The following is a 115,343-nucleotide window of genomic DNA, read 5'->3' on the forward strand; positions in this document are numbered from 1 at the left end:
GCCTACCAGGGGATGCCATCGGTAATGCATCTGGGCAACTTCCCCAGAACCTGCGGCGGAATGAACGGGTCGTTGCCGCCTTGCGCAGCGCGGCCTCGGAGCGGTTGTTGTCCAGAGGCAGGCGCGCGTCGGAAGAGAAGCGCGTCAGGGCGTCCCACTGCTTCAGGGCGTAGGAGAGGGCCTGGCCCATGGGGCCCTTGGGCAGGTGACGCGCGGCCTGCGCCTCCAGCCACGCGCGCAGCGCCAGGAGGACGGGGAGGCTCTGCTGCTGGCGCAGCTCGCGGTGCGCGTCCGTGCGCACGACGCCCGCGTCGCGGGCCAGGGCTTCCACGCGGTAGAGGGCGAGGATGAAGTCCAGCGCCTCGCGGGCCTCGGGGGCAGTAGCCAGCGCGTCGAAGAAGCGGCGACGCACGTGCGCCCAACACCCGACGCGGCTTCTGCCCTCCGGCAGCGTCACCGCGTTGTAGCCCGTATAGGCATCCACCACGAGGGCGCCCCGGGTGCCGCCCAGGACTTCCTTGGGCGTCGTGCTGGCTCGGCCGAGGCTGAAGCGGTAGCCGATGAGCCACTTGCCCGTGGGCGTCTGGGTGAGGAAGGTCCAGAGGTAGCCTTGCTTCGTCTTCTTCATGTCCAGCACGCGAAGCGGCGTCTCGTCCGCCCACACCACCTCGGCGGCGGCAATGACTCGCAAGAGGTGCTGGGACAGAGGCAGCAGCACCGAGGCTGCCTGGTGGAAGAGGTCCGTCAGCGTGCTGCGACCCATGGGCACGCCGCTTCGCTCCACCCGCAGGGCCAGCCGGTGCAGGGGCATGGCGTCCGCGCACTTCGACGTCACCACGTGGGAGAGGAAGCCGGGGCCGTACTCGCCCCGGTCCACCACCCGGGCCGGAGGCGGAGCGGTGACGACGCCCCGGCCGCACGCGCATGCGAGGACTTCCTGCACGTGCACCTGCTTTTCGAAGCGCGCGGGCACGTACACGTACACCACCGAGGTGCGGACCTGGCCCAGAGGCTTCAAGTCCTCGCTGCCGCACGCCGGGCAGTGGCGCTCCTCGGCCGGCACCGCGTGGCGAATCTCTCGCGCCGGGGCCTCCTCGGCTTTCCGGGCGGCCCTCTGCCGACGCTTCTGCTTCGCCGCCTCGGCCCGGGCCGCCGAGTCCTCAGCCCCGCGCAACTCCGTCGCCACCGGCGGCAGCTTCTCCGTCCTCCTACCGAAGACGTGGCGCTCCAGCGTCACCATCTTCGCCTCCAGCGACGTCAGGCGCTCCTTGAGCTCTTCGGCCTCCTCGCGCCAGGGACAGAAGTGGTCTTGCGGAAGCTCCCGGGGCACCTGGCCTCAACACGCCTGCGCCACGCCGCGTCCCGGGCCGGGCGCGTCAGGTGCCAGTACGCCCGGGAGGCGTCCAGGCGGGCTGGCGCCTCACCTGGGCCACGTCGATGCCGTCCAGCAGCATGGCCAACTGCGTGGCATCCAGCGTCACCGCCTGCGCGCCCGCGTCCACGGGCGGCAGCCGGAAGCGTCCCGCCTCCAGCCGCTTGTAGAGAAGCACGAAGCCGCCCCGGCTCCACGTCAGCACCTTGATGCGGTCGCCCTTGCGCGAGACGAAGGCGAAGAGGTGCCCCGAGTAGACGTCCTCGCCCCACGCGCCACGCACCAGCGCCATGAGGCCGTCAATCGACTTGCGCATGTCCACCGGCTCCACCGCCAGCACCACGCGCACCGACGCAGGCAGGGCGAACACGGCTTACCGCCCCAGCGCCGCGACGAGCCGGGCCACGTACGCCACGTCCGTGCCCGCGGCGAAGCGCACCCGCGCTCCGCCCGCGGCCACCACCTCCAGCACGGACTTGGGTGCCTCGGAGGCGCTCGCCACTTGCACCGGCAACAGCCGCACGGCTTCCGCTCGCGACGGCGCGCTCCGCCGATGCCGGTACACCCACGACTGCAACGTGCTTGAGTCGCATGCCGTGCGCCGCCGCGAACTCCCGCTGCGTCTGCCCGCTGGCCTCGAAGGCTTCCGCGACGCGCTCCCACTCCGGCTTCTCCACCTGCTTCGACATGCGCGCCAGCGTCCGTCGCACGCCGCTACGTCGGCAATCCCTCACGGCACGTCGTTGGCCGGACGGATACGACCTGCGCAAGCATCCGTGGGAGAGCCTCTGGAAGGACTGAGCTGTCCCTACTCTGTGTCCAGTGCCCAGGTTCCTTCTGCCCAGCGCTTCAAGGCCTCGGAGGCAGCGAAAGCAACCAGGTCCTGCCCTTGAGCAGCCTCGTGGCGTGCTTGTTCGCCGTCTTCGCATCCCCCTGCCGGACCGCATCACTCTGCGCTGCCGAATGCAGGGCGAACGCATCCACGAGCTTTTCCATCGTCACTTCCAGACTCCCCAGATTTGCTTCTGGATCCTCTCGATGGCTTGCAGGCCGAAATCGCCCTAAGCCCTCCAACCCACGTTTACGACGTGTCGGTGACACGACGCCCTGGTCCATTCTACCCCCAACCTGATCCAAAGCCCCTTCGCTGAGGCAGCATGAGCAGACGCATTCCCTTGCGCCGGGCAAGTCCGTACGATGCAGCCGTCGTTCCCAGAAGGAAGGCCGCATGACGCAGCAGGGGGAGTCCGGACCGCCACCACCCCGGCGGACCGCGAGCTGGCAGTTGGTGGTGGTCGCGCTGGCGTTGGCCATCTTCTCCGTCAGGGTCGTCATCCCCGGTGTCTTCGTGGGCATCGGCGCCACCGGGCTCATGGGCTTCGCGCTCGCGGCGGTAGGCCTTGAGCGGATGGGGGCGCTCTCGCCAGGCATCTTCGAGGGGACGGCCCAACTCGCCGTCATCTTCCTGGGCATGGCCTTACTCACCTTCGCCGCCATCAGCGCATGGAATGGATACCGGCGTCTGGCTGGCAGGGAGGGCCCTCCTCCCCTCCTCCTGCGCTCGCCCTGGGACCTGCTGTGGCTCCTGCTGTTCCTGGCGTGCTGGTGGGCCATTCCCGATGCGGGCGAACGCGTTGCCCTCCCTGTGCTGTCCGGCGCGATTGTCATCACCTTCTCGGTCTGGACGACCATCGCCCTCAGCGTGCGGCTGGTTCATCTGAGCGTCGGGCTCCTCCGGCTCTCCTGGCGGCTCGCCCGGGCCTCGCCCTTCGGCGCTGGGGGATTGACCCTGGCGGCGCTCGCGGCCACGGGGCTGATCCCCAGCGTGGACTCGCTCGCGGAGGCACTCCCGGCCCGCGCCCGGACCGTGGCCTCCGCGCGTCCGGCCCGCTGCGATTCCTTGTCCTGGGAGTGCTCGCGGCAGGCGCTCCTTGCCGCACAGTCCTCAAGACGCGCGCCTGTCTACGCGCAGCCAGCGGAGGGGTACGGAGACATCACCGCGGCTTCCTTCACGGACTCCGCTGATTCCGCGGCCACCCTCAACACGCGAGCCTGCCTGGAGAAGCAATTCCACCAGCGGGAAATGATGAACAAGGCTCGTCGAATCGCTCAGGCACTGGTCGGCACCTCCGATGCGGAGGACCTCGTGCACTCCATCCTCCTGAACATCTGCCTGAGGAAGCGCCCGCCAGACGAGTTCGAGCAGTTCTTCCTCCGCTCGGTTCAGTACGGAGCCATGAAGCGCTTCGGCCGCGTCATCCGCTCGTGCTCCATCGACGAGGCCATGGAGCCCCAGTGCACGATCAGGCCTGACGACCAGTTCATCCAGTACGAGTCCCACCTGGCCCTACGCGATGCGCTCTGTGCGCTCCCGGAGAAGCATCGTGAGGTCCTCAAGATGCGCTACTTCGATGAGCTGTCCGACGACGAGATCGGCATCCGGCTCGGGCTCCTTCCCGACGCTGTCCGCAAGCGGACCCAGCGCGCCCGGGATCAATTACGGACGATTTTTCTCCAGCAATGTCAGTGACTTACGATTTCCGGTCACACTTAATTCGCTGAAGGAAGTGGAGCACCAGACTGCCCGACACGGGCGGTTTCTGGAGGCTTCATGCACTCGCTGTCCGCCACGCCGTCCCCGGCCACCGCCCAGGTGATGCCGCCCTCGGTCAACTTCCACCTGTGGGAGCCGTGCAACATGCGTTGCCGGTTCTGCTTCGCCACCTTCCAGGATGTCCGCAAGGACGTGCTCCCCAAGGGGCACCTTCCCAAGCAGGAGGCGCTGAAGCTCGTGGAGCTGTTGGCGCTCCGCTTCCAGAAGATCACCTTCGCGGGAGGCGAGCCCCTGCTCTGCCCGTGGTTGCCGGAGCTCGTGGCGGCCGCCAAGGCGCGGGGGGCCACCACGATGCTGGTGACCAATGGCAGCCGCCTGGATGCGGACACCCTCGCGCACCTCCACGGCGTGATGGATTGGGTGACGCTCAGCATCGACAGCATGTCGCCCCAGACGCACGCCGCGCTCGGGAGGGCCGTCCACGGCAAGGCGCTGCCGGTCGAGCACTACCTGACGCTCGCGGAGCGGATCCGCGCGGCGGGAATGCGCCTGAAGGTGAACACGGTCGTCACGAACCTGAACGCGGGTGAGGACCAGACGGCGTTCCTCCGGGAGTTGCGGCCTGAGCGCTGGAAGCTGCTGCGCGTCCTCAGCGTCGAGGGACAGAACACCGGCAAGGTGGAACCCCTGTTCTGCCCCCGGGAGGACTTTGAAGCGTTCGTCGCCCGCCATCGCGGCCTGGAGCGTGACGGCATCGTCCTGGTGCCCGAAGACAACGAAGACATGCGTGGCAGCTACGCGATGGTCGATCCGGCGGGCCGCTTCTTCGACAACGTCCAGGGAGGTCATCGCTACAGCGCCCCCATCCTCCAGCATGGCCTGGATGCCGCGTGGTCCCAGGTCCACTTCTCCATCGATCGCTTCGTCGGTCGCGACGGTTTCTACGCGTTCGGAGGTGAGTCATGAACCCGGCCTCCAGTCTGGTGTGCCTCGCGGGAGTCTCCGGCGCGGGCAAGGACACGCTGGGCGGCTTCCTGGCGAAACAGTATGGCTTCGAGCGGGTCGCGCTCGCGGACCCCATCAAGGCGGCGCTGATGGGTCTGCTCCAGCTCGATCCCACGCAGCTCTGGGGGGAGCGCCGCAATGAGGTGGATCCCCGGCTCGGCCGCGCGCCCCGGGAGCTCTACCAGCGGTTCGGCCAGGCATGCCTGGAGCTGGATCCCGAGGTCTGGCTGCGGCCCTTCCGGATGCGAGTCGAAGCCATCCGCCGTGCGGGAGGACGTGTCGTCTGCACGGACTTGCGGACCCAGGCGGAATGGCGGGCCGCGCGGGAGCTGGGAGCCACCATCTGGCTGATTGAAAGGCCCGGCGCGGGTGCTCCCGGTGCATTGTCGCATCACGCCACGGAGAGGGAACTCCTGGGGCTCGACCGGAGTTCATTCGACGCCGTCTTGAAGAATGACGGCTCACCCGAGGCCCTGTACCTCACCGTGAAACGCATGCTCGAAGGGGCCGTCAGCGCGCCAGCCCCTTGAAGGCATCCGGGCTTCGCTCACAGCGTCGTCGGCACCGGCACTTCGTCCGCGGGTGCCGACGCCGGCGTCTCATCCCGGATCACAGGCGAATTCAGGGTCCACGAATAGCCATACCGCGCCCCGAGCAGCCGGTACGTCGCGCGCTTCCCGCAGCCCACGACGCCCGTGGTGACGCGGTCCAGCTTGGACGCCTGGAGCTCCGCCTTCCCGCAGCCCATGTCGAACTCGGCGCGGAGCCTCACGTCCGGAATCCAGGCGCACTGGCCCATGATGCAGCGCAGCTCGTAGACGCCCTCGGTGTTGCAGCCGATCATCCGGTACTGGTTCTCACCCAGGTACTGCGGCGTCAGCGCCTCCTGGCACTGGAGATCCCGGGCGGCGATCTTCTCCAGGTTCGCGTAGCGCTTGGAGTTGATGGACGGCCCCATCTGGGAAAAGTCCACCTTGCCGTGGCTCCGGCGGCCCCCGCAGCCCGCCACCAGGAACGCCACGCCAACGCCAACAAACGACAGTCGAAGGAGGTTCATGGGCGCCCATCTACTCCAGGGCCTGACGCGCTTTCCAGCCCTCCCCTCGTCAAACACAAGGAGCCGCCCCACCGCGCAGGCAGGACGGCTCCCAGGTCAGCGACGGCGCGTCACTGCATCGACAGGGCCCAGGTGTAGCTGCCGTTCGAGCCCAGCCCGACCAGCGTCGTCTTGCACGTCGCGGTGGTGCTGCCCCGCGACGTGGCCGAGCCATTCGGCGTCCAGTAGCCGGACGTCCCCAGGATGGGGTTGGGCGGGGTCCAGATGCTGCTCATGTTGAAGCGACAGGTCTTGCTGCCGCTCGTGTAGTCGAAGACGACGGCGGAGTTCTGGCCACAGTCCGTCTGGTACACCCCGGACGTCGAGTTGGCCGGCACCGAGCTCAGGGCCGGGATGACTGCGGCACAGCCGTTGAAATAGGAGTTGGTGATCGCGCTGGTCGTGATCTTGTTCTGCACCGTGAACGTCAGCGTCGCCGCGTGCGCGGAACCCATGCCCAGCGCCGACACCGCGAACGCAGCCACCACCGTCAAGCTTTTCATGGACAGCCCCCAAGGAAGGGGAATCGCTTCCCCAGAATCAGTTAAGCGATCCCAGGGAGCCTTGTCCAGACATCCAACGCTTGGACAGCCATGCAACGGATTGCGAGGAAAATTCTCGCCCGGCTCACTCCCCCTCCTGAGTCAGGCTTGAATCTCCCACCGTCAATCGTGGTCAGGCCCGACTCATGAACCTCCCCTCAATGACAGACATCCCCATGTCGCGTCAGGGCGGGGACGCCTCCACGCTCCCGGGCAGCAGATCCGCCAGCAGCATCTGCTCCTCACTGGGCGAAAGGTCGTAGTGGCGGGCTGCCTCCGTGATGATCTCGATCATGGGGGTGCCCGGTTCGTCGGCCCTCCGCATCGCGATCCTCCGGGCGGCGCTGCGCAGCGCCGCTCCCCTGGGACGAAAACTCTCACGCATGACGACACCTCACTGGACAGGGTGACCGCACCATGCGGCCCCTCTCTTCACGGTTCGGACATGCGCGCGCCGTTGCAACGAGCGATGACGGGAAGTGGGAGCAGGCGCTCCCCGTCAGCCCCCGCCTACGGGAAGCGGGCGGCTCGCAGGGCGGCGCGTGCCTTCCTCTGGATTCGCGAGCGCTTCAGCTTTGGGGTCGGACCCCACTCCGAGGAACGAGGAACCAGACATGGCAGCGCAAGACATCCCTGGCACCGGGCAGCAGGCAGGAAGCCCCATGCACCGCAGGACGGACATCCCGCTCGACGAGCGCCGCCGCATGCGCCACGAGTCCCGCACGTCGCAGACCTACAAGGCCTTCCTCAAGTACCTGCGCGACGTAGGCCAGTTCGAGAGCGAGCAGGCCGCCCAGCAAGCCGCCTTCTCCGTGCTGTGCGTGCTGGAGCAGCGCCTCTTCGGCGAGGAGGACAACGACCTGGAAGCCCAGTTGCCGCACAAGCTGCGCGAGCTCCTGGTGCGGTGCGACCGCCACGAATCCGGACCGCCGCCCCACAAATTCGGCCGGGAGGAGATGCTGGCGATGGTCGCCACGGACCTGGCCGTGGACGCGGACGACGCGGAGTCCATCGTCCGCGCGGTCTTCAGCGCCGTCCAGGCGCAGATCTCCGAGGGTGAGAGCGACGACATCGCGGGCGAGCTGCCGACGGACATCCGCGAACTCTGGGCGCGCCCCATGTGAGGCGGCTCAGGCCGCGGAGACCACCGTGCCCTGCGCCAGGGCGCATAGCGTCTCCGCGCCATCCTTCACGGCGAAGACCTCACACTGACACACGGCCTGCCGCTTGCCGGCGGCCTTCGCCTGGGCCCGCGCGATGAGCAGCGAGCCCACGGCGGGCTTCAGGTAGTTGATCTTGTACTCGGAGGTCAGCGCGTTGCCGCCCAGCGCCAGGCCCCCCGCGAACGTGATGGCGTTGTCCGCCAGGTAGCTGAGCACGCCCCCGTGGACGAAGCCGTGCTGCTGCTTCAGGTGGTCCACGATGGCCAGCCGCAGCTCCGCGGCCCCAGGTCCGGAGCTGGCGAGCTGCGCGCCGATGAACTGGCTGAAGGGCTGCGACGCGAACACCTGCTGAGCGAACGCCTGAAGGTCATCCATGCGTCCACCAGAACATCGATGGACGCAGCCCTCAACCCCTGCACCCTACCCCTCCGCCGGAGCCGGCGCGTTCACCGGTTCGGGCGGCTCCACGGGGGGTTTGACGATGAGCTGCTCCAGCGTGGGGCGCTTCGGCTTCTCGAACGGGGTCAGCTTCACCGGCTTCGCCGTGCGCGCGGACTCCTGCAACGCGACGATGACGCGCACGTCCGCCAGGCCTTCGATGCCGTTGGGCTCCGGATCCCGGTCCTCCAGGACGCACTTGGAGAAGTAGATGAGCTCCGGCGCGAACTGGTCGCTGTTCTTGAATGTCCGCGTCTCCGTCTCCCCTCCCACCGTCAGCTCGTGCTGGATGTCCGTGCCGTAGCCGAAGCCGTGCTTCACCAGCAGGTCCCCCTCCGTGCCCACCACCCGGTAGCTCGACACCGCCGAGGCCTCGTGGCTGATCGCGAACTGCGCCACCCTCCCGTTCGGGAACCGCATCAGCGCGAACGCGGAGGCGTCCACGCCGTGGAAGCGCCCATCCCGGCCTCCTCCCGTGAAGGCGAACACCTCGCGCGGCTCGTCGCGGAAGAGGTAGCGCGCGGCGTTGATGGGGTACGGCCCCTCGTCCAGCAGCGCCCCGCCTCCCACGTCCACTCGCGTGCGGATGTCCCCTTCTCGCACCTGCTGCGTCAGCGTCCCCGTGAACACCAGCGGGTCCCCCAGCCGCCCTGAGCGCACCAGCTCGATGGCGCGGAGGTTCGCCTCTTCAAAATGCAGCCGGTAGGCGACCATCAGCTTCACGTCGTTCTCGTTCGTGGCGCGGATCATCGCCTCGCAGTCGTCCACCGACGTCGCCATCGGCTTCTCGCAGAGGACGTGCACCCCGACGCGGGCCGCCCGCTCCGTGAAGGACCGGTGCATCGTGTTGGGCAGCACGATGTAGACCGCGTCCGCCTTCGCGTCGCGCAACACCTGCTCGAAGTTCTCGTAGCCCCCCACGTGCTCCACGCCGTACCGCTCCTGGAGCGCGGCCCGCTTCGCCCTGTCGGAGGAGATGATGGCCACCAGCTCGGAGTTCTCCTCCGCGTGCTGGAACGCCGGCAGGATGGCCACCTGCGCGAGGTTGCCCGCCCCCACCACCGCGTACCGCACCCGCCTGGATGTCTCCTGCGCCATGACGCACCTCTCCCGTGGTGAGGCTCTACGCTGGTGACGCGCCGGGCCAGCCAGCAAGCCGCGCCCGTCCCTGCGGTGCAGGGGCCGCATGACGGGCAGGCAGCCAGACACCCAGGCTTTCGCGCGGCGCGCATCCGGCCTATGCCGTCCCCCATGCCCTTCATGAAGATGCTCGCCCGCCTTGGCATCGGCAGCGCGCGCGTGGACACCCGCCTGGAACACGACACCGTGCGCGCGGGCGGCGACCTGCGCGGACTCGTCCACGTCCAGGGCGGCCACACGCCCCAGCGCATCGACCGCATCGAACTGCACCTGATGGCGCAGTACCTCCAGCGCGACAACGACCGCCTCAGCGCGCTCAACGCCGTCGTGCGCACCTGGCGCGTCTCCAACCCCTTCACCCTCCAGCCCCGCGAGGAGCGGGAGATCCCCTTCTCCCTGCGCATCCCCGCCCACACGCCCACCACCGAACGCGGCACGCCCGTGTGGATCAAGACTGCGCTCGACATCGACAACGCCCTCAACCCCGAGGACAGCGACCGCGTCCACGTCCTGCCCCACCCGTCCCTCCAGACCGTGCTCGAAGCCGTGCAGCACCTGGGCTTCCAGTGGCGCAACTCCTACTGCGAGGCCGGCCCGCCCCTCGGCCGCGACGAGCCCTTCGTGCAGGAGCTGGAGTTCCACGCCGGCCCGGAGTGGAGCGGCCCGCCGCGCTCGCTCGCCCTGCTGCCCTTCCCCGGGGAAGAGGCGCTGGAGCTGGTCCTCGACCTGGACCGCGGCCCCCGGGGCCTCACGTCCCTCCTGGAGGGCACGGCGCTGGACGGCGGCCGGCGGCGGCGGCTGGTGCTGTCCCACGCGGACCTGTCCTCGGGGACAGGGGCCGTCGCGGCGCTGTTGACCCCACACCTCCGCGAAGGGACGTAAAAGCCCGGAAGGCCCGGCCCTTCGTAAAGGCCTGGACGCACCTGACGTCCCCAGTCCTCCTCCCGGGCGCGGAAGTGGTACAAGCCGCCGTGTGAAAGCTCCCCCGCCTCCCGCTGCCCCCGAAACCCCCACCTTCGACGCCCTCGGGCTCAAGCCCGAGCTCGTCGAGGCGTTGACGACGCTCGGCTACGAAGAGCCCACTCCCATCCAGGCCGCCGCGCTCCCGCCGCTGCTGGCCCAGAAGGACCTGCTGGGCATCGCCGCCACGGGCACCGGCAAGACGGCCGCGTTCTCGCTTCCGCTCCTCCAGCACCTGAAGCCCGGCGCCGCCGCGCCGCACGGCACCTCCGCGCTGGTGCTCGTGCCCACGCGCGAGCTGGCCATGCAGGTGTCCGAGGCCATCCACCGCTACGGCCAGAAGCTGGGCGTCAGCGTGCTCCCGCTCTACGGCGGCCAGGAGATCGGCCGGCAGTTGCGCGTGCTCAAGCGCGGCGTGGACGTCATCGTCGCCACGCCGGGCCGCGCGCTGGATCACCTGCGCCGCAAGACGCTGAAGCTGGACCAGGTGCAGACCGTGGTCCTGGACGAAGCGGACGAGATGCTCGACATGGGCTTCGCGGACGACCTGGAGGCCATCCTCTCGGAGACGCCCGAGCAGCGGCAGACGGCGCTGTTCTCCGCCACCCTGCCCCCGCGCATCGCCAGCATCGCGGAGCGCCACCTGCACGAGCCGGTGCGCGTGCGCATCGCGAAGGAGAAGCTGGAGGCCGGGGAGATGCCGCGCGTCCGGCAGACGGCCTACATCGTGCCGCGCGCGTTCAAGATCGCCACGCTGGGGCGCGTGCTGGACCTGGAGTCCCCCACCGCCGCCATCGTGTTCTGCCGCACCCGCACGGAAGTGGATGAACTCACCACGTCCCTCAACGGCCGGGGCTGGCGCGCGCACGCGCTGCACGGCGGCATGAGCCAGGAGCAGCGCGACCGCGTCATCAAGCAGTTCAAGTCGCAGGCGGCGGACCTGCTCATCGCCACGGACGTCGCGGCGCGAGGCCTGGACATCCCCCGGCTGACGCACGTGGTGAACTTCGACGTGCCCAACGCGCCGGAGGCCTACGTGCACCGCATCGGCCGCACGGGCCGCGCGGGCCGCGAGGGCGTGGCCATCACCCTGCTGGAGCCCCGCGAGCACCGGCTCCTGCGCAACATCGAGCGGCTCACCGGCCAGCGCATCGAGGTCTCCGCGGTCCCCACCGTGTCGGACCTGCGCGCGCGCCGGCTGGAGATGATCCGCTCGTCGCTGCGCGAGGCGCTGGTGGCCGGGGAGCTGGACGCGTTCCGCGGCATCGCGGAGGACCTGTCCGGCGAGTTCAGCGTCATGGACGTGGCCGCCGCCGCCATCAAGCTCCTCCAGGAGAAGGAGGACGAGGGCAAGGACTCCGCCGAGCAGGAGATTCCCCAGGTGTCGGCGCCGGCGGAGCGCAAGTTCCCGCGCACCGAGCGCTCCGGGCCTCCAGGCCGCTTCGCCGACCGCGGCGCCGAGCGCCCGTCGCGAGGCCCCCGCACCGCCGACCGGGCCGAGCGCGGAGAGCGCGCCGAGCGCGGCGAACGGTCCGAGCGGGCCCCCGCGCGTCCCCAGCGCGCGCCGGAGTGGAACGTCACGCGCCTGTTCATCGGCGCGGGCCGCACCGCGGGCATGCGTCCGGCGGACCTGGTGGGCGCCATCGCGGGCGAGGCGGGGCTCGACTCCTCGCGCATCGGCGCGATCCACATCGCGGACATGTACTCCATCGTGGAGGTGCCGGAGCCGGACGCCGCGCGCATCATCTCCGCGCTGAAGGGCTCCACGCTGCGCGGCCGCAAGGTCACCGTGCGCCGCGACACCCGCGACTGACGTCCCGGCGACGTCACCGGCCCGCTGTCACGGCGGGCCGGTGCGGCACCCGCATCAGAGCGCTTCCGGGTCCATGTCCCCCGCGCGCCCCAGCAGCAGCGGCGACGCGAGCCGGCTCTCCGGGTGCATGCGCAGGAGCGTGTGGATGACGCCGCCCAGCCCCGCCATCAGGCCGGGGGAGAAGGCGTCCCGGGCAAGCCCCGCCACCGGGCCGCGCGCCTCCAGCCCGGAGATGAGCTCCGCGTCCAGCGTCTCCCGGTCCGGCCCGAGCGGCTCCGAGCCCAGCCGTCGCGCCGTCTCCAGCAGCTCCCACACCCCCAGGTCGCCGTGGCACAGGGTGTGGGTCCAGCCGAAGCCCTCGCGCACGGCCGCGGCCCGGGCCCGCTGGAAGAGGTCCTGGTAGCGCGGCATCCCCGTGCGCGCGAAGAGGTCCGCCGCCGCCAGGCCGATGCCCGTGCTCCCGTGGCACCAGCTCGTCAGTTGATCCGTCGCGTCCGGGCGGCGCAGGTCCGTCCAGTTGCCCAGGTCCTGCCGGTAGAGCCCGTCCACGAAGTCGAAGGCGCGCTCGGCCAGGCTGCGCCACCGCCGCCGGTCCGCCGCCGTCCCCGCCGCGCTCAGGCCCAGCCGGGCCAGCGCCCAGCCGATGCCCGCCGTGCCGTGCGCGAAGCCGCCCAGCGGCTCCGGGAACATCGACGTGGACCACCGCGCGTCCCCCGCCACGCTCCGCGCCGTGTCCTCCAGCCGCCGCCCCGCGTGCGCCGCCAGGTCCAGCCACCTCGGGTCCCCCGTCTGGTCCACCAGGTTGAGCAGCGGGACGATGACGCCCGCCGCGCCGCCCAGCACCTCCAGCAGCCCGTCCGCGTCCAGCACCTGGGGCGTCAGCGCCGCCGCGCGCTCGCGGGCCCGGTCCAGCGCGCCGGGGAAGGTGCCCAGGTCGTGCAGCGTGGACCAGATCCACACCTGCGACGCGAGCCCGGCGAAGCCCCCCGGCGACTTCACCGGCACACGGTCCTCCGTGGCGCGCAGCACCGCGAGCGTGCCGTCCAGCAGCTCGGGCAGCCCCTCCACCGCGTCCGCGCGGCCGTGGTGGACCTCGCGCAGGTACTGGGCCAGCACCACCGCGACGCCGCCCTGCCCGCTGTAGTGCTCGGCGGAGAGCGGCCGCACCGCCCAGCCGTACTCGGCGAGCACCGGGCTGATCCACGTCGCCGTCCCGTCAGGCCCCCGCACGGCCGCGTCGCTCACGCGGCGGACCAGCTTGGAGAGCTGGGCCCGGCGCCGCGCGTCCAGTCGCTCGCGGCGCGCGGGCGTGGCCGGCGCGGGGACGCGCGGAGGCACGGTCTTCTCGTTGAGGTAGGCGCTGATCAGCGTGCTCTGGATGGTCATCTCCTCCAGGGACTCGTCCACCGAACGCCAGGCCTCCAGCGTGGCGTCGAGCATCCTCCGGGTCACGGGCTGGGTGAACACGGGGATGTCGCCCACGCACAGGTCCGCGAGCTCCTCGTCGATGACGGGCGTCGCGGAGGGCGCGCCGGGGGACACGCCGGCGTTCTTGCGCAGCACCTCCCGCGCCCGGGCGTGGGCCTTGGGCGCGTCGTACAGCGAGGCCGGGTGCCAGAGCATGCGCAGCAGCTCCGCGTACGTCTGCGTGGGCCGCAGGATGCGCCGGACCACCGCGCCCGTGAACGGCTCCAGCAGCGGACGCAGCCCCCCGTACGCGTCCAGCGCCTTCATCCGCGCGGTCACCTCGTGGAAGCCCTCCACGACCTGGTCCCAGTGCCGCGCGAGCACGGGGTCCGGGCTGGGGTGGTTCTTCGCGTGCGGGCGCTCCAGCAACGTCATGCCCAGGCGGGCGCGGTCCGTGCCGCCGCCGACGATGAGCGGCGCCGGGACGCGCGGCTGCTGCCCCGGGAGCGACCCCGCCGCGGAGATGTCCAGGCCGCCCAGGCCCGGGCCCTCGCTGCGCACGGGGAGCAGGCCCGTGCGCAGGACGGTGCCACGGATGGCCTTGGCGGCCAGGTCCACCGCGAGCCCGCGCTCCGCCGGAGGCACGGGCGGATCCGGGGCGAAGAGGCTCTCCACGTCCACCACCACGGGCACCGGCCCGTGCGCGATGAGGTTCTCCGAGTGCAGGTCCGTGCCGCCCAGCAGGCGCATCACCGCGAGCCAGTGGCCCAGGTTCCGGTAGAAGCGCGCGAGCTCGGCTTCGCTCGTGCAGAAGCGGTGCTCCACGAACTCCGCCCAGCCATAGCCCGCGCGCACCAGCACGGCCGGCACGCGGATCCGCGTGGCTTCGGCGTCCGGCGCCAGCACGCGCGCGAGCAGGCCCTCCAGCGCGCGATCCACGCGCATGCAGCGGGGTTTGTAGAGCACCGTGCCCGCCTCCAGGTCCAGCAGCGCCACCGTCTGGCCGCCCCGGTGGGCATCCCCCTCCCCCAACCTCAGGCGCTTCAGCGCGCCGCGAGGCCGCCCGGGCAGGTCCGTCAGCGAGTCCCGGTCCGCGACGAACCGCTCCGCCAGCCGCAGCACCGCCTGGGCCTGGAGCCGGCCCAGCGTCGCCAGCCGGTCCAGGAGCGGCGGGTAGCGTCCGCGCAGGTGCGCGTGGAAGTCGGAGGCGCAGGCCATCTCCAGGAACCGGGCCCACCGCCCCGGGGAGTCCGCGGCGTCGAGCCGTCCCTCCAGCGACGCGGCGTGCAGCTCCAGGAGGAGCACGCGGTTGAGCTTGAGCTGGGCGCTGAAGCCCAGCGTCTCCCGGGCCGCGGCCTCCACCACGCCGCGCTCCGCCGGGGAGAGGCCCTCCATCCGGGACAGCCGCTCCGCGAGCGAGTCCAGATGCGGCGCCAGCAGGACGTTCACGGGGCGCGCGAGCCATCCCTCGGGAGGGACCTCGGCAGCCATCGACGCTTCCTCGTGGACCATGAGGGGGCTCCCTGGGGGTGGGAAAATCGGAAGACCCTCCGGCACCGCGCACGGCGCCGGAGGGGAGATTCATGCGGACGGGGGTCCGCGATGGATCAACAGCAGAAGCCGGTGGTGGAGGCGCTGCAACTGCTGCAGCCCGTGTTCTCCACGAGGTTGGACTCCGTGAGCGCCTGCTCCGTGCGCTGACCTCCCACGAACACCGGACCCGCCGGGTTCGTCAGGCCATGGGACTCCTCATCACCGGACAGCCAGCCCTGCACGACATCCTGGACCGAGGCCTTCATCGTCATGAGTGCTCTCCCTTGCGGCCGGACCCGCATGGCGAGGGGTGCCATGTGCGCCGGACGCGGAGCGAACGTGAACACAGACGCGCCCCGCAATGCCAGACGCACCGGGCCAAACAAATACATTTCGTCGCGACTTGCGCTTGCACGCCACAAGTCCAGGGAGGCTCGAATGGGGTGTAAGGGATTGCCACCATGAATCAGACAGGCCCCTGTCCAGGAGGACGAGATGACCGTGGACCAGGCGACAGGGCTGCCTCCGGGTCGCAGCGCGAGCCCGGCACGCGACACCCGCCTCCCCGAACGCCGGGGGCCGGACAGCCGGGCCCCTGACCGCTCTTTCCAGGTCGGCGGGGACGCCTAGGATGGCGGGGAGGAGGTGAACGTGGAGCGCTCCATCACCAACCCGGAGGACCCGCTGGTCTTCAACGGGATTGATGGCGTCACCGGGCAGTACCTGGTGCCGCCCGTCGCGTTGCCCGCGGCCGCGGAGGTGGCGGAGCCTCGGGACGAGGCCTTCGCGGCGTGGAGGAAGTGGCTCGAACTCCTCCCCATGCGGCTGAGCTTCGGCCTGCCGCCCGACGCGCCGCCGGAGGACTACACGAAGTCCGGCTGGGGCGTGGTGTTCCCCGCGTCCGCCTCCGACGAGCTCCGCAAGAGCCTGGAGCCGCTCCTCGCCCACCGGCGCGAGCGCGTGGAGGAAGCGGACCGGTGCCACGTGCTCACCTACCAGCCCGGTGAGACGGCGCATCAGTTCCTGGAGCGGCACGGGGCGCCCATCGGCGACGTGGAGCCGACGGTCGTCCCCTACTACCTCCTGCTCGTCGGCGGGCCTGACGTCATCCCCTTCGACGTGCAGCACTCGCTCTCCCTGTCGTACGCCGTGGGGCGGCTCTCCTTCGACACGCCCGCGGAGTACGCGCGCTACGCGGACAGCGTGGTGGCGTATGAGACGGGCGCCTCCGTACCCAATCACCGGCAGGTGAGCTGGTGGGGACCCAAGCACCCCGGGGACCGCTCCACGGAGCTCAGCGCGGACAGCCTCGTCGCGACGCTGGCCCGGGGCGCGCCGCTGGATCAGCCTCCCCAGCCGGCGAAGACGATCGCCGCGAAGGTCCGCTTCGTCAGCCGGGACGCCATCGAGGACGACGCGACCCGCGAGTGGCTGCTGGCCGCGCTCCACGGCCGGGACGTGCGCCCGGCGGTGCTCTTCACCGCGTCCCATGGCGTGGGCTTCAAGGCGAATGACCCGCTCCAGCTCGCCAAGCAGGGCGCGCTGCTGAGCCAGGACTGGGCGGGCTTTGGCGCGATGGCCCCCGCGCACTACGTGGCGGCGTCGGACATCCAGGACGACGCGCGGCTGCACGGCCTGGTGGCGTTCTTCTTCGCCTGCTTCGGCATGGGGACGCCCGCGCAGGACGAGTTCCCGCTCACGGCCTCCCGCGGCGGCGAAGCGCTCGCGAGCGCGCCCTTCGTCGCGGCCCTGCCCCGGCGGCTGCTGGCCCATCCCAACGGCGGCGCGCTGGCGGTCATCGGCCACGTGGAGCGGGCCTGGGGCTTCTCCATCAAGCCCCTGCAGATGACCCAGACGACCACCCACCCGTTCCGCAACACGCTCTGGAAGATCATGAGCGGCATGCCGGTGGGCCACGCGCTGAAGGACTTCCGCGACCGGTTCTCCGCCGCCAACAACATCCTGCTGACCCACCTGGACGCCAACACGTCCAACGGCAAGCTCGCGCCGCGCGAACTGCTGCACCGGTGGATTGAACGCAACGACGCTCGCAACTACGTGGTGCTCGGCGATCCCGCCGCGAGCATCCGGCACAACGACCTGCAGGCGCTTCCCTGAAAGGAGCATCGACCCATGCGAACGCTCATTCTCAGCGATCTCCACCTCGGCAACGGCGGCCCCTACGACATCTTCGCGGGCGCCGCCGAGCTGCCCGCCCTCTTCGACTCCTTCACCCGCACGCCCACCCACGTCGTCCTCAACGGGGACAGCTTCGACTTCCTGCTCAACGACGACCCGCTGGCGGTGGATCCCCAGCGGACGCTGGAGCAGGCCCGCGCGCTGGTGACGTCCGCGCAGACGGCGCCCGCGTTGAAGGCGCTCGGGCGGGTGCTGGCCTCGGGGGGGCGGGCGACGATGGTGGTGGGCAACCACGACCTGGAGCTGGCGCTGCCGGACGTCCAGGAGGTGATCCGCTCCGCGCTGGGACAGCCCGGGGAGATCGCTTCGCGGCTGGAGTTCCGGGACGGCACGGCTCCTTTGCAACTGGAGGTCGGCGGCTCTCGCGTGCTCGTCACCCACGGCGAGCACACCGACGTGGCGAACCGCATCGACTACGCGTCGCTCTTGTCGGCGGAGCGGGCGAACCGCTTCCGCTATCCGCCGGGCTCGGTGCTGGTGAAGACGCTGCTCAACCCGCTCAAGCACCAGCACCGCATGCGGTACATGGACCTGCTCAAGCCGGACTTCGAGGGCGCGGTGATGGTGGCGCTCGGCGTGAAGCCTGACGCGCTCAAGGTCCTGTTCAACGCGGGGACGCTCACGCTCATCCGGCGCCTGCTGGAGAACCGGGGCCTCGCGCCGGCCTTCGCGCTCGAACCGATGGACGCGGTGGGTGCATCCGACGCGGACGCGCGCCTGGCGCGCAGCCTGGCGCGGGTGGACCTGAAGGACGACGAGGTGGACGCGCTGCTGTCGGCGCTCGACCCGGAGAAGCTCAACGCCTTCGACAACCCGGAGGCCCTGGGCCGCGCCCGGTTGAAGCTGGCCAAGGCGGGGTTCGCGTTCTACGCCCGGCTGCACCGCTCGGTCGCCGGCAGGACCGGCACGGACTACTTCGCCCTGGAGCCCGGAAAGGATGAGCTCGCGGAGGCCGCGCGGCTGGGCAGGAAGTACAACCCGCAGGCGGTGGTGATGGGCCACACGCACGCGGCCCGCTGGCACGAGGGCGACGGCCCCCTCTATGCCAACACCGGCACGTGGATCTCCCTGCTGCGGCTGCCCGCCCCGGAGGCCTCCGACGAGGAATGGGGCGAGTACCTCGCGGAGCTCCAGCTCAATCCGTCACTGGAGCCGGCGAAGCAGAAGCACGCGAAGCTGGAGCAGCGCTTCACCTTCGTGGAGGTGGAGCCCCACGCTTCAGCGAAGGGCGCGACGCTGCGGCTGGCGCAGTGGACGGCTCAGGGCCCGAAGACGCTGCGCAGCGCGGAGCTCCCGGCCGGGAGCTGAGGTCCGCGCTCAGCGGGAGAGCTGGGGACGGTCCGCCACGGCGGACAGCCCCCCGTGCAGCAGGGCCAGCACCACGGCGACCCCGAGCATGTACGGGGCGATGAACTGAAGGCCCCAGCGCTCCGCGATGACACCCGCGAGGCTGGGCAGCGCCGCGACGCCCGTCGTCGCCGCGCTGACCTGGAAGCCCACCGCGTGCGCGGAGACGTCCAGCCCCACGCGGCGCGGCGTCTCCGACATCAGGGCCGGGAAGATGGGCGCCAGCGCCAACCCCAGCAGCGAGAGCCCCAGCGCGGGCGGCGCGGAGGGGAGCGCGAACAGGGCCGCGCCCGCCACGGCCAGCACGGTGCTCGCGCGCAGCATCCGCACGGGCCCGATGTGTTCGACGACGAAGCCGGAGAGGACGCGGCCCACCAGCAGGCTGCCCCAGTAGAGGCTCACACAGGTGCCCGCGGCGGCGGTGTGCAGACCCCGGCCTTCGGTGAGCACGGTGAAGCTCCACTGGCCTGCGGTCACCTCCACGCCCGTGTAGAAGAAGAACGTGAAGATCTGCAGCCACACGCGGGGCCGGCGCACGGCCTCCATCGCGGAAGCGGTGGGCACCTCCGCGCGAGGCTCCTCGCCCGGCGCTCCCACCGGCGCGTCCCACGACCGGCGCATCACCAGGAACGTCAGCGCCAGCGTCCCCAGGACCCCGGCGAGGACGGCATAGCCGGTCCTCCAATGCGCGCTCCGGGCGAGCAGCGCGGTCATCAACACCGGACCCATCGCGGCGCCCACGCTGTAGGCGGCGTGCAGCCAGCTCATGTGCTTGGGGCCGAAGTTCTGGGCCGCGTAGTTGTTGAGCGCGGAGTCGATGGCGCCCGAACCGAAGCCGATGAAGCACGCGGCGGCGAGGAACAGCACGAACAGGGGCACCGTCGCGTAGCCCGTGAGCCCCAGCGCCACGGAGCCGGTGCTCAGCGCCAGCAGCAGCCCCAGGTTCATCGCGCGCATCAGCCGGCCCGCGAACAACCCGGAGATGAAGTAGGCGACGGCGGCCGTCGCCAGGATGGAGCCCATCGCCGCCTGCGACAGGCCGAACGTACTTCGCAGTGAAGGCCACGCGACCCCGAGCACCGCGTCCGGCAACCCCAGGCTGACGAACGCCAGGTAGGCAAGCGTGAGAAGCGCGGGACGCGGACGGGGCACGGGCGAAGACGGGCTCACGCGGCGCACCGTAGATCGCGGCCCGGCATCCCGTGGGGACAACCCCGTCACATTTCCCACCGGGGTCTTGACCTTGACACCCGTGTCAGGCCCGAAGCTCTCGGCCATGGAGTCTTCAGGCCTGAGAAGGAAAGAACCCGGCCGGGACGCCCCGCCGGGAGCGGACCGCAGAAAACCTGTCCGACTGTCGGACAGGTTTGGAACAAGTCGGCCGGGAGCGGACTGCGCTGAAATCGCGGCTGCATGAGATGGACAGGCCGGTCAGCGATGCGAGCCGGTCTTGTGCATCCTCCATCGACCGAGTAGCCACATAGCCGCATGCCGACGATGACCGAGCTTCTCGACGCCGTGGCAGCCCAGCACTTTCCACATCCGCCCGCGACGGCGGCGGCAGTCGAGGCATTCGAACATCGCGTGGGATGGCAACTGGATCCGGACTTGCGCGCCTTCTACACGCGCTTTGATGGAGCCAGGCTGTTCCGCGGTTCCAACGCGCCCTACTACATCCTGCCGCTCGCGGAGGTGCGGCGCGCACGGGTCGTCATGTCCCAGGCCGACACGGACGCGGCGGGTCCCTCGGACTGGTACGCGGTGTGCCAGCTCCAGGACAGCAACTACGTGCTCCTGGACGTAGGGCAGCAGACGCATGGACGCCATCCCCTCCGCGACGGCTACCGTGAGGGATTTCCGGACCCCTACTACTGCCCGATCATCGCCAACTCGTTCGCGGAGTTCCTGGCGGGCGCACTGGCGTCCGATGGACGGTCCTATTGGCTGAAGGCCCTCGAAGAACAGGGCCAGTGAGCTAGAAGATGGACAGGCCGGTCAGCGTCGTGAACCGGTCCAGCGCCTCCACTCCCGCCACCGAGTTGCCCCGGGCGTCCAACCCGGGGCTCCACACGCACAGGCCGCAGCGGTTGGGGATGACGGCGATGATGCCTCCGCCCACGCCGCTCTTGCCCGGCAGCCCCACGCGGTAGGCGAACTCCCCCGCCGCGTCGTACGTGCCGCAGGTGAGCATCACCGCGTTGACCTGCTTGGCCTGGCTGCGCGTGAGCAGCCTCGACCCGTCCGCGCGCTGCCCGTGGCGGGCGAGGAAGCCACAGGCCCGCGCCAGGTCCGCGCAGCTCATCGCCAGCGAGCACTGCCAGAAGTAGTGCTCCAGCACCTCCGGGACGGCGCTCTCCATGTTGCCGTAGCTCGCCATGAAGTGGGCCAACGCTCGGTTGCGGTGGCCGTGATCCGCCTCCGACGCGGCGATGATCGGATCGAAGTCCACGGACGGGTTGCCGCTCTCCGCGCGCAAGAAGTCCCGCAGCGTGCCGCGCGCATCGCCGGTGAGCCGCTGCAACCGGTCCGTGATGACCAGCGCCCCCGCGTTGATGAACGGGTTGCGCGGGATGCCCTGCTCGTACTCCAACTGCACCAGCGAGTTGAACGGGTTGCCCGAGGGCTCCTTGCCCACTCGCTTCCACAGCGCGTCCCCGTCCCGCGACAGCGCGAGCGCCAGCGTGAACACCTTGGAGATGCTCTGGATGGAGAACGGCTCGCGCCAATCCCCCACGCCGTACACGTCCCCCTCCACCGTCGCGAGCGCCATGCCGAAACGGCGCGGGTCCACCGCCGCCAGCGCCGGGATGTACGTCGCCACGCGGCCCTGCCCCAGCACCGGCCGCACCGCGTCCCAGACCTCCGCCAACACCGCCTGGTAGTCCATGCGCCGCCATCCTCGTCCGGAATGGACGGGGACGCTTTCAGAAATTCCGCGCTGTAGTGTCTGCTGGAGCATGCGCTTCCTCCCGACCACGCTCCTGGCCCTCTCCCTCCTGGGCACCCTCCCCACCGCGTGCTGCAGCAACCCCAGTCCGTCCACCAACGCCTGTCAGCTCCCGGAGGAAACGCCGGCGGAGCCGGGCTCGGTCCAGGTGACGAAGCTCGGCGCCGGGGAGTACAGCGCCGCGGGCCAGACCTGGCCCTACCAGTTGCTCAAGCTGGAGGTCCCCGGCCGCGCCGCCACCTACGCGCAATGGTTCCCGCCCCGGAAGGCGGGCGTGTCCCCCACCGTGGTGCTCACCAGGCCCTACGACGGCATCGCCTGGACCGGAGAGGCCGTGGACGCGAAGTGGGCCGCGCGCGGCGCCGGCATCCACCCGGACGACAGCGAGCCGCACTACGGGCCGGGCTCGTCGCCCATCGCGTTCACGCCCACCACTCCCGAAATCATCGCGGGTGAGGCCTTCATCCACCTGGCCCATGACTTCGGCGTGCTCGCCATCTTCGGCCGCTTCTACGCGGGCGGAGACCTGCGGAACGACCGCGACGACATGAACGCGGGCATGCGCTTCCTGGCCCAGGCCCCCAACGTGGACACCCACCGCATCGGCATCTTCGGCGGCTCCTGGGGCGGCTACGAGGCGCTCTACGCGGCGGCGGATGCCCCCTCCACCGTGGTGCCCGCCGTGGGCGTCGCCCTGTCCCCGCTGTCCGACTTCGCCGCGGAGGTGGACTACGTGAGCCGGTGGGTGCCCGCGCGCGTGAGCGACCCGGCGATGCGCTCGCGCTACCAGCAGTTCTTCGAGCCCTACTTCCGCCGCATCTACGCCACCACCGGTGGAGACCCGGTCACCCCCGGCACGGACTACACGCGCTGGACCGCCGCCCACCTGGCCAGCACCCTCCAGACGCCGTTCCTCATCCTCCACGACGACTGGGACACGCTCATCCCGGTGGAGCACACGCGCGCGCTCGTCGCCCAGGACCCGCGGCGCTTCACGCCCCTGTACCTCCAGAACCTCCCGGCCGTGGACTGGAACACCCTGCCGCCGGACCACGGGCCGCTGCTCACCCGGCACGGCAGCGTCGTCATCACGCTGAGCCTGGGGCACCTCTACGTGACGCTGGGCGCGGCGGAGCAGCCCCTCTACGTCCCCCATGCCCAGGGCACCGTGCGCACGTGGCTGCAAGGCGTGCGCGCCGCCCAGGAGCAGGGCCGCGACGTGAGCGACGTGGTCCCCCGCCTGCAGGAGCTCACCGACCCGCGCGTGCTGATGTTCGAGCCCTCGCAGGGCACGTTCCAGCCGGGTGCCGCCTTCATCGCCCAGGAACTCAACGCCGTCTGGGGCACGAGCTTCACCGACGCCAACGTCCGATCGGCGCTGGCCCCCGGACTGCCCACGCCCTGAGCCAGACCATGCCCGTCTCCCCTGGCATCGGAAAACATCGAAACGCCCGACTCATGGGCATGCTCGCGACTGCGCTCGCATTCGTGGGCTGTGGTGGCGGCGCCCATACGCGTGCGAAGGACACCCAGCCCAGCGCCACCGTGGTGTACCTGGCCCAGGCGCAGTGCGGCCCCCAGGACTCCACCGTCAGTTGCTGCGTGAAGACGCACCCAGGCAATCCTGCTCGCTGTGGGGCCACGGAGTTGGAGGCCGAGGACATCCTCCTGTTCGCCCGAGCCTCCGAGGAGCTCTCCCGAGACCTTCCGGAGTGGAAGCGCGCCTGCCTGGAGACCTACGTGCATTGTCAGGAGGAACACTGGTCAGGCTCCTGCTACGACTGCTTCCGGTACTGCGAGGGACAACAGGGTGACTGGCCCCGCGACAAGTGCCGAAAGAGGAAGGGTGGTCGCTGAGCATGTCCGAGGACATCGACTGGGACCCCGTGCGGGAAATGGCCTCGCGCGTGGAGGCGGGAGAGGCGCTGGTGCTCACTCCCGAGGTGCGCGACCTCCTGCTGCGCACGGCCCGACAGGTGGCCATCCCCGAATCCGACGCGCAGGCAGCCATCCAAAGCGTGGCCACCGCGACCGCGCTGCTGCGCGAGGCACGCGGGCGAATTCGCGAGGGCTCCATCCGGCTGAACATCACGGAGATGAGGGCGCGGGACCTCGTGCGAGCAGGAGACAAGCCCGGAGCCCGGAAGTTGCTAGTGGACCTGCTCGCCGTGGAGACAGTGCCGCTCTACCGCGAGCAGGTAGAGCTGGCCCTGGAGGACCTGGACTGAGAAGCGCTCCCACGCCCTGAGCCAGCGCACGCCCGCCTGTTCCCTACGGCCCCGGAAGACACGGGCATGTCGATCCACGCCCGGGCCATTCGTCGCAAAGATGGACGGGCGAATGAACCGCCCGGAAGGGACGGATGCGACGATGGAGCTGACGGTGACGGAGTTCGTGACGCTGGACGGAGTGGTTCAGTCCCCGGGAGGCCCGGGCGAGGACACAAGCGGCGGCTTCGCCCATGGCGGCTGGGTGCAGCCCCATTCCAGCGAGGAGCTCGGCGCGCACGTCGTCGACATCTTCAGCCGGGCGGACGCGTTCCTGCTCGGGCGTGGCACGTACGACATCTTCGCCAGCTACTGGCCGCGCGTGACGGCCCCGGACAACCCCATCGCCCGGTCGCTCAACACGCTGCCCAAGCACGTGGCGTCCACCACGCTGCGCCGCGTGGACTGGACGAACTCGACGCTGCTGGAGGGCGACACGGTGGAGGCGGTGCGCCGCCTCAAGGCCTCGCCCGGCCGCGAACTCCAGGTCCATGGCAGTGGTGGCCTGCTGCAGACCCTGCTGGCGCATGACCTGGTGGACGTGCTGAACCTGCACGTCATCCCCGTGACGATTGGCAGCGGCCGGCGCCTCTTCGGAGCGGGGACGCAGCCTCGCATGATGCTGCTGGAAGCGTCCCGGATCACGCCCAGGGGAGTGGCGCTGCTCACCTACCGGCTCGCCGGCCCCCTGCGGACGGGGTCCATCGGACAAGCGGACTGAGGCATCTCGCGCGTCAGCGCAGCCCCGCGAGCTTCGCCAGCTCGCGGGCCATGGCGCGCAGCTCCTCCGCGCCCGCCGCGTTCGGGCTCACGTCGAACACCACCTCGTAGCCCAGCCCCGCCTGGTTGATGGCCTCCGAGCGCGGGACGCGCGCCTTCAGCACCGGCACCGTCACGTCCTTCAGCGCCTCCTCCATCGCCACGTTGGTCGCGGGCGTGCGCCGATCCCACAGGTTCACCGCGGCCACCAACTGGCCGCCCTCCTCGCGCACGTCGCGCCACGCCGTCTCAATCTCGCCCAGCCCCTGCAACGCGAACGCGCCCGTGGGCACCGGCGCCACCACCACGTCCGCGAAGCACAGCACGGCCTCCGTGAACGCCCCGATGCTCGGCGGCGTGTCCACGACGATGACGTCCGGCGTCCACGACAGCGTCTTCAGCGCGCGCGGGATCGCCTGGAGCCGGTGGCCCCAGCCGAACAGCTCGCGCTCCAGCGCCGCCATGCGCGGCGCCCCCGGCGCGATGAACAACCCCGGCCGCTTCGGCGACGCCACCACGATCTCATCCAGCTTGTGCTTCGGCCGGGGCCCGAACGCGTCCGCCACGCACGGGCCCTCCCGCGTCTCCAGGCCCAGCACCAGCGACGCGTGCGCCTGCGGATCCAGATCCAACAGCAGCACCCGGTGGCCCGCGTCCGCCAGCGCCGCCGCCACATGCGAACACAGGGTCGTCTTCCCCACGCCCCCCTTGATGGTGCAGAACGCAATCGTCGGCATGGCCCCGGGGTCTACCAGGAATCCCCCACGGCGCGGGGCCGCGCCGGTTTGGACCGCCCGCCCCATCCGGGGCGCTCCATTCTGGAGCGGCCCACCCCGCCCTCCCCCACGACTCCAATGATTCCAGCCCCTTGGCGCTGGCACCGGACGTGCTCTGTCCCCTCCACGTCAGGGCGCCCCCAGCGGGTGTCGGAGCATCAGGAGACTCACCATGGAAATCCGCTTCTTTGGCGTTCGGGGCAGCATCGCGGTGTCGGGCTCGCGCATCGGCGGCAACACGGCGTGCGTGGAGGTGACGAGCCAGGGCGAGCGGCTGATCCTCGACGCGGGCACGGGCATCCGGACGCTGGGCGAGGTCATGATGCGCGAGGGCGCGCCTCAGAAGGCGACGATGTTCTTCTCCCACCTGCACTGGGATCACGTGCAGGGCTTCCCCTTCTTCACGCCCGCGTACCTGCCCACCACGTCACTGACGATGTACGGCCCCGGCGCGAACGGGGCCCAGGCGCTGGAGTCCACGCTGTCGCAGCAGATGCGCCCGCCGCAGTTCCCGGTGCCGCTGTCCACCATGCGCTCGAAGATGTCCTTCGGCGCCGCGCTGCACGGCCGCACCGTGGAGGTGGGCCCCTTCAAGGTGACGCCCATCGACGTGCCGCACCCGGACGGGTGCATGGCCTACCGCGTGGAGGCGGACGGCCACTCCTTCGTGTACGCCACGGACGTGGAGCTGCCGGAGCGCCTCACGTCCGACGTGGCCCGCCACTTCGAGGGCGCGGACGCGCTGTGCCTGGACGCGCAGTACACGCCCGACGAGTACGAGGGCCGCAAGGGCATGTCCAAGAAGGGCTGGGGCCACTCGACGATGATGGACGCGGCCAAGGTGGCCAAGGACCTGCACGCCGGGCGCCTCTTCCTCTTCCACCACGACCCGTCCCACGCGGACGAGCTGCTGGAGGACATGGCGCAGGAGGCCCGCGGCCTGTTCCCCTTCACCGAGCCCGCGCGCGAAGGCCAGCGCATGCTCCTGGGCCGCGCGGCGGGCGCATGAGCGCCGCGAGCCCGGAGCCGTGCGATAGACTGTCTCCAGCGCCCTTCTCACTTCCGCCGCTGCCCGCCGCCATGCCCTCGTCCCCGCCGGATGTGTCCCAGGTCCTGCTCCCCCTTGGCGGCCTCGTCGGGCGCGAGGTGGACCTGGACGCCTTCCTCCAGACGCTCGTGGACCGCATCGCCATCACGCTCCAGGCGGACCGGGGCACGCTGTGGCTGTTGGACCCCGTGCGCCGCGAGCTGTTCAGCCGCGCGGCCCACCTGCCGGAGGTCGCGCAGATCCGCGTGAAGCTGGGCCAGGGCGTGGCGGGCTACGTGGCGGAGGCCGGCGAGCCCGTGCACGTGCCGGATCCGCGCGGCGAGCGCCGCTTCTTCGCGGACATCGACCGGATGACGGGCTACCGCACCATCAGCCTGGCCGCGGTGCCGCTGCGCGACGCTGCGGGCGCCGTGTACGGCGTGCTCCAGGTGCTCAACCGCCTGGGCGGAGGCCCCTTCACGGAGGAGGACACCCGGAAGCTCACCGACATCGCGGCCCAGGTGAGCACCGCGCTTCAAAGCACCAGCCTCTACCAGGAGCTCCAGCGCGCGAAGGACCAGCCGCAGGCCCCGGTGGGATACTTCTTCAACCGCATCATCGGTGAAGCCCCGCCGCTCAAGGCGCTCTACCGCCTGGTGCAGAAGGCCGCGCCCACGGACGCCACCGTGCTGCTGCGCGGAGAGAGCGGCTGCGGCAAGGAGCTCTTCGCGCGCGCCATCCACGTCAACGGCCCCCGGCGCGACAAGCCCTTCGTGAAGGTGGACTGCGCGGCCCTGCCCGCCGCCCTCATCGAGAACGAGCTCTTCGGCCACGAGAAGGGCGCCTTCACCGGCGCCGACCACCGCGTGCCCGGCAAGTTCGAGGCGGCCGACGGCGGCACCGTCTTCATCGACGAGCTGGGCGAGCTGCCCCAGGCCGTGCAGGGCAAGCTGCTGCGCGTGCTGCAGGACCGCGAGTTCGAGCGCGTGGGCGGCACCCAGGCCGTCAAGGTGGACGTGCGCATCGTCGCGGCCACCCACCGCGACCTGCCGCGCATGGTGGCGGAGGGGCGGTTCCGCGAGGACCTCTACTACCGCATCAAGGTCGTGGAGCTGCTCCTGCCCCCGCTGCGCGAGCGCGGCGCGGAGGACATCGAGCGGCTCGCCCGCCACTTCGTCGCCACCGCGGCGAAGCGCCACCGCCTGCCCGTGCCCCGGCTCAGCACCGCCGCGCTCGCGCGGCTCAAGCGCTACCGCTGGCCCGGCAACGTGCGCGAGCTGGAGAACTGCATCGAGAGCGCCGTGGTGCTCTCCGAGGGCGAAATCCAGGAGGAGCACCTGCCCCTGCCCTCCCTGGACCGGGCGCTCGCTCCCGCCGGGCCCAGCACCGAGCCCAACACCGAGCCCGGCACCGGGCCCACCGGGCCCCGCGCGCCGGACGCGCCGCTCCTGCTTCCGCTGGCGGAGGTGGAGCGCCGCCACATCCTGCGCGTGCTGGAGGCCGTGAAGGGCAACCGCACCGCCGCGGCGCGCACGCTGGAGATCGGCCGCAACACGCTCGCCCGCAAGCTCAAGGAGTACGGCCTGGCGGACGAGGGCTGAGCTTCGAACCGCGCTCGGAAGGCCGAACCCTGCCCCCCAGCGAGCGGCCAGCGGGGCGGCGGCCTGCCCGGGGGTGCCTTTCGGCGCCCACCAGGGGCACCTCTCCTCAGGGCCGTGGTGCGAACCGCGAGGGCCGGACACGTGCCCGTCCCAGGGGGAGGAGCACGTCATGGCGGATGTCCTGGATATCCCGGCGCGCCGGCAGCCCACCGCACGGCCAGAGACCCACACCGGCAGAATCATCGTCATCTCCGTGGTGGCCGCGCTCGGAGGCTTCCTCTTCGGCTTCGACACCTCCGTCATCAACGGCACCGTGAGCGCCCTGCGGACGGAGTTCGCCGCGAGCGAGCTCGCCCTGGGCCTCTCCGTGTCCTCCGCGCTCATCGGCTCCGCGGCGGGCGCCTTCGGCGCGGGCCACATCGCGGACCGCTACGGCCGCCGGCGCACCATGATGATCGCGGCGGCCCTGTTCACCATCAGCGCCCTGGGCTCCGGCTTCGCGTTCTCCCTGTGGGACCTGAGCTTCTGGCGGCTGGTGGGCGGCCTGGGCGTGGGCGCCGCCAGCGTGGTGGCCCCCGCGTACATCGCGGAGATCGCCCCGGCGCACCTGCGCGGCCGGCTGGCGTCCCTGCAACAGTTGGCCATCGTCGTCGGCATCTTCATGGCGCTGTTGGGGGACTTCGCCATCGCGCGCGCCGCGGGCTCGGCCTCGAACCCCGGCTGGCTGGACCTCACCGCGTGGCGGTGGATGTTCTTCAGCGGCCTGCCGCCCGCGCTCCTCTACGGCATGGGCGCGATCTTCATCCCGGAGTCCCCCCGCTTCCTCGTGGCCAGGGGCCGCGAGCAGGAGGCCCTGGGCGTGCTGCGCGACATCGAAGGGGACACCGCGCCGTCCAAGGTCGCGGAGATCCGCCGCTCGCTGCGCACCCACTACACGCCGCACCTGGCGGACCTGAAGGGCGGCCGCTTCGGGTTCCTGCCCATCGTGTGGATCGGCATCGTGCTCGCGATGCTCCAGCAGTTCGTGGGCATCAACGTCATCTTCTACTACTCCAGCGTCCTCTGGCAGGCGGTGGGCTTCTCCGAGCAGAACTCGCTGGCCATCACCGTCATCACCAGCGTCACCAACATCCTCACCACGCTCGTGGCCATCGCGTTCGTGGACAGGATTGGACGCAAGCCCCTGCTGATCATCGGCTCCGTGGGCATGGCGCTCACCCTGGGCCTGATGGCGTACCTCTTCGGCACCGCGCCGCTGGATGCCGCGGGCAAGCCGGTGCTCCAGGGCGCCGCCGGCACCACCGCGCTCATCGCCGCCAACCTCTACGTCGTCTTCTTCGGCTTCTCGTGGGGGCCCGTCGTCTGGGTGCTGCTGGGGGAGATGTTCCCCAACCACATCCGCGCGCTCGCGCTGTCCATCGCGGCCATGGCGCAGTGGCTGGCCAACTTCCTGGTGTCCGCCACCTTCCCGTCGCTCCAGGCCCTCGGGCTGGGCTGGGCGTACGGCCTCTATGCCGCGGCCGCCGTGTTCTCCCTCTTCTTCGCCGCCCGGTTCATCCGCGAGACGAAGGGTCGGGAGCTGGAACAGATGTAGCCCCGCCAGACAGGGAACGCCGCAGGGAAGCCCGTCCACCCGTACGGGCTTTCTGCATTTTTACGCACCGGCTGGGTGAGAAAACACCTGATCCATTTGACACGTGGGGTCACCGGCTCTCAGCATCCCCTTCATGCTGAAACATTCCCCCCCGCTCCCCCGGCTCGCGAGCCTCGTGCTCGCTTCCCTCCTCCTCGCACTGACAGCCTGTCCTGGCAACGACGACCCGGACGAAGACGGCGGTACGAACATCACGGACGGTGGCACCGGCGACGGCGGCTCCACGGACGCCGGCAACACGCTTCCGGACGGGGGTTCGTACGATCCGGGCCCGCAGGTCTGTGGCGACGGCAAGGTCCAGAAGGGCGAGGTGTGTGACGACGCCAACACGGTGAGCGGCGACGGCTGCACGTTCGACTGCAGGGAGGTGGAGGTCGGCTTCGAGTGCCCCCAGTGGGGCCGTCCCTGCGTCATCGCGACGGCGTGCGGCAACGGCATCGTCGAGGCCGGCGAGGTGTGCGACGACCGCAACAACGAGTCCAACGACGGCTGCAAGGCGGACTGCTCCGCCGTGGAGACCGGCTGGAGCTGCCCCTTCCAGGGCCAGCGCTGCCGCGCGTCCGAGTGCGGTGACAAGATCATCGCCGGCGAGGAGGAGTGCGAGGACGGCAACACCTTCAACGGCGATGGCTGCAGCAACACCTGCCGCCTGGAGCAGGGCTACAAGTGCGACACCGTGGGCCAGCCGTGCACGAAGACGACCTGCGGCGACAACAAGAAGGAAGGCACCGAGCAGTGCGACGACGGCAACCACGACATGGGCGACGGCTGCTCGCCGCTGTGCGTGCTGGAGCCCAAGTGCGTGAACGGCACCTGCGAGGCCCGCTGCGGCGACGGCGTCATCCTCCCCGGTGACACCACCGAGCAGTGCGACGACGGCAACACCCGCTCCAACGACGGCTGCTCGTCCACGTGCCAGTTGGAGGCGGGCTTCGCCTGCGTCCGCGTCACGGAGTCCCCGCCCAACTCGGTGGAGATCCCCGTCGTCTACCGCGACTTCTGCGGCGTGAACTCGGGCTGCAAGTCCCCCGCCATCCTGCACCCGGACTTCAATGACGCGAACGGCGCGGAGCAGGGCATCGTCGGCGCGAAGTTCGCCGCGCTCGGCGCGGACGGCAAGCCCGTCTACGCGAAGGAGGGCGTGTCCTCCGGCACCACCCACGGCAAGACGGCCTTCGACCAGTGGTACCGCGACACGCCCAACGTCAACATCACCGAGGTCGGCACGCTGAAGCTCAACAAGCAGGGCAACGGCTCCTACCTGTTCGACGATCAGACCTTCTTCCCGCTCGACGCCAGCGGCTGGGTGGGCCTGGGCAAGGAGAACAAGCTCAACGACAACACCGGCACCGCGCGCAACTTCAGCTTCACCAGCGAGACGCGCTACTGGTTCGAGTTCAAGGGCAACGAGGTGCTGACGTTCCTGGGTGACGACGACGTCTGGGTGTTCATCAACCGCAAGCTCGCCCTGGACCTGGGCGGCGTGCACGGCGCCACCTCCGGCACGGTGTCCCTGGCGGACGGGCCCACCGTGGCCGGCCTGGGCCTGGTGAAGGGCAAGATCTACGAGGTCGTCGTGTTCCAGGCGGAGCGCCACACGTCCGCGTCCTCGTACAAGCTGACCCTGAACAACTTCGAGACCCAGCGCACCGAGTGCAAGTCCACCTGCGGCAACGGCACGGTCGACCCGGGCGAGACGTGCGACAACGGCAACGACAACGGCCCGGGCTACGGCAAGTGCAGCCTCACCTGCATCTGGAACGCCCGCTGCGGCGACGGCATCACCCAGTACAACTTCGGTGAGACGTGCGACGACGGCAACAACAACGATCGCGATAGCTGCCCGAACAACTGCCAGATCGACCCGGGGTAGTCGTCCCGCGGTCACCGGCCCGCCCGGACCTCACAGGGTCCGGGCGAGCATGAACACGGCGGCCAGGGACAGCGCCCCGGCCGCCGCGAAGTGCCTCCAGGCCCGGCGGGACAACACCCCGCCGGTGCCCGCGGCCTCCTCCCCCAGCACCAGCAACGCCGGACGCCCGCCGCGCCCGCGCAGCTCGAAGGTGCCGTCGCGGGACCCGCGCTGCAGCTCCCCCACCACCAGGCACGCCTCTCCGGGGACGCCCACGCGCTCCCAGGACAGCGCCTGCGCGGGCGCCCCCAGCAGCTCCTCGCGGGTGAGCGCGGGCGGCGCCGCGCACCGCCGCACCTCCACCGGCGCCAGCAGCGCGGACGGCGCGAAGCCCACCGCCGCCCGCGTGCGCTCGCCCTTCAGCAGCAGCACCGGCGAGTACGCGCGCTCCCGCGACAGCAGCGGCCCCTTGCGGCCATGCGGCCCCACCGCGTGCACCGCCGCGTCGTAGAAGGCGCACGGCACGCCGCCTGGCGACGTCAGCAGGTCCACCGAATCCAGTTGGCCCCGGTACACGCCGAAGCCCGGGGGCCGCCCCGCGCGCAGGGCCTCCACCGCCTCATCCAGCGGCAGGGGCGCGGCGCCGCGCAGCGCATCCGCCCGCAGGCGCACCCGGGCGCCCCGGGCGGACACCCCCGCGGCCAGCACCAGCAGCACGCCGCCCAGCGCCTTCACCAGCACGTCCGGCGACACGGGCACCAGCGGCGTCCCGCGCATCCACGGGACGAAGAGCACCAGCCCCAGGGCCAGCGCCCCGAAGCCCACGAGCATCCCGCAGGGCCTCGCGCCCGGGGGCGTCCTCCCCAGGGTGAAGGTCGCCCAGAGCAGCAGGGCCAGGCCCACGCCACAGAGCGGCAGCAGGAGCACGCGCCCCAGGTCCACGTCCACGGCCATGCCCCACCCCCGCCCGCGTGCCACGAAAGGCCCCGCGCGACGCGGAAGCCCGGCGGGCGCAAGGTGGGGACGGGCGGACGGGGCGGCAAGCCCCATCCTCCGGAGGGGCTCGGCGGACTACTCGCCGGCGGCCACGCGGCGCACGGGGCGCTCCTGCAGCGGCCCCACGACCTTCAGGTCATCGAAGGTGCACTCCAGGTTGCGGCAGCCCAGGGCCAGCTTGCCCACGCGGCCCTCGAAGCCCGGCAGCACCTTGGAGGCGAAGAGCTTCTTGTTGAGGAAGGCGTCCACCCGCACGCCGCTCTTCTGCCGCTTGAGCTGGAGCTTCACCAGGAAGGGGCCCTGCTTGGGCACCGGCATCTCGTCCTGGACCAGGTTCTTGGTGTCCTCCGCGCTGTTGCCCACCACCTCATGCCCGTCGTCCGGGGAGAAGTAGCGCCACGACAGGCGCATGCCCGCGTCGGGGATGGCGAAGACGGACACCTGCACGTCGCGGATGCGGAACGCCAGCTCTCCGAAGTGCTGCCCGTCCTCCTCCACCGACCACTGCTTGCCCAGCGGGTTCACGTCCATCAGCACCTCGGCCGTGAAGTCGTCGCTCGTGAAGTAGCGGTGCGCCAGGTACGCGCGCGGCACCAGCTTGCCGTCCGCCTCGCGGCCGGCCTGCACGGCGCGCAGCTCTCCCTGGTCCATGGTCCACGTGCCGCTGTGGACGTTGATCTCCTCCTCGCCCGGCTCGAAGCCCAGCTCCAGGGTGGCGTCGTCCGACCCGGGCGCGGGCGGCGTGAGCTTCAGGCCGGAGAACACCTCCCCTTCCGTGTTGGCCGGGAAGTGCATGACGGGAGGCGTCGGGTCCGAGGCGAGCGGCGTGCCGGTCAGGCTCCCGAAGCCCACGAAGGCGCGCACCGTGAAGCCCAGCACGGCCAGCCCCCCCACCACGGACAGGCCGGTGCGCACCCGGCCCCAGCCCGCGTGGAGCGCCTCCAGCACCGCGGCCTCCGGGGCAGAGATGGCCTTCGTCGACGCCACGTGCGAGGGCTGCGCGCGCGCCAGCGCCGACGCGGGCGCCACCACGTGCGGCGACGACGAGGCCGTCACCAGCGCCTCCAGGGCCTCGCACACCTCCGTGGCGGTGGCGTAGCGGGCCTCGCGGTCCGTCTCCAGCAGGCGCTCCACCACCGGGTCCAGGCGCGGGTCCAGGCCGCGCACGCGCTCGGACGGCAGCTTGAAGCGGCCCACGGGCAGCTCGCCGGTGAGCGCCTCGTACATCATCACGCCCAGGGAGAAGAGGTCCGCCCTCCCGTCCACGTTCTTCGCGTCCCGGCGCTGCTCCGGGGCCATGTAGTTGAGCGTGCCCATGGCCACCGCGGTCGCGGTGAGCTGCTTCTCCGAATCCGGCTCGCGGATGCCCGCCAGGCCGAAGTCCGCCACCTTCGCGTGCAGCCGCCCGTCCAGCAGGATGTTCTCCGGCTTCAGGTCGCGGTGGATGATGTTCTTCGCGTGCGCGCACTCCACGGCGCGCGCCACCTGGAGCAGCACCTTCAGCGACTGCGCGGGCGTGAGCGGCTCCCGGCCGCTGAGCGCGTGGCGCAGCGACTGGCCCTCCACGTACTCCATGACGAAGTAGTAGTGCTCGCCCTGCACGCCCCGGTCGATGATCTGCACGATGTTCGGGTGGCTCAGGGCCGCGAGCGCGGTCGCCTCCTTGTCGAAGCGCGACACGAACTCCTCGTCCTTCGCCAGCCGGGGCGGCAGCATCTTCACCGCCACCGTGCGGCCCAACGAGCGCTGGCGCGCGAGCCACACCTCGCCCATGCCGCCGCGGCCCAGCACCTCCAACAGCTCCAGGCCCGGCAACTGGGGCTTCTGGCCCGTCAGCACCGTCTCCGCGGTTTCAATGTCGCGGAACCCCGTGTTCACCGGCGCGCGAGGCGCCTTCACCCCCAGCGACTCCGGGCGCACCAGCGTGGCCCCCACGGCCTCCGCCGCCGCCCCGCCCGGCGAGGGCAACGCCACCCCGGAAGGTGCGTCACGGCCTTCGGCGGCACCGGGCAGCCCCCCCGCGGGGAGCTCGCCCTCGTCCGCCTTCCCCACGCCATTGGCTCGCGGGATGCTCATCTCGTTTCCCCCTGGGACGGAGCCGGCCCTCATCTCCTGTCCCACCGAGTCCTCCCCGCCCGCTCCAACACCGGGAGCAGCGGGAGGTGACATCGATTCTGGCGGTCTCTCCGCCGTGCGCGGCGTGAACGTCACCGCGCTTCCTGCCTCGTCCGGGTCCCTGCCGGCCGGACGGATGCCCGACGGCTCAGCCGGGCGGTGGATGCCGGACACGTCAGCGCGCCGCACCTCGAAGCGGATGCCGCAGCGGCACGTGGCCTTCTGGCCGCTCACGTACACCCGGGTGTCGTGCACCGTGCCGCAGTTGGGGCACGACTGGGTGGTCGTCATGGCCGGGGGGCGCACCGTCAGCGCACCTTGCGGGAGGTGGAGGTGGTCAGCTCCGCGCCGTGGACGCGGAAGGTCTGCACGCCCTTCTCCTTGCCCTTCACCTGCAGCACCGGCAGCTCCTCCACGTCGAAGCCCGGCCCGGACTTGCGCACCGTGGCCTCGGACGCCAGCACCTCGCCGCTCTTGGCGATGCCGCACAGCCGCGACGCGGTGTTCACGGTGTCGCCAATGGCGGTGAACTCGTGCCGCTCCGCGCTGCCCATGTAGCCCACGACGGCCTGGCCCGTGTTCACGCCGATGCCCACTTCAATGGGCTTCTTGCCGTCCAGCACGCGCTGCCGGTTGAGCTCCGTGACGGCGTCCTGCATCTCCAGCGCGGCCCTCAGGGCCCGGGCCGGATCATCCGGGTGCGACGACGGCGGTCCCCACACCGCCATCACGCAGTCCCCGATGAACTTGTCCAGGTTGCCCTCGTAGCGGAACACCACGTCCGCCATGGCGCTGAAGAAGCTGTTGAGCATGGACACCACCTCCTGCGGCGAGTCGCTCTCCGCCAGGGTGGTGAAGCCCCGGATGTCCGCGAACAGGCAGCTCACCTCCGCGAGCCGGCTCTGGCGCAGGTCCTCCGTGCCGCCGTTGATCACCGCGTCCGCCACCGCCTTGGACAAGAAGCGCGACAGCTCCGCGCGCGTCACCGCCTCGTTGCGGATCTGCTCCGCCAGGGCCGCGTTCTCCAGCGCGATGCCCGCCTGCGCGGCGATGCCGGAGAGGATGGTCAGGTCCTTCTCCGAGAAGGCGTTGATCTGCTGGCGGCTGTCCAGGAACAGCACCGCCATGATGTCGCCGTTGACGAGCAGCGGCACCGCCATGGCGGAGCGGATGCCCTGCGCCACGATGCTCTCCGCGGCGGAGAAGCGCTCGTCGATGATGGCGTCCGCCGTGAGCACCGCCTTGCCCGTCTCCACCACGCGCTTGAGCACGGTGTCCGACAGCATGACGTTCACCTGCTTGCCCTGCCGGTGGTGCACCGCGGCCGGGATGAACTCCCCCTGCGGGCCCACCTTCAGGATGACGCCGTGGTCGGCCGCGAGCAGCTCGAAGGCGACCTTCAAAATCTGTTCGAACAGGTCGTCCTGGGTGCCCTTGAGGCTCACCTGCCGGTGGAACTCGTGGACGATGCGCAGCTTCTCGTAGTCCCGGCGCAGCGCGGCCACGTCCGTCACCTGGTCGGCGGGCCGGAAGTTCTGCGGCACCTGGTCCATCTGCGCCAGGAAGGCCGGCATGGAGACGGCGTTGGCCACCACCGTCACGCCCGGCAGCGTGGGCGGGTTGGCCGCGCCGGGCACGGCCTCGCCGCTGTGGAAGACGAGCCGCGAGGAGCCCAGGGCGATCTCATCCCCGTCCTTCAGCCGCATCTCCCCCGTCACCCGGCGCCCGTTGACGAAGGTGCCGTTGGACGAGTTCAGGTCGCGCAGCACGAAGTCGCGCCCCACCTTCTCGATGGTGGCGTGCTCCTTGGAGACCTCGCGGTCCACCAGCCGCAGCGTGTTGGACGGGTGGCGGCCGAGCGACGTGGTGGGGCCCAGGGGAAACTCCCCCAACGTCCCGTCCGCGAACCGCCCCGTCAGGTGCGGCCCGCGCGGGTGCGACCCGGACCTGGGCGGGAATGGGGCGGGTGCCTGGTTCACGCGCGAATCCTCACCGGCCCGGACACTACCAGAGCCTTCCGCCCCAAAGGAACGCTCGCGAAGCCCCCCGGGTTCCGGGCCGCCAACGCCCTGCACGGCCGGTCAGTCCCCGCCCCCGCCCCATCGCTCACGTGGAGGGCGGGGCCACCGTCCCCGGGGTGGCGGGGTTCACGGACGCCGCCGGGCGGCGCTCGGGGGCGCGAAAGCCCAGGCCAATGGACGGCAGGAAGGTCATCCCGCCCAGGTCCCGCTTCTGCCCGAAGATGTGGGGGTTGCAGAAGACGTAGCCGCCGGTGAGTTCCGCGTAGAAGTGCACGTACCGGTAGCCCACCGCGAAGCCCACCGTGGAGCCCACGAAGTGGCTGTTCACCGTGGACGGCAGGCTCGCGTCGAAGCCCGTCACCGGCTTGCCCTGCTGGGAGAAGTCCACCAGTTGGGCGTCCAGCCGGGTGTGGCTGAAGACGTACTTGGGGGCGCCGTAGAGCTTGAACACGTCGCCGTACTCCGCGCTCAGGTACAGCGGCACCTCCACGTCGGTCCGGCTGAAGTCCCCCAACTGGACCACCTCCAGGACGTCCATCACCGCCCCGGAGAACAGGTACTTGGACACCCCCACCCCCAGCGCCAGGTCATAGGAGCGGCGCGGCCCCGGCCCGCCGTGGGCCAGCCGCACCTTGCCGTCGAAGCGCAGCGAGTTGCCGTTGTAGCGCCCGCCCACGTCCAGCCCGTCCACCAGCCCCACCCGCACCATCAGCTCCGGGTTCACCCCCGGCGGCGCCACCACCAGCGCCAGGCCCGCCGTCAGCAGGCGCTGCTGGTCCTCCTCCGTGAGGGTGTAGGGCCGGTCCTCCTCGATGGCCCGCTTCGCCGCGCGCCCCTGGTCGATGCCCACGTCCACCACCGACGCCAGCGTCCCCACCGGGACGAAGACCCCCATGCTGCCCGTCACCTGGACCTGGCCGGGTGAGAGCGTCTTCGCGGTCTGCATGGTGGACAGCGGGGTCGCGCACCCCACGGCGAGCCCGGCGAGCACCAGGAGGAACAGGGCGGGAAGGTTTCTCATGGGGTTGCAGGTTAAGCCCATTTGCAGCGCGAACGCTTCTATCCGCGCGTCCACGCTGGTAAGGGGGCTGTCGTGCGAATCAAGCAAAAACCCGAGGACTTCTCCGTGAAGGAGTCCTACCGCTTCGACGAAGTCGCCAGCGGAAAGCATCGCGTCTACCTGATGGACAAGCAGAAGCTGTCCACCTTCGACGCGGTCAACCGTATCCGTGACGCGTTCGGCCTGAAGCCCGGCGCCATCAGCTACTGCGGCCTGAAGGACAAGCAGGGCCGCACCGAGCAGATCATCGCCGTGGATGGCGCGGACGTGGACATGCAGGAGCCCGACCTGCGCCTGAAGTTCCTGGGCCGGACGGACAAGCCGCTGTCCGCCAGGAACATCACCTCCAACCGCTTCTCCGTCACCGTGCGCGCCCTCACGCGCGACTCGCTGGCGCCCTTGAACCTGGCCGCCGCGGAGGTGAACCGGCTGGGCGTGGTGAACTACTTCGACAGCCAGCGCTTCGGCGCGCTCAAGCACGGCCAGGGCTTCATCGCCAAGGACCTCATCCGGGGCGACTTCGAGGCCGCGCTGCACAACTACTTCGCCCGCCCCTCGGACCTGGACCGCACCGAGGACGCCAAGGTGAAGGGCTTCTGGCGCGACAACTGGGGCCGCTGGGACGCGCGCGTCCCCTTCGAGGGCGCGAAGAAGTACCACCGCATCCTGCGCAGCCTGCGGGAGCACCCGGGCGACTGGCTCCGCGCGTTCCTGCAGATCGACTCGGACTACCGGGCGATGATCCTCTTCGAGTACCAGAGCTTCCTCTGGAACGAGGGCGTCCGCCGCTACCTCCAGTTGATGCTGCCGCGCGAGGCCATGTTCCCCATGCGCTACCAGGCCGGCACGCTGCTGCACTACCGGGACGCGACCCCGGACGTGCTGCACATCCTGCGCGAGAAGACCTTCCCGCTCGTGGGGCCGGACACCACCTTCGAGGACCCGAAGGTGGCGGAGGCCATGACCTGGGTGCTGGGCCGGGAGAAGCTCAAGCTCCCCGACCTGCGCATCAAGGGCGCGGAGCGGATGCTCTACTTCAAGGAGGAGCAGCGCCCGCTGGTGATGTTCCCGCACAAGCTCGTCGTGGGCCGCACGCAGAACGACGACGTGAACCGCGGCGACATCAAGGTCAACGTGGCCTTCACGCTGCCCCCGGGCGCGTACGCCACGCTGGTCATCAAGCGGCTGTTCCACTTCGAGTACACGGAGGACTCGAAGGAGGACATCCGCACCTCGCAGCGCCCGCGGCTCGTCACCACCGAGCGCGAAGAGGCCCGCGTGGAGGAGGCCCGGAGCGCCGCCCGCGCCTCCGAAGGCCCTTCGCGCCACCGCACCCTGGCGGACCGCGCCACGCCCCGCACCGCGCGTCCGGCCTCGTCCGAGCGCCCCGCCCGTCCGGCCGCCGCCAGCCGCGACGGCCGTGCCGCCACGCCGGGCAAGGAAGCACGGCCCCCCAGCCGCATCGGCCGGCCGGCCCGCGCTCCCCGTGAAGCGCTCCCGGAGCTGGATGAGGTCCGGGCCGCCCCCTCGCCTGCTCCGGAGCCGGAAATCCCGCTGGGCTTCCGGGCGAAGCAGAAGCAGCGCAAGCAGGTGAAGGCGGAAGGGCGGGCGGAAAAGGCCGAAAAGCAGCGCCTGGCCGCCGCCAAGTCCGCGAAAAAACAGAAGCGGAAGTGATGAGCGGGCACGGCGCAATGGCCTTTCGCCGTGCCCGTAGTCCAGGGCGTGAACGCTCTTGCCCTCGACTCGCTCCCCATGGCCATCGGAATGCTGATGGCTGAGGACGCCGCCCCGCTCCCCTGGAAGGCGGACGTGCAGGCCGCCCGCAAGGGGGACCCGTCCGCTTTCGAAGCGCTCGTGCGCAGCGTGCAGCGCCCGGTGTACGGACTGGCGCTGCGCCTGCTGCAGAGCGAGGCGGAGGCCGCGGAGGTCGCGCAGGAGGCCCTGCTCCGCGCGTACCAGAACCTCCACCGCTACGACGACGCGCGCCCGTTCGACCTCTGGGTGCTCGCCATCACCCGCAACCTCTGCCTGGACCTGCTCCGCCGCCGCACCAAGGTGCGCACGGAGGAGCTGGAGCCCATGAAGGAGGTGCTCCCCAGCAATGAGGTGTCCCAGGAGGACGGGGCCATCGCGCGCGAGGAGCGGCAGTCGCTGGAGGCCGCCATGGAGACGCTCTCCGTGGACGACCGTGAGGTGCTGGCCCTCTATTACGTCCAGAAGCGCACCACGAAGGAGATCGCGCAGATCATGGGCTGCGCGCCCGGGACCATCATGGCGCGCCTGTTCCGGGCCCGTGAGAAGCTGCGCAAGAAGATGGCGCCCGCCGAGGAGGAGACGCGATGAGCCCCACCCCCTGCCCCGACCTGGAGGTCCTCTTCGCGGAGCTGGAGGCCGGTGAGGGCCCCGCCCTGGACCACGCCGCGGAGTGCGAGGCGTGCGCCGCCCTGATGGAGGACCACCGCCTGCTGGAGAACGACCTGTTCCGGCTGGCGGATCCGCTGCCGCCCCCGTCGCTGGTCGTGAACGTGATGGCCCGCGTCGCGGAGAGCCCCGTGCCCCAGCGCCGCGAGGTGTGGACGGGCCTGTGCATCCTGCTCACGTCCCTGGCAATGGGGCTGGGTGTCCTGTTCAGCAGTGACCGGGCGCTCGGCCGCATGGGCACCGCGTTCGCGGCCAGCGTGCGTGACGGCCGCGCGTTCGTGGAAGGGCTGTTCAGCGGTGCGCACGCCCTGTGGAGCACCGCGGGGCTGGCGGTGGCCTGCATCGTCGCGTTCGTCGTGTTCACGTCGCTGTTCGGCCTGAAGCGCCTGGCCGGCTCCCCTCCTCCGTCCCTCTCCGAAGCCTGAGCGTGACCATGAAGATCCTCCCCCGCCTGTTGCTTCCGACCCTCCTCCTCGGCGCCCCGGTGGCGCTCGCGGAAGGCGCCCCGGCCCCCGCCGCCGCCACCGCGCCGGCCCGCACCATCGACGTGAGCTTCCGCGGTTCGCTGCGGGACGCGCTCAAGACCTTCGCGGAGAAGGGCGGCCTCAACCTGGTCGTCACCGGCGACCTGGACACCCCCGCGGAGGTGCGGCTGCGCGGCATCAGCGCCGAGCAGGCCCTGCGCACCGTGGCCCGCGCCTACTCGCTCCACCTGGAGCAGGACGGCTCCATCTTCACGCTGCGCCCGCTCACCGCGAAGGAGAAGGAGTCCGGCGGGAGCGCGGCCGTGACGGCGCCCGCCGCGCCCCCCGCCCCGCCCGCGCCGCCGGCCCCCGCCGCGCCGCCCGACGTGGCGGTGGACGCGAACGCGACGCCCGAGGAGCGCGCCCTGGCCCGCGAAGAGGCGGAGCGCGCCCGCGAGGAGGCGCGCGAGGAGGCCCGGCAGGCCCGCGAGGAGGCCAAGCAGGCCGCGAAGGAAGAGGCCGAGGCCGCCAAGCAGCGCATCCGCGAGGAGATCCGCAGCTTCCGCGACAGCTTCAAGCACAAGAAGGGCAAGCGCGGCGCCCGGGACGTGGTGGCCCGCGGACAGAACCTGGAGGTGAAGGAGGGCGAGTCCGTGGAGAGCGCCGTCGTGTACGGCGGCAACCTCATCGTGAAGGGCACCGTGGAGGACGACGCGGTCGCCTTCGGCGGCAACCTGGAGATCCAGGGCCACGTGGAGGGAGACGCGCACGCCTTCGGCGGCAACGTCATCCTGGGGCCCAACGCGCAGGTGGAGGGTGACGTGTCCGCCTTCGGCGGCCAGGTGCAGAAGGCGGACGGCGCCAGGGTGGAGGGCAGCCTGGAGTCCTTCGGCGGCGCGGGCCTGGGCCGCATGGTGGCGGGTGAGATCAAGCGCGGCATGCAGGACGTGCAGAACCACGACGCGTCCGTGGACCACGACGACGATGACGACCGCGACAGCCGCGGCGGCGGCCTGGCGTCCTTCATCCTCCAGTTCGCGCTGCTCTTCGGCCTGGGCTTCCTGGGGCAGATGTTCTTCCCGGCGCGCATGAAGGAGCTGGGGGATGAGATCCGAGCCAACCCCGCCCGCAACTTCTGGGTGGGCCTGGTCGGCATGGCGGCCCTCATCCCGCTGACCATCGTCCTGTGCGTCACGCTCATCGGCATCCCGGTGGCGTTCGCCCTGCTGGTCGCCTCCATGCTGGGCACGGCGCTGGGCTACGCGGCCGTCGCCAGCGAGGTGGGCACGCGGCTGCCGGTGCTGCGCGGCAGGAAGACGCAGGCGGTGGTGCTCGCCCTGGGCCTGGGCCTCATCCTCCTGGTGAGCCACATCCCGGTGCTGGGCGTGGTCCTCAACCTCATCCTCACCCCGCTGGCCTTCGGCGCGGTCATCCGCACCCGGTTCGGCTACCGCGGCCGGGGCATGCCGGAGCCCATCTTCCCCCGGAGCGAGAACCCGGTTTGACGCACCCGGCCTCACGGCCACCCGGGCTTGCCACACCGCATCATGAAGCCCCGCTCCCGAGCGCACCGGGAGTGGGGCTTTTCCTTCTCCAACAAGCCCCACGCTCGCGCGCCATCACCTGCGCTGTCGTGACCGGGTGTTGGCGGCGGGCGGGCGGGCGCTGACAGGCTTTGACCGGCTCCGTCGGGTGCGCCATTTTGCGCGGCACCCATGCGACGCCTCCCAGACGCAACCCCGCGCGGCAGGGCCATCACCGTGGACCTCGAGGGCGAGAGCATCCCCGCCATCGAAGGCGAGCCGGTGGCGTGCTCCCTCATCGCCGCGGGCGAGAACGTCCTCTCCCGCTCCGTGAAGTACCACCGCCCGCGCGGCCCGTACTGCTTCGCCGCGGCCTGCTCGCACTGCCTCATGCGCGTGGACGGACTGCCCAACGTCTACACCTGCCGCACCCCCGCGAAGGAGGGCATGCGGCTGGAGCGGCAGAACGCGTACCCGTCCGCGAAGGTGGACATCTTCGAGACCATCGACTGGTTCTTCCCCAAGCGGCTGGATCACCACGAGATGTTCGCGGGCGTGCCGGTGGCGGAGGACGTGATGGCGCGCGTGGCCCGGCAGTTGGCCGGCCTGGGCCTGTTGCCCAAGGAGGCGGGCCCGGCGCCCCTGCCCCCGCGCACCTTGCACACCTCCGTCGCGGTGGTGGGCGGCGGCGCGGCGGGCCTGGAGGCGGCGCGGGTGCTCGCCGGACAGGGCGTGCCCTTCCTGCTCTTCGAGCGCGACGCGAACCTGGGCGGACGGCTGGCCCACGGCGCCCCGGAGGACGGCGCGCCCTTCGTGCCGGAGGCCACCGCGTTCCCGCAGGGCAGCGTGGTGCGCGACGCCACCGTCATCGGCCTGTATGACGACGAGCACGGCCGCTACCTGGCGGTGACCGCGCGGGAGGCCGCGAACCTGCGGCTGCTCAAGGTCTACGCGAAGCGCTTCCTGCTCACGGTGGGCGGCCATCCCCCCACCCTCCCCTTCGAGAACAACGACCTGCCCGGCGTCCTCGCGGGCCGCGCGGCGAGCCTGCTCCTGCGCAAGCACGGCGTGGCGCCCCGGGTCGCGGCGCTGGTGGGCCACGGCCCGGAGCTGCACGCGCTGGCGCACCTGTTCACCCAGCGCGGCGTGGAGGTGGCGGCGGTGGTGGACCTGAAGGGCCCGCTGCCCGCGAACGCGCACCCCAAGGCCGTCGTGGGCGACGGACTCAAGGCCCACGGCCTGCGCGGCGTCACGGCGCTGAGCTTCACGCCCCAGGGCGGGCGCAAGCAGAAGGTGTCGTGCGACGCGGTGGTGGTGTCCGTGCCGGTGGCGCCGGGCTTCGAGCTGGCGCGCCAGGGCGGCGCGAAGGTGGAGTTCGACGCGGACGCGGGCCACTTCCGGGTGGAGGCGGACGCGGACGGGCGCACGCAGGCGGCGGACGTGTTCGTCGCGGGCGACGTGGCGAAGCCCGGCACGGCGAAGGACGCCGCGGCCATGGGCGCAAGAGCGGCCCGGGCGCTGCTGGGAGGGCTGTCATGAGCAAGGCGCTCGTCTGCACCTGCGAGGACGTCACCGTCACGGACGTGGAGCACGCCATCGAGCGCGGCTACCACGACGTGGAGTCGGTGAAGCGCTACACGGGCTTCGGCACCGGCATCTGCCAGGGCAAGAGCTGCCACGCCGCGGTGGCCGCGCTGCTCAAGCAGAAGGCCCCGGCGCTCAAGCCGGAGGGCGTGGTGCCCTTCACGCCGCGCCCGCCGCTGTACCCCACGGAGCTGCGCGTGCTCGCCAGCGCGCCGGTGGACGAGTCCGTCCCGCCCGTGGGCGGCGTGCCCCAGGAGCTGGAGCACTTCCCGTCCGCGCTGCGCCCGGAGGGGCCGGTGCCCCAGAAGGCGAAGGTGGTCATCATCGGCGGCGGCATCATGGGCCTGTCGCTGGCGTACAACCTGGCCCTGCGCGGAGAGACGGACGTCGTCGTGCTGGAGCGCGGCTACCTGTGCGCGGGCGCGTCCGGCCGCAACGGCGGCGGCGTGCGCATGCAGTGGGGCACCCCGGCGCTCATCGAGCTGGCCAAGCGCTCCATCGACCTGATGAAGGGCTTCGCGCGCGAGCTGGGCGTCAACGTCTGGCTGCGCCAGGGCGGCTACCTCTTCCTGGCCAAGCGCAAGGACACCGCGTACCGCCTGGATCGCAACGCCGCCCTGCACAACAGGTACGGCGTGCCCACGCGCATCATCACCGCGGACGAGGCGCGGCAGATCGTCCCGGACCTCACGATGAAGGACTGCGTGACGGCGGCCTACAACCCGGAGGACGGCGTCATCTTCCCCTGGGCCTTCCTGTGGGGCTACGCGCAGGGCTGCGTGAAGCGCGGCGTGAAGGTGGAGACGTACACCAACGTCACCGGCTTCGAGACGAGCAACGGCCAGGTGCGCAAGGTGAAGACGGACCGGGGCGACATCGCCTGCGACACCGTCGTGCTCGCCTCCGGCGCGTGGAGCCCCGCGGTCGCGAAGCTGGCGGACGTGAAGCTGCCCAACGAGCCGCACCGCCACGAGATCCTCAGCACCGAGCCGCTCAAGCCCTTCCTGTCGCCGCTGGTGTCGGTGCTCGACACCGGCCTGTACTTCAGCCAGTCCATGCGCGGTGAGATTGTCGGCGGCATGGGCGACCCGAAGGAGCCCGCCGGCCCCAACATGGGCAGCACCCTGCGCTTCGTGGCGCGCTTCGCCCAGGCCCTCACGGAGCAGCTCCCGCACGTGGGCCAGGTGAAGGTGCTGCGCCAGTGGGGCGGCCTCTACGACGTCACCCCGGACAACAACCCCATCCTCGGGCGCACCCCCGGCCTGGACAACCTGCTCCAGTTGTCCGGCTTCGTGGGCCACGGCTTCATGATGGCCCCCGCCGTCGCGGAGCGGATGGCCCAGTGGATGACCTCCGGCGGCTCCGACGAGCTCTTCACCCGCTTCAACCTCCGCCGCTTCGAGGAAGGCACCCTCGAGCGCGAGGACATGATCATCGGCTGAAGAATTCCGCCCTGCCCGCCCCTGTCTCCGCCTGGGACAGGGGCGCGCCCCGGATGCCCGCAAAAGCGGCACTCCATGAAAATCACGCAAGTCCCCGGGATGGCTGGGGATTCGCCGGGGAACGTGACGTTTCTTTACAAACGCAACCGGGTTGCACGGAGCATCCACGCTCCACCGTCACGGGGGCGTGACGGCGGGTCTCCTCTGGCGGGCCTCCTGGCACGGGGCGTGCCTGGGGAACCCGCGCCGCGCAATGCCGCGCGGGGGGAGAGTCAGAGATGGCCGCGAAGAAGCTCGTGGGTGCGATGCTGGTGATGGGCCTGACGGCGTGTGGCTCCGTGGAGCCCCTGGACGTGCCGGACGCGGAGCCCAACGAGGCGCTGGCGTCGCAGGAGTCCAACGTCATCGTGGGCACGCTGAACTGGGTGAGCGCCACGTCCCTCACGGGCACGCAGCGCACCCGGTCGCTGGCGGTGGGCTACCTCTCCATCCCGGCGGTGGGCAGCCGCTGCACGGCGTGGCTCGTCTCCAACGACGTGGTCATCACCAACAACCACTGCGTGGGCAGCGCGTCGGAGGCGGTGGGCGCGCGCGTGTCGTTCAACTACGAGGACGGCGTCGCGTCCGCCTCGCGCGTCTGGTACTCGTGCGCCACGTTCATCAAGACGTGGAGCACGGACGACATGACGGCGCTGCGCTGCGCGGCCGTCAACGGCCAACTGCCCGGCCAGGTGTACGGCTTCCTCACCGTCTCCGGCACCAACGCGGCGACGAATGACAGCGTGTACGTCGTGAACCAGAACTGCGACTACTACACGACGCCGTCCTGCACGCCGACGAAGAAGTCCTCGCCGGGCAAGGTGCTCAACGGCAGCTACAGCACCACGGACATCTCCTACGACGCGGACACGCTGGGCGGCTCGTCCGGCTCGCCCGTCATCTCCACGGCCACGAACCAGGTGGTGGCGCTGCACCACATCGGCATCGGCGGCAACTCGCAGGGCCGCGGCACGGCCAACACCGGCGTGAAGGCCACGCGCGTGAAGGCGCGCCTGGCGGAGATCGGCCTGTAGCCGCCACGCCGCTACGTGGCGGACGAAGGCTCTCCTCCGGCCAGCAGCACCGGCCGGGGGGGCGCATCCGGGCCGGTGGGCCCGGACGGGTTCAGGAGCAGCGTCCGCTTGAGGCCGCCCAGCGCCAGCCGCCCCAGGCCGCGCTTGAAGGAGCGCGGCAGGAAGCGCAGCAGCCGCATCACCCAGCGGTGCCCCAGGCCGGGGTACACCACCGCCTCGCCCCGCTCGAAGCCCGCCAGGGCCTCGCGGGCGCACTGGCGCAGGGACAGCTCGAAGAACGGCGACACCTCGCCCTCCAGGTGCGGCTCCAGCGCCAGCGGGCCGGGGGCCACGAAGGTGACGGGGATGCCCGCGTCCTTCAGCTCCAGGCGCAGGGATTCGCTGAAGCCGTCCAGGAAGCGCTGCGTGGCGGCGAACGTCACCGCGCCCGGGAGGAACAGGCGCGCCGCGCCCGAGCCCACCGTGAGGATGCCGCCCCGCCCGCGCTCCAGCATGGGGCGCAGCAGGCGGTGGGTGATCATGGCCGGCGCCAGCACGTTCGCCTGCACCAGCTCCTCGATGCGCCTCCAGCGCTCGTCCGCGTACAGCCCGCTGGAGGCGTAGTCCGCGTTGTTGATCAGCACGTCCACGCGGACGTAGTGGCGCTCCAGGTGTTCGAAGAGCGCGTCCACGGCGCGCGGATCATCCATCCGGCACGCGCGGACCATCACCCCCAGGGTGGGGTTCTGGACGAGCAGCTCCTCCCTCAGGCTGCCCAGGTCGTCCACGTCGCGCGCGACGAGCACCAGGGTCCTGACCCGCGGGGAGAGGAGCCGGGCGAGCTCGCGGCCGATGCCGCCAGCAGCGCCGATGATGAGCACGGTACCGTTGTCGATGGGAGGGCGCATATGGGGGCAGGACCTCGGACAGGAAGGTGCCCATGCGCGGGGCACCCTGCGTGCCCGCCCCGCTGCTCGGCCCTCCCTGGATGCCCCCTTGCCCTGGCGGCGGGCGGGCATCTACCTTCCAGCGCTCCCGCAGCAGGAGGACACCCATGCCTGGCCCTTCACGCATCCTCGTGCCGGTGGACCTGAAGGACGGTTCCCGGTCCGTCGTGGACTACGCGCTGCAGCTCGCCCGCCCCTTCGGCGCGACGGTGGACGTGCTGCACGCCTGGGAGCCGCCGCAGTACGTGGCGCCGGACCTGCTGGTGGCCTCGCCCGGCTGGGACGCCACGTCGCTGGAGGCGATGGCGCGCGACACCGCGGGCAAGGAGCTGGAGGCGCTCTTGCGCAAGGTGGACGGCAGCGCGCCGGTGGCGCTGTCCCACCGCGTGGTGATTGGCGAGGCGGGCAACGTGGTGCTGGAGGAGGCCGAGCGCGGGAAGTACGACCTCATCGTGATGGGCACGCACCAGCGCAAGGGGCTCACCCGCATGCTGCTGGGCAGCGTGGCGCAGAAGGTGGTGGGCCACGCCGCCTGCCCGGTGCTCACCCTGCACGTCAGCCCGGAGTAGCGCGGCTAGCGGCTCCTGCGCCCGCTAGGGCTCCGCCCACTGGCGCAGGAGGTTGTGGTACACGCCCGTGAGCATCACCAGCGCGGGGCTCTTGGGCACCTCGCGGGTGAGCTGCATGATGGACGTGTCCATGTCGAAGAGCAGCGCGCGCTTCCCCGCGTCGCGGATCATGCTCTGGACCCAGAAGAACGACGCCAGCCGCACCCCGCGCGTCACCGGCGTGACGTGGTGCAGGCTGGTGGACGGGTAGACGACGAGGTCCCCCGCGGGCAGCTTCGCCGAGTGGTTGCCGTAGGTGTCCTCCACCACCAGCTCCCCGCCGTCGTAGCTGTCCGGCTCGCTGAGGAAGAGCGTGGCGGACACGTCCGTGCGCAGGCGCTGGTTCGTGCCCAGGATGGGCCGGATGGCGTTGTCCACGTGCGAGCCGAAGTCCATCCCCTGCTCGTAGCGGTTGAACAGCGGCGGGAAGACGCGCTGGGGCAGCACGGCGGAGATGAACAGCGGGCTCTTCTCCAGGCCGGCCAGCACCAGGTCCCCCAGCTCCCGGGCCGCGGGGCTGCCTTCGGGGAGCTGGAGGTTCTTCTTCACCTGCGCGGACTGCCGGCCCGCGGTGGTCCGGCCATCCTCCCACGCCGCCTTGTCGAAGACGGCGCGGCAGTGGGCCACCTGCTCGGGCGTGAGGACCTGCGGGATGTGCACCATCATGATGAAGGTCCTCCTACGCCCGGCGGGTGACGCGCGCGACTAGAACCGCACGTGCGCGGAGAGCAGCGCCGACACGCCGTCCGCCGGCACGGCCTGACCGCCGTAGTACGCGTCGTAGTAGAGCTTGTCGGTCAGGTTGTAGACGTTGAGCTGCAGGTCCACCTTCTGGATGGAGTACGACGCGAACGCGTCGAAGCGCCAGTAGTTGGGCACCTTGCTGAGCACGACCGTCGCGTTGGCCGGGTTGTTCACCGTGGCCACGTCCTGGTACGTGGCGCCACCGCCCACGGACAGCGTGTCCAGGATGGCGTACGTGGTCCACAGCGAGAAGCTGCGCTTGGGCGTGTTCACCAGGCGCTGGCCCTCCAGGAAGTCATTGGAGTGCTCCCGGATGCTCGCGTCCAGGAACGTGTAGTTGGCGAACACGTTCCAGCGGCGCACCGGCGAGCCGGCGATGCCGAGCGCGTAGCCCTGCACCCGCTGCTTGCCCTCCAGCACCGTGGGCGGGCCGTCCGGATCCGAGTTGGGCACGCGCGCGTTCAGCTTGTTCGTGCGGAAGAGGGCGGCGTTGACGCTCAGGCGCTCCTGGATGAGGTCGGACTTGGCGCCGATCTCGAAGGTCTCGTTCTTCTCCGGATCCAGCGTGACGGTGTCGTTGGCCAGCGTGGCCAGCTCCGCGCTCGGGTTCTGGGAGGTGCCGTACATGCCGTAGACGCTGGTGTTCTCCGCCGGGTGGAGCACCAGGCCCACGCGCCAGTTGAACAGGCTGTTCTCCTGCTCGAAGGCCGCCACGTCACCCGTCGCGGCATGGGTCTCGTAGTCGCTGTGCAGGTTGTCCAGGCGCACGGTGCCCAGGACCTCCACGTACCTGCCCACCTGGATCTGATCCGACGCGTACGCGCCCAGGTTCCACTGGCGGCTGTAGTTGGTGGCGCCCGGGACGCGGTTCACGCCGGACAGGTCCGGGGTGGGGTCCGGATCGAACAGGTCCGCCGGCAGGTTGCCGCTGGCCGTGGTGAGGTTGACGCGGCCCAGCTCCCGCTGCTCGCGCGACACGTCCAGGCCTAAGTTGGCGGTGTGCTTGAGGAAGCCCGTGTTGAACACGCCGCGCACGTCCAACTGGTCCGCGAAGTACATGTTCTCCATGGACGTCTCGAAGCGCTGACGGCCGATGGTGGTGGGGTTGGTGGCCGGCGTCAGGCCGCGCGGCGCGGTGGGCCGGGCGAAGCGGTCCACGCCGCCGTAGCGCAGCGTGTTCGTCAGGCGGAAGGTGTCGCCCAGGTCCGCCAGGAGGCGCGCCGTGCCGATGTGCACGTTCACGAGCTCCGCGTCGCTGTCCTTCACGCCGTAGAAGTTCTCGCGGGGCACGTCCAGGGTGACGCCCACGGGGTAGCCGTTGAAGTATGGCTGGCCGTAGTCCGGCACGCTGTCCTCGTGCTGGTAGAAGTAGTCCACTTCCAGGGCGACCTTGTCCGCCAACTGGAAGCGCGCGGACGGCGCGATGCCCGCCCGGTTCTCCTTCACGACGTCACGGCCCGCGACGCCCGCCAACTGGCCCACGGCGCTCACGCGGAACTGGATGCCGTCGGAGAGCTCCTGGTTGACGTCCGCCTCGATGCGGCCGATTGGCGCCGTGCCGCCGGACAGGCGCAGGTCCGTGAAGGAGCCCTTGCGCGCCTTCTTCGTCACCAGGTTGATGGCGCCGCCCGTGGAGCCGCGGCCGAACAGCACCGACGACGGGCCGAAGTAGACCTCCACGCCCTCCAGGTTGAACGTGTCGCGGGTGAACCAGCCCAGGTCACGCACGCCGTCGCGCAGCGTGTCCGTCTGGGCGGAGAAGCCGCGCAGCGAGAAGGAGTCACCCTGGCGGCCACCCTCGCCCGCCGTCACCGTGATGCCGGACACGTTGCGCAGGGCATCGCGCAGCGTCGTCGCCTGCTGCTCCTCCATCACGCGCTCGGGGACCACCGTGATGGTCTGCGGCGTGTCCACCAGCGGCCGGGGCAGGCGCGTCAGGCTGGGCTCCGTGACGTTGTACTTCTGCGTCTCGCCTTCCACGGACACCTCCGGCAGCACGTACGCGTCGTCCGCGCCGGCCTCCTCCGCCGTCGCGTCCGCCGTGGGCGCGGACTCCGGGGTGCGCTCGGGGGCCGGGGCCTCCTGGCCCACGGGGGCGGGCTCCGCCGGCCGGGACTCCTGCACCGGCGCCGCCGCCTCACCCGTCACCGGCGTCTCCTGCGCCACGGCGCCACCCGCCGCCAGGGCGGAGGCGAGGCCTACGGCGGCGGGCCCCCAGGGCCAGAGCGCGCCACGCACGCCGCCAGGGTTGCCATGCGTGGAGCGGATACCAGTACGACCGGGCTTTGCTGTGGACACGAATCCCCTCGGGAAGGAAGCACTGCCTAGATGAGAATGATTCTCATATGCAGGACCCCGTTGCTCGATACAAGAAATTTCTTCCCGTCGACACAACAAGGAGCAAAGGCAGACAGATGGCCCTGCACTGCTTTGCATCAGACGGACGAATGCCACATGCCGCCGGGTGAAGACGACGAAGCCCGGAGCCGCGCTCGCGGTCCGGGCCTCGGGGATGCGTGGGCTTGCCGAGCCGCGACTTCAGGCGGCGTTCGTCTTCGACTCCGCGGGCGGCGCCACCGGGATCTCGGGGGCCACGGGCTGCGTCTTGCGGCGCGGGACGAAGCGGCGCCAGGAGAGCGCGTAGCCGGTGTAGACGAGGAAGACGGCGCCGAAGGACGCGAGCGCCGCGATGAGCTGGCCCATCCACCCCAGCGCCTCGCCGGTGTGCAGGAAGCGCAGCCACGTGCGCAGCTTCCGGCCGCTGTTGAAGTCCGCGTACGTCTCCGTCTTCAGGGACTGGGCCGTGTACGGATCCAGCGACACCGTGTTGGTGGCGAAGAGCGGCCAGCGCTCCTGCTCGCGGACGGTGAAGACGCTGGCCTGCGGGCCCTTCGGACCGCCGCGCCCCTCCGCGCGCCCTTCGCCACGCGGGCCCCCCTCGCCTCGCGGAGCACCTTCGGGACGGCCACCGGGGCCTCCGGCGCCCTGGGGCGTGGCCAGGCGCAGGGTGATGGCCTCCCAGGCGTTGGACTGCTTCATCACGGCCGCGAACTGCGCATCCAGCGGCTGGGGCTGCGTCCCCGGCGCGGGCGTGGGCACGGCCACGGGCGCCGAGGCGGCGGGCCCCTGCGCCGCGGGCGGCTCGTTGCCGGTGAGCGTGAAGACCAGGTTCGACGCCCACTTGTAGGAGATCACCGCGCCGGACGCGGTCAGCACCACCAGCACGGGCAGCGACCAGAAGCCGATGACGTTGTGCCAGTTGAAGTCGCGCGCCTTGCCCTTGAGCCCGCGGCGGAACCACAGGATGGGCCGCAGGGCGCGCGGGTTCCACTTGCGCGGCCACCACAGGAAGATGCCGGTGAGGCCCAGGAACAGGAACGCCAGGTTGGCCACGCCGGTGACGGCCTTGCCCACGGCGCGGCTGTCGCCCGACGCCGCGAGCCAGCGGTGCAGCTCCTCCATCGTGTGGAAGAACGAGCGCCAGCCCCGCGCGCCCTGCTCACGCACCTCGCCGGTGTAGGGGTGGACGTAGACGGCGGCGCCGCGGCCCAGGGCCACCGTCACCATGCTGTCCGGCTCCGAGGACACCGTCACGCCGGAGGGCGGCACGGCGGGCTTCGCCTCCTTCGCCTTCGCGATCATCTGCTCCAGCGTCAGGCGCGCGGCCCCCTCCGCGGGAGGCGCCGCGTGGCGGGCGTCACGGTCCGCCCAGTCGACGATCTGCGACTCGAACGCGATCGCCGCGCCCGTGAACGACATGACCGCGACCACGAGCCCCACGACGAGGCCGCAGACCAGGTGGATCCAGAAGAGAATCGAGCGGAGCTTGGGGTTCATGAAGGCTTCTTCGGGACCGCGAAGGGGACTACCTCAGGGCGAACTTCACCGGGATCACGACCTTCACGCGCACCGGCGCGCCGTCATGTCCCAGGGCGGGCGAGAAGCGCCAGCCCGCCACGGACTCGAGCGCGGCCTCGTCCAGCCCCGGCACCGAGCGATGGATGCGCGGCGAGCCCGGCTCCACCGCGCCGTTCGTGCCAATGACCACCATCACCATCACCACGCCGGTGATTCCGTCCTCGCGGGCGCGGCGCGGATACTCCGGCTTGCCGGACAGCAGCACCGGCAGCTTCATCACCTCGCGCGGCGTGTAGATGGGCGGCGCGGTGCCCTGCCCGCCGACCTTGCCGCCCACGACTCCGCCCACCACGCCCCCGACGACGCCGCCCACCGCGCCGTCCGGCACGCCCGGACCCGCGGGCGCCTGCGACGCGACCGCGGCCACCTCCGTCGCGGCCGGGGTCTCCACCTGCTCCACCACCGGCTCCGGCTCCTTCACCGGCTCCGGGACCTTCGCGGGCACCACCAGCTCCTGCCGCTTCGGGCGAGGCTTCTGCACCACCGGCTTAACCGGCTCCGCGGCCGCCTTCTTCAGCGCGCCGCCACCCAACGGCGGCGGAGGCGGCGCGTAGGCCATCAACACCAGCTCCGGCTCCGGCTTCCTGGGCTCGGGCACGGGGCGGCCCGGCATCATCAACCCCACCGCCACCGCCAGCACGTGCGCCACGGTCGCGGTCAGCAACGCCCCGCTCCAGCGCCCCCATCCCCCCTCCGCCGTCGCCGTGGCGGACTGGAAGAGTCCCGCCGGGCTCCGCACCGGATCCGCACGGACCGTCACAGCCTGCGGCAGTGTCGGGGCAGCACCCAATCCGTCGTCGAAGTTGAGAATGGTTCGCATTTTCGGTTGCCGAAAGGGGATATCTCCGATGGGGTGGCAACGTCAATCTGGCGCGATGCTGAAATCGTCCCGGGACGCCATCACCTGACGTTTTCGTCGCCAAGGGCGCGATTTTCCGAGGTGCGTCCGCACCCTGCTGCGTATAAAGGCAATCCGCCGACCTGTTTTCTGTCGTTGCCCGACTGTCGCATCGGGTGCGACACGCTTAGCCCCCCCATCCATGACGCCGGTCCCTTCCCACACCGGGCGTGAAGCCCCCCGCGAGGCCAGGTTCGCCCTGGCGGCGGTCGTGTGCGCGGCGGTGCTGGCCTGGTTCCTGGGGATGGTGGGGCTGCCGTCCGCGCCCCGTCACGGCGCCCACCCGGAGGCCGCGGCGTCACGGACGCATGCGCTGTCGCGCGCGCCTTCCACCCCGAAGCTGGGGTGGGAGGAGGCGGGGCTGCTGCATGGCTCGCACGTGGCCGCGCCACGGACGGGTACGCGCGATCAGGTGGACGGCGATGGCACCGGCCTGCGCCCCTCGACGCCGTTCACGCCCCGGCTGGACACGCTGCGCGCGATCCTCGCGCGCCATGACGCGCGGATGCTGGCGCGGGCCGAGGGCCTGCTTGCCCGGGCGCTCCCCTCCCGGCTCACGCCGCTGGCGGACCGTCCCCGGACGGTGAACTGCCCGGCGCAGGGCCCGCCCGTTTGGGGCTGAGCGGTTCTTCCGCGTCCCGCTTCCCCTGTTCACGGGAGCGCGCCCGTCTCCGCCCTGGTGTGACCCCTGGGGCTCGGGCGGGCAGGCCCTTCCCACGACACGAACCTTCCCACACGCGGTGCGCCCTTCGCGGCCGCGCGAGGCCCTTTTTCCCATGTCTTCCTCCCCTTCCCCCGAACCCACCCCCTCCTCCCCGCCGCAGGCCCAGCAGGGCGGCGCCACCCACGATCAGTGGCAGGGCGCGCGCCTGTTGTGGAGCGGACTGCTGTGCCTGCTCATCATCGCCGGGGCCATTGCCCTCGAGCGATGCGGTTGAGTCCGCCCTAACTTCCTGAGGATCCGGCCCCGCGCAGCGCGGGCGGGGCCGGTCATCGAGAGCCCATCACCTCCAGAGGCGCCCCCATGCACGACGCCCACGCGTTCCTCCAAGCCCTCGCCACCGTCCTATGTGTCGCGGCGGTCACCACGGTCCTCTTCCAGCGCCTGCGCCAGCCGGTGGTGCTGGGCTACATCCTCGCGGGCTTCATCATCGGGCCGCACGTCCCCATCCCATTGGTGGCGGACCCTGGCATCGTGCAGACGCTGTCGGAGCTGGGCGTCATCCTGCTGATGTTCTCCCTGGGGCTGGAGTTCAGCCTGCGGCGGCTGTTCCAGGTGGGGCCCACCGCGGGGCTCACCGCCGTCATCCAGTGCAGCGTGATGGTGTGGCTGGGCTTCATCATCGGCCGCGCCTTCGGCTGGACGATGCTGGAGAGCCTGTTCACCGGCTGCTGCATCGCCATCTCCAGCACCACCATCATCGCCAAGGCGTTCGACGAGCAGAACATCCGGGGCGCGCTGCGCGGCATCGTGGTGGGCATCCTCATCGTGGAGGACCTCATCGGCATCCTGCTGATGGCCATGCTCACGGCGGTGTCCAGCGGCACCGGCCTGTCCGCCGGGGACCTGGCGTACACGGTGGGCCGGCTGGCCGCGTTCCTCGTGGGCCTGGTCGCCATTGGCCTGTTCGTCGTGCCCCGGTTGATGCGCTACATCACGAAGCTCCAGCGGCCGGAGACGACGCTCGTCACCAGCGTGGGCATCTGCTTCGCGGGCGCGCTGCTGGCGCAGACGTTCGGCTACTCGGTGGCGCTGGGTGCGTTCCTCGCGGGCTCGCTGGTGGCGGAGTCCGGCGAGGGCAAGGAGATCGAGCACCTGGTGCAGCCGGTGCGCGACCTGTTCGGCGCGGTGTTCTTCGTGTCGGTGGGCATGCTGATCGACCCGGCGCTCATCCGCGAGCACTGGCTGGCCATCGCGGTGCTCACCGGCGTGGTCATCGGGGGGAAGATCCTCAGCGTGTCGCTGGGCGCGTTCTTCACGGGCAACGGCACGCGCACGTCCGTGCAAGCGGGCCTGAGCCTGTCCCAGATTGGCGAGTTCTCCTTCATCATCGCGGGCCTGGGCCTGTCGCTGAAGGCGACGGGCACGTTCCTCTACCCGGTGGCGGTGGCCGTGTCCGCCATCACCACGCTGACGACGCCGTGGCTCATCCGCGCGTCGGGGCCCATCGCCAACTGGGTGGACCGCAAGCTGCCGGCGCCGCTCCAGACGTTCGCGTCGCTGTACGGAAGCTGGGTGGAGAACCTGCGCACGTCGCCGCGCCAGAAGACGGTGGGCGCGCGCGTGCGGCGCATGGGGCTCTTGATGCTGCTGGACGCGGCGTTCATCACCATCATCGTCATTGGCACGTCGGTGCTGCTGCCCCAGGTGACGGAGTTCATCGACGAGCGCATGGGCTGGGGCAAGACGCTGACGCCGTGGATCGTCATCGGCCTGTCCACGGCGCTGGCCCTGCCCTTCTGCGTGGGCATCGTGCGCATGGGGCGGCGGCTGGGCGTGGTGCTCGCGGAGGGCGCGCTCCCGGCCGCGGCCAACGGCAAGGTGGACCTGGCGGCGGCGCCCCGGCGGGTGCTGGTGGTGGCGCTCCAGTTGGCCAGCGTCTTCATGGTGGGCGTGCCGGTGCTGGCCATCACCCAGCCGTTCCTGCCCGGCGTGCCCGGCGCGGTGATCCTGCTGGTGTCCCTGGGGGTGATGGGCTTCGCCTTCTGGAAGAGCGCCACGAACCTGCAGGGCCACATGCGCGCGGGCGCGCAGGTCATCGTGGAGGCGCTCGCGGCCCAGTCCCACGCCAAGGGCGACGAGGACGAGCCGTCACCGGACGTGCTGCACGGCGTGCGTCAGATGCTGCCCGGCATCGGCGAACCGGAGTCGGTGGCGCTCGGCGAGTCCAGCGCGGCGGTGGGCCGGACGCTGGCGGAGCTCAACCTGCGCGGGATGACGGGGGCCACGGTGCTGGCCATCCGGCGGGGCGACGCGGGCGTGCTGGTGCCCACCGCGCAGGAGGTGCTGCGCGCGGGTGACATCCTCGCGCTCGCGGGGACGCACGAGGCCATCGACGCGGCGAAGGACGTGCTCGGCTGACGCGGGGCACCGGACGCAATGGGGGACGCGGCCGTCCGTAGCAAGGGCATGCCGCTCCCCTTCCGTCTTCCGGAGGTCTCCGCCATGCGTCGCCCGCTCCTGCCCACCCTGCTGCTCGCCTGCACGCTGGCCGTTCCCGCCCTGGCGGCGGAGCCGGCGAAGAAGCCGGCCAAGGCCCCCGCCAAGGCCATCTGCGTCAACGTCAAGGACGGGAGCAAGGCGGTCCAGGGGACGAACCTGGTCATCGAGCCCGGGGAGAAGATCAAGGACGCGGTCGCCGTGGACGGCGACGTCATCGTGAAGAAGGGCGCGGTGGTGGACAACGACGTGGCCGCCATCCGGGGCCGCGTCATCCTGGAGCCCGGCGCGAAGGTGAAGGGCGACGTGGTGTCCATTGGCGGCGAAGTGCGGGTGTCCGCGGGCGCGCACGTCGACGGGAACGCGACGGCGCTGGGCGGCAAGCTCCAGGTGGGCAGGAAGGAGGACGTGGGCGGGGAGCAGACCTCCTTGTCCCTGGTCTTCAACGGCGACGAGCTGGTGAAGGAGTTCATCGGCAAGGCGCTCGACGAGGACGCGGGCAAGTGCCACATCCTCGACGACGACGATGACGACGGTGACAAGGACGTCTGAGCCGTCCTCCCGCGTGTCAGGGGGCCCCCGTCACTTCCATTCCGGCGGGGGCTTGCGCGTGGCGCGGCGGCGCGAGCGGGGTTGCAGGTGCACCTCGTCCCCCCGGCACACGCGCACGCGCAGGAAGCGCTGGAGCTGCTCCAGGGCCAGGTCGTGGTCCTTGTCGCTCTCCGCGCAGCAGCAGTCGCTGAGCACGGTGATCTTGTATTCGTGCATGTGCGCGTCGTGGGCGCTGAAGAAGACGCACAGGTTGGTGGCGATGCCCGCGAGCAGCAGCTTCTTCGTGCCCAGGTGCTCCAGGAGGGGCACCAGCGACGTGGCGAAGAAGGCCGAGTGCTTGGGCTTGAGGATGAAGTAGTCATCCGGCCGGGGCTTGAGCGCGCGGGCGACCCGCTGGCCCCGGCTGTCCCGCCGGGTGCAGTGCTTGTAGACGTCCGTGAAGTTGCTGCGCCACAGGTCGAAGTTGTCGTTGACGTAGATGACCGGGACGCCCGCCGTGCGCATCCTCTGAGCGAAGGGGCCCAGGCGCTCCACCATGCGCAGCGCCCAGGGCAGGACGTTCTCCCCGCCGGGGAACTCCAGGTCGTTGATGACGTCGATGATGAGCAGCGCGGTGTCATGCCGCCGCTCGTGCGGCGTGCGCGTCTGCTTCCGGACCGCCTGGCGCGGCTTCGTCACGTCCACCTCCTCGTGGCGGAAGACTAATCATCGGCGGGCGGGAGGCGGAGCCCCTGGGGGGCACTGTTCGTTTTGACGAAATGCGGCAGCGGCCACGACCTCGGCCCATCGTGCTCGACCTGTCGAAGTACGATGGCGTCAGCGTGCTCGCCATGGCGGCGCTCATCATCGCGCTCGCGGGGGCCTTCTCCCTGAGAACGCTGCGCCGCCACTCCCGCCGCCGTTGAGAGACCTTCTATCGCCGGGTGCGGCGGGGCCTCCACACGACTCCCGCGAGCAGCCACCAGGCCAGGACACCCGGAAGCGCGGTGGCGCCGGCACTGCAACCGCCGGAATCATCCTCGTCGGGATCCGTCACCGTGCCGCCGTCCTGAACGGGCCCCGCGTCCGCGCCACTTCCCCCGTCCGGCCTGGCTCCGGCATCCGGCTGGGAGCCCGCGTCCACGGCGCTGCCCGCGTCCGCCTGGGTGCCAGCGTCAGGGATTGATGACGCCTGGACCCGGACCTGGAACGTCTGGACCGCATCCGGCGACTGTCCATTGCTGGCGCGCACGGAGACGGTCGCGGTCGCTTCGGTCGCGGGCGTCCAGGACAGACGCCCACTCACAGGGTCCAGCGTCATGCCTTGCGGCCCCTGCACCAGCGTCAGCGACGGCGCGGGCTTCCCGATCGCCGTGACCGTGTACGCATAGGGCTTTCCCACTGTCGCCTGCGTCACGGGCGCGGAGGTGATGGCAGGCGCGCCGGCCACGTCCCTGGCGATGACGGTGACCACCCGCGAGGTGAGGCCCGGCGAGGACACCGTCAGCAAGGCCACGTCGTCCTCGCTGTCCGTGTCGCGCACGGTCGCCACGGTGACCGTCTTCGTGGAGGTGCCGTCCTCGGGCGTGAAGGTCAGGGAGGCGCCGCCGGTGACGGTCACGTCCGTGCTCCCCGACGTGCGGGCCACGGTGACCGTCACGGGGGAGGTCGGCACGTAGGTCAGGCCGACGGTGAAGGTGCCGCCCATCCCCTCATCCAGGTCGAACGAGGTGGTGGAGAGCTTGAGCGCCTGGACTTCATCCTCCTCGGTGCGCGCGTGGATCTCCACGCCGGGCACGCCCTCCGGGAAACCCTGGTCCATGGTGACGAAGAACGTGGCGTGATCGACCTGCGAGTCCGCGTCCTGGTCCGCGCTCAGGGTGATGAACTGCGGGACGCTCCAGTTGGTCGCGTTGAACAGGACCGGCTGCCCGGCGCTCACCCGGATGTCCGAGTCCTCTTCACGCCGCTCGAGCGCCACATACGTCGGGGCCGTGGGAGGCATGGCCAGGGAGACCGTGAGCGTCTTCGACCCTCCTTCGGGGATGACCAGGTCCTGGGTGGAGACGATCACGCCCTGGCCCACGGGCAGCGGCGTGACGCGGTAGATCGTGTTGCCGAAGGACAGCACATACAGCGCGCCGTCCGGCCCCACCGCGACGTCGGTGAACGACTCCCAGTCGGAGTAGTTCACCACGAGGTCCACCTTGTTCACGGAGCCGTCCGCTCCCAGGTCGACCCGGAACACGCTCCCGTCGAAGTCCGCGAAGAAGTAATCGCCCTCGTAGTCGGAAGGAAAGCGTGTGCCGGCGTAGAACGCGCCGCCGACCACGGCATCCCCCATCGGGTCTGTCTTCAGCCCACCGCCTCCGCTCACCGCATCCGGGCCGGGCTGCGCCACGGTGAAGGACAAGGGCGTGGGAAAGCCCGTGATGAAGCCAACGCCGTTGAAGCTGGGGTCCCGCACATCGCGCAGGTGCACCTTCTTGCCCTTGCGCAGAGAGGAGACCGGATAGGTGCCATCCACGGTGAACGTCGCGACGCCGTTCTTGCGCACGGCACCTGTCGACGTGAAGGTGTACTCCTCCCACTGGCCTGGCGTGTACGCGACCAGCGGCGACAGGAAGCCGGCGGGCTGGTTGTTCTCGTACTGCCACCAGCCCCCATGGTCGCCCCGGCCCACGCTGAAGATCTGCTCGGCGGCCTCGCCTGCGACGTTGGCCCAGAGCTTCCCGGTCGCAGGCTGGAAGCGGATCCGGAAGGGATTGCGGAAGCCCCGCGCCCAGATGAGGTCGTTGTTCGGCCCCCAGTCGTCGTAGAACGGGTTGTCCGTGGGGATGGTCCCGTCCTTGTTGACGCGAAGGATCTTCGACGCCATCTGGCTCAGGTCATCATTGCCACCCTCGGACGAGCCCAGGTCCCCTACCCCAAAGTACAAGCGGCCATCTGGACCGAAGGCCAGCCCTCCGCCGTTGTGGCTCGAGCCCGAGGGGATGTTGTCGACGATGACGGTCCGCTCGACACCGACGCCCGCCGAGTCCCTGAACCGGAGGATCTGCGTGATGAACCGGGTGACACCTCCCACGTCGACGTTCGGCTGGTTCGCGAACACGTAGACGTAGCGGTTGGTCGCGAAGGCCGGATCGAAGACCAGGCTCTGAAGACCCTGCTCACCCCCCGTCGCCACCGCTTCATCGATGAAGGGCGTGGGCAGGAGCGCCCCGTTCTGGATGACCCGGACCTTGCCGCCCTTGAGCACCACGAAGAGGCGGTTTGAGCCGTCCGGTGCCCAGGTCAGCCCGGACGCTTCCTGGAGCGCGTCCGCCTCGATGAACTTCGAGACCTCGACGCCATAGGCGCCCGAAGGCGGAGGAGGAATGCGGGTCTGGGCTTGGGCGGTGAAGGCCGCAAGGAAGGCCAGAACAAACAAGGACGGGACTGGGCGCATGGCAGACACGCTACCATCCATTCCTCACGCCCCAGATGCCCACCTTGCCGTCATCCAGGCCCCAGCTCACGAAGCGCCCGTCGGGCGAGAAGTTCGCGGTGCTGCCCTGCTGGTCGTCCAGGTCGGAGTACGCGAAGACATGCTGCCCGTCGCGGACGTCGATGATGGCGAACGCGCTCGTGTCGGGGCTGGCCGCCAGCAGGGAACCCGCAGGGTTGAACTCCAGGTGGATGGCCAGCGATGCGGGGGCCCTGAGGCTCCGGACGATCTCCAGGGCGGGCAGCGTCAGGAACAGGAGCTCCCCCGAGGAGGTCGCGGCGACCAGGTGCTCACCGGACGGCGTGAAGGCCACGGCCCAGGTCCGCCGTGCGTCGAAGGCGCGGGTCGTGACGCGCCTGCCGGTCCGCGCGTCCCAGAGGCGCAGGGACGCATGGGTGTCGGCGTCCTGAAGTTCTTCGCCGGCCCCCGCCGCGGCGAAAGCGCCATCCGGAGAGAGCGCGCAGCCGTGGAACTGCCAGGGGTCCTCCTTCCGCCAGACGAGCCAGCGCCGCTCCAGGTCCCAGAGCATCACACGGCCCACGCTCGCCACGAGCAGCAGGCGCGTGCCATCCGCGGACAGGGATGCGTGAGAGACGGAGCCGCCCGTCTCCACGGAGGACAGCAACTGGCCGTCGGACACGGACCATGTCTGAAGGGTGCCACGCACGGTCACCGACAACAGCCGCTGGGCGTCAGGCAGGAACCACGCGGCGATACAGCCGGGGACGGACCTCGCGAAGGACGGCTGATGGGTCTGCGCATGCAGGTCCCACCAGCGCAGCGAGACGCCCCCCTGCTTCTGGACGGACAGCAGATAGCGCGACGACGCATCCCACCCCAGCCACTGCCACCGCGAGCACTGCGACAGCTCCGGCTCCCCCAGCGTGCGCAGCAGGGACAGGTGTTTCGCGGTGTCAGGGGTCAGCATCAAGGAAGGCGTGAGCATGGTGCGAGGCCGAGATGGCGCATAGCTCCTCGAGAGCGACGCTTGAAGCGGTTTCGAAAAAGGAGGCCGCGCTCCCCGCTCCGCACACCGCGTCACGGCGGGCCGCGCACTGGGGGGCTTGAGCCGGACTGAACGGGCGGCCTATGACGCGGCCTCCCCGCACAGGGGAACCCTTTCGAGGAACTTCATGTTCAAGAAGATTGCCATTGGCGCCGTCGCAGGGCTCGCGCTGTTCGCCGGCTTCGTCGCCACGCGCCCCGATACCTTCACCGTCACGCGCTCCGCCACCGTGCCGGGCTCGCCCGACATCGCGTTCGGCCTGGTCAATGACTTCCACCAGTGGAACCAGTGGTCTCCCTGGGAGGGCCTCGACCCGGACATGAAGCGGACCTTTGGCGGCGCGGAGTCGGGCGTGGGCGCCACCTATGCGTGGACCGGCAACGACGACGTGGGCCAGGGCCAGATGACCATTGAAGAGGCCTCGGTCAACGCGTCCATCCGCGTGAAGCTGGAGTTCATCAAGCCCTTCGCCTCCACCAGCATCACCACCTTCGCGTTCAAGCCCGCTGACACTGGCACCACCGTCCACTGGACCATGACCGGCGACCACAACTTCATCAGCAAGGCGATGTGCCTGTTCATGGACATGGACCAGGTCGTGGGCAAGGACTTCGAGAAGGGCCTCGCCAGCCTGAAGACCGCCGCCCAGGCCGAGGCCACGAAGCGCGCGGAGGCCGAAGCCAAGGCCTCCGTCGCCGCGCCCACGCCGTAGTCCCCAAAAAGAAGGGGCGGCCCGTGACTCCGGCCGCCCCTCCCCTCACCTCAAGCCCTCACCCTGGAGCGGGGCTTGAAATTGAGCGAGCAGGCATGGTGGAGCAAGCGGGGGGAGTCCTTCGAGAGCGCCGGCAACGCATGCACTCGGCAATCGGTTGCGCTGCGCCAGCCGAGTTCGAACGGGCAGCGGCAGGGTCCACCTGTCCACGAGAGCGGACCACGCCCACCCACGTGGGAGGGGCTGGCGTGTGCTCCTGAAGCCCTCGTGGCCTTGACGGACAGTTGCCGCATCCGGCGTTGCGGCTGACGTTCCGCTGTCCTTTCAAGAGGGGGAATGAATGAGCCGGCGAAGCGGTGCCAGGTTGCCTGGAGCGGTGTGGCGTGCGGTGCTGGCGGGACTCCTCCTCGCCTGTGATTCGATGCCGGAAGACACGTTGCTCCTGGAGCCGGAGGAGACGGCGGAAGCGGCAGCCGCGGGGCTGAGCGTGTCTCCTCCCTTCGATGTCACCGCGCCCCGGCTGAGGCCCCAGCGATTGGCGGAGAGCGGGCCCGCGATTGCTTTTGGTGGCGGGCGATTCCTCGTCGTGTGGCGGGACACGCGCGTGGGCGGCGTGTTCGCCTCGCGCATGGACCCGGACGGCACGTTGAAAGATCCGTCCGGCATCGCGCTCAACCCGGAGCCCTCGCTGCCCTCCGGAGACCCGAGCGTGGCCTATGACGGGACGAACTTCGTCGTCGTGTGGAGGAACTCGAGCGACGGCATCTTCGGCACGCGCGTGAGCCCGGGCGGCGCAGTGGTGGGGCCGCGTTTCACGGTGTCCAACTCGGATGAGATTGGCGGTGGGCCGCCGGGGCTCGCCTGTGCGCCCACGGTGTGCATGGTGGCTTTCGAGAGCATCGGCGACCTTGCCACCACCATCACCGCGCGGCGGGTGCTGCCCGACGGGACGGTGCTCCAGAACGAGGCGTCGCTGTCGCCCGACCTCCCCGGCATCATGAGCGACACCACGGTGGCGTGGAATGGTGAGCGCTTCCTCGTCGTCTGGGCGGACGCGCGTGGCGGCGAGTCCACGCCGGACATCTATGGCAACCGCGTGCTGCCGGACGGTACCGTCCTGGACGGGGCCCGGTTGGGCTTCCCCATTGCCCGCGCGTCGGGCGTGCAGCGCCACCCCTCCGTCGTCTGGACGGGCACGCGCTTTCTCGTCGTGTGGGACGACACCCGGCGCGGAGGAGCGCCGGACATCTTCGCCGCGCGTGTGCGCGACAGCGGGGAGGTGTCCGAGCCGGGCGGCATCCGCATCTCCACCGCCAGCGGCGCGCAGCGCTTCCCCCGCGTGGCCCCGCAGGGCGGCAAGTCGCTCATCGTCTGGGAGGACCTGCGCTCCGGACACCGCCGCGCCTGGGGCGCGCGCATCACCGAGGCCGGCGAGCTGGTAGACACGTCCGGTATCCCCATCTCCGAGGGAGAGGAGCCCGAGGAGCGCCTGCCCTTCGTGGCCGGCGGTGGTGACAGGTACCTCGTCGCGTGGGCGGGCGCGGTGGACGCCACGGACGAGGGGCCCATGTACATCCGGGGCAAGCGGGTGAGCCGGCCGGGCGAGGTGCTGGACGATACGTCGAAGCTTTTCACGCGCGCGGCGAACCGGCAGGAGGTGCCCGCGGTGGCGGCCAACGCGGACGGGTACCTCGTGGCATGGCGAGAGACGCGCTCCCCGGACGGGCCGACGGTGTACGCAGCGCGGATGCGGCCGGATGGGAGCGTCCTGGACGTCAATGGCATCCGCCTGCCGAGCGGCATGGACCCGCAATACATCCAGGTGGCGTCGGACGGCCGCGACTTCCTGGTGGTGTGGGCGGAGCGCGAGCCGGGCGGCTACGACAAGAACATCCGCGGCGCACGGGTGAGCCGCTCCGGCGCGGTGCTGGATGCCACGGGCATCTCCCTCGTCACGGTGACGGGCGACCAGGAGCGGCCCGCGGTGGACTTCTTCGGTGGCGTGTACCTGGTGGTGTGGGAGGACGACCGGGAGAGGGAAACGGGCATGGACGCGTTCTCAATCTACGGCGCGCGGGTAAGCACCTCGGGCGTGGTGCTGGAGCCGGACGGCCGGCGCTTCAGCTCGGGGCTGGCCTTCACGTCGTCGCCCGGGGTGACGCATGCCGGGAGCAACTTCCTGGTGACGTGGTCGGAGGATGGGACGCCGATTCGCGGCGCGCGGATGACGCCCGGGGGAACGATGCTGGACCCTGGCGGCTTCCCCCTCCTGACGACGGGGCCCGTCGCATCCGTCCCGTCGCTGTCCACGGATGGAACGGTGGTGCTGGTGGTATGGGAGCAGTGGCAGGGCCCGAACACCAACCTCAGCGACGTGTATGGGATGCGAGTGACGTCCGGAGGCACGGTGCCGGGCACGCCTTTCCTCATCGCCTCCGGCCCGCTGAGCGAGGGCAACCCGCGCGCCACATTCGACGGGAATGTCCACCTCGTGGTGTGGGAGCGGGATGACGAGCCGCTGAGCTTCCGCTCGGTGTCGGATGTGTTTGCCACACGGGTGACGCAAGCGGGCGCGGTGCTGGACGTGGCGGGCATCCCGCTTGCCACCACCCCCGACGTGGCGGAGCGCGGCCCGGTGGTGGCGTCCGTGGGAGGCGCACGCTCGGTCGTGCTCTTCGAGCGCTGGGTGCCGGCCCCGGAAGTCAACGAGACGCGGGTGCGGGCGCGGCTGCTGGACAGTGACTGAACCCGCTCTACTTCGTGAAGGTGATGGGCCCCGAGGACAGCGTGGTGTTGTTCGCGCCGTCCACCGCGCGCACGCGCCACGTGTGCGTTCCCATGGACAGGCCGCCCAGCGTCGTCTGCTCCGTGCCCACGCCGTACACCTCGAACTCCCACAGCGAGTAGCCGTACGCCGTCGCGCGCTGCACGCCGCGCATGCGCACGTAGCGGCCCACGCCGGCCACCGTCCAGTCGTCGATGCCGCCGTCGCCGGTGTCCACCGTCTTCAGCGCCGTCCAGGTGGCGTTGTCCAGCGACGCCTCCAGGACGTAACGGCGGCCGTACGCGGCCTCCCAGTTCAGCACGATGCGCTTGAGCGAATAGATGGCCCCCAGATCGAGGGTGATGGACTCCGTGTCCCCCGTGGTCGCCGTGCCCACGCTGGACCAGCGCGTCGCCAGGCTGCCGTCCACCGCGTCGTTCGCGCTGCCGAACTCCACGGACGTGGCGTAGGCGTTCTTCCCCCGCGCCAGGTTCGTGCCCGCCGGCACCGGCGTGCTGCGCAGGATGGAGGGGCTCCGGTCCGCGCCGTCCACGATGAGGACGTACTCCGCCACGCCCGCGCCCACGTCCGTCGTCTGCTCCCAGATGAAGCGCGTGGACGTGCCCGGCACCGACTGCCCGGCCGACGGAGACAGCGCCGCGAAGGCCGCCGGAGGCGTCGTGTCGTTCAGCGTGAAGGTGAACGTCGCGGACTGCGTGACGCCGTTCGCCCAGTTGAACGCCTTCACGAACCAGGTGTGCACCCCGTTGGCCAGCTTCAGCCCGTCCAGCGCCGCCGCCGGCGTCTGGGTGATGGCCACCGGCATCGCGCCACCGTCCAGATACACCTCGTACCGCTGGATGCCCGTCTGCGGGTCGCTGCTCGCCGCCCAGGTGAACGCCGGACGCGTGCCGGTGATCACCAGGTTGTTCGCGGGCGTCAGCAGGCTGAACGCCGCGGGCGGCGTCGCGTCCGTCAGACCAAAGCCCTGGATGCCCGAGCCGTACTGGTACAGCGGGTTGCCGTACGTGGGCGGCACCGGCAGGCCCGCCGCGATCTTCTGGCGGATGGCCGCGCGCTCCGCGTCCGTCGCGCCCAGGTCGAACGGCAGGTCCCACTTCTCCAACTGGTTGCTCTCCACGTCCGTGCCGATCTGGCTCATGCTCCGCGGGAGCTGCCAGGGCGTCTTGCCGCGCGGCAGCACGTCACCGAACAGCACGTCCGCCACCGCGTAGCCGCCCATGTCGCCGGGGCGGTACGCCAGCATCAGCGCGTTGGAGAGCGGCACCACGTTCGTCAGCACATAGGGCCGCGGGCTGATGACGACCACCGTCGTGGGGATGCCCCGCGACTTGAAGCCGTTGATGATGCCGTACTGGTCGCCCCACTTCGCGTCGTGGGCGGGGCCAATCGGGTCGCCCGGCAGGTACGGCTTCTCCTTGTCCCACTCCGTGCCGTGGGTGAAGTAGCTCTCGCCCACCACCACGATGGCCGCGTCCGGCGTCACGCCCGCGGGCGCGTTGTCCTTGTAGACCGTGAGCCCCGCCGCCTCCGCGCGCGCCTTCACCGCCGCGTAGATGGTCGGGTCGCCGAACTCGTTGCCGTGGAAGTCCGAGCGCCAGGTCACCATGCAGGACATGTCGTCCGCGCGCGGGCCCGCGATGACCAGCTTGCCGCCCGCCGGCAGGCGGATGGGCAGCGCGCCGTCGTTCTTGAGCAGCGTCATGGCCTCCTGCGACGCCCGGCGCACCGCCGCCTTGCTGTCCGCGGTGTGCCACTGGGACGTGCCCGCCGGGCCCTGCTTGTACGGGTCCTCGAAGATGCCCAGGCGGAACTTCAGGTCCAGGATGCGGCGCACGGAGTCGTTGATGCGCGCGAGGGGGACCTCGTTCTCGAAGTTGGCCATGGCCTGCGGCGTCGCGCCGCCCATCACGTCCGAGCCCGCCGTGGCGGAGCGCACCCACGAACCCGACGGCAGCCAGTCCGAGCAGATGACGCCGTCGTACTTCAACTGGTTGCGCAGGTAGTTGAGGATGCCCGGGTTGTCACCCGCGCCGTAGCCCTCCGGCCCCAGGAGCCAACTGCCCGCGTAGCCCGGCATGATGCCGCTGGTGCCCGCCTCGATGGCCGCGTGCCACGGACGCATGTGGTAGTGGAGGGTCGTGCCGTCGTAGGTGATGCCCGCCTCACCGCCAGCGCCCTGCCCCGGCCAGTGCTTCGTCGTCACCCAGATGGAGCTCGGGTTCACCTCCGGACCGCCCTGGAGGCCCGCGATGAGCGCGCGGGTGATGCCCGCCGCCAGGTCCGCGTCCTCGCCGTTGCCTTCCTGCGTGCGCGGATACAGGACCTTGGTGTTCACCTCCGCCAGCGGCGACAGCGTGCCTCGGCTGCCAATGGCCAACTGCTCACGGCGCTGGATGTCACCCATCTCGTGGATCGTGTCCAGGTCGCGCGTGGCCGCGAGCGCCGGCTGCGTGGGCCAGCTCGTCTTGTAGCCGTGGATGGTGTCACCCGCGTCGATGTGCGGGATGCCCAGGCGCGTGGCCGCGGACGCCTTCTGGAACAGGGGGATGTCCGTGGGCGACAGGGGCCCCATCTGGAAGCCCGCCTCCGGGTACGTCTTGGCGTCGTAGAACATCTGCAGCGCCTTCTCGCGCAGCGTCATGCGGCCCAGCAAGTCGTTCACGCGCACGGAGATGGGGTTGTGCCAGTCCTCGTACGGTTCAATCGTCCCGTTCTTGTTCAGGTCGCGGATGCCGTTGATGAGGTTGACGCCGTCCGCCTGCGTCTCCACCACCGGCAGGTACACGCTGAAGTTGCCGATGTCCGAGCGCGACGTGGTGCCGCCCGACAACGTGGCCACGACGTACCACTTGTACGTCCAGCGGTCCGGCAGGTCCTCCGTGAAGGTGAAGGACGTGCCCGTCTGCGACGCCACCTGCGTGTAGCGGTCCAGCAGGTTGCCCGCCGCCATCCAGTCGTAGTCGTCGCGCGTGAGGTTGACGTAGAGCTTGTAGTTCGTCGCGCCCGTCACCGGGGCCCACGAAAGCGTGGGACGGCGGGTCGCGGTGAGCATCGCGTTGTTGACCGGCGAGACCAGGCGGAACGCTCCGGCCACCGGCAGCGGCGCGGGCGCCACGTACGGGTCCGGGATGATGGTCGGGTCGCGCGGATCCGTGGGGCCGTTGCCCGTGGAGAAGATTTCGACGTTCCAGTCCGCGCCCTGCACCGCGAGCGCCGTGACGGACTGCGCGCGCTGCTGCACGCCGTTCACGTCCACCACCGCCAGGCGGATGTCCGTGTTGGGCTGCGTGGGAGAGAACTGGTTCTTCGACAGCGTCACCGTCGTGTTGGGCGGGAACGTGAGCTGGTACGTGAAGGGCCCGGGCGGGTTGCGCACGGACGGCGTGGTGTTGCCCTCCTCCGGCACCGGCGTCACCGACAGCGGCGCGGGCGACACGTTGATCTTCGCGTACGCCAGCTCCGGGAAGTTCAGCTTGAGGGTCTGGTTGGTGGTCTGCGTGGGCGGCGGCGTCGTGCCCCCGCTCTGGTAGACCTCGAAGGACCACAGCGAGTAGCCGTAGCCCGTGCCGCGCTCCGTGCCGCGCATGCGGAGGTAGCGCCAGGTGCCGGACACGGGAATCTCCCGGCGGCCGATGGCGCCGTTGGTCACCGTGTTGAGCGGGGTCCAGGTGCTGTCGTTGTTGGAGCCTTCAATCGTGTACGTCTTGCCGTAGGCCCCCTCCCAGTCCAACACCACCTTGCCCACCACCTGGGACGAACCCAGGTCCACGCGGATCCACTGCGGGTCCACGCCCTGCGCGGAGGCCCAGCGCGTGTTGACGTCGCCGTCGAACGCGAAGCCCGGCTGGAGCCCCGCGGCGTCCGCCTCCACGCTGGACGCGGTGGCCGGGCGGTTGCGCGCCAGGTCCGTGTTGGCGGGAGGCGGCGTCGTGCCGCCCGTCTCATAGACGGCGAACTCCCACAGCGAATAGCCATACGCGGGCAGCGCGCGCGTGACGCCCTGCATGCGCACGTAGCGGCCCGTGATGCCGGACGGCAGCGACAGGTCGTCCACCGCGCCGTCACCGGTGTTCACCGTCAGCGCGTCCGTGAAGGTGGTGTTGTCGTTGGAGACCTGGATTTTGTAGACCGTGGCGTAGGCGGCCTCCCAGGTGAGCACCACGCGCGAAATCGTGCGCGTCTGGCCCAGGTCCACGGTGATCCACTCGTTCGCCGTGAAGCCGCTGGCCCAGCGGGTGCCCCCGTCGCCGTCCACCGCGTACTGCCCCAGGAAGGGCCCCTCCGCGGAGGAGGTCAAGGTGGTCTTGTTCAGCGCGACGTTCGTCTGCGCGCGGGCGTCGGACGCGCCCAGGAGCGACACCAGCATGAGCACCGCGGCGATGGCCTGTAACAACCAGACACGCGGTGCTTCACGGAGACATGGGCTTGCGCCCCTGCTTGACAATTGCGGCAAGGATCCAGACATTGGGGGATGACTCCTTGAGTAGGAACAGCAACCGCATCCCTGCCCTGAGCGACACCGCACGCGGGGGCGTGACGGCGGCGTCAAGACAAGGCCCGGGCGTTCCGGCTGTCACACGGCGACAGCCGGCCCGCCCTTCCTGGCACTGCGTTCCTGCCTAATCCGCGGTGAAGTACAGGTTGTCCAGCAGGAGGGATTGTCCGGCCGTTCCACCCTCGGCCGCGAAGGTGAACGGGGACGAGACGTCGTTGAGCTTCAGGCCCGCCGCGACGAAGTCCGCCACGGGGATGGCCAGGTGGTGCCACTCACCATCGTTCGCCCAGCCATAGTTGCCGACGGCGAGCGGAGCGCCCTTCTCCGCGGTGCCCGTGCCGCTGCTCATGCCAATCTTCACGTTGGCGAAGGCGGCGTCGGACGACTTCATGCTGACGTGGAGCGTCTTCCAGGTGTCGAAGTTGTGCGTCTGCTTCCAGTGCACGCCAAAGCCCATCCACGGCTTGCCGTTCTGCACGATGCGGTCCGCGGACCTGCCCTCGACGTGGTCCGGATCCGACTCCACGTAGACGGTGTTCTCGTAGAGGTAGAAGTTGGAGTCGACGTTGTCGAGGATGATCTCCTGCGAGCGGCCCGTCTCGTAGAAGATGCCCACCATCAGGCGGGCCTTGCCGGCCTCGTAGGGGAACGGCCCGGGCAGCATCTGCGGGTCCGGCTCCGTCCCTCCGTCGGGGTTCGGGTTACCCGGCAGCTCCTGGCCGGAGTAGTCCGCCGGGCCCGGATCCGGGCGGCAGGCGGCGAGCAGCAGCAACAGGCCCCACGCTGGCTTCTTCATGGCTTCACCGCCCGGTCCGCACCACTGGAGGTCTTCACCATCACCCAGCCGCCCGCCACGGTGCCGCCCAGCTCGACGACGCCCTTGTACGCGGGCGTCACCAGCTCGTAGGCCACCGTGCCGGAGGCGTCGTACGTCACCGCGTCCGGGAAGTTGTCGAGCACGGACTGGTAGGCCTTCACCGCCATCTCGCGCGTCTGCGCCAGGCTGCCCTGGTCCGCCAGGCCCCGCTGGTAGATGGCCGCCAGGTTGAGGGCCACGTAGTACTGCGCTTCGCCATAGGGCCCGTTCGCGAGCACCGTGGCCCACGCGTAGTAGGCCGCCACGGGGTCCGCCCCGGACTGGATCCGCCACTTCGTCTCCGTACCCACCCCCGACATCGCGAAGGGGTTGTTCGGATCCTCCAGCACGGAGGTGTTGGGGTAGATGCCCATGGCCGGGTCGGTGACCGTGAAGGTCATCCCGTCCAGCGGCTTGCCGTAGATGATGGTCGGGTCGTCGTAGCAGCCGGACAGCGCGGCCACGGCGGCCAGCAGGAGACCAGTCCTCATGATGCGTGCTCCCTCAGAGAGAAAGGATGGCATACGCGCCCACCTCGTACTCGCGACCCTTCAGGCCCTCGGTGATGCCCCGCTCGTTGAGGCCCTCCGAGTACTCGTTCAGCATCCGCACCAGCCCGCGCAGACCGAAGCGCGTGGTCACCGCGCCCAGCACCGGCTTCTTCAAGCCGTAGGACAAATCCCCGCCCAACTGCACCGGGTAGGTGAGGTTGAAGACGCGGTGGTAGTCGTACGGACCCCAGTCGTTGAAGCGCAGTTGGGCCGCCAGCAGCAGCGTGTCGTAGAGCGCGGAGCCGTCCAGGCCGAAGCGGTGGATCTGCCGGCTGTCCTCGCCGGAGGACTGCTGGCTGCCCACGTACGCCGTGCCGTACAGGCGCAGGCGCTGGGTGGGGTTGCCCACCAGGCGCAGGGAGGTCTCCCACTCGTCGCGGGCCACCGGCGCGCTGCCGAAGGCGACGGTGCTGCCGTCCGCGAGGATGGCGATGCCCGCGTCGCGGGACGTGGGCTGGTGCCGGTAGACGATGTCCAGGCCCGCGGCGAAGGGCGCGTCCTCGCGCATGTCGCGGTCCCACGACCAGAACCAGGTGCCCGGCGTCGGGTCGAAGGTGATGAGCAGCTCGCCGCCCAGCGTCTCGCGGTTGTCCAGCACGCTGAACGCGTCCACCAGCACGCTGCGCGGCCGCACGCCCGCGTAGTACATGCCCGAGCCCGGGTCGTACGCGTCCGGGATGGTGGGGTTCGGCCCGATGAGGGGCTTCTGGTACAGCACGTTGGGCGACACCTGGAGCGAGCCGAACTGCAACGCGGCGCCCAGTTGGCCCGAGTAGTGGTTGCCGCGGCCGCTCTCGCGCAGGCTCCAGCCGGTGATGATGTTGCCCTGCTCCGGTCCGCTGTCCGCGACGAGGCCGCGGAAGGAGGACTGCACCAGCCAGCGCACCGGCCCCATGTCGTAGGTGAGCCGCGCCTTGGCGCCCAGCGTGTCCAGGAACTGCACCTTGTCCTGGAGCACGTCGTAGCCGCTGTTGAGGTAGCTGGGGCCGCCCTCCGGAGCGGCGCGCGTATAGGTGAACGTCTCGCCAATGCGCTGGGGCGCGGAGAGCAGGCCGCCCACGTCCAGCACCAGCTTGCCGGTGGCGTACTGGAAGTTGAGCGCCGTCCTGCGCGCGATGCGCTCGCGCACCACGGAGGCCGTGGACGACGACGAGCCCTGCGCCAGGTCCTCCTGGTGCACCAGCGTCACGTTCACCGGGCCCACGTTGTCGCGGTACTTCGCCACCACGGAGGGGTTGGCGCCCCAGTACAGCTCCGGCCCCACGGCGACCTTCAGCCCGTCGAGGGCCTTCTTGCCGCTGAACACCACGCCGAAGGGCGCGTTGCCGTGGTAGATGTCCAGGTTCGGCCCGTAGTTCGCCTCGCGGTAGAGGTTGAAGAAGTCACCCTCCTCGCCCCAGTGGTAGTGGCCGGTGCGGTAGTAGCCTTCCAGCGCGAAGTCCGAGCGGTCGAACTTGAACTCCGCCTGGTACAGCGCGAAGCGATCCAACGGCGACTGCTCGCGCGCGGGGGCGCCGGGGCCCACGGGGACCTGTCCCGTGCCGGGCGTGGCGGGCGTGCCTCGGTTCTCGTAGAACAGGTTGTTGAGCCGGTTCTGCGCCACGTTGCCCACGACGTTGAACGACGCGCGGCCGTAGACGCCGCTGGCCGGCTGCAACGCCAGGTCGAAGAAGATGGATTCGGTGTGGTCCGCGGAGTTCTGGTTGGGCCGCACCGTCGCGATGCTCCCGCGTGACAGCGAGCTGTCCAGCAGCAGCCGCAGGTTGGACACCCGCACCGCGCTGAGCTCCTCCGTGCGGGCCAGCGCCACCGACGAGGTGTAGCCGCTGGTGAGCGCGGACGGACGGATGCCCGCGAAGTAGTCGCGGATGACGTCCGGGTTGGTGGTGGGCGCGTACGGGTCCAGGCGGAACACGGCCTGGAGGACGTAGTAGGCGGTGCGCGGCTGGATGCCGCTGATGCCGTTGGAGTCCGGCGGGCCCAGGGCCGCGATGCCGAACCACTCCTCGTTCATGTTGTTCTGGCCGGGGACGAAGTCGGCCGCGTAGCCGCCGTTGGGCCACGTCGCGGTGGTGTCGTGGATGGACAGGTTGGACTCCTGGCCGTGCTTCCACCAGCCGTCCACCCACTGGAACACGAAGCCGCCCAGGGCCGTGCCGGACAGGCCCTGGCCGTAGCCCTCCAGGTAGATCTGCTCCCACTGCGTGCGCAGGTACTCCGCCTGCGCCACGTGGTCCTCGCGGCCCGCGCGGGCGTCGTAGGCGTCCGCGCCGAACTCGCTGAAGAACACCGGCTTGTTGAGCTTGGCCTTCACCTCCGCGAACAGGTCGCGCGCGGTGGGGCCGCGGTAGACGTTCGTGCCCAGCACGTCCAGGTCCTGGCAGTGCTTCGCGATGAGGTCGATGTACTGGAGGTCGCCGTTGGCGATGGACACCGGGTGGTTCGTGTCCCGCTTCTTCACCGTGCGGGCCGCCTCGCCATAGAGCGTGTAGAGCGACTCCGCGCGCGCGGCGTCCTCCTGGCCCGGCAGGGCTTCGATCTCGAACGACGTCCAGTGCAGGCCGTAGTTGTTCTCGTTGCCCAACAGCCACATGAGCACGCCGGGCACGTCCCGGTAGAGCTCCACCTTCTCGGCCAGCGCGCCGAGGATGGCCTTGCGGTGCTCCGGGTTCGAGTAGTCGATGTTGGCGACCATGACCCCGTTCACCGGGTGGCCATAGCGCCCCATCAGCGGGTTGAGCAGCGTATGGATGCCGTAGTTCCGGTAGATGTATTCGACCCAGACGGGCGGGATGTCGTCGAACTGGCGGATGGCGTTGAAGCCCGCGTCGCGGAGCATACCCATCTCCTTCGCCAGCACCTGCTTGATGAAGTCCTCCGGCTGCGTCCAGAGCGAGTACCGGTAGTTCTCACCGATGGGCGTGTAGCCCCAGTTCACGCCGTGGACGGGGAAGTCCTTGCCGTCCACCTGGAGCTTGAAGCCGCGCTCGTCCTGGATGACCCGCGTCACCGTCGTGCGCTTCGCGTCCGAAGGCGCGGCGGCGTCCACGGGGCCCGCGGAGGGAGGCTGCGCGGCGGGCGGCGACTGGAGGGGGGAGCCCGCTCCGGACACCTGGGCCCACGCCTGGGTGCCGCCGCACAACGCCAGACACGTCGTCAGGAAGAGCTTCTTCAAGCGGCCTGCTCCACGTCCAGGCCGTTCTGGGCCACGACGTCGCGATAGAGATGGGCGCTGTCCTTCGGGATGCGCTGCTGGGTGGCGTAGTCCACCCACACCAGGCCGAAGCGCTTGGTGTACCCGTAGGCCCACTCGAAGTTGTCCAGCAGCGACCACGCGAAATAGCCCGCCAGGTTCACGCCCTGCGCGATGGCGTCACCGCACGCCTCCAGGTGCCCGCGCAGGTACTCCACGCGCTGCACGTCGTGCACGCGGCCGTCCGCGCCGGGGGCGGTGGAGTACGCGCAGCCGTTCTCCGTGATGTAGATGGGGCCCGGCTTGTATTCCTTCTCCAGATGCACCAGCAGGCGCGTGAGGGAGGCCGGGCACACCTCCCAGTCCATGTCCGTCTTGTCCGGGCGCACGAACACGGTGCGGGGCGCGTTCTGCTCCTCCGGGATGCGGTTGCTGCGCAGGACGGCGCGCGAATAGAAGTTCACGCCCAGGAAGTCGGTGGGCGTGGCGATGGTCTCCAGGTCGCCCGGCTGGATGAAGTCCAGGTGCGGGGACGCGACGCGGCCCGCCTTCACGTGGTCCTCCATCACGTCCTTCGGGTAGCCCCGGCCGTAGAGCGGCTCCAGGAACCAGCGGTTGAAGCCACCGTCGAAGTCGCGGGTCGCGTCCGCGTCCTCCGGGCTGGGCGACGCGGGCTCGCCGGGCGTGAGGTTGAGGGTGATGCCCACCTCCGCGTGCTTCACGTTGGCGCGCAGCACCTTCACCGCGTTGCCGTGCGACACCAGCAGCGTGTGCGCCGCGGCCAGCATCTTGTTCCAGTCCTTGTGGCCCGGGGCGTGCTCGCCGTTGCCATAGCCCAGGTAGCTGATGCACCAGGGCTCGTTGTGGGTGATCCACCGCTTCACGCGGTCGCCCAGGGCGCGGCTGATGACGTCCGCGTACTCCACGAAGGCGTCGCCGGTGGCGCGCGCGGGCCAGCCGCCCTGGTCCTCCAGCACCTGCGGCAGGTCCCAGTGGTAGAGCGTGACGAAGGGCTCGATGCCCGCGCCCAGCAGCGAGTCCACCAGGCGCGAGTAGAAGTCCACGCCCGGGGCGTTCACCCGGCCCCGGCCCTCCGGGAGGATGCGCGGCCACGCGATGGAGAAGCGGTAGGACTTCAGCCCCATCCAGCGCATCAGTTCGATGTCCTCCGGCCAGCGGCGGTAGTGCTCACAGGCCACCGAGCCGTCGGACTTGTCTTGGATCTTCCCCGGGGTGGCGGCGAAGCGGTCCCAGATGGACTCGCCCCGGCCGTCCACGCGGGTGGCACCTTCGATCTGGTACGCGGAGGTGGCCACTCCCCAAAGGAAGTCAGGAGGAAACTGACGCATCGGCGGTAACTCCTTTCGGAACTTCAAGGTGGCAGCGGACGAGGTGATTCGCGGCCGGCAGGACGTCGGGAGGCGTGAGGGTGGAGCAGCGCGGCTCGGACACCGGACAGCGCGGAGCGAAGGGGCAGCCCACGAGCGGCGCGGGGCCCGTGGCGGGGCGCACCGGCAGCGCGGCCTGGAGGAAGTCGTCCCCATCCGGCACCGCGGACAGGAGCAGCTTCGTGTACGGGTGGCGCGGCTGGCGCAGCACCTCGTCCGCCCTGCCCGCCTCCACCACCGTGCCCGCATAGAGCACGAGGATGCGGTCCGCCAGGTGCCGCGCGCTCGCCAGGTCGTGGGTGATGAACAGGATGCCGATGCCGCGCTCCTGCGTGAGGCCGCGGAGCAGTTGCAGCACGCCCTTGCGCGTGGACACGTCCAGCATGGACGTGGGCTCGTCCGCGATGATGACCTGCGGCTCCACCGCCAGGGCGCGCGCCACCGCCACGCGCTGGCGCTGGCCGCCGGACAGCTCATGCGGGTAGCGCTTCGCGAAGGCCTCCGCGGGCGTCAGGCCCACGGACTCCAGCAGCGACAGCACCCGCGTGCGAAGGCCGGACTTCGGCACCCGGCCGTGGCGCACCAGCGGGCGCTCCAGGTGATAGGCCACCGTGTGCACGGGGTTGAGGGACGCGAACGGATCCTGGAACACCATCTGCACCCGGCCGCGGTAGTCGAGCGACGCCTGCGCGCCGCCGTCCGCCAGCACGTCGCGTCCGGCGAGCCGCAGTTGCCCCGCGTCCGGCATGTCCAGCCGGGCCAGGAGCCGCGCCAGCGTGGACTTGCCGCTGCCGGACTCGCCCACCAGCGCGACGATCTCCCCCGGCTGGAGGGAGAAGGACACGCCCTTGAGGATGGGCTTGCGCTCGCGGGAGAAGAAGCCGCCCGCCAGGTAGCTGCGGGTGAGGCCCTCCGCCTCCAGGAGGGGCGCGCTCATCGGTGACCTCCGGGGATGGCGGCGACGCGCGTGGACGGCCGGGACACGGACAGCTCCGGCGCCTGCTGGACCGGCGGCGGCGCGGCGTCCTTCGCGGACAGGTGCGGGAACGAGGACAGCAGGAGCTGCGTGTACGGGTGGCGGGCTCCGGCGCGCAGGTTCGCGGACGTGTCCACCTCCACCAGCTTTCCGCCCTGGAGCACGCCCACGCGGTCCGACAGCGCGAGCAGGAGCGGCAGGTCATGCGTGATGAAGAGCATGGCGAAGCCCAGCCGCTGCTTGAGCTCCACCATGCGCTGGAGCAGCTCCTTCTGCACCACGACGTCCAGCGCCGTGGTGGGCTCGTCCATGATGACCAGCCGGGGCTCCAGGGCCAGCGCCAGCGCGATGCCCACGCGCTGCCGCATGCCGCCGGAGAGCTGGTGCGGCCACGCCGTCACCAGGTCCGGTGAAAGGCCCACCATGCCCAGCAGCTCCCGCGCGCGGGCGTAGGACGCGGCGCGCGACACGCGGCCGTGCGCCGCGAGCGTGTCGTGGAACTGCTCGCCCAGCGTGAGCACCGGGTTGAGCGCGCTCATGGCGCTCTGGAACACCATGGACACCTGACGCCAGCGGAACGCGCGCAGGGCCGGGCCCTCCAGCGCGGTGACGTCCATGCCGTTGAAGAGGATGCGCCCCTGCGTGACACGCGCGGAGGCAGGCAACAGGCCCAGCAGCGCGGAGCCGATGGTGGACTTGCCGCTGCCGGACTCCCCCGCCAGACCGAACACCTCGCCCGGCGCCACGTCGAAGGACACCGAGTCCACCACGCGCGAAGCGCCCTTCTCCGTCGCGTAGTCGATGCACAGGTCCTGAACGCGCAAGAGCACGCCCGGCACCGGCTTCTCCAGGTGCGCGCGCGGAGCGGTGCTCGCGGGCAGCGCCGCCGGCTTGTGCACGCGCAGCGCGGGGTTGGTCATCTCGTCGATAGCGGAGCTGACCAGCGTGAGCGCGAAGCCCACGAGCGCGATGCACAGGCCCGTGGGGACGAAGATCCACCAGGAGCGCGTGAGCAGCGCCGCGTCGTTGGCGGCCCAGTAGAGGTTGGTGCCCCACGTCACCGCGCTCACGTCGCCCAGGCCCAGGAACTCCAGGCCCACCTGCGCGCCCACGGCATAGAGCGTGTTCCCGATGAACGACGAGCCCAAGAGCGACGCCATGTTGGGCAACAGCTCCCGCGACACGATGCGCGAGTGGCTCTCCCCCGCCACCACCGCGGCGGACACGAAGTCGCGCCCGCGCAGCGCCAGGGACTCCGCGCGGAACACGCGCGCGTTCCAGGCCCAGCCGGCCACGGTCAGCACCGCCACCATGCGCAGCGGGCCGGACGGCAGGTACGCGCCCAGCACGATGGCCAGCGGCATGCCGGGGATGACGAGGAACACGTTGGTGGTGAGCGACAGCACGTCGTCCACGCGGCGGCCCAGGTAGCCGGAGGTGATGCCCACCAGCGCGCCAATCAGCGTCACGAGCGCGCCCACCGCGAAGCCCACCGCCAGCGTCTCGCGCGCGCCCACCACCGTCTGCGCGAGCACGTCCTGCCCCTGACCGGTGGTGCCGAACCAGTGCGCCGCGTTGGGCGGCTGGTGCGGCCGGCCCACGAGCTCCGTGGGGTCCATCACGAAGAAGGGCCCCACCACCGCGAGCAGGAGGAAGAACAGGAGCAGGCCTCCGCCCACCGCCGCCTTCCGGTGGCGGGCGAGCCTTCGCAGGAAGTCACGCATGGGCGCGGGTCCTCGGATCCAGCCAGAGGCAGAGGAGGTCCACGGCGAAGTTCGCCGCGAGCACCGCCAGGGTGATGACCAGGAAGAGCCCCTGCATCAGCGGGTAGTCCTGGTTGCGCACGGCGAGGATGAGCAGGTAGCCCGTGCCCGGGTAGGAGAAGACGATCTCCGTGAGCAGCGAGCCGGACAGCACGAAGCCCACCGCCATGCCGAAGCTGGTGACGTTGGGCAGCAGCGCGTTGCGGGCCGCGTAGCGCAGCATCACCTGCCGGGGCGGCAGGCCGCGCGCGTGCGCCAGCCGGATGGAGTCCGTGCCCAGGGTGGCCACCATCGTGTTGCGCATGCCCAGCATCCACCCGCCCAGCGTGGCCACCACGATGGAGGACGCGGGCAGCACCGCGTGGCGGGCCACGTCCGCGGCGAACGCGAACGACAGCCCGGGCTCCATGTCGTGCCCGTACGCGTGGCGCAGCGGGAACCACCCCAGCACGAAGCCGAAGAGGTACAGCGCCAGCATGGCCAGCCAGAAGTACGGGAAGGCCCCCAGGAACGCGAGCGCCGGAGCCAGCCCCGAGTCCAGCCACCCTCCCCGGTTCCACGCGGCGAGCACGCCCAGGAAGGACCCGACGACGAAGCTGATGACGACCGCCACGCCGGCCAGCCCCACCGTCCACATCAGGCCCGTGCCGATGACCTCCGACACGCGCGCGGGGAAGTAGGCGTAGGACATGCCCAGGTCGCCCTGCACCAGGTGCTTCAGGTAGGTGAAGTACTGGGCGTAGAGCGGCGCGTCCGTGAAGCCGAAGGCGGCCTTCAGCGCGCCCATGGCCTCCGGGGCCACCTTGCCCTCGAAGCGCGCGAACATGGCCGCGGCCGGGTCGCCGGGGGCCAGGCGCGGGATCACGAAGTTGAGCGTGAGCGAGGCCCACGCGGCGATGAGGTAGAAGCCCAGTCGCCGGAGGATGTAGCGGCCCATGGTCAGCGCTCCCTCGGGGACAGCCGCGTCAGCACCAGCAGGCTGTCGGGCTCCGCGTGCGGCGCGAGCCGCGCGTAGGGGTCCTGCTCGGTGGGGAAGCCCGTGAAGCGCGAGGAGTTGGACTCGCCCCAGGACGGGTTGGGGAACAGCGGAATCGCGGGCGCGGTGGCGGAGAAGCGCTGCTGCACCTGGGACATCAGCGCGTGCTGCTCCTCCGGCGTGCCGGCGCGCTCGAAGCGCACGAGCAGCTCATCCGCCTGCGCGTCACCCATGCGGTGCCAGTTGGCCGCGGCCACCTCGCCCACCGGCCGCACCGTGCGCGGCGACAGCAGCCACTTGTAGAAGTTGTACGGCGTGGGGCCGTCCAGCGACCAGGAGATGGCCAACTGGAACTCGCCCTTCTGCAGGCGCGTGAACCAGGTGCCGAACTCGTACGTCTTGAGCGTCACGCCGATGCCCAGCTTGCGCAGGTCGCGGCCCACCACCTGCCCCGCCCGCACCCAGTCCGACCACCCGCTCACGACCTCCAGGTCCATCGTGAAGGGCTGCCCGTCCTTCAGGCGCCGCAGGCCATCCGCGCCGCGCGTGAGCCCCACCTCGTCCAGGAGCTTGTTGGCCGCGTCCAGGTCGTGGCGCGTCCACGTGTCCTTCGCCACCTCCGCGTCCTTCCAGCCGGTGTACGCGTCGTTGAGGGCGGTGGCGTCCGCGGGGCGGGTGTAGCCATACATGGCCACCTCCACCAGCCGGTCGCGGTCCAGCGCCATGCTCAGCGCCTTGCGCACGCGCACGTCGTCCAGCGGCGGGCGCGTGGTGTTGGGGTAGAGGAAGACGGTGCTGCCGTAGAGCGGGAACCAGCGCGCGTGGTGCGCGGGGTCCCGCGACACGAAGGTGCGGTCCACCGCCGGCACGAAGTTGCCCGCCCAGTCCACCTCCCCCTCCACCAGCGCCATGTTGGCCTGGTCGTTGGTGGGGAACGCGAGGAAGCGCAGCGCGGACACCGCGGGCCTGCCGGGCTGCCAGTAGTGCGGGTTCCTGCCCAGCTCGTAGACCTGGTTGCGGAACAGCGTCACCTGGGTGAAGGGCCCGGTGGCCACCGGCTCCGGGTTGGTGAACGTCACCGGGTCCGCGACGTCCTTCCACACGTGCTGGGGCACGATGATCTGGTGCGCCAGGTCGCTGAAGCCCGGCAGGTACACGCGCGAGAAGCTGAAGGCGACGGTGCCCTTGCCTTCCGCCTTCACGTCCGTGAGGAAGCGCCACACGCCGCCAGCGTCCAGCGCCGGGTGCTGCTTGAGCAGGCCGAAGGTGAAGACGACGTCGTCCGCGGTGAAAGGCTTTCCGTCGGACCAGAGGACGCCGTCGCGCAGGGTGAAGCGCAGCGTGCGCTGATCCTCGGACCACGCGTGGCCGGTGGCGAGCCACGGCACCCACTGGCCCTGCGCGGAGCTGAAGATCTCCATGCACTCGTACACGCCCGCCCGGGTGGGCCAGCGCGCACCGGCGCCCGCGAACAGCGGGTTGAAGTTGCGCACCCACGCGCTCTGCTGCTCCACGGAGACGAAGAGCACGCCCGGCGGCCGGGGGCGCGGCTCGGACGAGCACGCCACCAGCAGCGCCAGCGGCAGGAGCGCGCGGGCGAACCTCACTGCGCGGCCCTCTCGTAGACGCGCACGTAGTCCACCTTCATCGTCTGCGGGAACACCGTCTTGGCGTCCGGCGGCCCCACGAACGAGCCGCCCACCGCGACGTTCAGGATGATGAAGTGCGGATGGTCGTAGACCCACTTGCGGCCGGCGGGCAGGCTCTTGGGGGTGACCTCGAAGAAGACGGTGTCGTCCACGATGAAGCGCAGGAGCTCCGGCTCCCACTCCACCGCGTAGAGGTGGAAGTCTTCAGCGAGCGGCGGTCCGGAGACGGCGTGCTGGCGGCCGATGTTCGAGCCACCCGAGTAGCCCGGCCCGTGCACCGCGCTGCTCACCACGGAGGGGATCTGCCCCTTGTGCTCCATGATGTCGATCTCGCCGCACTCCGGCCAACCGACGGAGTCCACGTCCGCGCCCAGCAGCCAGAACGCCGGCCAGATGCCCCGGCCCGTGGGCAGCTTGATGCGCGCCTCGACGCGGCCGTAGGCCTTGGCGTAGCGGTTCTTCGTCGTGAGGCGCGCGGACGTGTAGTCGTTGTTGCCGTAGCGCTCCCGGCGCGCGGTGATGGCCAGGTGGCCCTCTCCGTCCAGCGACGCGTTCTCCGCCCGCGCGGTGTTGAACTCGTACTGGCCGTTGCCCCACCCGTCCCCGCCCACGTCCGGGACCCAGCGCTCCTTCGCGGGCAGCGCGCCCGCCGGCCCGTCGAACTCGTCCTGCCAGACGATCTCCCAGCCCGTGCCCGGCTGCTCCGTTACGGGCTTGGGTTGCTCGCTTTGCTTGTTATCCAGACCTGCTGCCGGATCACACGAAGCCATTCCCAGGCCCGAGAGGGCCAGGGCGAGGACGAGACGGCGCGAAGTCATGCACTTCTCCCGACGGACTGCGTGGGAAAGAGGGAGCGGTCGCGCAGCGCCGCCTGGAGCACGAGGGTGGCCGCGCCCACGGCGATGGCCCGCTCCCCCAGCGTCGACGTGACGATGCGCGTCTCCGCCATGGAGACGGACAGGGCGCGCTGCCGCACGGACGCGCGCAAGGGGTCGAGCAGCATCTCGCCCACGGAGGAGATCTCCCCGCCCAGCACGACGATGGCGGGGTTGAGCAGGTTGAGCAGGCCGCCCACGGCGATGCCCAGGTAGGCGCCCATGCCGTCGATGATCTGCTTCGCGGCGGCGTCGCCCGTGCGGGCGCCCTCCACCAGGTCGCGCACGGTGGGGCCCTTGCGGCCGCGGGTGCCCATGAGCTCGCGCGCGCGCTCCGTGAGCGCCGTGGAGCCGATGAGCGTGACGAGGCAGCCCCTGAGGCCGCAGACGCAGAGCGGCCCGTTGGAGTCCACCGGGATGTGGCCGATCTCACCGGCCGTTCCGCCAGCGCCCCGGTACACGTCGCCGTGGATGATGTGACCGGCGCCGATACCGGTGGCCAGCTTGATGTACGTGAGGTCCTCGCCGTTGGCGCCCGCGCCCCAGAAGCACTCCGACAGCGCGCCGAGGTTCGCGTCGTTGTCCACGAACACCGGCATGTCGAAGGTGGTCTCGAACCACTCCTTCACGTCCACGTGCTTCCACGCGGGGAGGATGAGGGGGGACATCTTGCCGGGGGACGCCGGGTGCACGGGGCTGGGCACGGCCACCCCCATTCCGACCACGGAGCGGCGCGGGACGCGCTCGGCGTCCAGGCACTCCTGGACCAGCTCCTTCGCCTTCTGCAGCGACCCTTCCGGATCGCCGCGCACCGCGTGGCTCGCCTTGCTCTGCGTGCGCACGCGGCCGCGGAGGTCCGTGAGGACGACGGTGACGTGGGAGGCGCCCAGCTCGACGCCCACCAGGCTGAACGCCTCATCGCAGAAGCCGATGAGGGTGGGACGGCGGCCCCCGCGGGAGACCCCGGCGCCGATGCTGCGCACCAGGCCCGCCTGCTCCAGGTCCGCGACGATGGCGGAGACGGTCGACGGGCTGAGCTCCGTGCGCCGGGCGATCTCCGCCCGGGAGATCTGACGCTCGCGCCAGATCATGTTCAGCAGCAGGCCGCTGTTCTGCGCGCGCATGCCCGCCGCATCGACCGTCAACACCGCCGTTCCCGCTTTCATCGTCCGCTCACGTTCCTGGTTTGGCGCACCGGGCGCTCAAGTTGGGGGTCACTGCCACTGGATGTCGTCGATGTAGAACACGAACGGCTCTTCGAGGCCTCCAGCGGACCAGCCGAAGCCCGCCGCCACGTCGGCGTAGCGGATCTTGCTGATATCCAGCGTGTACTTCGTGGGCGCCGTGGTCAGGACCGCCTGGGGGCTGAGCTTCACCTCGAAGCCATCGCGGGAGTTCGGGCCGTAGCCCACGAAGAAGTCCACGGTCTCTCCGCCCTTCTCGCTCCACGCGTAGAAGGTCACGGCCTTCGCGCCGTCCGGCACCAGGAAGCCCGGCTTCGGGGGCGTATCCTTGCTCCAGTTGCCTTCCGGGTACTGCCAGAAGACGCCCGCCCAGCCATTGCCACCCTTCTTGTAGGTGAACTTGTGGCATGCCCCCAGGCCCGAGCCCGGCCGGGGCGTGGCGCAGACCGGCTCGTCGACCAGCAGGCCCTCGGTCGAGCCATCCCCCATGTAGCCGCTGGCCGCCCAGGTGCCGTCCACCGCCAGGGGCAGCGTCGTCTGGGTGCCCGCGTCGGTGGTGGTGCCGGCGTCCGTCTCCGAGCCCGCGTCGGTGGTGGTGCCCGCGTCCGTCTCCGAGCCCGCGTCAGTGTTCGTCCCGGCGTCCGTGTTGCTGCCCGCGTCGGTGTTGGTGCCGGAGTCCGGCTTGTTGGTGCCGGCGTCATTCTGGGTGCCAGGCGTGGGGTCGTCCTCGGGGTCACAGGCGCCAACGAGCCCCGCCGTCGCGAAAACTCCAACGGCCGCCAACGTCCACGCGAAACGCTTGGTGCGAAGCATGAATCCCCTCCAGGGTGTCTTGCTGGGATGACTTCGTTCTTACGGCGAAGAAATCGAAACCTGCTGAAATCCGTCGCCCGAATGCCGCGTCGCGTCACCCATGCTGCTACACACCAGAGGAGAAACCGCCGTCTCCCGCCGCTGGGGCCCCTGCCACCTGGAGCCGCCCCGCGTCCCCGCCCACCGCGAACATGCGAGTTCGTTCGATTGACGAAGAAATACCAGCCCCCTTTACCCATTTGCAAGCAGCCGAGAACGCGCTCCGCGCGCTCAAGCGGTTGATGCAGCGCGCCGTGCGGGGTGCCTGGACCGCACCGCGCCAGGATGCGCGGGGTCGAGCCTCACAGCGGAACGGCCAGTAGAGCCGCCCTTCACAGCCCCAGGCGCACGCCTACGCCGACATGATCATCCAGTACCGATGGACGAGTTGGAAGCAGCCTTGCCCGCACCAAAGGAACATCAGAGGCAATGCCCAGATGACTCCCCGCTGCAGCCACCACTTGGCCAGAAGAAAATAGCCGGGCCAGAACAGCAGACCGCCTACAACGAAGAGTTTGGAGTCGAGGGTGACGGCCGCTCCGCCCACCAAAATGGCGACTGGGGACAACAGGAGAGCCATGAGGACGTCGCCCGCCGCCGGTGCTGGCCCTGGGGCAACAAAGTCGCCCAACAACCCGAGAGCAGCGCCAGCAAGCGTGCACATGGCAAGCCCGCCCCAGCGGGTTCGAAGCGACGCTCCGTCATTTGACCGCGTCACGTCATCGCTCCCCTCGCCTGAGGCAGCGGTCGGGAACTCTCCCCCGACCGCGACACCCTCACGATACCCCTGTCAGTAGAATTTGGGTCCAAGGATCCGCGCCCAGATGGGCGTGGGGTCTGGGAGCTGCGGGGTATTCCCATACAACCAATAGGGAATGACATCGTAAACGAAATGGCCGAAGCCATCGATCCCATTAGGACCGGAATAGTTGTACGTCCCGTAGTTCAGGGGGTCCGTCACCAACTCGCCATCCTTGTATACGGCCTCGCACTTCCCGTCCGGAGAAACCCACTTCTCGTTCCGCTCATTGCCAGAACCAAAGCGGTGATACATTGATTTCGCGTCAGACAGAAGCTCCCAGTTATTTGCCGCGAGGCTACCCTAGGGGACGGTCTGATTGTTTGCATTGCGCCCATAGTGCTGTCTCAAGAACCCAGCCAGATACGAAACGGGGCTCAAGCCGATAGGCTCGTTTCCGTTCGGGTCCACGTAAAACATTGGACTGCTCAAGGCGTAGGCATACGCAGGAAGCGCTGAGGGTCCCCGGCCCAACATCGGTTCCGGCTGGAGGTACCTGCCAATGCTCGGGTCGTAGTAGCGGTTCCAGTTCTCGAAGAGGTCCGTCTCCGCGTCGTAGTAGTGGCCCATGAAGCGCAGGGGCGTCCAGAAGGGCTGCGCGCCCGTCTAGTAGCGCTGGTATTCGAAGCTCTCCAGCGCCGCTCCCATGGACGTATTCGGTCCGGAGCTATCAGGTGGGCCCGCGGAGATATGCACCCGTCTCCGACGGAGAAGAATGCTTGAAGGAAAGAGGGAGTTCAGCCGCGTGAGGGCGCTGCGGCGCCCTTCCAATCCGCAGGGGGAACACAGACGCGGGCGCTGGCTCCGGGATGCACCCGCGAGCACTTCCACTGCGCCGGACACTGGGATTCGCCGACGCATGTCTGGCTACAGAAATAACCCTCGTCGTGCAGTCCTCGCCGACATCAGTCGAGGCGTTCTCCGGCAGCTCCGTGCGGTGCTCGGCCAGGACTGGCGAGGGTTCGATGGTCGGGGCCGGCGACTCCGCGGAGCAGGCCAGGACGCCCGCCAACAGCCCTCCCAGGAGCCAGGAGGACCGGAGACACACACACCAGAGAGATTTCAAGACGCCTTCCCAGTCGATGACGGACGTGAGGGCGCCAATGATTGAAGTGTCCCCCAGTGAACACGGCGGCATTGATTGCCCATGACCTGGATGTCAAGGTCACGGACCACGTCTGCCTGCAATCCCTGGCAGGCGGACCTCAGTGCGTGAGCGGCGGTGGACCGCCCAGGCGCCGGACGATGGCGAGCAGTTGCTCGATGTCGAAGGGCTTGGGCAGGAAGCCCGCGCACGGCAGGTGCTGCCAGAAGTCCGGCGGGCTCGCGCTCATCATCACCACCGGGACGTCGCGCAAGGCCGGGTCCTTCTGCATCGACTCCAGCACCCCGGGCCCGTTGAGCACCGGCATCATGTAGTCGAGCAACACCAACGACGGACGCTCCTGGCGCATCCGCTCCAGGGCCTCGCGGCCGTTGAGCGCCGTGGCCGTGCGGTAGCCCTCGTCGGACAAGAGGTCCCGGACGGCCTCCACGATGCCGAACTCGTCGTCGACGATGAGGACGGGCCCCATGGTCACGTGCCTCGATGCTTGCGGACGTTCCGGCGCGACTTGGTCGGGGTCGCCCTGGCGGCGGACGTGGTGCCCGCGCGCGGCTTGCGGCGAGGCTTCGGCAACGGGGTCGGCTCCGGAGTCCGCGTGCGCGCGAGCCCCGTCATCAACATCTGCCCTTCCGCGAAGGGCTCGCCGACCTTGATCCCCTTGCCCGTGATCTCCAGCTCGCGCAGGGCGGGATCGTAGGCGCTGTTGCGCACCTTGAGCGCCGCGATGAAGCGGCGCAGCCCGGAGTGCAGCTCCACCATGCGCAGGAACAGGATGTTCTCCGCCACCATGGAGATGCCCTTGAGCGGGAACTTCACCTCGGGGCCGAACGCGGCGGTCGCCTCCGCCGAGTAGAGGAGCGTCACCTCGCGCACCCGGCACTCGTTGACGAGCGCCGCCAGGAAGCGGGCCACCCGCGCACGCCGCGTGGAGGCCCGGCGGAGCGCCTCGTAGCCGTCCAGGAAGATGCGGCGCACCCGGCCACTGCGGACGATGGTCAACAGCTCCATGCCCAGCTTGTCGAGGATGTTCTCCGTGGGCGGCCGGAAGCTCACCTCCAGGTCCCCGCGCTCCATCAGGGGTTGCAGGTGCAGCCCCACGCCCGCCGCCTGCGCGAGCATCCGCTCCGGCGCGTCGTAGAAGGCGAAGTAGTGGCTGCGCTCCCCCTGACGCGCGCCTTCCGCCAGGAAGCTCAGGCCCAGCAGCGTCTTGCCGCTGCCCGGCGGCCCCAGGAGGATGGTCGTGGAGCCCGCGGGCACGCCGCCCTTGAGCATCATGTCCAGGCCGGCAATGCCAAAGGCGTCACGCTCCCGCGTCCCCGCCCCGGGCACCAGGTTGCCGTCCACCAGGGACTCCAGGCGGGGATAGACGGTGAGCCCGTCGCCGGTGATCTCGAAGCCGTGCTGCCCCAGCTTGTACGCGCTGCCCCGGAACTTGCGCACGCTCAGCTCGCGCAGGGTGCGCACCCCGAAGATCCGCTGCTGGAGCACCAGCAGGCCATCCACCATGGTGTGCTCCGCGCGCAGGCCCTTTTCGCCCCCGGTGGTGAGCACGATGGTGGTGCAGCCGATGAGGCCCGTCACGACCTGGAGGCCGTGGATGAACTTCTTGAGCGCCTGCCGCGACGGCGCCAGCTCCTCCGCCGCCAGCAGTCCATCCAGCACGAGCAGCGAGGCCTTGTGCGCCTTGATCTCCTTGCGCACCAGCTCCGCGAGCGCGTCCAGCCCGCCCTGCTCCAGCACGGTGAAGGCGCTCAGGTAGCTGATCTTCCCCGGCACGCAGGACGGGTCGAAGAACGACAGCGTCTGCAGGTTGCTCACCAGCTCGGTGTGCGACTCGGCCAGGAGCGTGAGGTAGAGGACGCGGTGGCCCTGGGCCGCCTGCTGGAAGCAGATCTGGTTGGCCAGGATGGTCTTGCCCGCGCCAGGCAGGCCCAGGACCATGTACATGCGGCCCTTGCGCAGGCCGCCGCACAGGACGGTGTCCAGGCCGGGAATGCCCGTGGCCACCCGCTGCTCTTCACGTGCACCGCCCGGCGTCATCACGCGCTTCCTTCCTGGGCGCCATGCGCCGAGCCGGACCGAGAGGAACGGCCCCGTGGGGACTCCATAGTCCAGGCCCCGCGTGAAGGTTCAACAATCTGGGATGCGTGCGTTCCTGGACAACACGCGGCCCCGGCCCGCCGGCCGCTCAGCGGGCGGCGTTGGCGTCCGTCGCCGGCACGGGGGCCGCGCTCCCCGTCAGCGGCTTGAGCGATGCCCGCAGCGCTTCAATCTGGGCACGCGCCTGGTTCTTGAGCGACTCCACGTCGTCCAACGTCATCCCCTTCGTGGAGATGGGCGTGCCCACGGTCACCAGCCCGCGCGACGTGGCGAAGCGCCACGAGTGCTTGGGCAGCGCGAGCCGCGTGCCGCTCACAGCCAGGGGCAGCACGTCCGCCTGCATCTCGATGGCGAGCCGGAAGGCGCCGTCCTTGAAGGGCAGCAGCTCGTCCGTCTTGGAGCGCGTGCCCTCCGGGAAGATCATCACCGGCATCCCCTTGAGCATCCACTCCTTGCAGCGCGCCATGGCGCCGGTGGCCGAGTCGCGGTCGCCGCGCTCCACCGGGATGTCGCCAGCCATGCCCATCATCCAGCCCACCACGGGCACCTTGAAGAGGCTCTTCTTGCCCAGCCACTTCATCTCCCACGGCAGGTGGGAGATGAGGAACGGATCCGCGTTGGACTCGTGGTTGCTCACCACCACGGTGTTGGCCGCCACGTGGTCCGGCACGTTGCCGTGCACGCCGAAGCGCCAGTAGGGCGTGAGCTTCGCGGCGGTGACGCCGACCAGGCGGAAGCAGCGGCCCACCACGTAGCGGCGCTTGTCGAACAGGAACGTGAAGATGAACAGGAAGAGCTGGACGAAGAAGCCCACCAGGGCGACGAGGCCCACCTCGACCCAGGTCCAGATGGAGAGCAGTGCGTTCATGAGGGGTGTCCCTTGGGCATGAGGGGTTTCAGGTGAGGACCGCGGGGTCCAGGTCCACGCTCACCGGGCAGTGATCCGACCCGTGGACGTCCGCGTGCACGGAGGCCTTCTTCACGAAGGCGAGCGCCGCGGGAGTGGCGAGCACGTAGTCGATGCGCCAGCCGATGTTCTTCTCGCGCACGCCGGCGCGCTGGCTCCACCAGGAGTAGTGGCCGCCCTCGGCGTTGAAGTGGCGGAAGGTGTCCACCCAGCCCGCGCGGATCCACCGGTCGAACTCCTCGCGCTCCTCCGGGCGGAAGCCGCTCGTCTCCCGGTTCTCTCGCGGGCGCGCCAGGTCGATGGCCTGGTGGGCGGTGTTGAAGTCCCCCATCACCAGCACGCGCTGGTTGTCACGCAGCGGCTTCTCCAGGCGCGCGAAGAGGCGGCGGTAGAAGTCCAGCTTGAAGGGGATGCGGGAGAGGTCCCGGTCCTTCCCGTTCCCGTTGGGGAAGTAGCCGTTGACCACGGTGAGCCTACCGAAGCGGGCGAACTGGAGGCGGCCCTCCGCGTCCACCTCCGGCGCGTCCAGGGTGGTGGTGAGCTCGTCCGGTTCGTGGCGGCTGAAGAGGCCCACGCCGCTGTAGCCGGGGCGCTCCGCGGCCACGAAGTGGGTCTTCCAACGGCGGGGGGCGCGCACCTCCGCGGGGAGCTGCTCCACGCGGGCGCGCACCTCCTGCAGCCCCACGATGTCCGCCCGGGCCTTGGACAGCCACGGGAGGAAGCCCTTGCGGTGGATGGAGCGCAGACCGTTGACGTTCCAGGAGACGACTCGCACGCCCCCGCTTATGGCGAAAGCGCGCGGGTATTTCCAGCCCCCACCGTTCCTGGACGGACGGTGGGGGCCGGTCACTGCTCAGTGCGTCAAGGGACTTCGAGCGCGCTGGCCTTGTTCTGCGGGCCGCGCGTGGTGCGGATGATGAAGTCCGCGCTGTTCACGTCCGTGTCCCGGCTGTTGCCCTTCGTCGCGTCCACGCCGCTGCCTTCCATGGTCGCGGCGGACGAGCCGGCGTTGGCCTTGCGCTCGTAGCTGCCGGCGGCGGCAGGGGTGCCGTTGATGGGGCTGTTGCCTTCGGCGGAGTCCGCGGTGGAGCCGTAGCCCACCGTGTCCACCGCGAGGGCGTCCACCTTCGCGGTGGAGATGCCAGTCTTGCCCAGGCGGATGTGGCCCGCCGTGCCGCCCAGCGGGATGGTGGTCCCAGCGGAGGCGTCACCGGCGACCGTGCTGCCACCGGAGTACGAGCCGCCCGTCACCAGGTAGAAGCCGTGCGCGGCGATGGTCGCGCCCGTGGGGAACGTGAAGGCGGTGCTGTTGTAGGTGCCGCCGGTCGCGCTCTTGTACTGGAGCTTCCAGCCACCGATGTTCACTGCCTCGTTCGTCGGGTTGTAGAGCTCGATGAACTCGTCGTTCGCGCCACCGGTGCCGGCAACGGCGAACTCGCTGATGACGACGTGGTCCGTCGTGGGGGCGGCGGTGACCTGCGCCTGGGCGGAGACGGACTGGCCGTTGAGCGTGGCCACGATGGTGCCCGTCGAACCGGCGGCGCCCGCGGTGAAGGTGAACTTCGCGGAGATCTCGTTGGCCGGCACCGTCACGGTGGCCGGCACGGAGCCCACGTTGCCCGTGGTGGACAGCGCCACGGACGTGGCCGCCGCGGCCGGGATGTCGAGCGTCACGGTGACGTTGGCAGTCTGACCGGCGGCCAGCGACACCGTCTCCGGCGACAGGTACGCCAGCGCGGCCGCTTCCGTCGCGCCGAGCACGCGCACGGTGGCGGTGCGCGAATCCGCGCCCAGCGTGGCCGTCAGCGTCGCCTTGGCGGAGCCCGCCGCGTCGTCCGCCGTCACGATGACCGCAGCGGAGCGCGAGCCCGCCGGCACCGTCACCTGGCCGTTGTTGGCGATGACCACCGAGGGGCTGGACGAGGTGACCTGGACCACGACGTCCGTGGTGGCCTCGGCGCTCAGCGTCACCGCGAGCGGCTCCGGAATCGTCTCACCCGTGGTGCCCGAGCGCGCGAAGACCGCGGCCGGCTCCAGGGCGCTCAGCGTCGCCGTGGTGCCCGCGTCGGTGCCCGCGTCCGAACCCGTGCCCGCGTCCGGAGCCGGGCCGCCGTCAACGGCGCCGCCGTCCGTGCCCGCGTCCGTCTCCGTGCCCGCGTCGATGGTGCCCGCGTCCGTCTCCGTGCCCGCGTCGATGGTGCCCGCGTCCGTCTCCGTACCCGCGTCCGTGCCCGCGTCGATGGTGCCCGCGTCCGTCTCCGTACCCGCGTCCGTGCCCGCGTCGCCCATGCCGGAGCCGCCGTCCGTCACCGTGCCCGCATCCGTCTCGGTGCCCGCGTCGGTGGTCGTGCCCGCGTCCGTCCCGGTGCCCGCGTCGGTGGTCGTGCCCGCGTCCGTCTCCGTGCCGGCGTCCGTGGTCGTGCCCGCGTCGGTGGTCGTGCCCGCGTCCGTCTCGGTGCCGGCGTCCGTGGTCGTACCGGCATCCGTCTCCGTGCCGGCGTCCGTGGTCGTGCCCGCGTCCGTCTCCGTGCCCGCGTCCTGCTCGGTGCCCGCGTCCGTCTCCGTGCCCGCGTCCTGCTCGGTGCCCGCGTCGGTCGTGGGCTTGGTCACCTGACAGCTATTGTTGCAGCGGTCGCCTTCGACGCGGTTGCCGTCGTCGCACGCCTCGCCACGCTCGATGATGCCGTTGCCGCAGACAGGGTTCTTGTCGTCATCACCACCGCACGCCGACAACACCAACAGCACCGCTGACAATGGGACCAGCAGGTGCCGGGAAGACCAGGACATGGAGACTCCGTGTTGAGTACTGAGCCTCCTCACAAACCACAAAATTACAGGCCGACGCAAACCCCTCCCGGTGACTTCCAGCCCCTGTCCACGGAACCCTCCGGGTCACAACTTTCTCAGGACCTGACAGTGCGGACGGGCCGTCCGGACCCGCCCGGCTTCAGCCAGGAGTCCCGGGGGTTTGCGGGGACCCTGAATCCGCCAATCCATGCGCATCCAGGAAGCCCCGAACGGACTGGGCGATCTCCGTCCCGGCCTCCAGGAGGCCCGCGTGGCCGGCGTCGTCCACCTGGAGCCAGTGGGCCTGGGGCAGCGCGCGGTGCAGCCGCTGCACCTCCGACAGGGGCACGAGGACGTCGTCGCTCGCGGCGATGATCAGCACGGGCACCCGGATGGAGGGGAGCACGTCCCAGGCGTGGCCCTCCGTGAGGCCTCGCAGCGTGCGCCAATAGGCCTGCGCGCTCATGTGGTAGAGCGCGTCCAGGAACTCGGCGATGTCCTCGCGCGGAGCCCGGGGCCGCAGCGCCCCCACGGCCCTCGCCAGCGGATCCGCCAGCGGGGTGGCGAGGAAGGCCTTCACCGCGGGCGCCACCACCGGCACCCAGGGCGTTCCCGCGGCCAGCATCCCCTTCGCCGCGGACAACATGACGCGGGATCCCCAGCGCGGATCCGCCGCGCCCGGCACACCCGGCGTCCCCGCGATGAGCGTCATGGACGGCACCAGCTCCGGCCGGCGGCGGTACAGCTCCAGCAGGATGCGCACGCCCATGGAGAAGGCGATGTGGTGCGGGGGCCGGCCGTCGCCGCGCGCCATGGCCGCCTCGGTGACGCGCTCCAGGTCGTCCACGTGCACATTCACGCGGTAGTCCCCGTCTCGCGACTCCTCGCTCATGCCGTGGCCGCGGTAGTCCCAGTGCACCACGCGGTGGTCCTGCTCCAGGTCGGCGACGATGTGGCGCCAGAAGTTCTCCGACGTGCCGATGCCGTTGGTCAGCAGCACCGTAGGGCGGTCCGCGAGCGCGGCGTCGCGGCCCTCCTCCGGCATGCCCGAGCTGTGGGTGTGGACCGCCACCCGGGTGCCATCCGGGGCGGAGACGAGGTGCGTGGCGCGGCGGTAGGGCATCCCCGCCCACCATGCGGCCGGGCAGGCGCGGGTGCAAGGGCCGACAGCCCGTCCCCCCGAGGGCGCCCTCCCCCTGCCGCGCAAGGCCGGGCTGGACGCGCCCGGGCCTCCAGGCAATGGTGCGCGCGATGCTCAGCGAGGAGGCGGAAGGGTTGGACGTGGCGGCCGTGCTCGCCCACTACGAGGCGCACGGCTTCGCGCGCCTGGGCCGCGTGCTGGATGACGCGGGCGTGGAGTCCCTGCGCGAGCGGGCGGACGACCTGATGCTCGGCCGCGTGGTGTACCCGGGGATGTTCTTCCAGCCGGACGCCACCACCGGCCGCTACGAGGACGCGCCCCTGGGACTGGGCTGGCAGGGCCCGTCCCTGGACTACCGCAAGCTGGAGAAGCTGGAGAAGGATCCGCGCTTCCTCGCGTGGCTGGAGAACCCGCTGTTCGAGCGGATCGCCCGCGCGCGCATCCCCGGCGACATCGTCCTGTACCGCGCCATCCTCTTCCACAAGGGCCCCGCGGGCGGCAGCAACCTGCCCTTCCACCAGGACGGCGGGAAGCTGTGGGGCCTCACGCGCGAGCCGGACCTTCAAATCTGGACCGCGCTGGACGACGCGCCGGAGGGCGGCGGCTGTCTGGAGGTCATCCCCGGCAGCCACCGCGCGGGACTGGTGACGTCGCTGGGCGGCGTGATTCCCCCGGACCGCGTGCAGGCGGCGGACGCGGAACGCCACGTGGTGCCCCTCCCGGTGCGGGCCGGAGAGGCGCTGCTCGTGCACAACCACGTCTGGCACCGCTCCGGGCGCGGCCGGCCCGGGCAGCGGCGGCGCGCGTTCTCCGCCTGCTACATGAGCGCGGACACCACCTGCGTGCGCAAGAAGAAGGCCCCGCGCGTCTTTCCTCCGGTGTTCCGTCACCCGGTGCGCGGCGGCTGAAAGGCCCTATCATCCCGGGCGTGTCCGGACACCCTGGAGTCCTCGTCGCCGAGCAGCCCCACTACCTGCCGTGGGTGGACTTCTACGAGCAGGTGGCCCGCGCCGGGACGCTGGTGGTGCTGGACGACGTGCAGTGGCTCCGGCGCGGCTGGCAGCGCCGCACGCGCGTCGCCCTGCCCCACGGCGTGCCCACGCCGCCCCCATCCGAGCCGGGCTTCCAGTGGCTGTCCATCCCGCTGGAGGATCCGCACCGCGACACGCGCATCCGCGACCTGGCGGTGGACTCGAGCCAGCCCTGGGCGCGCAAACACCTGCAAACGTTGGTGACGCTCTACGGAGGCAGGCCCCACTTCCGCGCGCAGGTGCTGCCGCTCGTGGAGCCCTTCTATGACGCCGCCTCGCGCGAGTCCGGCCCGGGGTCGCTGCTGCGCGTGCTGCTGTCCAGCATGGCGCTGTTCCACGCACCGCTGGGGCTCACGCCGAACGTGGTGCTCTCCTCCACGCTGGAGCGCCGGGGCGAGGACAAGACGCAGCGGCTGGTGGAGTACTGCCTCCAGACGGGCGCGCACACGTACTACTCGGGGACGGGCTCCACGGTGTACCTGAAGCCGGAGCGCTTCCGCGCGGTGGACGTGCGCCTGTTGTGGCAGCGCTTCCGTCACCCGGACTACGCGCAGGGGCGCGAGGGGCGCTTCGTGACGGGGCTGTCCATCGTGGACGTGCTGGCCAACGTGCCCGTGGAGACGGTGCGCACGTGGCTCCAGCCGTCGCCGTGGGGGCCGTTCGCGGGGGACGGCCCCCAGCCGCTTCAGCGGGCGGACGCGGCGGTGGGCGAGGCGGACGCGGGCTTGTCGAAGCGCACGAAGTAGCTGCGCACGGCGGCGTCCAGCAGCGCGGGCTCCAGGCGCGGCGGCTGGCCCTGGTAGTTCGCCATGTCGATGACCTGATCCAGCAGGTCGCGAGGCTGGCACGCGGCGAAGGGCCGGTGGTTCGGGCGGTAGTGCTCGTCGATGAGGTAGTCCACGGCGCGCGCGTCGTAGGGCACGCCGCGCTTCTTGCACATCACCTGGAAGATCTCGTGGAACTGCTCCTCGTCCGGGCGCTGCACCTCCAGCTTGTAGCGGACGCGGCGCAGGAAGGCGTCGTCCACCAGGTCGCTGGGATCCAGGTTGGTGGAGAACGCGGCGAACACGTCGAAGGGCACCTGGATCTTCTTGCCGGTGTGGAGCGTGAGGATGTCCACGTCGCTCTCCAGCGGGACGATCCACCGGTTGAGCAGGTCCTTGGGGGACACCTTCTGACGGCCGAAGTCGTCGATGAGGAGCATCCCGTTGGACGCCTTCATCTGGAACGGCGCCTCGTAGTACTTCACCTCCGGGGTGTAGACGAGGTCGAGCATCTCCAGCGTGAGCTCGCCGCCCACCACCACCAGCGGCCGGCGGCAGCGCACCCAGCGGCGGTCATACGAGGGCATGCCGGGCTCGTCATCCACCGCGCGGTGGATGTTCGCGTCGAACATCTTCACCACGAAGTCGTCGATGAGCAGCGCGTGCGGGACGAAGATGTCCCCCTCGTAGCAGTTGACCATGCCCTGGCAGATGGCCGTCTTGCCGTTGCCCGGGGGGCCGTAGAAGAAGATGGCGCGCCCGGAGTTCATCGCCGGACCGATGCCGTCGAAGATGTAGTCGCGGATGATCAGGTCGCCGAACTTGTCCTGCATGCGCTGGCGGGTGATGCGGTTGCCGCGCACGGTCTGATGCTTCACGGCGGCGACCCATTCATTGAACGGCACGGGCGCCGGGCCGTTGTAGCGGTTGCGATCCAGGATCTGCCGCAGCACGTCCGTCACGAAGGTCGTGAGCTGGTAGATCATCGTGGAGCGGCCCACGCCGGACGCGCCACCGCCGCGGATGTCGATGTACTTCTGGCGGCGCAGTCCCTCGATGACCTCGTCCACCAGCGCGGTGGGCAGTTGCAGGCGCGTGGCCACGTCCATGCCGCGCATCTCGCCCGCGAAGAAGATGGCCTTGAGGACCAGCTCCTCCACGAACGTGGTGGTGAGGCCGGCCTCCTGGAGCGTCTTGGGCTGCGCGGGCCAGAAGCGGTTCGTCACCGGCGCGTCCGACGCCTCACCGCGCCGGAAGCCGCGCCGCTCCGGGCCCACGTAGCCCTGCGGCGGCGCTGACACCGAACCGCGACGGTCGGAGCTCGCGGGAGCCGCTCCACGGCGATCCGCCTCCGGGGGGCCACGGCGCTCCCCTTCCGGGGGCCCCCGGCGCTCCATGCCGGCGGCCGCGCGGCGCTCGGGATCCTGCGCGGGCGGAGGCGGGCCGGGGGGCGCGGTGCGCCGCTCGGTCTGCACGTCGAGCATCTCCTCGGAGAAGGGCGGCGGCGCGCCCGGCGGGGCCGCTCCCGCGGGCGGCACGCGGGGGCGCGGCATCGGATCGAAGATGACGGAGGGCAGCGGCGCGGTCTGCGCCGGCCGGGAGCGGGTGGGCTCCGGACGCTGCTCTCCTCCCAGGGGCGCGCCAACCGGGGCGGGCGCGCGCGGACGGGGCGGCGCGGACAGGACGGGGTTCGCCTGCGCGGCGGGCGTCTCCAGCGGGGTGATGCTGCGATTCTCATCCTGCTCGGCGTCGAGGGAAGACGGACCTGGGCCAGGGGGGGGCCTGCGGGGAAAGTCAGCCATCACGGCTCCGGCGGGAGGGAGAGGCCACTGTACCCCACCGTCGTGCCGGCGGTGTTAACTTCGGGCCATGAGCTTCTTCCAGGCGCCCCCGGGTCTTGGCAATCAGTACGACGACGACGCGTTCCTGCAGGGCTACCTCGCCCGCACCCTTCCGAACGATTTGTTTCGCTCGCTCCAGGATGACTTCCGCGAGCTGGGGGAGCTGGGAGGCAAGTACTTCTACGAGTTCCAGCAGCGCGACCGGCTGAACGAGCCCGTGCTCACGCAGTGGAGCCCGTGGGGTCAGCGCATCGACCACATCGAGGTGTCCCCGCTGTGGAAGGAGGCGGAGGCGCTGACGGCGAAGAAGGGCCTGGTCGCGGTGGCCTACGAGCAGAAGAGCGGCGCGCTCAGCCGCGTGCACCAGTTCGCGCTGAACTACCTGGTGCAGCCGTCGCTGGACGTCTACTCTTGCCCGCTGGCGATGACGGACGGCGCGGCGCGGTCGCTCCTGTCGCTGGGCAACCAGGCGCTCATCGACCACGCCCTGCCCCACCTGACGTCGCGGGATCCGGCGACGTTCTGGACGTCCGGCCAGTGGATGACGGAGCGCACGGGCGGCTCGGACGTGGGGCTGACGCTGACGGAGGCGCGGCAGTCCCCGGAGGGCTGGCGGCTGTACGGCACCAAGTGGTTCACGTCCGCCACGACGGCGCAGATGGCGCTGACGCTGGCGCGCCCCACGGGCAACGGCCCCGGCGGCAAGGGGCTGGCGCTCTTCTTCGTGGAGACGCGGGACGCGCAGGGCCGGCTCAATGGCATCCAGATCAACCGGCTGAAGGACAAGCTGGGCACGCGCAAGGTGCCCACGGCGGAGCTGACGCTGGACGGGACGCTGGCGACGCCGGTGGCGGGGCTGACGGACGGCATCCGCAACATGGCGATGATGCTGAACGTGACGCGCACCTGGAACGCGATGGGCGCCACCTGGAGCATGCGCCGCGCGATGGCGCTGGCGCACGACTACGCGAAGCGCCGGGTGCAGTTCGGCGCGCCGCTGTCGGAGAAGCCGCTGCACATGGACACGCTGGCGGGGCTGGAGGCGGAGTTCCAGGCGGGCTTCCTGCTGGCGTTCCGCGCCGTGGAGCTGCTGGGCAAGCTGGAGACGCGCACGGCGACGGAGCAGGAGCTGCTGCTGCAGCGGCTGGTGACGCCGCTGGCGAAGCTGACCACGGGCCGGCAGGTGGTGCACATCACGTCGGAGGTGACGGAGTCCTTCGGCGGCGCGGGCTACGTGGAGGACACGGGCCTGCCGCGCATCCAGGCGGACGCGCAGGTGCTGTCCATCTGGGAGGGCACGACGAACGTGCTGTCATTGGACTCGCTGCGCGCGCTGGCGAAGGAAGGCACGCTGGAGGCGTTCTTCCACGAGGTGGAGGGCCGTCTGTCCAAGGTGACGGACGCGGGCCTGCGGCCGTGCGTGAAGACGGCGCACGACGCGCTGGAGCACGCGCGGGCCTGGGTGTCCGGCGCGATGGCGAACCCCACCACGATGGAGGCCGGGGCGCGGCGCTTCTCCCTGACGCTGGGGCGCACGCTGGAGCTGGCGCTGCTCAGCGAGCACGCGCAGTGGTGCCTGGAGCACGGGCACGGCCCGCGCAGCCGGGCGGCGGCGCGGCGCTTCCGACAGAACGGCGTGGACCTCATCCAGGATGAGATCGACCTGGATGATTCGCGGCTGCTGGGCTGAGCATCGCGGCAGGTGCACGTGGCGGGCGCCCCCGTTAAGAAGCGGGCGCCATGTCCGTCCTGAGCCCCGAGCAGTGTCAGCGCTTCACCACCGATGGGTATCTCGTCCTGCCGTCCTTCGTGGAGGGCGGGACGTGTGAGCGGATGCGGGCTGTCATCCTGGAGCAGTTGGCCTCCGGTGACGGACCGGTGGAGTACGAGGCCGACGTGGCCTATCCCGGCTCACCGGCGAGCATCGAAGCCGAGGGCGGGCGGACGGTGCGGCGGTTGCTGAAGGCGCATGGGCGCTCGCCCCTGTTCGCGGCGTGGTTCGACGACGCGCGGATGCTGGAGGCGCTGGGGCAGCTCCTGGACGGGCCGGTGGTGCAGGCGCGGGCGCACCACAACTGCGTGATGACGAAGCAGCCGCGCTTCTCCTCGGACACGGGGTGGCACCAGGACGTGAGGTATTGGGCCTTCGCGCGGCCGGAGCTCATCTCCACGTGGTTGGCATTGGGCACGGAGACGCCGGAGAACGGCGGATTGAAGGTGCTGCCCGGCACGCACCGGATGCAGTTCGCGCCGGAGCGCTACGACGCGCGGCTGTTCCTGCGGCCGGAGCTGCCGGAGAACGCGGCGCTCATCGATGGCGCGCGCTACGTGAGGCTGTCCCCCGGGGACGTGCTGCTCTTCCATGCGCGGCTGTTCCACGCGGCGAGCCGGAACCACACAGCGGACACGAAGTACTCCGTGGTGGGGACGTACCGGAGGACAGACAACCTGCCTGTGCCGGGGTCACGGTCCGCAAGGGATTGAAGGCTGATTCAAGGCATGTAGTGATATCGCTCGATGATTCGTCCCTCGGGCGAGACTGCGTAGAGTTCGAACCAGTCGAGTTCGAAGTTGCCACCGGGTCCGATTCCCTCACAGTGGTCAACGCGCCGGTTCACCCGAACGATGTAGACGCCCTTCCCCTGGCCCACGACGACCTCCAGGGCTCGCGCCGTGAAGATGCATTCATTCCGGCGCGCCTTGGGAAAGCGGCTCATGACGTCCTGGAGGGCCGCATGGGACGCCAGGATTGCAGGCCCATCCAGCGTCGCCATGGGCGCCACGTCCTCCGGCCACTCAAAGGCAGCAGAGGAAATGGCTTTGCTTGAGTCAGCCTGAGTCTCCGGCTGAAACCCGCTCGTGGCGCAAGACACCATGCAAGCCATCGCTGCCCATGCCCAAACACGGCGGATGCCGCGTCTGGGTGGGCAGCGATGACGCGGCATCGGGTCCGGCAGGAGCTACTTCGCGGCCTGCGCGAGGGCTTCTTCCACGTAGCGGATGCCCTTGGCGGTGATGGCCTTGCCCTTCTTGGTGTCCTGGGCGTAGCCCGCGTGCAGGCGCAGGGCCTTGGCCGCGTTCGGCGCGGCGTACGTCACGCCCAGCCCGCTCCAGAAGCGCGACGTCGTTCCCGACGTCACCTCCACGTCCAGCGACTTCGCCAGGTAGAGCGGGATCAGCGAACGCAGGAGCTGGTCCTTCTCCTTGCCCGCGGAGACCAGGTCCTTCTGGCGCGCGTGGCCTCGCAGCGCGGTCTCCAGCACCGACACCGCGTCCTCGCTCGCGGCTCCGGACGTGGCCGCCTTCTTCGCGGCCGGGGCCTTCTTCGCCGCGCTCTTCTTCTTCGCGGGCGCCGCCTTCTTCGCGGCCGGGGCCTTCTTCGCCGCGCTCTTCTTGCTCGCGGCCTTCTTCGCCTTCGGCGCCGTCTTGCGGCGGGCGGAGGGCACCAGCTCCATGCGGCCCTCGAACGGCACCTCCACCACCGTCGCGTCCACCTGGCGCTCCGGCATCGCGTTGCGCAGGGACTCGATCACCTCATGCACGGACGCGCGCGGGGGCTCGGAGTGCACCGGGCGGGAGACGCGGGTCGCGGCAGGCTCGCTCACGGGCGGCTTGCCCTGCGCGTAGTACCGCACCCAATCGCTTGCCTCCTCCACCACTTCCGACAGGCCCACGCGATCGAGCAGCGACCCCAACCACCGAAGACTGTTGCGCACTGAGAACCCTCCCGTTCTGATCCACGCTACTACACTCCAGACAGAAGCAACCTATATCGCCAGCAATACGGGTTGTTCCATGCCCCCGTGGGTCCTCCCGTCCCCTCACCCACGGATCACAGGAACAGACGTGCAGATGTAGCGCGCTGTTCCCTGGCCTCACTGACGCACGGACACCACGCTGCGCGTCTTCACGTTCGTCACCTTCCCCGAGCGCTCCAGCATCCCCTCCCCCACGAGGAACAACGCGCCGTGGATCTCCTGCCTGCACCGCGCATACACCTCCGAGGGCACCACCAGGTTGGCGATCCCCGTCTCGTCCTCCAGCGAGATGAAGCAGATCCCCTTCTCCGTGGGCGGCATCTGCCGGCAGATCATCATCCCCCCCACCTTCACCGGCCGCCCCGCAGACACCCTCTTCAGCCCCTCCGCCGTCACCGCCCCCATCCGCTTCAACGTGGGCCGCAAGAGCTCCAGGGGGTGCTTCTCCAGCGACAGCCCCACCGTGTCGTAATCCGCCACCACCCGCTCCCGGACGCCCATGGGCGGCAACTGCACCGCGGTGCCATCCATGGGCATGCCGAAGAACAGGTCGTCCGCGTCCAACGGCCCCAGCGCCTGGATCTCCCACAGCGCCTGCCGCCGCGCCCCGCACAGCGACGCCAGCGCCCCTGACAACGCCAGCCGCGTCAATTCATGGCGGGGAATCCGCGCCCGCCGCGCCAGGTCTCCCACGCTCGTGTAGTCCCCCCGCCTCGCGGTCTCCACCGCCCGGCCCGAGGACTCGCCCAGCCCCCGCACCATCCTCAACCCCAGCCGCACCGCCCCGTCCTCCAGCGTGCAGTCCCAGTTCGAGCGGCGCACGTCCACCGGCCGCACCTCCACGCCGTGCCGCTGCACGTCCGCCACCAGCGTGTGCGGCGCGTAGAAGCCCATGGGCTGGGAGTTGAGCAGCGCCGCCGTGAAGGCCGCCGGGTAGTGGCACTTCAACCAACTGGACGCATAGGCAATCAACGCGAAGCTCGCGGAGTGGCTCTCCGGGAACCCGTAGTGCGCGAACCCCCGGAAGTGGTCGAACCACTCCTCCGCCTGTTGGCGCGTGTAGCCCTTCGCCTCGCAGCCCTCCACGAAGCGGCCCCGGTACGGGAGGATGCGCGCCTCCGCCTGCTTGTGGCTCAGCGCCCGCCGCAGGCCGTCCGCCTCTCCCGCGCTGAAGCCCGCCGCCACCATCGCGAGCCGCATCGCCTGCTCCTGGAAGAGCGGCACGCCCAGCGTCTTCTGCAGGATGCCCCGCACCTCGTCGCTCGGGTACGTCACCGGCTCCTGGCCGTGCCGCCTGCGCAGGTACGGGTGCACCATGTTGCCCACGATGGGCCCCGGCCGGATGAGGGCGATCTGCACCACCAGGTCGTAGAACTCCCGGGGCTGGAGCCGGGGCAGCATGTTCATCTGCGCGCGGCTCTCGATCTGGAACACGCCCACCGTGTCCGCCTCGCACAGCATGTCGTAGACCTTCGGGTCCTCCGGCGGCACCGTGGCCAGGGACAGCTCGCGGCCGTAATGCTTTTGAATCAAGGCGAAGCAGCGCGACAGCGCCGTCAACATGCCCAGCGCCAGCAGGTCCACCTTGAGGAGTCCCACCGCGTTGATGTCATCCTTCTCCCACTGGATGACCGTGCGCCCCGGCATCGCCGCGTTCTCCACCGGCACCAGGTCCACCAGCGGCTCGCGCGTCATCACGAAGCCGCCCACGTGGATGGACAGGTGCCGGGGCACGCCCTCCAGCTCCTTCGCCACCGACAGCGTCCGCAGCACCCGCCCGTCCGTCGGGGACAGCCCCGCCTCCTGGAGCACCTCCGGCGTCACCTGGAAGCCGTGCGACGACGCCACCCGCGACAGCCGGTCCACCTGATCCAACGACAGCCCCAGCGCCTTGCCCGCCTCGCGCAGCGCGAGCCGCCCCCGGTAGCAGATGACTTCACACACCATGCCCGCGTGCCGGCGGCCGTGCTTCTCGTAGACGTACTGGAGCACCTCCTCGCGCCGCTCGTGCTCGAAGTCCACGTCGATGTCCGGCGGCTCCTTGCGCTCCATGCTGAGGAAGCGCTCGAACAACAGGCCCATGCGCACCGGATCAATGGCGGTGATCCCCAGCGCGTAGCAGACCGCCGAGTTCGCCGCGCTGCCCCGCCCCTGGCACAGGATGCCCCGCCCCCGCGCGAACATCACGATGTCCCACAGCGACAGGAAGTACCCCGCGAAGTCCAGCGCCGCGATGAGCCGCAGCTCATGGTCGATCTGCTTCGTCACCTCCGGCGGCACGCCCCCGGGATAGCGCGCGCGCAGCCCCGCCTCCGTGAGCACCCGCAGGTGTTCGTCCGCCGTGCGGCCTCGCGGCAGGTCCTCCTCCGGGAAGCGGTAGTGCAGCGCGTCCAGGGACGCCTCGCAGCGCGACGCCAGCTCCACCGTGCGCGCCAGCGCCTCCGGCCGATCCGCGAACAGCCGCGCCATCTCTCCGGGGGACTTCAGCGTCCGCTCCGCGTTCGGGAACAGCCGCGTGCCGGCCTGATCCACCGTCACCCCGTGGCGGATGGCCGTGAGCACATCCTGGAGCACCTGCCGGTCGCGGTGGTGCGTGTGCACGTCGTTGTGGACCACCAGCGGCACGCCCAGCGCGCGGGCCAGCGCTTCCGCTCGCGCCTCCCGGGCCGCGTCCCCCGCCGACAGCGAGCGGCTCAGGCCCACGTGGAAGCCGCCGGGGAACGCCTCCGCCAGCGGAGCCACCGCCTCCAGCGGCGCGGGGCCCGGCAACAGCGCGAGCAGCCCCGACGCGTGCTCCGCCACCTTGCGCCAGGGCACGCCCGCCTCGCCCTTGGGGTGCGTCATCCGGCCGTGGGACACCAGCCGGCACAGGTTCGAGTACCCGGTCGCGTCCCGCGCGTACACCACCACCGGCGGGCCGTCCTCCAGCGTCAGCTCCGCGCCCAGGAGCAGCTTCACGCCGTGCTCCTTCGCCGCCAGGTGCGCCTTCACCACGCCGTAGAGCCCATCCCGATCCGTCAGCGCCAGCGCGGACAGCCCCAGCCGGGCCGCGGTGGCCACCAGCTCCTCCGGATGGGAGGCGCCGTGCAGGAAGGAGAAGTGGGACCGGCACACCAGCTCGGCGTAGCTCACGCCGGATCAGGATACTGAGCGGGCGTTCAGGCGCTAGATTGGATCGACGTCCAGCGAGAGGGCGACTTCATGGGTTGTTCCAGGCGCGCGGGCTGAAGGCAGACATCCCTCCTCCGCCCCGGGCCTGGCCTTTCATCCAGATGGAGTGGCGCGTCACCCCATCCAGCCCTCGCGGATCTTTCCGTGGCGTCTGTCATTGAGCAGTTTTTGAACCCCGCCACGACCCGGACAGCGATGGGATTTCGTATGGATTTCTGCTGGACGCTGTTCAACCCACGCAGACAGGAGCCACACCATGAAGCTCTCCAAGACCCTTCTCGCTGGTGCCGTTGGCCTCATCCTCGCGCCCCTGACCGCGCTCGCCGCCCCCCGGCCCTGCGAACTGCAGTGCAAGCCGACCTCGTCCTGCGCCTACCTCTGTGACAACGGTGGCGAGGTGATCACCTGCGCGGAGTTCGGCATCTGCAGCGGCCTGTCGCCGGCCGCCCCGTCCGAGCCGCAGGCCTCCGTGCAGCCCGCGCCCTCCGACGACGTGCCGGAGGCCGCCTGCCGCGCGCCCGAGGCCCGGGGCTAACCCACCGCCGCCAGCACCGCTTCCTGGAGCGAGGTGCGCTCCACCTCCTCCAGGAAGTCTCCCAGCGCGACGTTGACCGCCTGGGGCTGCTCCAGGATGCACATGTGCCCGCCGCAGGGCAGCCGCTTGAGCCGCGCGCCCCGGATGCGCTGGTGCAGCCGCTCCGCCACCGCCGGCACCGTCACCGCGTCCTCCTCCCCCACCAGCACCAGCGTCGGCGTTTCGATGCGGTGCAGCTCCCCCTCCACGCTGCGGCGGTGGATGACGCCCTGCATGGCCCGCCACACCGCGCGCGGGTTCTCCACCAACTGCCGGCGCAACAGCGCCCGCTCCGCGGCCCGCTCCGGGTCCCGCATGAACGTGCGCCCGAAGTAGAGCGACATGATCCGGTCCACCACCGGCCTCAGCCCCAGCCAGTGCGTGAGCGTCGTCAGCACCCGGTAGCGCGCCAGCGTCAGCGGCAGCTCCGCCGCGGCGGACGAGTCCAGGAGCGCCAGCGAGCGCAGCAGCTCCGGGTGCCTGGCGGCCAGCCTCAGGCCCACGAAGCCCCCCATGGACTGGCCCACGAAGTGGCACGGCGCCAGCCCCAACGCCTGGATGACCGCCACCGCGTCCTCGTACACCGTGCGCAGGTCGATGACCGAGTCGCCAGACGGGGGCTCGCTCTGCCCCTGGCCCCGGTGGTCGTACACGATGCAGCGGTAGTGCCCCCTCAGCGCCTCCACCTGCCGGTGGAACAGCCGGGAGTCCCAGAGCAGCCCGTGGCTGAAGAGCACCGGCTCCCCACTTCCTCCGGTGTCCTCGTAGTACAGTCGCGCACCACGGATGGACAGGTATGGCATCTGCTTTTCCCCCGGCTTGGGCCCCTTTAGGGTCTTGCCCGGAACCTACCCTCCGTTTCGATTGATTCCGGATGCCCGGTCGCCCGGTTTGACAGGGGGCCGAAGCCGCTGCCAAACAAGGACCCCATGGACACCACCGCCTGGCAGCTCTGGCTGATTGCCGCGATCGTCCTGGGCGCGCTGGAGATCAAGCTCTCCGGCTTCGTGACGCTCTGGCTCGCCGTGGGCGCGCTGATGGCCTCCCTGACGGCCGGGGCGGGCCTGGGCCTCAACAGCCAGCTCTTCGTCTTCACCCTGGTGTCCGCCGTCCTCTTCGGCGCGTCCCGCACGATCTTCAAGAACGTTTTCATGCGGGACGCCGTGCACTTGAAGACGGGCGTGGAGGCGATGGTGGGCCAGGAGGCCGTGGTCACGGAGGCGCTGGCGGACGGACACGGGGGCACCGTGCGCATCAACGGCGAGCTGTGGATGGCGCGCTCCCTGTCCGGGCCCCTGCCCGAGGGCGAGCGCGTCACCGTGGAGCAGATTGAAGGCCTCAAGTTGTGGGTGCGACGCCCGTCGGCGTCCAACGAAGTCGCGCTGCAACAGCCGGCGCGTCGCAAGAAGAAGGAGAACGAAGGATGGGACTGACGATTGTTCTGCTGTTCCTCGCCGCCGCCGTCGTGTTCGGCATCGTCACCGGGGTGCGCATCGTTCCCCAGGCCAAGGTGATGGTCGTGGAGCGGCTGGGGAAGTTCCACCGCGTGGCCTCCAGCGGCCTCAACATCCTCATCCCCTTCATGGACAGCCCCCGCGCCATGGAGATGCGCGCCGGCAACCGCTTCACGCGCAACACCCTGGTGGACCTGCGCGAGCAGGTCATGGGCTTCGAGACCGTCCAGGTCATCACCCATGACAACGTCAACATGGAGGTGGGCTCGGTCATCTACTACCAGATCGTCGACCCCGGCCGGGCGCTCTACCAGGTGGAGAACCTGGCGCTCGCCATCGAGCAGCTCACCATGACGAACCTGCGCAACGTCATGGGCGGCCTCACGCTGGACCAGACGCTCACCAGCCGCGAGACGGTCAACACCAAGCTGCGCATGGTGCTGGACGAGGCCACGGAGAAGTGGGGCGTGAAGGTGACGCGCGTGGAGCTGCGCGAGATTGAACCGCCCCAGGCCATCAAGTCCGCCATGGCCAAGCAGATGACCGCCGAGCGCGAGCGCCGCGCGGAGGTCACCAAGGCCGAGGGTGACAAGGCCGCCGCCATCCTCCAGGCCGAGGGCGAGAAGATCTCCCGCATCCTGCGCGCGGAGGCGGAGCGCGACGCGGAGATCGCCCGCGCGGAGGGCCACAAGCGCGCCGTGATGCTGGAGGCCGAGGGCAAGGCCGAGGCCACCCGCCTCACCTTCGAGGCCATCCACACCGGCCGGGCCACCCCGGAGGTGCTCGCGCTGCGCTACCTGGAGACGCTCCAGGAGCTGGGCAAGGGCGACAACAAGATGTTCGTCCCCTACGAGGCCACCGCCGCGCTGGGCTCCATCGCCACGCTGAAGGAGGTCTTCGCCAAGGACGACGCCCCGGCCGCCGCGCCCCAGCCCCAGCCTCAGCTCCGCGCGCCCGCTCCGTCGGCCGCCGCGCTGAGCGCCCAGGCCCTGGCCCGCAACGCGGCCGCCAGCGCCACCCTCCCCGCCACGCGCCGGGTGCAGCCGCCGTCGGACGAGTAGCGCGGGAATCGTAGTCAGGGCACCGGCGTTTCCCCGTCGGTGCCCTTTGCGTTACGGCGCGCGCGCCCGGGCCTTGTCATCCGCCCGGGCCGTGCCACATGCTCCACCTGAAGCACCGGCTGTCGGTTGTCCACGTGGGGAGAGGTCAGAGCTCTTCCCCTGAACGAGGTCCGCGGAACCTTGAAGCTGTTCGCCTGAAAACCCGGTCCCTGGCTGTACCCCGCCGCCGCGCGTCCCCACCGGACGTGCGCGCTGGCTTCCGGTTTCAGGAGTCGCTTCAACATGCCCTCGTCCTCCTCCGTGCGCGCGCACCGCGTCTGCTTTTCGTTCACTGATGCCATCCCCGTCCTCACCGACGTGGAGTTCCACCTCGCCCCGGGCTGGACGGGCCTCGTCGGCCCCAACGGCGCCGGCAAGTCCACCCTGCTGCGCCTGCTGTCCGGGGAGCTGACGCCCACGTCCGGGCAGCTCCAGTTCGAGCCGGACTCGCCGCTCGTGTGCCTGTGCCCGCAGGGCGTGGAGGCGCTCACGCCCGACATCACCGCGTTCGCGGACGCCTGGGACGCGCTGGCGCGCAGGCTCCAGGGCCAGTTGGGCCTGGACGTCACCGCGCTGGAGCGCTGGCCCACGCTGTCCCCCGGGGAGCGCAAGCGCTGGCAGGTGGGCGCGGCGCTCGCCCGCGAGCCGGACGTGCTCCTGCTGGATGAACCCACCAACCACCTGGACGCGGAGGCGCGCACGTGGCTGGTGGCGGCGCTGCGCCGCTTCCGGGGCGTGGGCGTCGTCGTGTCCCACGACCGCGAGCTGTTGGAGACGCTCACCCAGGCCACGCTGCGCGTGCACGGCGGCGAGGCGCACCTGTACCCGGGCGCCTACTCCGCCGCGAAGGGCCACTGGGAGGCGGAGCGCGAGGCGGAGGTCGCCGCCCACCAGCAGTCCAAGGCGGAGCGGGACCGGGCCGCGCAGCTCCTGGCCAACGCCCGGCGCGAGCACCAGGGCGCCACCCTGTCGCGCAGCACCGGGCGGCGGATGCGCAACAAGTACGACAGCGACGCGCGCGGCCTGGGCCCGTCCACGCTGGCGAGCTGGGCCGAGTCCCGCCTGGGCCACCAGGTCACCGTGAAGCGCCGGGAGCTGGAGCGCGCCGAGGCCGCGGTGGGCACCTTCACCGTGGACAAGACCGTGGGCCGCTCCGTGTTCGTGGACTACGTGCGCTCGCCCAACCCGTGGCTCTTCACGTTCGACACACCGGGCCTGAAGGCCGGCGACGTGGAGGTGCTGGGCCCCACGCGCCTGGACGTGGACCGCGAGGCGCGCATCCGCATCGAGGGGCCCAACGGCGCCGGCAAGACGACGCTCCTGAAGGCCCTGCTGGAGCAGGCGCGCGTGCCTCGCGAGAAGCTCCTGTACCTGCCCCAGGACCTGGGCGCGGAGGAGACGCGCGCCCTGCTGGACGCGGTGCGCGAGCTGCCCCCGGAGGAGCGCGGCCGGGTGATGTCCCTGGTGGCCGCGCTGGGGGTGGATCCGCACCGGCTGCTCGCGTCCGAACAGCCGTCGCCCGGCGAGGCGCGCAAGCTGGCCATCGCGCGCGGCCTGGGCCAGCACGCCTGGGCCCTGGTGCTGGACGAACCCACCAACCACCTGGACCTGCCGTCCATCGAGAGGCTGGAGGCGGCGCTGCACGACTACCCTGGCGCGCTGCTGCTCGTCACCCACGACGCGCCCTTCGCCCGCTCCTGCACCACCACGCGGTGGCTCGTGGCGAACGGACGCGTCGAGGTGGAGTGAGACACCGGCGGGCGGATTGAAGACACAGTCCGTTGGGGAAGACTGAAACATGTTTTCCCCGCCTGGGTTTCATTCCTAGAAGAGACGTGCAGGTCCGGTGGATGTCACACCGGGCCTGTATCGTCGCCTTCACCCCCCAGCCCAGGAGTCTGCATGTCTCGGCGTACGCCGCCATGGCGGTATTCGTGTCTCTTCATCACGGGCGCGCTCGCGCTCACGGGTTGCACGGACGGCTCCGTGCCAGAGGAAGCGCCCACGTTGGAGCAGCAGGCCCGCGCGCTCCTGCCCGGCCCGGACCTGCGCATCACGGAGCTGAGCGCTCCGGACAACGCGGAGCCCGGCCAGCCCATCACCGTCACCGCGAAGGTCTGCAACGCCGGTGACCAGAATGTGTATTCCAACACCACGCTCCAGGTGTACCTGTCCACCACGTCCACGCAGCAGGTGCCGGGGCCGGGGACGCCGCCGCTCACCGTCCAGAGCACCCAGGGACAGACGGACGTGGGGCCGGTGTACGCAGGCCAGTGCGTCAGCCGTTCGCTGAGCATCTCCGTCAGCCCGCCCTCGGGCTTCACGGGCAACGGCGCCTACTACCTGGGGGCCAGCATCGACACGCAGAAGGGGGTGTCCGAGTCGGACGAGACGAACAACGGCTTCGTCCGCGGCCTGATGGGCGTGGGCTGGCGGCCGGACCTGGTCGTCACCCGGGTGGACGCGCCGGCGAACCTGGCGCCGGGCCAGTACGTCACCGCCTCCGCGACGGTGTGCAACGTGGGCACGGATCCCAGCCCCAGCGGCTCCGTGCAGCTCTACCTGTCCACGGTGAACGGGCTGACGGTGCCGCCGCCCTCCGGTCCGCCGCCCACCACGCAGGTCCTGATGGGCGCCGCGAGCGTGAGCAGCCTGAACGAGGGCCAGTGCCGCACGGTGCCCGTCAGCGGCACCGTCCTGCCGCCGCCCACCTCCGTGCCGCCCGGCACGCCCCTGTACCTGGGCGCCATCGCGGACGCGCCGGGGAGCGTGCTGGAGCTGCGCGAGGACAACAACACGTTCGTGCAGGGCCCGGTGGGCGTGGGCAACGGCCCGGACCTGATCATCCGCTCCGTGACGGGGCCCGCGAGCGTGCGCCCGGGGGATCCGCTCCAGGCGACGGCGACGGTGTGCAACACGGGCTTCCAGTCCGCCAACACGGTCGACGTGCGGGTGGTCCTGTCCTCGGCACCGTCGCTGGCGGCCCCGTCGACCCAGCCCCGCCCCATGACCGAGATGCCGGTGGCGAACTTCAGCGTGCCGTACCTGGGCGCGGGCCAGTGCGCCACCCGCACGGTGCAGGGCCCCGCCAACAGCCCGTACGGCAGCCCCATGGATGGAGCCCTGTACCTGGGCGCCATCGTGGACCTGCCCCAGGGCGTGCTGGAGCTGCGCGAGGACAACAACACCCGCGCGGACTCGCGGGTGGGCGTGGGGTCCCGGCCCGACCTCACCGTCGTCGCGCTGGAGGCCCCCTCCCTCGCGCCGCTCTACGGCCCGTTCACGGTGTCCGCGAAGGTCTGCAACGTGGGGACGACGCGCTCCGCCGAGGTCCCCGTGGAGGTGTACGTCACGAACGAGTCCTCGCTGGACATCGCTCCGTCGGGTCCGCCGCCCATGACCGCCGTGCTGATGGGCATGGCCCAGGTGCCGGCGCTGGAGGCGCGTGAGTGCGTCACCCGGCGGGTGACCGGGAGCGCCGGCCTGCCTCCCGGGGCGGTGATGCCGAACCCGGTGCTGTCCGTGGGCGCCGTCGTGGATCCGCGCGCGGCGCTGCCGGAGCTGCGCGAGGACAACAACGTGTCCGCCCTGTCCCGCATCGGCCTGGGGTCCGGCCCGGACCTCGTCGTGCGTACGCTGACGGCGCCTTCCAGCGTCAAGTTCGGCACCTCGCTGTGGACGGACGTGCAGGTCTGCAACGAGGGCACCCTGTCCACGGGGCCCTCCACGGTGGGGCTCTTCCTGTCCACCACGCCCACGGCGGTGTCCCCCACGCTGGCCCCTTCGCCGTTGTCCCAGGCGCCGGTGGGCACGGTGGAGGTGTCGCCGCTCGCGGCGGGCGCCTGCGCGCTGTACCCGAAGACGGTCTCCGTCATCCCCCCGCCGGAGGCCACGCCGTCACAGCCGCTGTACCTGGTGGCCCTGGCGGACGTGAACCAGCAGTTCGTGGAGCCGCGTGAGGACAACAACCTGCGCGCCGCGGGCCCCATCACGCCAGGCAACGGCCCGGACCTGGTGGTGACGGACATCACCGGCCCCTCCACCGCCAGCCCCTACGGCCCCGTCACGCTGAACGTGACGGTCTGCAACGTGGGGACGGAGCCGGCGGGCCCCGCGCAGGTGATGGGCGTCCTGTCCACGGAGGAGGCGCTGTCCACGCAGTCGCCGCCTCCCGCGCCCTCCGAGACCGTGGTGAACGTGGCGCCCGTGCCGGGGCTCGCCGTGGGCCAGTGCGTGACGACGCCGCTGAGCGGCCCCGCGTCCCTGCCCTATTCCGCCGACCCCAGCAGCCCCCTCTTCCTGGGGGCCCGCGTGGACAGCGCCAACCAGGTGATGGAGCTGCGCGAGGACAACAACGCCCGCGTGACGTCGCGGCTCATCCTGGGCAACGGGCCGGACCTGGTGGTGCGCGCGGTGACGGCGCCCACGGGGCTGCCGCAGTACAGCTCGTTCAGCGCGCAGGTGCAGGTCTGCAACGAGGGCAACCAGCCCCTGTACGGCTCCGTGCCGCTGGACCTGGTCATCTCCACGGAGACGTCCCTGTACGTGCCCGGCCAGGGCCTGCCCCCCTACACCCAGGTGCAGAGCCCCGTGGGGAACGTCATGGTGTCCGCGCTGGCCTCGGGCCAGTGCACCACGCTGCCCGTGCAGGGCTTCGTGGTCCGCCCCTCCTCGGCCCTGTCCGGACAGCCCCTCTACCTGGGCGCCCTGGTGGACGCGCCGGGCTCGCTGCTGGAGCTGCGTGAGGACAACAACGCGCTGACGATGGCCACGCCCATCAGCCAGGCGCAGTAGGCCTTCCGGGAGGAATCACAAACCTCCTCACCAGGATGCGCCGGCCGGGATGCCCAGGCGTCCCGGCCGGCGTCTGCCTTTTTTCAGGGCCACGATGGGTTGGGTTTGAATACCCCGGGCTGTCCGCCGTTAAGGGAATCCCCTGGATGTCCCCGCGACGTTGAACCGGGCCCGGCGGCCAGCGCGCGTGGGGACGTGGGCCGGGGTCTTCACGAACCCCGGCCGGCGTTTGCCTTTCCCAGGCCACGCCTCCGTCACGATTGGTTTGAACCGCATCGGCTTTTCGCCGGCGAGGGCAGCGCTTTAGTGCCCTCACGGCGTCGGTCCCGGCCCGGCTGCCGGCGCTTCACGGATTTCACACACCCCCAAGGAGAACACATGCAACGGCTCTCGCCGTCCTGGAGACGCGCATGCCTGCTCATCACTGGCACGCTCGTCATCACCGGCTGTGGAAGTGAGGGCGCGTCGTCCGGCGCGAACCCCGCCCGCGGTCAAAGCCATTCCCTGGACCACGGCTCGGACCTGGTCATCACCGCGCTTCGCGCCCCTGACAGCGTTCGCGACGGGGACCCCTTCACCGCCACCGTGAAGGTCTGCAACCAGGGCTCCGCGGCCGCGTTTCCCCAGAGCGGCGGCACGTTCCTGCAGGTGTACCTGTCCACGACCGCCACCCAGCAGGTGCCCGACCCCAACGCTCCGCCCCCGACCCAGCAGATCACCGTGGGCGAGACGGACGTGGGGCCGCTGGAGGCCCAGCAGTGCGTCACGCGCACCGTGACCGCCAACGCGCTGCCGCCCCCGGGGCAGCCCGGCACCGCCTTCTACCTGGGCGCCAGCATCGACACGCAGCAGCGGGTGCAGGAGCTGGATGAGACGAACAACGGCTTCGTCCGCGGCCTGATGGGCCTGGGCCTGGGCCCGGACCTCGTGGTCTCCGAGGTGAGCGTCCCCGCGAGCGCCCGTCCGGGAGCGCCCTTCCTCGCCGACGTGCGCGTCTGCAACGTGGGCACGGCGCCCTCGTCCGACTCCGAGGCGGAGCTCTACATCTCCACGCTGGACACCCTGAGCCTGCCCACGCCGGGCGCGCCGGTGGATGTCCAGGCGCCGATGGGCGTCGTCCCCGTGCCGCCGCTGGAGGCGGGCCGCTGCCTCACGGTCCGGACGCAGCCGTTCGCCCAGGTTCCCCCGGCGGCCACGCAGCCCGAGCAGCCGCTGTACGTGGGCGCCATCATCGACCCTCAGCAGCAGCACACCGAGCTGCGCGAGGACAACAACACGCGCGTCGCGGGCCGGATGAGCGTGGGCTTCAATGCCGACCTGGTGGTCACCGGCATGACGGGGCCCTCCAACATCGATCCGGGGCTGCCGTTCTCCGGCTCCGTGACGGTGTGCAACGTGGGCACGGACCCGGCCTCGGGTGTTCGCGTGGACATGCTGCTCTCCACGGAGGCCTCGCTGTCCGCCTCGCAGGAGCCCGGCTCCCCGACGGAGTCCTTCGCCGGGGAGGCGTACGCACCGGGGCTGGATGCCGGACGGTGCGCCACGCTGCCGCTGTTCGGGAACGCGTCCCTGCCCGGGGCCTTCCAGCCGGACGCGCCGCTGTACCTGGGCGCGCGCGTGGACGGGATGCAGTCCATCTCCGAGCTGCGTGACGACAACAACACCTTCACGAAGGGCGCCGTGGGCGTGGGCCATGGCCCCGACCTGGTGGTGCGGGCGCTGAAGGGGCCCGCCAACCTCCCGGAGCACTACTCGTTCCCCGTGGAGGCGCAGGTCTGCAACGTGGGCACCAGCGACATGATGGGCTACACCCGCCTGGAGCTGTTCCTCTCCACGGAGGACACGGTGGCGCTCCCGCCGCAGTACGGGCCGTACCCCACGTCGACCCAGGTGTCGGTGGGCGAGACGGAGGTGCCCTTCCTCGCCGCCGGCCAGTGCCGGACGCTGATGGTGGGCGCCCAGCGCAACCTGCCCTGGGGGGCGCAGCCGGGGCAGCCCCTGTACCTGGGCGCGGCCATCGACACGTTCAGGAACGTCCAGGAGCTGAACGAGGACAACAACACGTTCACCCAGGGGCTGGTGGGCACGGGGCCGGAGGCGGACCTGGTCATCACCGACCTGAAGGCGCCCGCGAACCTCGAGGATGGCCAGGCCTTCACCGCGACCTACACGGTCTGCAACCAGGGCAACTCCCCCGCGTCCTACTACGGGGTGTCGCTGTTCCTCTCCACGGAGACGGCGCCGCCCGTGTCGCGGCCGTATCCGGCGCCTCCCGTGTACTCGGAGCCGCAGCGGGCCTACGCCTTCCAGGGCCGCGCCCAGCCCGACCTGCCGCTGGCGCCCGGGCAGTGCACGACCCAGCGCTCCACGTTCTACGCCACGCGTCCGGTGGACGTTTGGCCGTCGCCGTTCGCGCGCCCCCTGAACCTGAGCGCGGTCGTGGACCTGCAGGGGTTCGAGCCGCGCCTGGACAACAACGGCTTCGCCGCGGGCATCCTGGGCCTGGGCTACGGGCCGGACCTCGTCGTCAAGGAGCTCCAGGGGCCCGCCAGCGTGCGGCCCGGGAGCACCCTCACCAGCACCGTGAAGGTCTGCAACGTGGGCACCGCGTCGATGAACCAATCCGCGAGCGTGGCGGTCTACGTGAGCACGGAGGACACCCTGCTGGCGCCCAACCCCCTGCCCTTCCCGTCCGCGCAGATGGGGGGCGGCCAGGTGCTCGTGGGTGACGTGTCCCTGCCGCCGCTGGGCGCGGGCGCCTGCGCCACGCGGCAGGTCACCGGCTTCGCGAACCCGCCGCCCTACGCGGCGCCGTTCCACCCGCTGTACCTGGGGGCCGTCGTCAACCCGGACGCGATGTCGTACGAGCTGCGCTGGGACAACAACACCCGCGTGGCGGGCCCCCTGAGCGTGGGCTACGGGCCGGACCTGGCGGTCACCGCGCTGGAGGCCCCCGCCACCGTCGCGCCGTGGGAGCCGTTCGCCGCCACCGTGCGCGTCTGCAACCTGGGAACCGATCCCTCCAACTCCACCGAGGTGGCGCTCGTCGTGTCCCCGGAGGAGACCTGGGCCCTGCCGGATCAGGGCCATTCGTGGCTGTTCCCCTACCCGAACCAGAGCGTGGCGGGGTACCTGAACGTCGCGCCGCTCCAGGCCGGGCAGTGCGTGAGCTCCATGGGGATGGTGTCCGTCGACCAGCCCTATGGGAGCACGCCGGGGCAGCCCCTGTACCTGAGCGCCGCCGTGGATCCGGCCCTGAACCGGATGGAGCTGCGCGAGGACAACAACGTCTTCGTGCGGGGGCGTCTGGGCGTGGGGTGGGAGCCGGACCTGGTCATCACCGCGGTGACGCCGCCCGCCAGCATCCAGGAGGGCCGGCCCTTCACCAGCACCGTCACCGTCTGCAACCAGGGCTCCCAGGCCACGTCGTACGGCCCGCAGGTGACGTTGCACCTGCTGAGCCAACCCGAGCTGTCCCTGCCAGCGCAGTACGGGGCTCCGCCGCCTCCCGAAAACCTCCTGGGCGAGGTCTCCCTCCCCCAGTTGGGAGCGCACGCCTGCATCACCACGCCGGTGCCTGGAAACCTCTACGGGAGCACGGGGCCGGAGCCGCGGACGTACTACGTGGGGGCCATGGTGGACCGGAACTGGAACATCCAGGAGGTGCGCAAGGACAACAACACCTTCGTCGGGCCGCGCGTCGGCGTGGGGTCCGCGCCGGACCTCGTCATCACCGCGATGGGCGGGCCGGCGAACATCGAGCCCTCGGGCCAGGCGCAGGTCTCCGTGACCGTCTGCAACCAGGGCACGCAGCCCTCCTCCTCGCGGATGGTGGAGTTCTTCCTCTCCACGGAAGCCACCCCGCCGGAGCTGGACCTCCCCGGAGGGTTCCCCGCGCCGGGCTCCAGCGTGTCCCTGGCGGGGACGGTGGACATCCCGGGCCTGCCGGAGAACGCGTGCATCACGCGGGAAGGCACCTTCCAGGCCAACACGCCCCCCGCGGAGCCGGAGGCGCCCCTCTTCGTGGGAGCCGTCGTGCGCGCCGGGTACTCCGGTGAAGAGCTGCGCACGGACAACAACGCCTTCGTGCGGGGCCGCATGGGCGTGGGGTTCGCGCCGGACCTGGTCGTCACGGAGGTCGCCGCGCCGTTCGCCGTGCGTGGGAGTGAGATGTTCTCCATCACCGTGACGGTCTGCAACCAGGGCACGCAGCCCTCGGCGGGGACCAGCCAGGTGGAGCTCCTCCTCTCCACCCAGCCCACCCTGGCGTTCTTCGACGAGTTCCCGTCCTCCTCCACCCAGGTGCCCCTGGGCGCTCTGGACGTGGGCT

90 protein-coding genes (1 of these 90 running past the window's edge) are annotated in these 115,343 nt (G+C 70.6%); 41 read left to right on the top strand and 49 right to left on the bottom strand.

Annotated features, from left to right (window positions below; translation table 11 throughout):
- The 3 genes from K8556_RS11800 to K8556_RS11810 form a co-directional block, all read right to left on the bottom strand.
- The coding region (locus K8556_RS11800; RefSeq protein WP_223740146.1) for an IS66 family transposase at positions 1-1,330 on the bottom strand (1,330 nt) is incomplete at its 3' end.
- A 46-nt stretch (positions 1,331-1,376) separates the two neighbouring features.
- On the bottom strand, positions 1,377-1,742 hold the full coding sequence (tnpB, locus tag K8556_RS11805; RefSeq protein ID WP_223740147.1) for an IS66 family insertion sequence element accessory protein TnpB: 366 nt from the start codon (positions 1,740-1,742) through the stop codon (positions 1,377-1,379).
- Between the two features lie 3 nt (positions 1,743-1,745).
- Entirely contained in the window at positions 1,746-1,886 is a 141-nt protein-coding gene (locus K8556_RS11810) for a hypothetical protein (protein ID WP_223740148.1), read from the bottom strand.
- Between the two features lie 774 nt (positions 1,887-2,660).
- Between K8556_RS11810 and K8556_RS39745 the strand changes: the two genes are divergently transcribed.
- The 3 genes from K8556_RS39745 (at position 2,661) to K8556_RS11825 (ending at position 5,461) form a co-directional block, all read left to right on the top strand.
- A complete protein-coding gene (locus tag K8556_RS39745; RefSeq protein WP_223740149.1) occupies positions 2,661-3,902 on the top strand; it encodes a sigma-70 family RNA polymerase sigma factor in 1,242 nt (413 codons plus the stop codon).
- Between the two features lie 81 nt (positions 3,903-3,983).
- A complete protein-coding gene (locus tag K8556_RS11820; RefSeq protein ID WP_223740150.1) occupies positions 3,984-4,892 on the top strand; it encodes a viperin family antiviral radical SAM protein in 909 nt (302 codons plus the stop codon).
- Complete coding sequence (locus K8556_RS11825) at positions 4,889-5,461, top strand: hypothetical protein (protein WP_223740151.1); 573 nt, start codon at positions 4,889-4,891, stop codon at positions 5,459-5,461. Before K8556_RS11820 ends, K8556_RS11825 begins: the two co-directional genes overlap by 4 nt.
- Positions 5,462-5,478: 17 nt before the next feature.
- On the opposite strand, the gene K8556_RS11830 is transcribed toward K8556_RS11825, so the two are convergent.
- Positions 5,479-5,988 carry a hypothetical protein gene (locus K8556_RS11830; RefSeq protein WP_223740152.1) on the bottom strand — a complete coding sequence of 170 codons (510 nt, stop codon included), beginning with the start codon at positions 5,986-5,988 and terminating at the stop codon, positions 5,479-5,481.
- 110 nt (positions 5,989-6,098) lie between these two features.
- Complete coding sequence (locus K8556_RS11835; protein ID WP_223740153.1) at positions 6,099-6,530, bottom strand: hypothetical protein; 432 nt, start codon at positions 6,528-6,530, stop codon at positions 6,099-6,101.
- A gap of 701 nt (positions 6,531-7,231) precedes the next feature.
- Here K8556_RS11835 and K8556_RS11840 point away from each other — a divergent pair.
- Positions 7,232-7,693 carry a DUF2267 domain-containing protein gene (locus K8556_RS11840; protein WP_223740154.1) on the top strand — a complete coding sequence of 154 codons (462 nt, stop codon included), beginning with the start codon at positions 7,232-7,234 and terminating at the stop codon, positions 7,691-7,693.
- Positions 7,694-7,699: 6 nt separating this feature from the next.
- On the opposite strand, the gene K8556_RS11845 is transcribed toward K8556_RS11840, so the two are convergent.
- Together K8556_RS11845 and K8556_RS11850 are read right to left on the bottom strand one after the other, a co-directional pair.
- On the bottom strand, positions 7,700-8,107 hold the full coding sequence (locus tag K8556_RS11845; protein ID WP_223740155.1) for a PaaI family thioesterase: 408 nt from the start codon (positions 8,105-8,107) through the stop codon (positions 7,700-7,702).
- A gap of 45 nt (positions 8,108-8,152) precedes the next feature.
- Positions 8,153-9,268 carry a Gfo/Idh/MocA family protein gene (locus K8556_RS11850; RefSeq protein WP_223740156.1) on the bottom strand — a complete coding sequence of 372 codons (1,116 nt, stop codon included), beginning with the start codon at positions 9,266-9,268 and terminating at the stop codon, positions 8,153-8,155.
- Positions 9,269-9,421: 153 nt separating this feature from the next.
- On the opposite strand from K8556_RS11850, the gene K8556_RS11855 reads away from it, so the two are divergent.
- Positions 9,422-10,192, top strand: a complete 771-nt coding sequence (locus tag K8556_RS11855; protein ID WP_223740157.1) for a sporulation protein — start codon at positions 9,422-9,424, stop codon at positions 10,190-10,192.
- A gap of 91 nt (positions 10,193-10,283) precedes the next feature.
- A complete protein-coding gene (locus tag K8556_RS11860) occupies positions 10,284-12,083 on the top strand; it encodes a DEAD/DEAH box helicase (protein ID WP_223740158.1) in 1,800 nt (599 codons plus the stop codon).
- A gap of 54 nt (positions 12,084-12,137) precedes the next feature.
- Here K8556_RS11860 and K8556_RS11865 read toward each other — a convergent pair whose 3' ends face one another.
- On the bottom strand, positions 12,138-14,981 hold the full coding sequence (locus K8556_RS11865; RefSeq protein WP_223740159.1) for a type 2 lanthipeptide synthetase LanM family protein: 2,844 nt from the start codon (positions 14,979-14,981) through the stop codon (positions 12,138-12,140).
- 116 nt (positions 14,982-15,097) lie between these two features.
- Positions 15,098-15,295 carry a DUF6229 family protein gene (locus K8556_RS11870; RefSeq protein WP_223740160.1) on the bottom strand — a complete coding sequence of 66 codons (198 nt, stop codon included), beginning with the start codon at positions 15,293-15,295 and terminating at the stop codon, positions 15,098-15,100.
- Positions 15,296-15,674: 379 nt separating this feature from the next.
- Between K8556_RS11870 and K8556_RS11875 the strand changes: the two genes are divergently transcribed.
- Both K8556_RS11875 and K8556_RS11880 read left to right on the top strand, forming a co-directional pair.
- Positions 15,675-17,141, top strand: coding sequence for a hypothetical protein (locus K8556_RS11875; protein WP_223740161.1), 1,467 nt, complete (start codon positions 15,675-15,677; stop codon positions 17,139-17,141).
- Positions 17,142-17,156: 15 nt separating this feature from the next.
- Entirely contained in the window at positions 17,157-18,530 is a 1,374-nt protein-coding gene (locus tag K8556_RS11880) for a metallophosphoesterase (RefSeq protein ID WP_223740162.1), read from the top strand.
- Between the two features lie 9 nt (positions 18,531-18,539).
- Here K8556_RS11880 and K8556_RS11885 read toward each other — a convergent pair whose 3' ends face one another.
- Positions 18,540-19,739 (bottom strand): MFS transporter, encoded by a 1,200-nt coding sequence (locus K8556_RS11885; RefSeq protein ID WP_223740163.1) that lies wholly within the window; start codon positions 19,737-19,739, stop codon positions 18,540-18,542.
- Positions 19,740-20,066: 327 nt separating this feature from the next.
- On the opposite strand from K8556_RS11885, the gene K8556_RS11890 reads away from it, so the two are divergent.
- On the top strand, positions 20,067-20,543 hold the full coding sequence (locus K8556_RS11890; protein WP_370639920.1) for an SMI1/KNR4 family protein: 477 nt from the start codon (positions 20,067-20,069) through the stop codon (positions 20,541-20,543).
- 1 nt (position 20,544) lies between these two features.
- On the opposite strand, the gene K8556_RS11895 is transcribed toward K8556_RS11890, so the two are convergent.
- Positions 20,545-21,456 carry a glutaminase gene (locus tag K8556_RS11895; RefSeq protein WP_223740165.1) on the bottom strand — a complete coding sequence of 304 codons (912 nt, stop codon included), beginning with the start codon at positions 21,454-21,456 and terminating at the stop codon, positions 20,545-20,547.
- Positions 21,457-21,526: 70 nt separating this feature from the next.
- Here K8556_RS11895 and K8556_RS11900 point away from each other — a divergent pair, with 70 nt between their 5' ends.
- The 4 genes from K8556_RS11900 to K8556_RS11915 all read left to right on the top strand — a co-directional run bounded on the left by K8556_RS11900 (position 21,527) and on the right by K8556_RS11915 (position 24,504).
- Positions 21,527-22,921: a S9 family peptidase gene (locus tag K8556_RS11900; RefSeq protein WP_223740166.1), complete on the top strand. Its 1,395-nt coding sequence runs from the start codon at positions 21,527-21,529 to the stop codon at positions 22,919-22,921.
- Between the two features lie 59 nt (positions 22,922-22,980).
- On the top strand, positions 22,981-23,373 hold the full coding sequence (locus K8556_RS11905; RefSeq protein ID WP_223740167.1) for a hypothetical protein: 393 nt from the start codon (positions 22,981-22,983) through the stop codon (positions 23,371-23,373).
- Between the two features lie 2 nt (positions 23,374-23,375).
- The gene (locus K8556_RS11910) at positions 23,376-23,744 is read left to right on the top strand and encodes a DUSAM domain-containing protein (protein WP_223740168.1); all 369 of its coding nucleotides are present in this window, start codon (positions 23,376-23,378) and stop codon (positions 23,742-23,744) included.
- Between the two features lie 112 nt (positions 23,745-23,856).
- On the top strand, positions 23,857-24,504 hold the full coding sequence (locus K8556_RS11915; protein ID WP_223740169.1) for a dihydrofolate reductase family protein: 648 nt from the start codon (positions 23,857-23,859) through the stop codon (positions 24,502-24,504).
- A gap of 13 nt (positions 24,505-24,517) precedes the next feature.
- On the opposite strand, the gene K8556_RS11925 is transcribed toward K8556_RS11915, so the two are convergent.
- Positions 24,518-25,279, bottom strand: a complete 762-nt coding sequence (locus tag K8556_RS11925; protein ID WP_304503957.1) for a ParA family protein — start codon at positions 25,277-25,279, stop codon at positions 24,518-24,520.
- A gap of 211 nt (positions 25,280-25,490) precedes the next feature.
- Here K8556_RS11925 and K8556_RS11930 point away from each other — a divergent pair, with 211 nt between their 5' ends.
- The 4 genes from K8556_RS11930 (at position 25,491) to K8556_RS11945 (ending at position 31,473) form a co-directional block, all read left to right on the top strand.
- Positions 25,491-26,327: an MBL fold metallo-hydrolase gene (locus K8556_RS11930; RefSeq protein WP_223740170.1), complete on the top strand. Its 837-nt coding sequence runs from the start codon at positions 25,491-25,493 to the stop codon at positions 26,325-26,327.
- Between the two features lie 71 nt (positions 26,328-26,398).
- Positions 26,399-27,946, top strand: a complete 1,548-nt coding sequence (locus K8556_RS11935) for a sigma-54-dependent Fis family transcriptional regulator (protein ID WP_223740171.1) — start codon at positions 26,399-26,401, stop codon at positions 27,944-27,946.
- 169 nt (positions 27,947-28,115) lie between these two features.
- Entirely contained in the window at positions 28,116-29,540 is a 1,425-nt protein-coding gene (locus K8556_RS11940; protein WP_223740172.1) for a sugar porter family MFS transporter, read from the top strand.
- 133 nt (positions 29,541-29,673) lie between these two features.
- Positions 29,674-31,473, top strand: a complete 1,800-nt coding sequence (locus K8556_RS11945) for a DUF4215 domain-containing protein (protein ID WP_223740173.1) — start codon at positions 29,674-29,676, stop codon at positions 31,471-31,473.
- Between the two features lie 30 nt (positions 31,474-31,503).
- Here the strand turns inward: K8556_RS11945 and K8556_RS11950 are convergent, their stop codons facing one another.
- The 4 genes from K8556_RS11950 to K8556_RS11965 form a co-directional block, all read right to left on the bottom strand.
- Complete coding sequence (locus K8556_RS11950) at positions 31,504-32,406, bottom strand: hypothetical protein (RefSeq protein ID WP_223740174.1); 903 nt, start codon at positions 32,404-32,406, stop codon at positions 31,504-31,506.
- Positions 32,407-32,523: 117 nt separating this feature from the next.
- Positions 32,524-34,854, bottom strand: coding sequence for a serine/threonine-protein kinase (locus tag K8556_RS11955; protein WP_223740175.1), 2,331 nt, complete (start codon positions 34,852-34,854; stop codon positions 32,524-32,526).
- Between the two features lie 17 nt (positions 34,855-34,871).
- Entirely contained in the window at positions 34,872-36,542 is a 1,671-nt protein-coding gene (locus K8556_RS11960) for an adenylate/guanylate cyclase domain-containing protein (RefSeq protein WP_223740176.1), read from the bottom strand.
- 127 nt (positions 36,543-36,669) lie between these two features.
- On the bottom strand, positions 36,670-37,605 hold the full coding sequence (locus K8556_RS11965; protein WP_223740177.1) for a DUF1778 domain-containing protein: 936 nt from the start codon (positions 37,603-37,605) through the stop codon (positions 36,670-36,672).
- Between the two features lie 72 nt (positions 37,606-37,677).
- Here K8556_RS11965 and truD point away from each other — a divergent pair, with 72 nt between their 5' ends.
- From truD to K8556_RS12000, 7 genes are all read left to right on the top strand, one after another.
- Positions 37,678-39,318, top strand: coding sequence for a tRNA pseudouridine(13) synthase TruD (gene truD, locus K8556_RS11970; RefSeq protein ID WP_223740178.1), 1,641 nt, complete (start codon positions 37,678-37,680; stop codon positions 39,316-39,318).
- Positions 39,319-39,414: 96 nt separating this feature from the next.
- Entirely contained in the window at positions 39,415-39,987 is a 573-nt protein-coding gene (locus tag K8556_RS11975) for an RNA polymerase sigma factor (RefSeq protein WP_223740179.1), read from the top strand.
- The gene (locus K8556_RS11980; RefSeq protein WP_223740180.1) at positions 39,984-40,490 is read left to right on the top strand and encodes a hypothetical protein; all 507 of its coding nucleotides are present in this window, start codon (positions 39,984-39,986) and stop codon (positions 40,488-40,490) included. The genes K8556_RS11975 and K8556_RS11980 overlap by 4 nt, the downstream gene beginning before the upstream one ends.
- An 8-nt stretch (positions 40,491-40,498) precedes the next feature.
- Entirely contained in the window at positions 40,499-42,034 is a 1,536-nt protein-coding gene (locus K8556_RS11985) for a polymer-forming cytoskeletal protein (protein ID WP_223740181.1), read from the top strand.
- 210 nt (positions 42,035-42,244) lie between these two features.
- Positions 42,245-43,591 (top strand): 2Fe-2S iron-sulfur cluster-binding protein, encoded by a 1,347-nt coding sequence (locus K8556_RS11990; RefSeq protein ID WP_223740182.1) that lies wholly within the window; start codon positions 42,245-42,247, stop codon positions 43,589-43,591.
- Positions 43,588-45,078, top strand: a complete 1,491-nt coding sequence (locus K8556_RS11995) for an FAD-dependent oxidoreductase (protein ID WP_223740183.1) — start codon at positions 43,588-43,590, stop codon at positions 45,076-45,078. The genes K8556_RS11990 and K8556_RS11995 overlap by 4 nt, the downstream gene beginning before the upstream one ends.
- Before the next feature lie 278 nt (positions 45,079-45,356).
- Positions 45,357-46,151 (top strand): serine protease, encoded by a 795-nt coding sequence (locus K8556_RS12000; RefSeq protein ID WP_223740184.1) that lies wholly within the window; start codon positions 45,357-45,359, stop codon positions 46,149-46,151.
- A gap of 11 nt (positions 46,152-46,162) precedes the next feature.
- On the opposite strand, the gene K8556_RS12005 is transcribed toward K8556_RS12000, so the two are convergent.
- Complete coding sequence (locus K8556_RS12005; protein WP_223740185.1) at positions 46,163-47,038, bottom strand: SDR family oxidoreductase; 876 nt, start codon at positions 47,036-47,038, stop codon at positions 46,163-46,165.
- A gap of 146 nt (positions 47,039-47,184) precedes the next feature.
- Here K8556_RS12005 and K8556_RS12010 point away from each other — a divergent pair, with 146 nt between their 5' ends.
- Complete coding sequence (locus tag K8556_RS12010; protein ID WP_223740186.1) at positions 47,185-47,646, top strand: universal stress protein; 462 nt, start codon at positions 47,185-47,187, stop codon at positions 47,644-47,646.
- 24 nt (positions 47,647-47,670) lie between these two features.
- On the opposite strand, the gene K8556_RS12015 is transcribed toward K8556_RS12010, so the two are convergent.
- From K8556_RS12015 to K8556_RS12030, 4 genes are all read right to left on the bottom strand, one after another.
- Entirely contained in the window at positions 47,671-48,351 is a 681-nt protein-coding gene (locus K8556_RS12015) for a Fe2+-dependent dioxygenase (RefSeq protein ID WP_223740187.1), read from the bottom strand.
- Positions 48,352-48,390: 39 nt separating this feature from the next.
- Entirely contained in the window at positions 48,391-50,667 is a 2,277-nt protein-coding gene (locus K8556_RS12020) for a TonB-dependent siderophore receptor (protein WP_223740188.1), read from the bottom strand.
- Between the two features lie 300 nt (positions 50,668-50,967).
- On the bottom strand, positions 50,968-52,266 hold the full coding sequence (locus tag K8556_RS12025; RefSeq protein WP_223740189.1) for a PepSY domain-containing protein: 1,299 nt from the start codon (positions 52,264-52,266) through the stop codon (positions 50,968-50,970).
- A 28-nt stretch (positions 52,267-52,294) separates the two neighbouring features.
- Positions 52,295-53,011 (bottom strand): TonB family protein, encoded by a 717-nt coding sequence (locus K8556_RS12030; RefSeq protein WP_223740190.1) that lies wholly within the window; start codon positions 53,009-53,011, stop codon positions 52,295-52,297.
- A 376-nt stretch (positions 53,012-53,387) separates the two neighbouring features.
- Here K8556_RS12030 and K8556_RS12035 point away from each other — a divergent pair, with 376 nt between their 5' ends.
- From K8556_RS12035 to K8556_RS12050, 4 genes are all read left to right on the top strand, one after another.
- Positions 53,388-53,867, top strand: a complete 480-nt coding sequence (locus K8556_RS12035) for a hypothetical protein (RefSeq protein ID WP_223740191.1) — start codon at positions 53,388-53,390, stop codon at positions 53,865-53,867.
- Positions 53,868-54,021: 154 nt separating this feature from the next.
- The gene (locus K8556_RS12040) at positions 54,022-54,183 is read left to right on the top strand and encodes a hypothetical protein (RefSeq protein ID WP_223740192.1); all 162 of its coding nucleotides are present in this window, start codon (positions 54,022-54,024) and stop codon (positions 54,181-54,183) included.
- An 86-nt stretch (positions 54,184-54,269) separates the two neighbouring features.
- Positions 54,270-56,327, top strand: a complete 2,058-nt coding sequence (locus K8556_RS12045) for a cation:proton antiporter (RefSeq protein WP_223740193.1) — start codon at positions 54,270-54,272, stop codon at positions 56,325-56,327.
- 84 nt (positions 56,328-56,411) lie between these two features.
- On the top strand, positions 56,412-56,957 hold the full coding sequence (locus tag K8556_RS12050) for a hypothetical protein (protein ID WP_223740194.1): 546 nt from the start codon (positions 56,412-56,414) through the stop codon (positions 56,955-56,957).
- Between the two features lie 30 nt (positions 56,958-56,987).
- Here the strand turns inward: K8556_RS12050 and K8556_RS12055 are convergent, their stop codons facing one another.
- The 3 genes from K8556_RS12055 to K8556_RS12065 all read right to left on the bottom strand — a co-directional run bounded on the left by K8556_RS12055 (position 56,988) and on the right by K8556_RS12065 (position 61,369).
- Complete coding sequence (locus K8556_RS12055) at positions 56,988-57,635, bottom strand: isochorismatase family cysteine hydrolase (RefSeq protein WP_223740195.1); 648 nt, start codon at positions 57,633-57,635, stop codon at positions 56,988-56,990.
- Positions 57,636-57,870: 235 nt separating this feature from the next.
- Positions 57,871-60,384 carry a sorbosone dehydrogenase family protein gene (locus K8556_RS12060; protein WP_223740196.1) on the bottom strand — a complete coding sequence of 838 codons (2,514 nt, stop codon included), beginning with the start codon at positions 60,382-60,384 and terminating at the stop codon, positions 57,871-57,873.
- 10 nt (positions 60,385-60,394) lie between these two features.
- Positions 60,395-61,369: a WD40 repeat domain-containing protein gene (locus K8556_RS12065; RefSeq protein WP_223740197.1), complete on the bottom strand. Its 975-nt coding sequence runs from the start codon at positions 61,367-61,369 to the stop codon at positions 60,395-60,397.
- 187 nt (positions 61,370-61,556) lie between these two features.
- On the opposite strand from K8556_RS12065, the gene K8556_RS12070 reads away from it, so the two are divergent.
- Both K8556_RS12070 and K8556_RS12075 read left to right on the top strand, forming a co-directional pair.
- Positions 61,557-62,141 (top strand): SRPBCC family protein, encoded by a 585-nt coding sequence (locus tag K8556_RS12070; RefSeq protein ID WP_223740198.1) that lies wholly within the window; start codon positions 61,557-61,559, stop codon positions 62,139-62,141.
- A 340-nt stretch (positions 62,142-62,481) separates the two neighbouring features.
- A complete protein-coding gene (locus K8556_RS12075) occupies positions 62,482-64,887 on the top strand; it encodes a hypothetical protein (protein WP_223740199.1) in 2,406 nt (801 codons plus the stop codon).
- A gap of 7 nt (positions 64,888-64,894) precedes the next feature.
- Here the strand turns inward: K8556_RS12075 and K8556_RS12080 are convergent, their stop codons facing one another.
- From K8556_RS12080 to K8556_RS12175, 20 genes are all read right to left on the bottom strand, one after another.
- On the bottom strand, positions 64,895-69,394 hold the full coding sequence (locus K8556_RS12080; protein ID WP_223740200.1) for a discoidin domain-containing protein: 4,500 nt from the start codon (positions 69,392-69,394) through the stop codon (positions 64,895-64,897).
- Positions 69,395-69,548: 154 nt separating this feature from the next.
- Entirely contained in the window at positions 69,549-70,220 is a 672-nt protein-coding gene (locus K8556_RS12085; protein WP_223740201.1) for a putative glycoside hydrolase, read from the bottom strand.
- Positions 70,217-70,771 (bottom strand): hypothetical protein, encoded by a 555-nt coding sequence (locus tag K8556_RS12090; protein ID WP_223740202.1) that lies wholly within the window; start codon positions 70,769-70,771, stop codon positions 70,217-70,219. Before K8556_RS12090 ends, K8556_RS12085 begins: the two co-directional genes overlap by 4 nt.
- A 13-nt stretch (positions 70,772-70,784) precedes the next feature.
- Positions 70,785-74,006 (bottom strand): glycoside hydrolase family 2 TIM barrel-domain containing protein, encoded by a 3,222-nt coding sequence (locus tag K8556_RS12095; RefSeq protein WP_223740203.1) that lies wholly within the window; start codon positions 74,004-74,006, stop codon positions 70,785-70,787.
- Positions 74,003-75,373 (bottom strand): GH1 family beta-glucosidase, encoded by a 1,371-nt coding sequence (locus tag K8556_RS12100; protein WP_223740204.1) that lies wholly within the window; start codon positions 75,371-75,373, stop codon positions 74,003-74,005. The genes K8556_RS12095 and K8556_RS12100 overlap by 4 nt, the downstream gene beginning before the upstream one ends.
- Entirely contained in the window at positions 75,354-76,349 is a 996-nt protein-coding gene (locus tag K8556_RS12105) for an ABC transporter ATP-binding protein (protein WP_223740205.1), read from the bottom strand. The genes K8556_RS12100 and K8556_RS12105 overlap by 20 nt, the downstream gene beginning before the upstream one ends.
- The gene (locus K8556_RS12110) at positions 76,346-78,112 is read right to left on the bottom strand and encodes a dipeptide/oligopeptide/nickel ABC transporter permease/ATP-binding protein (RefSeq protein WP_223740206.1); all 1,767 of its coding nucleotides are present in this window, start codon (positions 78,110-78,112) and stop codon (positions 76,346-76,348) included. The genes K8556_RS12105 and K8556_RS12110 overlap by 4 nt, the downstream gene beginning before the upstream one ends.
- A complete protein-coding gene (locus K8556_RS12115; RefSeq protein WP_223740207.1) occupies positions 78,105-79,088 on the bottom strand; it encodes an ABC transporter permease in 984 nt (327 codons plus the stop codon). The genes K8556_RS12110 and K8556_RS12115 overlap by 8 nt, the downstream gene beginning before the upstream one ends.
- Before the next feature lie 2 nt (positions 79,089-79,090).
- Entirely contained in the window at positions 79,091-80,734 is a 1,644-nt protein-coding gene (locus tag K8556_RS12120; protein WP_223740208.1) for an ABC transporter substrate-binding protein, read from the bottom strand.
- A complete protein-coding gene (locus tag K8556_RS12125; RefSeq protein WP_223740209.1) occupies positions 80,731-81,594 on the bottom strand; it encodes a family 16 glycosylhydrolase in 864 nt (287 codons plus the stop codon). Before K8556_RS12125 ends, K8556_RS12120 begins: the two co-directional genes overlap by 4 nt.
- On the bottom strand, positions 81,591-82,817 hold the full coding sequence (locus tag K8556_RS12130; protein WP_223740210.1) for an ROK family transcriptional regulator: 1,227 nt from the start codon (positions 82,815-82,817) through the stop codon (positions 81,591-81,593). The genes K8556_RS12125 and K8556_RS12130 overlap by 4 nt, the downstream gene beginning before the upstream one ends.
- Positions 82,818-82,865: 48 nt before the next feature.
- Positions 82,866-83,648, bottom strand: coding sequence for a hypothetical protein (locus K8556_RS12135; protein ID WP_223740211.1), 783 nt, complete (start codon positions 83,646-83,648; stop codon positions 82,866-82,868).
- Positions 83,649-84,039: 391 nt separating this feature from the next.
- Complete coding sequence (locus tag K8556_RS12140; protein WP_223740212.1) at positions 84,040-84,267, bottom strand: hypothetical protein; 228 nt, start codon at positions 84,265-84,267, stop codon at positions 84,040-84,042.
- A 522-nt stretch (positions 84,268-84,789) separates the two neighbouring features.
- On the bottom strand, positions 84,790-85,065 hold the full coding sequence (locus K8556_RS12145) for an RHS repeat-associated core domain-containing protein (protein WP_255651642.1): 276 nt from the start codon (positions 85,063-85,065) through the stop codon (positions 84,790-84,792).
- Between the two features lie 626 nt (positions 85,066-85,691).
- Positions 85,692-86,060 (bottom strand): two-component system response regulator, encoded by a 369-nt coding sequence (locus K8556_RS12150; protein WP_223740214.1) that lies wholly within the window; start codon positions 86,058-86,060, stop codon positions 85,692-85,694.
- 2 nt (positions 86,061-86,062) lie between these two features.
- The gene (locus K8556_RS12155) at positions 86,063-87,631 is read right to left on the bottom strand and encodes an ATPase domain-containing protein (RefSeq protein ID WP_223740508.1); all 1,569 of its coding nucleotides are present in this window, start codon (positions 87,629-87,631) and stop codon (positions 86,063-86,065) included.
- A gap of 148 nt (positions 87,632-87,779) precedes the next feature.
- Positions 87,780-88,559 (bottom strand): 1-acyl-sn-glycerol-3-phosphate acyltransferase, encoded by a 780-nt coding sequence (locus K8556_RS12160; RefSeq protein WP_223740215.1) that lies wholly within the window; start codon positions 88,557-88,559, stop codon positions 87,780-87,782.
- 28 nt (positions 88,560-88,587) lie between these two features.
- Positions 88,588-89,373 (bottom strand): exodeoxyribonuclease III, encoded by a 786-nt coding sequence (locus tag K8556_RS12165; protein ID WP_223740216.1) that lies wholly within the window; start codon positions 89,371-89,373, stop codon positions 88,588-88,590.
- Between the two features lie 86 nt (positions 89,374-89,459).
- Positions 89,460-91,385 (bottom strand): lamin tail domain-containing protein, encoded by a 1,926-nt coding sequence (locus tag K8556_RS12170; RefSeq protein WP_223740217.1) that lies wholly within the window; start codon positions 91,383-91,385, stop codon positions 89,460-89,462.
- Positions 91,386-91,545: 160 nt separating this feature from the next.
- Positions 91,546-92,508, bottom strand: a complete 963-nt coding sequence (locus K8556_RS12175) for an alpha/beta fold hydrolase (protein WP_223740218.1) — start codon at positions 92,506-92,508, stop codon at positions 91,546-91,548.
- A gap of 128 nt (positions 92,509-92,636) precedes the next feature.
- On the opposite strand from K8556_RS12175, the gene K8556_RS12180 reads away from it, so the two are divergent.
- Together K8556_RS12180 and K8556_RS12185 are read left to right on the top strand one after the other, a co-directional pair.
- Positions 92,637-93,434 (top strand): phytanoyl-CoA dioxygenase family protein, encoded by a 798-nt coding sequence (locus tag K8556_RS12180; RefSeq protein WP_223740219.1) that lies wholly within the window; start codon positions 92,637-92,639, stop codon positions 93,432-93,434.
- Between the two features lie 20 nt (positions 93,435-93,454).
- Positions 93,455-94,303 (top strand): WbqC family protein, encoded by an 849-nt coding sequence (locus K8556_RS12185; protein WP_223740220.1) that lies wholly within the window; start codon positions 93,455-93,457, stop codon positions 94,301-94,303.
- Here the strand turns inward: K8556_RS12185 and K8556_RS12190 are convergent.
- Positions 94,243-96,123 carry an ATPase gene (locus K8556_RS12190; RefSeq protein ID WP_223740221.1) on the bottom strand — a complete coding sequence of 627 codons (1,881 nt, stop codon included), beginning with the start codon at positions 96,121-96,123 and terminating at the stop codon, positions 94,243-94,245. The genes K8556_RS12185 and K8556_RS12190 overlap by 61 nt on opposite strands.
- A 67-nt stretch (positions 96,124-96,190) precedes the next feature.
- Between K8556_RS12190 and K8556_RS12195 the strand changes: the two genes are divergently transcribed.
- A complete protein-coding gene (locus K8556_RS12195; RefSeq protein ID WP_223740222.1) occupies positions 96,191-97,852 on the top strand; it encodes an acyl-CoA dehydrogenase family protein in 1,662 nt (553 codons plus the stop codon).
- A gap of 50 nt (positions 97,853-97,902) precedes the next feature.
- Positions 97,903-98,646 carry a phytanoyl-CoA dioxygenase family protein gene (locus tag K8556_RS12200; RefSeq protein ID WP_223740223.1) on the top strand — a complete coding sequence of 248 codons (744 nt, stop codon included), beginning with the start codon at positions 97,903-97,905 and terminating at the stop codon, positions 98,644-98,646.
- Positions 98,647-98,654: 8 nt separating this feature from the next.
- Here the strand turns inward: K8556_RS12200 and K8556_RS12205 are convergent, their stop codons facing one another.
- The 3 genes from K8556_RS12205 to K8556_RS12215 all read right to left on the bottom strand — a co-directional run bounded on the left by K8556_RS12205 (position 98,655) and on the right by K8556_RS12215 (position 103,052).
- On the bottom strand, positions 98,655-98,936 hold the full coding sequence (locus K8556_RS12205; RefSeq protein ID WP_223740224.1) for a hypothetical protein: 282 nt from the start codon (positions 98,934-98,936) through the stop codon (positions 98,655-98,657).
- Between the two features lie 186 nt (positions 98,937-99,122).
- Positions 99,123-99,878 (bottom strand): hypothetical protein, encoded by a 756-nt coding sequence (locus tag K8556_RS12210; protein ID WP_223740225.1) that lies wholly within the window; start codon positions 99,876-99,878, stop codon positions 99,123-99,125.
- A 159-nt stretch (positions 99,879-100,037) separates the two neighbouring features.
- Positions 100,038-103,052 (bottom strand): error-prone DNA polymerase, encoded by a 3,015-nt coding sequence (locus K8556_RS12215; RefSeq protein WP_223740226.1) that lies wholly within the window; start codon positions 103,050-103,052, stop codon positions 100,038-100,040.
- Between the two features lie 295 nt (positions 103,053-103,347).
- Between K8556_RS12215 and K8556_RS12220 the strand changes: the two genes are divergently transcribed.
- Positions 103,348-103,626 carry a hypothetical protein gene (locus K8556_RS12220; RefSeq protein WP_223740227.1) on the top strand — a complete coding sequence of 93 codons (279 nt, stop codon included), beginning with the start codon at positions 103,348-103,350 and terminating at the stop codon, positions 103,624-103,626.
- Here the strand turns inward: K8556_RS12220 and K8556_RS12225 are convergent.
- Positions 103,623-104,468, bottom strand: coding sequence for an alpha/beta fold hydrolase (locus K8556_RS12225; RefSeq protein ID WP_223740228.1), 846 nt, complete (start codon positions 104,466-104,468; stop codon positions 103,623-103,625). The two genes, K8556_RS12220 and K8556_RS12225, sit on opposite strands and share 4 nt — an antisense overlap.
- Positions 104,469-104,594: 126 nt before the next feature.
- Here K8556_RS12225 and K8556_RS12230 point away from each other — a divergent pair, with 126 nt between their 5' ends.
- The 5 genes from K8556_RS12230 to K8556_RS12250 all read left to right on the top strand — a co-directional run.
- Positions 104,595-105,098 (top strand): NfeD family protein, encoded by a 504-nt coding sequence (locus K8556_RS12230; protein WP_223740229.1) that lies wholly within the window; start codon positions 104,595-104,597, stop codon positions 105,096-105,098.
- The gene (locus K8556_RS12235) at positions 105,089-106,180 is read left to right on the top strand and encodes an SPFH domain-containing protein (protein ID WP_223740230.1); all 1,092 of its coding nucleotides are present in this window, start codon (positions 105,089-105,091) and stop codon (positions 106,178-106,180) included. The genes K8556_RS12230 and K8556_RS12235 overlap by 10 nt, the downstream gene beginning before the upstream one ends.
- Positions 106,181-106,462: 282 nt before the next feature.
- Positions 106,463-107,968: an ATP-binding cassette domain-containing protein gene (locus K8556_RS12240; RefSeq protein ID WP_223740231.1), complete on the top strand. Its 1,506-nt coding sequence runs from the start codon at positions 106,463-106,465 to the stop codon at positions 107,966-107,968.
- Between the two features lie 153 nt (positions 107,969-108,121).
- On the top strand, positions 108,122-111,013 hold the full coding sequence (locus tag K8556_RS12245; RefSeq protein ID WP_223740232.1) for a CARDB domain-containing protein: 2,892 nt from the start codon (positions 108,122-108,124) through the stop codon (positions 111,011-111,013).
- Between the two features lie 378 nt (positions 111,014-111,391).
- Positions 111,392-115,343, top strand: the 5' portion of a protein-coding gene (locus tag K8556_RS12250; protein WP_223740233.1) for a CARDB domain-containing protein. 179 nt of this gene lie beyond the right edge of the window; the window shows 3,952 of its 4,131 coding nt (coding positions 1-3,952); the start codon lies at positions 111,392-111,394; its stop codon lies off the right edge, out of view.

Source organism: Corallococcus sp. AS-1-12, from assembly GCF_020036995.1.
Taxonomy (GTDB): domain Bacteria; phylum Myxococcota; class Myxococcia; order Myxococcales; family Myxococcaceae; genus Corallococcus.

Bases quoted from the DNA above. Each gene is read 5' to 3' on its own strand.
- K8556_RS11820 (WP_223740150.1), top strand. From the start codon at position 3,984: ATGCACTCGCTGTCCGCCACGCCGTCCCCGGCCACCGCCCAGGTGATG.
- K8556_RS11825 (WP_223740151.1), top strand. From the start codon at position 4,889: ATGAACCCGGCCTCCAGTCTGGTGTGCCTCGCGGGAGTCTCCGGCGCG.
- K8556_RS11830 (WP_223740152.1), bottom strand. From the start codon at position 5,988: ATGAACCTCCTTCGACTGTCGTTTGTTGGCGTTGGCGTGGCGTTCCTG.
- K8556_RS11835 (WP_223740153.1), bottom strand. From the start codon at position 6,530: ATGAAAAGCTTGACGGTGGTGGCTGCGTTCGCGGTGTCGGCGCTGGGC.
- K8556_RS11840 (WP_223740154.1), top strand. From the start codon at position 7,232: ATGCACCGCAGGACGGACATCCCGCTCGACGAGCGCCGCCGCATGCGC.
- K8556_RS11845 (WP_223740155.1), bottom strand. From the start codon at position 8,107: ATGGATGACCTTCAGGCGTTCGCTCAGCAGGTGTTCGCGTCGCAGCCC.
- K8556_RS11850 (WP_223740156.1), bottom strand. From the start codon at position 9,268: ATGGCGCAGGAGACATCCAGGCGGGTGCGGTACGCGGTGGTGGGGGCG.
- K8556_RS11855 (WP_223740157.1), top strand. From the start codon at position 9,422: ATGCCCTTCATGAAGATGCTCGCCCGCCTTGGCATCGGCAGCGCGCGC.
- K8556_RS11865 (WP_223740159.1), bottom strand. From the start codon at position 14,981: ATGGCTGCCGAGGTCCCTCCCGAGGGATGGCTCGCGCGCCCCGTGAAC.
- K8556_RS11870 (WP_223740160.1), bottom strand. From the start codon at position 15,295: ATGACGATGAAGGCCTCGGTCCAGGATGTCGTGCAGGGCTGGCTGTCC.
- K8556_RS11880 (WP_223740162.1), top strand. From the start codon at position 17,157: ATGCGAACGCTCATTCTCAGCGATCTCCACCTCGGCAACGGCGGCCCC.
- K8556_RS11890 (WP_370639920.1), top strand. From the start codon at position 20,067: ATGACCGAGCTTCTCGACGCCGTGGCAGCCCAGCACTTTCCACATCCG.
- K8556_RS11895 (WP_223740165.1), bottom strand. From the start codon at position 21,456: ATGGACTACCAGGCGGTGTTGGCGGAGGTCTGGGACGCGGTGCGGCCG.
- K8556_RS11900 (WP_223740166.1), top strand. From the start codon at position 21,527: ATGCGCTTCCTCCCGACCACGCTCCTGGCCCTCTCCCTCCTGGGCACC.
- K8556_RS11905 (WP_223740167.1), top strand. From the start codon at position 22,981: ATGCTCGCGACTGCGCTCGCATTCGTGGGCTGTGGTGGCGGCGCCCAT.
- K8556_RS11910 (WP_223740168.1), top strand. From the start codon at position 23,376: ATGTCCGAGGACATCGACTGGGACCCCGTGCGGGAAATGGCCTCGCGC.
- K8556_RS11915 (WP_223740169.1), top strand. From the start codon at position 23,857: ATGAACCGCCCGGAAGGGACGGATGCGACGATGGAGCTGACGGTGACG.
- K8556_RS11925 (WP_304503957.1), bottom strand. From the start codon at position 25,279: ATGCCGACGATTGCGTTCTGCACCATCAAGGGGGGCGTGGGGAAGACG.
- K8556_RS11930 (WP_223740170.1), top strand. From the start codon at position 25,491: ATGGAAATCCGCTTCTTTGGCGTTCGGGGCAGCATCGCGGTGTCGGGC.
- K8556_RS11935 (WP_223740171.1), top strand. From the start codon at position 26,399: ATGCCCTCGTCCCCGCCGGATGTGTCCCAGGTCCTGCTCCCCCTTGGC.
- K8556_RS11940 (WP_223740172.1), top strand. From the start codon at position 28,116: ATGGCGGATGTCCTGGATATCCCGGCGCGCCGGCAGCCCACCGCACGG.
- K8556_RS11945 (WP_223740173.1), top strand. From the start codon at position 29,674: ATGCTGAAACATTCCCCCCCGCTCCCCCGGCTCGCGAGCCTCGTGCTC.
- K8556_RS11950 (WP_223740174.1), bottom strand. From the start codon at position 32,406: ATGGCCGTGGACGTGGACCTGGGGCGCGTGCTCCTGCTGCCGCTCTGT.
- K8556_RS11955 (WP_223740175.1), bottom strand. From the start codon at position 34,854: ATGACGACCACCCAGTCGTGCCCCAACTGCGGCACGGTGCACGACACC.
- K8556_RS11965 (WP_223740177.1), bottom strand. From the start codon at position 37,605: ATGAGAAACCTTCCCGCCCTGTTCCTCCTGGTGCTCGCCGGGCTCGCC.
- K8556_RS11975 (WP_223740179.1), top strand. From the start codon at position 39,415: ATGGCTGAGGACGCCGCCCCGCTCCCCTGGAAGGCGGACGTGCAGGCC.
- K8556_RS11980 (WP_223740180.1), top strand. From the start codon at position 39,984: ATGAGCCCCACCCCCTGCCCCGACCTGGAGGTCCTCTTCGCGGAGCTG.
- K8556_RS11985 (WP_223740181.1), top strand. From the start codon at position 40,499: ATGAAGATCCTCCCCCGCCTGTTGCTTCCGACCCTCCTCCTCGGCGCC.
- K8556_RS11990 (WP_223740182.1), top strand. From the start codon at position 42,245: ATGCGACGCCTCCCAGACGCAACCCCGCGCGGCAGGGCCATCACCGTG.
- K8556_RS11995 (WP_223740183.1), top strand. From the start codon at position 43,588: ATGAGCAAGGCGCTCGTCTGCACCTGCGAGGACGTCACCGTCACGGAC.
- K8556_RS12000 (WP_223740184.1), top strand. From the start codon at position 45,357: ATGGCCGCGAAGAAGCTCGTGGGTGCGATGCTGGTGATGGGCCTGACG.
- K8556_RS12005 (WP_223740185.1), bottom strand. From the start codon at position 47,038: ATGCGCCCTCCCATCGACAACGGTACCGTGCTCATCATCGGCGCTGCT.
- K8556_RS12010 (WP_223740186.1), top strand. From the start codon at position 47,185: ATGCCTGGCCCTTCACGCATCCTCGTGCCGGTGGACCTGAAGGACGGT.
- K8556_RS12015 (WP_223740187.1), bottom strand. From the start codon at position 48,351: ATGATGGTGCACATCCCGCAGGTCCTCACGCCCGAGCAGGTGGCCCAC.
- K8556_RS12025 (WP_223740189.1), bottom strand. From the start codon at position 52,266: ATGAACCCCAAGCTCCGCTCGATTCTCTTCTGGATCCACCTGGTCTGC.
- K8556_RS12035 (WP_223740191.1), top strand. From the start codon at position 53,388: ATGACGCCGGTCCCTTCCCACACCGGGCGTGAAGCCCCCCGCGAGGCC.
- K8556_RS12040 (WP_223740192.1), top strand. From the start codon at position 54,022: ATGTCTTCCTCCCCTTCCCCCGAACCCACCCCCTCCTCCCCGCCGCAG.
- K8556_RS12045 (WP_223740193.1), top strand. From the start codon at position 54,270: ATGCACGACGCCCACGCGTTCCTCCAAGCCCTCGCCACCGTCCTATGT.
- K8556_RS12050 (WP_223740194.1), top strand. From the start codon at position 56,412: ATGCGTCGCCCGCTCCTGCCCACCCTGCTGCTCGCCTGCACGCTGGCC.
- K8556_RS12060 (WP_223740196.1), bottom strand. From the start codon at position 60,384: ATGCGCCCAGTCCCGTCCTTGTTTGTTCTGGCCTTCCTTGCGGCCTTC.
- K8556_RS12065 (WP_223740197.1), bottom strand. From the start codon at position 61,369: ATGCTCACGCCTTCCTTGATGCTGACCCCTGACACCGCGAAACACCTG.
- K8556_RS12070 (WP_223740198.1), top strand. From the start codon at position 61,557: ATGTTCAAGAAGATTGCCATTGGCGCCGTCGCAGGGCTCGCGCTGTTC.
- K8556_RS12075 (WP_223740199.1), top strand. From the start codon at position 62,482: ATGAGCCGGCGAAGCGGTGCCAGGTTGCCTGGAGCGGTGTGGCGTGCG.
- K8556_RS12080 (WP_223740200.1), bottom strand. From the start codon at position 69,394: ATGTCTGGATCCTTGCCGCAATTGTCAAGCAGGGGCGCAAGCCCATGT.
- K8556_RS12085 (WP_223740201.1), bottom strand. From the start codon at position 70,220: ATGAAGAAGCCAGCGTGGGGCCTGTTGCTGCTGCTCGCCGCCTGCCGC.
- K8556_RS12090 (WP_223740202.1), bottom strand. From the start codon at position 70,771: ATGAGGACTGGTCTCCTGCTGGCCGCCGTGGCCGCGCTGTCCGGCTGC.
- K8556_RS12100 (WP_223740204.1), bottom strand. From the start codon at position 75,373: ATGCGTCAGTTTCCTCCTGACTTCCTTTGGGGAGTGGCCACCTCCGCG.
- K8556_RS12105 (WP_223740205.1), bottom strand. From the start codon at position 76,349: ATGAGCGCGCCCCTCCTGGAGGCGGAGGGCCTCACCCGCAGCTACCTG.
- K8556_RS12110 (WP_223740206.1), bottom strand. From the start codon at position 78,112: ATGCGTGACTTCCTGCGAAGGCTCGCCCGCCACCGGAAGGCGGCGGTG.
- K8556_RS12115 (WP_223740207.1), bottom strand. From the start codon at position 79,088: ATGGGCCGCTACATCCTCCGGCGACTGGGCTTCTACCTCATCGCCGCG.
- K8556_RS12125 (WP_223740209.1), bottom strand. From the start codon at position 81,594: ATGACTTCGCGCCGTCTCGTCCTCGCCCTGGCCCTCTCGGGCCTGGGA.
- K8556_RS12130 (WP_223740210.1), bottom strand. From the start codon at position 82,817: ATGAAAGCGGGAACGGCGGTGTTGACGGTCGATGCGGCGGGCATGCGC.
- K8556_RS12135 (WP_223740211.1), bottom strand. From the start codon at position 83,648: ATGCTTCGCACCAAGCGTTTCGCGTGGACGTTGGCGGCCGTTGGAGTT.
- K8556_RS12140 (WP_223740212.1), bottom strand. From the start codon at position 84,267: ATGGCTCTCCTGTTGTCCCCAGTCGCCATTTTGGTGGGCGGAGCGGCC.
- K8556_RS12150 (WP_223740214.1), bottom strand. From the start codon at position 86,060: ATGGGGCCCGTCCTCATCGTCGACGACGAGTTCGGCATCGTGGAGGCC.
- K8556_RS12155 (WP_223740508.1), bottom strand. From the start codon at position 87,631: ATGACGCCGGGCGGTGCACGTGAAGAGCAGCGGGTGGCCACGGGCATT.
- K8556_RS12160 (WP_223740215.1), bottom strand. From the start codon at position 88,559: ATGAACGCACTGCTCTCCATCTGGACCTGGGTCGAGGTGGGCCTCGTC.
- K8556_RS12170 (WP_223740217.1), bottom strand. From the start codon at position 91,385: ATGTCCTGGTCTTCCCGGCACCTGCTGGTCCCATTGTCAGCGGTGCTG.
- K8556_RS12175 (WP_223740218.1), bottom strand. From the start codon at position 92,508: ATGCCCTACCGCCGCGCCACGCACCTCGTCTCCGCCCCGGATGGCACC.
- K8556_RS12180 (WP_223740219.1), top strand. From the start codon at position 92,637: ATGCTCAGCGAGGAGGCGGAAGGGTTGGACGTGGCGGCCGTGCTCGCC.
- K8556_RS12190 (WP_223740221.1), bottom strand. From the start codon at position 96,123: ATGGCTGACTTTCCCCGCAGGCCCCCCCCTGGCCCAGGTCCGTCTTCC.
- K8556_RS12195 (WP_223740222.1), top strand. From the start codon at position 96,191: ATGAGCTTCTTCCAGGCGCCCCCGGGTCTTGGCAATCAGTACGACGAC.
- K8556_RS12200 (WP_223740223.1), top strand. From the start codon at position 97,903: ATGTCCGTCCTGAGCCCCGAGCAGTGTCAGCGCTTCACCACCGATGGG.
- K8556_RS12205 (WP_223740224.1), bottom strand. From the start codon at position 98,936: ATGGCGACGCTGGATGGGCCTGCAATCCTGGCGTCCCATGCGGCCCTC.
- K8556_RS12220 (WP_223740227.1), top strand. From the start codon at position 103,348: ATGAAGCTCTCCAAGACCCTTCTCGCTGGTGCCGTTGGCCTCATCCTC.
- K8556_RS12225 (WP_223740228.1), bottom strand. From the start codon at position 104,468: ATGCCATACCTGTCCATCCGTGGTGCGCGACTGTACTACGAGGACACC.
- K8556_RS12230 (WP_223740229.1), top strand. From the start codon at position 104,595: ATGGACACCACCGCCTGGCAGCTCTGGCTGATTGCCGCGATCGTCCTG.
- K8556_RS12235 (WP_223740230.1), top strand. From the start codon at position 105,089: ATGGGACTGACGATTGTTCTGCTGTTCCTCGCCGCCGCCGTCGTGTTC.
- K8556_RS12240 (WP_223740231.1), top strand. From the start codon at position 106,463: ATGCCCTCGTCCTCCTCCGTGCGCGCGCACCGCGTCTGCTTTTCGTTC.
- K8556_RS12245 (WP_223740232.1), top strand. From the start codon at position 108,122: ATGTCTCGGCGTACGCCGCCATGGCGGTATTCGTGTCTCTTCATCACG.